At 41.4% G+C, this 115,343-nt stretch carries 100 protein-coding genes, 3 rRNA genes, 2 pseudogenes, 2 riboswitches and 1 other annotated feature (2 of these 108 cut by a window edge); of the genes and pseudogenes, 28 read left to right on the top strand and 77 right to left on the bottom strand.

Annotation, left to right across the window (positions count from 1 at the left end):
* From BQ5903_RS02820 to BQ5903_RS02805, 4 genes are all read right to left on the bottom strand, one after another.
* Window positions 1-443, bottom strand: partial view of a MalY/PatB family protein gene (locus BQ5903_RS02820; protein WP_079578758.1) — the 5' end (the start) only. Its footprint begins 748 nt before the window's first position; only the first 443 of its 1,191 coding nucleotides appear in the window; its start codon is at window positions 441-443; its stop codon lies beyond the left edge, outside the window.
* Window positions 436-1,497, bottom strand: a complete 1,062-nt coding sequence (locus BQ5903_RS02815) for an AI-2E family transporter (RefSeq protein ID WP_079578756.1) — start codon at window positions 1,495-1,497, stop codon at window positions 436-438. Before BQ5903_RS02815 ends, BQ5903_RS02820 begins: the two co-directional genes overlap by 8 nt.
* A gap of 157 nt (window positions 1,498-1,654) precedes the next feature.
* The gene (locus tag BQ5903_RS02810) at window positions 1,655-2,293 is read right to left on the bottom strand and encodes an HAD family hydrolase (RefSeq protein ID WP_079578754.1); all 639 of its coding nucleotides are present in this window, start codon (window positions 2,291-2,293) and stop codon (window positions 1,655-1,657) included.
* Window positions 2,294-2,595: 302 nt separating this feature from the next.
* On the bottom strand, window positions 2,596-3,633 hold the full coding sequence (locus tag BQ5903_RS02805) for an aldose epimerase family protein (RefSeq protein ID WP_010497233.1): 1,038 nt from the start codon (window positions 3,631-3,633) through the stop codon (window positions 2,596-2,598).
* A 332-nt stretch (window positions 3,634-3,965) separates the two neighbouring features.
* On the opposite strand from BQ5903_RS02805, the gene BQ5903_RS02800 reads away from it, so the two are divergent.
* The gene (locus BQ5903_RS02800; RefSeq protein ID WP_010497231.1) at window positions 3,966-4,268 is read left to right on the top strand and encodes a hypothetical protein; all 303 of its coding nucleotides are present in this window, start codon (window positions 3,966-3,968) and stop codon (window positions 4,266-4,268) included.
* 264 nt (window positions 4,269-4,532) lie between these two features.
* On the opposite strand, the gene BQ5903_RS02795 is transcribed toward BQ5903_RS02800, so the two are convergent.
* Complete coding sequence (locus tag BQ5903_RS02795) at window positions 4,533-4,799, bottom strand: hypothetical protein (protein WP_010497229.1); 267 nt, start codon at window positions 4,797-4,799, stop codon at window positions 4,533-4,535.
* 246 nt (window positions 4,800-5,045) lie between these two features.
* The gene (gene galE / locus BQ5903_RS02790; protein ID WP_010497227.1) at window positions 5,046-6,044 is read right to left on the bottom strand and encodes a UDP-glucose 4-epimerase GalE; all 999 of its coding nucleotides are present in this window, start codon (window positions 6,042-6,044) and stop codon (window positions 5,046-5,048) included.
* A gap of 265 nt (window positions 6,045-6,309) precedes the next feature.
* Between galE and BQ5903_RS02785 the strand changes: the two genes are divergently transcribed.
* Window positions 6,310-6,951 carry an alpha/beta hydrolase gene (locus BQ5903_RS02785; protein WP_231920908.1) on the top strand — a complete coding sequence of 214 codons (642 nt, stop codon included), beginning with the start codon at window positions 6,310-6,312 and terminating at the stop codon, window positions 6,949-6,951.
* Window positions 6,952-7,115: 164 nt separating this feature from the next.
* Complete coding sequence (locus BQ5903_RS02780; RefSeq protein WP_010497223.1) at window positions 7,116-7,991, top strand: VOC family protein; 876 nt, start codon at window positions 7,116-7,118, stop codon at window positions 7,989-7,991.
* 135 nt (window positions 7,992-8,126) lie between these two features.
* On the opposite strand, the gene apf is transcribed toward BQ5903_RS02780, so the two are convergent.
* From apf to BQ5903_RS02765, 3 genes are all read right to left on the bottom strand, one after another.
* Window positions 8,127-8,729: an aggregation-promoting factor gene (gene apf, locus BQ5903_RS02775; RefSeq protein WP_010497221.1), complete on the bottom strand. Its 603-nt coding sequence runs from the start codon at window positions 8,727-8,729 to the stop codon at window positions 8,127-8,129.
* Window positions 8,730-9,311: 582 nt separating this feature from the next.
* The gene (locus BQ5903_RS02770; RefSeq protein ID WP_010497219.1) at window positions 9,312-9,821 is read right to left on the bottom strand and encodes a nitroreductase family protein; all 510 of its coding nucleotides are present in this window, start codon (window positions 9,819-9,821) and stop codon (window positions 9,312-9,314) included.
* 177 nt (window positions 9,822-9,998) lie between these two features.
* A complete protein-coding gene (locus BQ5903_RS02765; protein WP_079578752.1) occupies window positions 9,999-11,027 on the bottom strand; it encodes an IS30 family transposase in 1,029 nt (342 codons plus the stop codon).
* A 219-nt stretch (window positions 11,028-11,246) separates the two neighbouring features.
* Between BQ5903_RS02765 and mscL the strand changes: the two genes are divergently transcribed.
* Window positions 11,247-11,690, top strand: coding sequence for a large-conductance mechanosensitive channel protein MscL (mscL, locus tag BQ5903_RS02760; protein WP_010497217.1), 444 nt, complete (start codon window positions 11,247-11,249; stop codon window positions 11,688-11,690).
* Between the two features lie 855 nt (window positions 11,691-12,545).
* On the opposite strand, the gene guaB is transcribed toward mscL, so the two are convergent.
* The 3 genes from guaB to BQ5903_RS02745 form a co-directional block, all read right to left on the bottom strand.
* Window positions 12,546-14,033: an IMP dehydrogenase gene (gene guaB / locus BQ5903_RS02755; RefSeq protein ID WP_010497215.1), complete on the bottom strand. Its 1,488-nt coding sequence runs from the start codon at window positions 14,031-14,033 to the stop codon at window positions 12,546-12,548.
* Between the two features lie 258 nt (window positions 14,034-14,291).
* Window positions 14,292-17,174, bottom strand: a complete 2,883-nt coding sequence (locus BQ5903_RS02750) for a DUF3427 domain-containing protein (protein WP_079578750.1) — start codon at window positions 17,172-17,174, stop codon at window positions 14,292-14,294.
* Window positions 17,167-17,586 (bottom strand): (deoxy)nucleoside triphosphate pyrophosphohydrolase, encoded by a 420-nt coding sequence (locus BQ5903_RS02745; protein WP_010497210.1) that lies wholly within the window; start codon window positions 17,584-17,586, stop codon window positions 17,167-17,169. The genes BQ5903_RS02750 and BQ5903_RS02745 overlap by 8 nt, the downstream gene beginning before the upstream one ends.
* 270 nt (window positions 17,587-17,856) lie before the next feature.
* On the opposite strand from BQ5903_RS02745, the gene BQ5903_RS02740 reads away from it, so the two are divergent.
* Both BQ5903_RS02740 and ndk read left to right on the top strand, forming a co-directional pair.
* Complete coding sequence (locus tag BQ5903_RS02740) at window positions 17,857-18,750, top strand: IS982 family transposase (RefSeq protein ID WP_079578748.1); 894 nt, start codon at window positions 17,857-17,859, stop codon at window positions 18,748-18,750.
* A gap of 113 nt (window positions 18,751-18,863) precedes the next feature.
* Window positions 18,864-19,328, top strand: coding sequence for a nucleoside-diphosphate kinase (gene ndk, locus BQ5903_RS02735; RefSeq protein WP_010497207.1), 465 nt, complete (start codon window positions 18,864-18,866; stop codon window positions 19,326-19,328).
* A 226-nt stretch (window positions 19,329-19,554) separates the two neighbouring features.
* Here ndk and BQ5903_RS02730 read toward each other — a convergent pair whose 3' ends face one another.
* The 7 genes and pseudogenes from BQ5903_RS02730 to BQ5903_RS02700 all read right to left on the bottom strand — a co-directional run bounded on the left by BQ5903_RS02730 (window position 19,555) and on the right by BQ5903_RS02700 (window position 28,268).
* Entirely contained in the window at window positions 19,555-21,051 is a 1,497-nt protein-coding gene (locus BQ5903_RS02730; RefSeq protein WP_010497206.1) for an amidase family protein, read from the bottom strand.
* 661 nt (window positions 21,052-21,712) lie between these two features.
* Window positions 21,713-22,897, bottom strand: a pseudogene (locus BQ5903_RS02725) (amidohydrolase).
* A 1-nt stretch (window position 22,898) separates the two neighbouring features.
* The gene (locus BQ5903_RS02720; RefSeq protein ID WP_010497205.1) at window positions 22,899-23,360 is read right to left on the bottom strand and encodes a threonine/serine exporter family protein; all 462 of its coding nucleotides are present in this window, start codon (window positions 23,358-23,360) and stop codon (window positions 22,899-22,901) included.
* Window positions 23,361-24,134 carry a threonine/serine exporter family protein gene (locus BQ5903_RS02715; protein WP_010497202.1) on the bottom strand — a complete coding sequence of 258 codons (774 nt, stop codon included), beginning with the start codon at window positions 24,132-24,134 and terminating at the stop codon, window positions 23,361-23,363.
* A 686-nt stretch (window positions 24,135-24,820) separates the two neighbouring features.
* On the bottom strand, window positions 24,821-25,474 hold the full coding sequence (locus tag BQ5903_RS02710) for a hypothetical protein (protein WP_010497200.1): 654 nt from the start codon (window positions 25,472-25,474) through the stop codon (window positions 24,821-24,823).
* A gap of 45 nt (window positions 25,475-25,519) precedes the next feature.
* On the bottom strand, window positions 25,520-25,777 hold the full coding sequence (locus tag BQ5903_RS02705; protein WP_010497198.1) for a hypothetical protein: 258 nt from the start codon (window positions 25,775-25,777) through the stop codon (window positions 25,520-25,522).
* A gap of 277 nt (window positions 25,778-26,054) precedes the next feature.
* The gene (locus tag BQ5903_RS02700) at window positions 26,055-28,268 is read right to left on the bottom strand and encodes an alpha-galactosidase (protein ID WP_010497197.1); all 2,214 of its coding nucleotides are present in this window, start codon (window positions 28,266-28,268) and stop codon (window positions 26,055-26,057) included.
* Window positions 28,269-29,315: 1,047 nt separating this feature from the next.
* On the opposite strand from BQ5903_RS02700, the gene eno reads away from it, so the two are divergent.
* Window positions 29,316-30,596 carry a phosphopyruvate hydratase gene (eno, locus tag BQ5903_RS02695; RefSeq protein ID WP_010497194.1) on the top strand — a complete coding sequence of 427 codons (1,281 nt, stop codon included), beginning with the start codon at window positions 29,316-29,318 and terminating at the stop codon, window positions 30,594-30,596.
* A 227-nt stretch (window positions 30,597-30,823) separates the two neighbouring features.
* Window positions 30,824-31,723, top strand: coding sequence for an undecaprenyl-diphosphate phosphatase (locus BQ5903_RS02690; protein WP_172823855.1), 900 nt, complete (start codon window positions 30,824-30,826; stop codon window positions 31,721-31,723).
* 51 nt (window positions 31,724-31,774) lie between these two features.
* Here the strand turns inward: BQ5903_RS02690 and BQ5903_RS02685 are convergent, their stop codons facing one another.
* The 19 genes from BQ5903_RS02685 to BQ5903_RS02605 form a co-directional block, all read right to left on the bottom strand.
* Window positions 31,775-32,284, bottom strand: coding sequence for a methylated-DNA--[protein]-cysteine S-methyltransferase (locus BQ5903_RS02685; protein WP_010497192.1), 510 nt, complete (start codon window positions 32,282-32,284; stop codon window positions 31,775-31,777).
* 14 nt (window positions 32,285-32,298) lie between these two features.
* Complete coding sequence (locus BQ5903_RS02680; protein WP_079579643.1) at window positions 32,299-33,081, bottom strand: tyrosine-protein phosphatase; 783 nt, start codon at window positions 33,079-33,081, stop codon at window positions 32,299-32,301.
* A gap of 107 nt (window positions 33,082-33,188) precedes the next feature.
* Window positions 33,189-34,565: a hemolysin family protein gene (locus BQ5903_RS02675; RefSeq protein WP_010497190.1), complete on the bottom strand. Its 1,377-nt coding sequence runs from the start codon at window positions 34,563-34,565 to the stop codon at window positions 33,189-33,191.
* A gap of 179 nt (window positions 34,566-34,744) precedes the next feature.
* On the bottom strand, window positions 34,745-34,906 hold the full coding sequence (locus BQ5903_RS02670; RefSeq protein ID WP_154022006.1) for a hypothetical protein: 162 nt from the start codon (window positions 34,904-34,906) through the stop codon (window positions 34,745-34,747).
* An 89-nt stretch (window positions 34,907-34,995) separates the two neighbouring features.
* Entirely contained in the window at window positions 34,996-35,823 is an 828-nt protein-coding gene (locus BQ5903_RS02665; protein WP_056988026.1) for a MetQ/NlpA family ABC transporter substrate-binding protein, read from the bottom strand.
* Window positions 35,824-35,873: 50 nt separating this feature from the next.
* Window positions 35,874-36,560 carry a methionine ABC transporter permease gene (locus BQ5903_RS02660; protein WP_079578744.1) on the bottom strand — a complete coding sequence of 229 codons (687 nt, stop codon included), beginning with the start codon at window positions 36,558-36,560 and terminating at the stop codon, window positions 35,874-35,876.
* Entirely contained in the window at window positions 36,553-37,596 is a 1,044-nt protein-coding gene (locus BQ5903_RS02655) for a methionine ABC transporter ATP-binding protein (RefSeq protein WP_010497187.1), read from the bottom strand. Before BQ5903_RS02655 ends, BQ5903_RS02660 begins: the two co-directional genes overlap by 8 nt.
* A 115-nt stretch (window positions 37,597-37,711) precedes the next feature.
* Window positions 37,712-37,942, bottom strand: a binding site (T-box leader).
* Between the two features lie 150 nt (window positions 37,943-38,092).
* Window positions 38,093-40,078: a glucose PTS transporter subunit IIA gene (locus tag BQ5903_RS02650; protein WP_407936224.1), complete on the bottom strand. Its 1,986-nt coding sequence runs from the start codon at window positions 40,076-40,078 to the stop codon at window positions 38,093-38,095.
* A 15-nt stretch (window positions 40,079-40,093) separates the two neighbouring features.
* A complete protein-coding gene (murQ, locus tag BQ5903_RS02645) occupies window positions 40,094-40,996 on the bottom strand; it encodes an N-acetylmuramic acid 6-phosphate etherase (RefSeq protein WP_010497183.1) in 903 nt (300 codons plus the stop codon).
* Between the two features lie 189 nt (window positions 40,997-41,185).
* A complete protein-coding gene (locus BQ5903_RS02640; protein ID WP_010497182.1) occupies window positions 41,186-42,034 on the bottom strand; it encodes a MurR/RpiR family transcriptional regulator in 849 nt (282 codons plus the stop codon).
* A 19-nt stretch (window positions 42,035-42,053) separates the two neighbouring features.
* Window positions 42,054-42,524 carry a hypothetical protein gene (locus BQ5903_RS02635; protein ID WP_010497179.1) on the bottom strand — a complete coding sequence of 157 codons (471 nt, stop codon included), beginning with the start codon at window positions 42,522-42,524 and terminating at the stop codon, window positions 42,054-42,056.
* Window positions 42,525-42,595: 71 nt separating this feature from the next.
* Complete coding sequence (locus tag BQ5903_RS02630) at window positions 42,596-43,456, bottom strand: class I SAM-dependent methyltransferase (RefSeq protein ID WP_010497177.1); 861 nt, start codon at window positions 43,454-43,456, stop codon at window positions 42,596-42,598.
* Between the two features lie 576 nt (window positions 43,457-44,032).
* On the bottom strand, window positions 44,033-45,451 hold the full coding sequence (locus tag BQ5903_RS02625; RefSeq protein ID WP_079578740.1) for a C69 family dipeptidase: 1,419 nt from the start codon (window positions 45,449-45,451) through the stop codon (window positions 44,033-44,035).
* 255 nt (window positions 45,452-45,706) lie between these two features.
* A complete protein-coding gene (locus BQ5903_RS12425; RefSeq protein ID WP_010497173.1) occupies window positions 45,707-46,441 on the bottom strand; it encodes an amidase family protein in 735 nt (244 codons plus the stop codon).
* On the bottom strand, window positions 46,431-46,982 hold the full coding sequence (locus BQ5903_RS12420) for an amidase family protein (RefSeq protein ID WP_268869420.1): 552 nt from the start codon (window positions 46,980-46,982) through the stop codon (window positions 46,431-46,433). Before BQ5903_RS12420 ends, BQ5903_RS12425 begins: the two co-directional genes overlap by 11 nt.
* Before the next feature lie 30 nt (window positions 46,983-47,012).
* Window positions 47,013-47,165, bottom strand: a complete 153-nt coding sequence (locus tag BQ5903_RS02615; protein WP_154022005.1) for a hypothetical protein — start codon at window positions 47,163-47,165, stop codon at window positions 47,013-47,015.
* A 122-nt stretch (window positions 47,166-47,287) separates the two neighbouring features.
* The gene (locus tag BQ5903_RS12175) at window positions 47,288-47,437 is read right to left on the bottom strand and encodes a hypothetical protein (protein ID WP_231920907.1); all 150 of its coding nucleotides are present in this window, start codon (window positions 47,435-47,437) and stop codon (window positions 47,288-47,290) included.
* Window positions 47,438-47,498: 61 nt separating this feature from the next.
* Window positions 47,499-49,043 (bottom strand): ABC-F family ATP-binding cassette domain-containing protein, encoded by a 1,545-nt coding sequence (locus tag BQ5903_RS02610; RefSeq protein ID WP_079578738.1) that lies wholly within the window; start codon window positions 49,041-49,043, stop codon window positions 47,499-47,501.
* Window positions 49,044-49,415: 372 nt separating this feature from the next.
* A complete protein-coding gene (locus BQ5903_RS02605) occupies window positions 49,416-49,556 on the bottom strand; it encodes a hypothetical protein (RefSeq protein ID WP_010497167.1) in 141 nt (46 codons plus the stop codon).
* Between the two features lie 384 nt (window positions 49,557-49,940).
* Between BQ5903_RS02605 and BQ5903_RS02600 the strand changes: the two genes are divergently transcribed.
* The gene (locus BQ5903_RS02600; protein ID WP_079578736.1) at window positions 49,941-52,595 is read left to right on the top strand and encodes a cation-translocating P-type ATPase; all 2,655 of its coding nucleotides are present in this window, start codon (window positions 49,941-49,943) and stop codon (window positions 52,593-52,595) included.
* A gap of 650 nt (window positions 52,596-53,245) precedes the next feature.
* The gene (locus tag BQ5903_RS02595; protein WP_079578734.1) at window positions 53,246-54,403 is read left to right on the top strand and encodes a hypothetical protein; all 1,158 of its coding nucleotides are present in this window, start codon (window positions 53,246-53,248) and stop codon (window positions 54,401-54,403) included.
* Window positions 54,404-54,483: 80 nt separating this feature from the next.
* Here BQ5903_RS02595 and add read toward each other — a convergent pair whose 3' ends face one another.
* A complete protein-coding gene (gene add / locus BQ5903_RS02590) occupies window positions 54,484-55,500 on the bottom strand; it encodes an adenosine deaminase (RefSeq protein ID WP_079578732.1) in 1,017 nt (338 codons plus the stop codon).
* A gap of 130 nt (window positions 55,501-55,630) precedes the next feature.
* Here add and BQ5903_RS12415 point away from each other — a divergent pair, with 130 nt between their 5' ends.
* Window positions 55,631-55,762 carry a hypothetical protein gene (locus BQ5903_RS12415; RefSeq protein WP_268869418.1) on the top strand — a complete coding sequence of 44 codons (132 nt, stop codon included), beginning with the start codon at window positions 55,631-55,633 and terminating at the stop codon, window positions 55,760-55,762.
* Window positions 55,763-55,931: 169 nt separating this feature from the next.
* Here the strand turns inward: BQ5903_RS12415 and BQ5903_RS02585 are convergent, their stop codons facing one another.
* From BQ5903_RS02585 to BQ5903_RS02570, 4 genes are all read right to left on the bottom strand, one after another.
* Window positions 55,932-57,242 carry an IS1380 family transposase gene (locus BQ5903_RS02585; RefSeq protein ID WP_010499933.1) on the bottom strand — a complete coding sequence of 437 codons (1,311 nt, stop codon included), beginning with the start codon at window positions 57,240-57,242 and terminating at the stop codon, window positions 55,932-55,934.
* Between the two features lie 479 nt (window positions 57,243-57,721).
* Entirely contained in the window at window positions 57,722-58,963 is a 1,242-nt protein-coding gene (locus tag BQ5903_RS02580; RefSeq protein WP_079578646.1) for an ISL3 family transposase, read from the bottom strand.
* A 128-nt stretch (window positions 58,964-59,091) separates the two neighbouring features.
* Complete coding sequence (locus BQ5903_RS02575) at window positions 59,092-60,408, bottom strand: C1 family peptidase (RefSeq protein WP_079578729.1); 1,317 nt, start codon at window positions 60,406-60,408, stop codon at window positions 59,092-59,094.
* 182 nt (window positions 60,409-60,590) lie between these two features.
* Window positions 60,591-61,553: a ribose-phosphate diphosphokinase gene (locus BQ5903_RS02570; protein WP_079578727.1), complete on the bottom strand. Its 963-nt coding sequence runs from the start codon at window positions 61,551-61,553 to the stop codon at window positions 60,591-60,593.
* Between the two features lie 227 nt (window positions 61,554-61,780).
* On the opposite strand from BQ5903_RS02570, the gene BQ5903_RS02565 reads away from it, so the two are divergent.
* The 3 genes from BQ5903_RS02565 (at window position 61,781) to BQ5903_RS02555 (ending at window position 64,743) form a co-directional block, all read left to right on the top strand.
* The gene (locus tag BQ5903_RS02565; protein WP_079578725.1) at window positions 61,781-62,395 is read left to right on the top strand and encodes an endonuclease III domain-containing protein; all 615 of its coding nucleotides are present in this window, start codon (window positions 61,781-61,783) and stop codon (window positions 62,393-62,395) included.
* A 342-nt stretch (window positions 62,396-62,737) separates the two neighbouring features.
* Window positions 62,738-63,658, top strand: coding sequence for an aldo/keto reductase (locus BQ5903_RS02560; protein WP_079578723.1), 921 nt, complete (start codon window positions 62,738-62,740; stop codon window positions 63,656-63,658).
* 152 nt (window positions 63,659-63,810) lie between these two features.
* On the top strand, window positions 63,811-64,743 hold the full coding sequence (locus BQ5903_RS02555) for a phosphate/phosphite/phosphonate ABC transporter substrate-binding protein (RefSeq protein ID WP_056972386.1): 933 nt from the start codon (window positions 63,811-63,813) through the stop codon (window positions 64,741-64,743).
* Window positions 64,744-64,826: 83 nt separating this feature from the next.
* Here BQ5903_RS02555 and BQ5903_RS02550 read toward each other — a convergent pair whose 3' ends face one another.
* Together BQ5903_RS02550 and proB are read right to left on the bottom strand one after the other, a co-directional pair.
* Window positions 64,827-66,074 carry a glutamate-5-semialdehyde dehydrogenase gene (locus BQ5903_RS02550; RefSeq protein WP_079578721.1) on the bottom strand — a complete coding sequence of 416 codons (1,248 nt, stop codon included), beginning with the start codon at window positions 66,072-66,074 and terminating at the stop codon, window positions 64,827-64,829.
* Window positions 66,075-66,908, bottom strand: coding sequence for a glutamate 5-kinase (proB, locus tag BQ5903_RS02545; RefSeq protein ID WP_056972384.1), 834 nt, complete (start codon window positions 66,906-66,908; stop codon window positions 66,075-66,077).
* Between the two features lie 173 nt (window positions 66,909-67,081).
* Here proB and BQ5903_RS02540 point away from each other — a divergent pair, with 173 nt between their 5' ends.
* Window positions 67,082-68,332: an MFS transporter gene (locus BQ5903_RS02540; protein WP_079578719.1), complete on the top strand. Its 1,251-nt coding sequence runs from the start codon at window positions 67,082-67,084 to the stop codon at window positions 68,330-68,332.
* 499 nt (window positions 68,333-68,831) lie between these two features.
* Here the strand turns inward: BQ5903_RS02540 and BQ5903_RS02535 are convergent, their stop codons facing one another.
* The 7 genes from BQ5903_RS02535 to BQ5903_RS02510 all read right to left on the bottom strand — a co-directional run bounded on the left by BQ5903_RS02535 (window position 68,832) and on the right by BQ5903_RS02510 (window position 76,315).
* Window positions 68,832-69,488, bottom strand: coding sequence for a histidine phosphatase family protein (locus BQ5903_RS02535; protein ID WP_010497130.1), 657 nt, complete (start codon window positions 69,486-69,488; stop codon window positions 68,832-68,834).
* A gap of 75 nt (window positions 69,489-69,563) precedes the next feature.
* Window positions 69,564-70,151: a histidine phosphatase family protein gene (locus BQ5903_RS02530; RefSeq protein ID WP_010497128.1), complete on the bottom strand. Its 588-nt coding sequence runs from the start codon at window positions 70,149-70,151 to the stop codon at window positions 69,564-69,566.
* Between the two features lie 589 nt (window positions 70,152-70,740).
* On the bottom strand, window positions 70,741-70,917 hold the full coding sequence (locus tag BQ5903_RS02525; RefSeq protein WP_154022004.1) for a hypothetical protein: 177 nt from the start codon (window positions 70,915-70,917) through the stop codon (window positions 70,741-70,743).
* 333 nt (window positions 70,918-71,250) lie between these two features.
* Window positions 71,251-71,403, bottom strand: a complete 153-nt coding sequence (locus BQ5903_RS12170; RefSeq protein ID WP_231920906.1) for a hypothetical protein — start codon at window positions 71,401-71,403, stop codon at window positions 71,251-71,253.
* A gap of 109 nt (window positions 71,404-71,512) precedes the next feature.
* Window positions 71,513-72,298, bottom strand: a complete 786-nt coding sequence (locus tag BQ5903_RS02520; RefSeq protein WP_010497119.1) for a serine hydrolase — start codon at window positions 72,296-72,298, stop codon at window positions 71,513-71,515.
* Window positions 72,299-72,332: 34 nt separating this feature from the next.
* Complete coding sequence (locus BQ5903_RS02515; protein WP_035631139.1) at window positions 72,333-74,873, bottom strand: excinuclease ABC subunit UvrA; 2,541 nt, start codon at window positions 74,871-74,873, stop codon at window positions 72,333-72,335.
* Window positions 74,874-74,980: 107 nt separating this feature from the next.
* Window positions 74,981-76,315 (bottom strand): gluconate:H+ symporter, encoded by a 1,335-nt coding sequence (locus BQ5903_RS02510; protein ID WP_079578717.1) that lies wholly within the window; start codon window positions 76,313-76,315, stop codon window positions 74,981-74,983.
* A 152-nt stretch (window positions 76,316-76,467) separates the two neighbouring features.
* On the opposite strand from BQ5903_RS02510, the gene BQ5903_RS02505 reads away from it, so the two are divergent.
* The gene (locus BQ5903_RS02505; RefSeq protein ID WP_010497111.1) at window positions 76,468-77,298 is read left to right on the top strand and encodes a Cof-type HAD-IIB family hydrolase; all 831 of its coding nucleotides are present in this window, start codon (window positions 76,468-76,470) and stop codon (window positions 77,296-77,298) included.
* A 133-nt stretch (window positions 77,299-77,431) separates the two neighbouring features.
* Here the strand turns inward: BQ5903_RS02505 and BQ5903_RS02500 are convergent, their stop codons facing one another.
* The 7 genes from BQ5903_RS02500 to rsmG form a co-directional block, all read right to left on the bottom strand.
* Window positions 77,432-78,181 (bottom strand): DUF1129 domain-containing protein, encoded by a 750-nt coding sequence (locus BQ5903_RS02500; protein ID WP_010497109.1) that lies wholly within the window; start codon window positions 78,179-78,181, stop codon window positions 77,432-77,434.
* Between the two features lie 286 nt (window positions 78,182-78,467).
* Window positions 78,468-79,571 (bottom strand): redox-regulated ATPase YchF, encoded by a 1,104-nt coding sequence (gene ychF, locus BQ5903_RS02495; RefSeq protein ID WP_010497107.1) that lies wholly within the window; start codon window positions 79,569-79,571, stop codon window positions 78,468-78,470.
* A 41-nt stretch (window positions 79,572-79,612) separates the two neighbouring features.
* On the bottom strand, window positions 79,613-79,789 hold the full coding sequence (locus BQ5903_RS02490) for a DUF951 domain-containing protein (RefSeq protein ID WP_010497105.1): 177 nt from the start codon (window positions 79,787-79,789) through the stop codon (window positions 79,613-79,615).
* 12 nt (window positions 79,790-79,801) lie between these two features.
* The gene (locus BQ5903_RS02485) at window positions 79,802-80,686 is read right to left on the bottom strand and encodes a ParB/RepB/Spo0J family partition protein (protein WP_029605292.1); all 885 of its coding nucleotides are present in this window, start codon (window positions 80,684-80,686) and stop codon (window positions 79,802-79,804) included.
* The gene (locus BQ5903_RS02480) at window positions 80,676-81,443 is read right to left on the bottom strand and encodes a ParA family protein (protein WP_010497100.1); all 768 of its coding nucleotides are present in this window, start codon (window positions 81,441-81,443) and stop codon (window positions 80,676-80,678) included. The genes BQ5903_RS02485 and BQ5903_RS02480 overlap by 11 nt, the downstream gene beginning before the upstream one ends.
* A 19-nt stretch (window positions 81,444-81,462) precedes the next feature.
* The gene (gene noc / locus BQ5903_RS02475) at window positions 81,463-82,320 is read right to left on the bottom strand and encodes a nucleoid occlusion protein (RefSeq protein ID WP_079578715.1); all 858 of its coding nucleotides are present in this window, start codon (window positions 82,318-82,320) and stop codon (window positions 81,463-81,465) included.
* A 93-nt stretch (window positions 82,321-82,413) separates the two neighbouring features.
* Entirely contained in the window at window positions 82,414-83,142 is a 729-nt protein-coding gene (gene rsmG, locus BQ5903_RS02470) for a 16S rRNA (guanine(527)-N(7))-methyltransferase RsmG (RefSeq protein ID WP_010497095.1), read from the bottom strand.
* A gap of 175 nt (window positions 83,143-83,317) precedes the next feature.
* Between rsmG and BQ5903_RS02465 the strand changes: the two genes are divergently transcribed.
* Together BQ5903_RS02465 and BQ5903_RS02460 are read left to right on the top strand one after the other, a co-directional pair.
* Window positions 83,318-84,049, top strand: coding sequence for an alpha/beta hydrolase family protein (locus BQ5903_RS02465; protein ID WP_010497093.1), 732 nt, complete (start codon window positions 83,318-83,320; stop codon window positions 84,047-84,049).
* An 87-nt stretch (window positions 84,050-84,136) separates the two neighbouring features.
* The gene (locus BQ5903_RS02460) at window positions 84,137-84,793 is read left to right on the top strand and encodes an HD domain-containing protein (protein WP_010497091.1); all 657 of its coding nucleotides are present in this window, start codon (window positions 84,137-84,139) and stop codon (window positions 84,791-84,793) included.
* A gap of 104 nt (window positions 84,794-84,897) precedes the next feature.
* Here the strand turns inward: BQ5903_RS02460 and BQ5903_RS02455 are convergent, their stop codons facing one another.
* The 3 genes from BQ5903_RS02455 to BQ5903_RS02445 are packed head-to-tail and all read right to left on the bottom strand — an operon-like array spanning window position 84,898 to window position 86,415.
* Window positions 84,898-85,659 carry a 3-oxoacyl-ACP reductase gene (locus BQ5903_RS02455; protein ID WP_010497089.1) on the bottom strand — a complete coding sequence of 254 codons (762 nt, stop codon included), beginning with the start codon at window positions 85,657-85,659 and terminating at the stop codon, window positions 84,898-84,900.
* Window positions 85,659-85,883, bottom strand: coding sequence for a DUF2829 domain-containing protein (locus BQ5903_RS02450; RefSeq protein ID WP_010497088.1), 225 nt, complete (start codon window positions 85,881-85,883; stop codon window positions 85,659-85,661). Before BQ5903_RS02450 ends, BQ5903_RS02455 begins: the two co-directional genes overlap by 1 nt.
* 40 nt (window positions 85,884-85,923) lie before the next feature.
* A complete protein-coding gene (locus BQ5903_RS02445; protein ID WP_010497086.1) occupies window positions 85,924-86,415 on the bottom strand; it encodes a QueT transporter family protein in 492 nt (163 codons plus the stop codon).
* 7 nt (window positions 86,416-86,422) lie between these two features.
* Window positions 86,423-86,467: riboswitch (PreQ1 riboswitch) on the bottom strand.
* A 340-nt stretch (window positions 86,468-86,807) separates the two neighbouring features.
* Here BQ5903_RS02445 and BQ5903_RS02440 point away from each other — a divergent pair.
* The 4 genes and pseudogenes from BQ5903_RS02440 to BQ5903_RS02425 all read left to right on the top strand — a co-directional run bounded on the left by BQ5903_RS02440 (window position 86,808) and on the right by BQ5903_RS02425 (window position 89,740).
* Window positions 86,808-87,467 carry an ATP-binding cassette domain-containing protein gene (locus BQ5903_RS02440; protein WP_079578713.1) on the top strand — a complete coding sequence of 220 codons (660 nt, stop codon included), beginning with the start codon at window positions 86,808-86,810 and terminating at the stop codon, window positions 87,465-87,467.
* Window positions 87,467-88,267: a metal ABC transporter permease gene (locus BQ5903_RS02435; RefSeq protein ID WP_010497082.1), complete on the top strand. Its 801-nt coding sequence runs from the start codon at window positions 87,467-87,469 to the stop codon at window positions 88,265-88,267. Before BQ5903_RS02440 ends, BQ5903_RS02435 begins: the two co-directional genes overlap by 1 nt.
* A 131-nt stretch (window positions 88,268-88,398) precedes the next feature.
* A riboswitch (THF riboswitch) is annotated at window positions 88,399-88,501 on the top strand.
* Between the two features lie 98 nt (window positions 88,502-88,599).
* A complete protein-coding gene (locus BQ5903_RS02430; RefSeq protein ID WP_010497080.1) occupies window positions 88,600-89,139 on the top strand; it encodes a folate family ECF transporter S component in 540 nt (179 codons plus the stop codon).
* 98 nt (window positions 89,140-89,237) lie between these two features.
* A pseudogene (locus BQ5903_RS02425) lies at window positions 89,238-89,740 on the top strand (O-acetyl-ADP-ribose deacetylase).
* Here the strand turns inward: BQ5903_RS02425 and BQ5903_RS02420 are convergent.
* Window positions 89,737-90,321, bottom strand: a complete 585-nt coding sequence (locus BQ5903_RS02420) for a uracil-DNA glycosylase family protein (RefSeq protein WP_079578711.1) — start codon at window positions 90,319-90,321, stop codon at window positions 89,737-89,739. The pseudogene BQ5903_RS02425 and the gene BQ5903_RS02420 overlap by 4 nt on opposite strands.
* A gap of 664 nt (window positions 90,322-90,985) precedes the next feature.
* Here BQ5903_RS02420 and BQ5903_RS12625 point away from each other — a divergent pair.
* Window positions 90,986-92,239: a LysM peptidoglycan-binding domain-containing protein gene (locus BQ5903_RS12625; RefSeq protein ID WP_079578709.1), complete on the top strand. Its 1,254-nt coding sequence runs from the start codon at window positions 90,986-90,988 to the stop codon at window positions 92,237-92,239.
* 225 nt (window positions 92,240-92,464) lie between these two features.
* Window positions 92,465-93,889, top strand: a complete 1,425-nt coding sequence (locus BQ5903_RS02410; RefSeq protein WP_079578707.1) for a LysM peptidoglycan-binding domain-containing protein — start codon at window positions 92,465-92,467, stop codon at window positions 93,887-93,889.
* Between the two features lie 76 nt (window positions 93,890-93,965).
* On the opposite strand, the gene BQ5903_RS02405 is transcribed toward BQ5903_RS02410, so the two are convergent.
* From BQ5903_RS02405 to BQ5903_RS02345, 13 genes are all read right to left on the bottom strand, one after another.
* On the bottom strand, window positions 93,966-94,271 hold the full coding sequence (locus BQ5903_RS02405) for an IS3 family transposase (protein WP_079578705.1): 306 nt from the start codon (window positions 94,269-94,271) through the stop codon (window positions 93,966-93,968).
* 709 nt (window positions 94,272-94,980) lie between these two features.
* Window positions 94,981-95,340 (bottom strand): helix-turn-helix domain-containing protein, encoded by a 360-nt coding sequence (locus BQ5903_RS02400; RefSeq protein WP_079578703.1) that lies wholly within the window; start codon window positions 95,338-95,340, stop codon window positions 94,981-94,983.
* Between the two features lie 61 nt (window positions 95,341-95,401).
* On the bottom strand, window positions 95,402-97,171 hold the full coding sequence (locus tag BQ5903_RS02395; RefSeq protein ID WP_079578701.1) for an alpha amylase N-terminal ig-like domain-containing protein: 1,770 nt from the start codon (window positions 97,169-97,171) through the stop codon (window positions 95,402-95,404).
* A 187-nt stretch (window positions 97,172-97,358) separates the two neighbouring features.
* Window positions 97,359-98,126 carry a DUF975 family protein gene (locus BQ5903_RS02390; protein WP_079578699.1) on the bottom strand — a complete coding sequence of 256 codons (768 nt, stop codon included), beginning with the start codon at window positions 98,124-98,126 and terminating at the stop codon, window positions 97,359-97,361.
* A 148-nt stretch (window positions 98,127-98,274) separates the two neighbouring features.
* Window positions 98,275-98,391 (bottom strand): 5S ribosomal RNA (gene rrf, locus BQ5903_RS02385).
* Between the two features lie 94 nt (window positions 98,392-98,485).
* Window positions 98,486-101,409 (bottom strand): 23S ribosomal RNA (locus BQ5903_RS02380).
* Window positions 101,410-101,631: 222 nt separating this feature from the next.
* Window positions 101,632-103,196: ribosomal RNA gene (locus BQ5903_RS02375) — 16S ribosomal RNA — on the bottom strand.
* Together the 16S, 23S and 5S rRNA genes form the textbook arrangement of a ribosomal RNA operon.
* Before the next feature lie 538 nt (window positions 103,197-103,734).
* Window positions 103,735-104,151: a DUF956 family protein gene (locus BQ5903_RS02370; RefSeq protein WP_056972082.1), complete on the bottom strand. Its 417-nt coding sequence runs from the start codon at window positions 104,149-104,151 to the stop codon at window positions 103,735-103,737.
* A gap of 112 nt (window positions 104,152-104,263) precedes the next feature.
* The gene (locus tag BQ5903_RS02365; protein WP_079578697.1) at window positions 104,264-105,193 is read right to left on the bottom strand and encodes a PTS system mannose/fructose/sorbose family transporter subunit IID; all 930 of its coding nucleotides are present in this window, start codon (window positions 105,191-105,193) and stop codon (window positions 104,264-104,266) included.
* Between the two features lie 20 nt (window positions 105,194-105,213).
* Window positions 105,214-106,023 (bottom strand): PTS mannose/fructose/sorbose transporter subunit IIC, encoded by an 810-nt coding sequence (locus BQ5903_RS02360; protein WP_010498894.1) that lies wholly within the window; start codon window positions 106,021-106,023, stop codon window positions 105,214-105,216.
* 30 nt (window positions 106,024-106,053) lie between these two features.
* Window positions 106,054-107,043, bottom strand: coding sequence for a PTS sugar transporter subunit IIB (locus BQ5903_RS02355; protein WP_010498892.1), 990 nt, complete (start codon window positions 107,041-107,043; stop codon window positions 106,054-106,056).
* 75 nt (window positions 107,044-107,118) lie between these two features.
* Window positions 107,119-107,634, bottom strand: coding sequence for a PTS system mannose/fructose/N-acetylgalactosamine-transporter subunit IIB (locus BQ5903_RS02350; protein WP_079578694.1), 516 nt, complete (start codon window positions 107,632-107,634; stop codon window positions 107,119-107,121).
* A gap of 302 nt (window positions 107,635-107,936) precedes the next feature.
* Window positions 107,937-110,792, bottom strand: a complete 2,856-nt coding sequence (locus tag BQ5903_RS02345; RefSeq protein ID WP_079578692.1) for a sigma-54-dependent transcriptional regulator — start codon at window positions 110,790-110,792, stop codon at window positions 107,937-107,939.
* Between the two features lie 195 nt (window positions 110,793-110,987).
* On the opposite strand from BQ5903_RS02345, the gene BQ5903_RS02340 reads away from it, so the two are divergent.
* The 3 genes from BQ5903_RS02340 (at window position 110,988) to BQ5903_RS12490 (ending at window position 112,609) form a co-directional block, all read left to right on the top strand.
* A complete protein-coding gene (locus tag BQ5903_RS02340; RefSeq protein WP_010498887.1) occupies window positions 110,988-111,647 on the top strand; it encodes a carbonic anhydrase family protein in 660 nt (219 codons plus the stop codon).
* 216 nt (window positions 111,648-111,863) lie between these two features.
* Window positions 111,864-112,052 carry a hypothetical protein gene (locus BQ5903_RS12160; protein WP_231920905.1) on the top strand — a complete coding sequence of 63 codons (189 nt, stop codon included), beginning with the start codon at window positions 111,864-111,866 and terminating at the stop codon, window positions 112,050-112,052.
* Between the two features lie 341 nt (window positions 112,053-112,393).
* A complete protein-coding gene (locus BQ5903_RS12490; RefSeq protein WP_010498876.1) occupies window positions 112,394-112,609 on the top strand; it encodes a GNAT family N-acetyltransferase in 216 nt (71 codons plus the stop codon).
* Window positions 112,610-113,021: 412 nt separating this feature from the next.
* Here the strand turns inward: BQ5903_RS12490 and BQ5903_RS02330 are convergent, their stop codons facing one another.
* Window positions 113,022-114,662: a peptide ABC transporter substrate-binding protein gene (locus BQ5903_RS02330; protein ID WP_079578688.1), complete on the bottom strand. Its 1,641-nt coding sequence runs from the start codon at window positions 114,660-114,662 to the stop codon at window positions 113,022-113,024.
* 314 nt (window positions 114,663-114,976) lie between these two features.
* Here BQ5903_RS02330 and BQ5903_RS02325 point away from each other — a divergent pair, with 314 nt between their 5' ends.
* Window positions 114,977-115,343: the beginning of an AarF/UbiB family protein gene (locus tag BQ5903_RS02325; RefSeq protein WP_079578686.1), read on the top strand. The gene runs 1,388 nt beyond the window's last position; the window shows 367 of its 1,755 coding nt (coding positions 1-367); the start codon lies at window positions 114,977-114,979; its stop codon lies off the right edge, out of view.

Raw genomic sequence — 115,343 nt, 5'->3', positions numbered from 1 at the left:
TCACCAAAATCTACTAGTTCATTGGCAACAACTTTCCGATCATTGTCCTCAATAACATGGCGGAACGGATGGTAAACAGGCTCCATGATCATAACTGCATCACCTGGTATTGTCAAAAATTGCAGTAAAGTACTTAGTGATTGGACCACTCCAGTTCCAAACCGCAGCCATTCTTTATGCAGTTCGATCCCATAACGCTCTTTTTGCCAAGTAAAGTATGCATCATAATAGCCTTCCGGTGTCAGCGAATAACCAAAAGCACCATGTGCGACCCGCTTTTGAAGCGCGGTGACAGAACTTTGCGGGATCTTGAACTCAGTGTCGGCGACCCATAATGGATAAAGATCGCTGCTGCCGAATTCCTCTTGCATGCCATCCCACTTAACCGACGCTGTATCTTTACGATCAACCGCGTATTTTGCCAAAAACTCTTCTTTATTCACTAACTCGTCTCTCCTTTTTTACACGTTTCTTTTTAGTTTTCTTCTCGTTTCCAACAGAATGAACTCCCAATACTTCTAATAAAAAGATAAAGATCGGGATCCCAACGATCAGTCCCCAAGTGCCAAAAATATGTTCCGAAACAAATAGGACCACAAAGGTATAGAAAATCGGTAGGTTAGTCTTGCTAGACATTAATTTTGGATTTAAAACATAGGATTCCAAAGCATGGATCAGCAATATCATAAGCAAGACATACACCACAGCCTTAACTCCGCCATCAGTGTATGCGATCAAAGACATTGGAATTGCAGAAATGATCACACCAGCTACCGGGATCATACTTAGGATAAAGATCATGACCACCAAGCTATCAAGCTGTGGTATTTTCATTAAGCTTAAACCGATCAAAGTCAAGACCGTGTTTGCGATAGCAATAAAAAATTGCGCCTCTAAAACTACCCCAAAGGTATTAACAAAGATATTAGCAAAATAACGGATATCCTTAAAGAACCATGAATAAGGACCTGTTAAAAAGTTGCGTGAAAAAGAAAACATCCTGTCTTTTTCGATCGTGAAGAAGAAACTTAACAATAGTGCCATGAAAACTGAGACCCCAAAGGACCCCAAAGTAGTGATCGATTGGAATAAGATAGCCGCGCCGTTTTTCACCTGGGCCGTAATATCAGACTTGCTGATGTAATCACTGATGTAAGACACTACATCATTTGCTCCCTTGGGCGGGTTCTGGTAAAAAGTGATCACTGATTTTACCATTCCTTCAAATTGGTTAAAGATTTTTGGCGCATACTTGATCACAACAAAATAAACTCCAAATAATATTAGTGCGTAGACCACAATAACTATCAGCAGACTCGGGATTTTGACCTTTTTTTGAATAAAGTTGATCAGGCGTACTACTAAAAAAGTGAAAATAAAAGTCAATAATATCGTGTTCATTAAGCCTCGAAGCGCAAATAAGGCCCCCACGATCAATGTTAGCACTACTGCTCGCCTTAGGCGGACGTTATTTATAAATTTTTCCCAAATAGTCATTATCTTCTCCCTTCAAATATGCACATATGTAAGATCATATTAAAATATATTGTTAATTCTACTCCATCAGGCACACAAAGTAATGAAATGCACCTCAAATTAAAAAACACACGCCCTCTTAAAACAGTTTGTGTGCGTAAACTTTATACTGTACTCCTTAAATATCTAACAATTGTTGCGGCTGATCCAACAAATAAGTCGGCCGTTCAGCTTTAATGGCATGAATATCATAGGCACCCCAACCAGCAGCAGCTGTATTGACCCCGGCTCTTTTTCCCATTTGCAGATCAAAAACCGCATCACCGATCATAACGGCCTGTTGCTTATCCAGCTGATATTTGTCGACTAGCTTCAAGATCCCATCTGGAGCTGGTTTATAATTATCCACCAGATCAGAACCGATCAGATCCGTAAAGTACTGACTGATCGCTAATTTATCCAAGTTCCGCTCTAGTGAAGCTGAACCTTTACTAGAAACGACATATAGGCTGTGCCCTGCGTCTTTTAGGTCCGCCAATACTTCCTTAATGCCAGGAAATAACTTGGTATTTTGATCTTCGCTCGCTGAATAGTAGTCGCGAAAATCAGCGTACATTTTTTGCAGCTGAATATCATGTTCATCAAGATTTGCCCACATCGGAAAAGAGGTCTCGATCGGCAATCCCATCTCAGAAAAAATCATATCTCTAGTTGGCACAGGCTTAGCGGCGTCCGCAAAAACCTTCTGGACTGAAACGATCGAAGCTTCGCCAGAATTTGCCAAAGTATTATCAAAATCAAACAAAAAAGTTTCCATCTTAAATTCCATCCCTCATTATTAATCAAACTGCTAGTTTGATTTTAACATTTTAACCGCCCATTTCCAGACATTTTTCAAGCAACCTTAGTTTTCGCAGACAGATGACAAATACTGGCTTTAAAAATTAGCTGTCGCCAGAATTTGCTTCTGCTAATCTACTTGATGTACGCCCTTATTTGTCAACTATTGACCTTAAAACAAACTGCAAAGCCAACAGATCAAAAAAGCCTTATCCCAGCAGTTTTCATAAAACTGGGATAAGACCTGAACTAATATTTTATTTCTATATCTCACAAAACTTATTGTTGCTTAAATTCAAAGGAAATATGATAAGTTTTCTTTTCGTTTCTCTTTAACACAATGTCGCCAAAGTTTTCATTATTGATAGCATCCGGTAATTGCTGTGCTTCTAAGGCCACACCTTCACCAGGCAAAGCATCCAAGCCATTATCCCGTGATAGTTTGATCCCATCATCTATTTCTGGCATGGTGTACATAACTAGACCAGTTCCTTCACTATTGATCGTAACTTGACGACCACTATCATTATCACGCAGCACAGCAACAGGTTCTGTCGCCATGCCTGGCCCATTAACGACAAATGCATCATCAAAACCGCCGGTTTCATCTGCAGCCTGTTTTAAGTTTCTGAATTTACGGAAATCATATGGTGTATTGTCGACCTGTAAGACCCGGCCCGTTGGGATCGTTTCGTCATCGGTCTGCAAGTACTCTTTACTGTTGATCATCAAAGAATGCGTGGAAAGATCACGTTTGTCACTCAAGTTGAAATAGGCATGGCACGTTGGATTAAAGAGCGTATCCTGCTCACCATTCAATGCACTATATGAAATAGTGACACGATCACTATTATCCAAAGTATAAACGACTGTTGCTAAGTAATTACCGGGAAATCCATCGCGCGACTCTTTAATATGCTTCTGGAAGATCACACTCACACTGTTAGGTCCACGCGAAGTTGTATACCCCCAATTCAAGGAGCGGTAACCATGCTCTCCACCATGCAAAGTATTGCCATTTTCATTAGTTGGCACTTGCTGCTTTTTGCCATCTAATTCAAATTGACCGCCCTTGATCCGCCCTGCAACTCGTCCGATCGATTGACAACAACAAAGAGAATTGTCATAGTACTGTCTTGCTGTATCAAAACTCAGTAAAATATTTTGCTTGTCCCCATCCTGAGATGGTACTAAAAACTCATTCCACGTTGCACCCATAGTGAAACAGGAAATTTCTGTCCCATTATCATTGACCAATCTGATCTTTGTGACAACATGTCCTTCATAATTTTCTACGACGCTGCGAAATATGTCCATTAGATTCCCTCTTCTTTCTGACCATGTTTTTCTCCTAACATCCACTTTAAGTGTACCGCATTTTTGCGGTCTTTAAAAGCGGTTACATAAAAGTAAATGGTTTTAATTTGTTTTTCCAAAAGTGGTATAGTTATTTAAAAATAATCATTTCAAGTGCTTTTAACTACTGATTAACACTTACAAACACGCTAATTCCTATTTTAAAGGCATTTTGCTTTAAGTATTAATGATTATTTAACTATTTCATAACTTAAAAAGCTTGCTTTTTAGATTTTAATAGAGTATGGTATATTACATCAAGAAGAACAGATAATTGAATTGGAGGAATTAGCATGAATAATACTGTTGTAGAAAAAACTGAAGCACGTAAAGAAAAGGACAAGGAATGGACAATTTCCAATGAGGCAGGTCATTATTTACGAGTAGTTTTTTCTGTAGCTTTAGAAAATAACATGAAGAATCTGCGTAATTTCTCTTTCAGCAGATTCGAATCAGAACAGATCAACAATCTTTCTCCACTTGTTGCTGGTCTCAAGGACAACTATGAGCTGAAAATTGATGACTCAGTTATTGGCAATGCTTTCTTGCCGCTTGATGCTCAAAAAGCAGAACCTCTTTTCAAAAAAATTGATTAAGCTAAATTGTTGAACACTCGCTTTTTAATTGCCTGACAACTTATAACTGAATGAAAAACGTCGTGTTTCTAAATTGGGAACGCGACGTTTTTGCTTTAGTGTTGCACTTAAAGTGTAAATTCAAGCAAAAAAAGCAGCGTAGTCTCCCACGCTGCCCTCGAAACAATGATTTGTTAGTCGTTGTTATTCTAGCATACCGACTATAGTTATCCAAACGATAGCTGTTATAAATATGAACGTACTCTTTCACGCCACATGATCAGCTTATCTTTTTTCAGCGATATCGACCAGTGCATCTTTAATATCGTCTAAATCGTTTTTAATCCCATTTAAAACGTCAACCGGCTCTTTAACGTTAGGGCGATATTTGACCCGACCCAAAACAACCTTTTCTTGCTGTTCGTGTTTGTTAGGGCGCAAATGTTTTCTTGTTGCCGAAGCTGCTTTGAGTCCAGTCTGTAAGAAGCCTGAAGCCGCCACTCCTGATAAAAAAGCAGCATGATTCAAATGGTTCTGTACTTTTTGTTTCATAGTCGCTCACCTCGTTAGTTATTTGCCTTTATCATAAGCTAAGCCTCTTTTTTTAGCAAGAAAATTACTGTACACAAAAAGCAGCACCTTTCAATGCTGCTTTTTAGAGGTTGCACTTTTTGATTGGACTTCGTGAACTAAGACTTTCCGCTTAGCCAAACATATACATTACATCGCCAAAATGCGCGCTTTAACACATCTATCCGCTAATGGTTGCGACTTAAGCGGTTCACTTTACCTTGTTTTTTAATCCTTATCTGCATAGCCTTGCGGATGAGTTGAATGCCATTTCCAAGCTGTTTCAATAATTTTATGGATATCATCAAATTGCGGCTTCCAACCCAACACTTCGCGTGCCTTATCAGAAGCAGCAATTAATGTATCTGGATCTCCACCGCGACGAGGCGCTTTTTCAGCAGGGATTTCCTTACCCGTAACCTCACGAGCAGCTTGCAAGATCTGCTTGTTAGAAAATCCTGTTGAAGAACCGAGGTTAAAGGCGTTGGAATCATTACCTGCAAGCAAGTACTTGACAGCCAAAATATGTGCGTCTGCTAAATCAGTCGGGTGAACATAGTCACGAACATTAGTCCCATCTGGGGTATTGTAATCATCACCAAAGATCATCAGCTTGTCACGTTTGCCCATCGCAACTTGTAAAACGATCGGAAGCAAGTGTGTTTCTGGATGGTGATCTTCACCGATCGAGCCATCTTCCTTAGCCCCAGCAACGTTAAAGTAACGCAAAGCAACAAACTTGATACCATACGCTTCATCAGACCAGCGCATGATCTTTTCCATCATCAACTTGCTTTCGCCATATGGGTTGATCGGTTTTTGCGGGTCACTTTCTTTGATCGGCATTGATTTAGGAATGCCATATGTGGCAGCAGTCGATGAGAAGACGATTTTCTTAACGCCAACCTCATTCATGACCTCAAGTAATTTGATCATACCAGCCGTATTGTTATCAAAATACTTCAACGGGTCCTTCATTGATTCTGCCACTAACGAGAATGCAGCAAAATGGATAACTGCCTTGATTTCAGGATTTTTTGCAAAAACTGTCCGCATAAAGCCTTGGTCAGACAAATCACCTTGATAAAACTTAGCTTTCTTATTAACTGCATCACGATGTCCTGTGATCAAACTATCAACAACCACAACATCTTCACCTTTTTGTATCAAACGATCAACGGTGTGTGAGCCAATATAACCCGCTCCACCCAATACTAATACTGCCATGAAACGATCCCCTCCTACGTCAGTTCTGTAACAGTCAGGCTAATTAAATTTTAAAAGCCCTTGCATATCTATTCCCTTCAATTTTACCAGTTTTTACCTGAAATTGGAAAGGGTTGCCGGATTTGACAGACAAATTGTAAAAATAATTTGCTTACTTTTTGTAAGTGTGATATATTTGTCTCGGCAACACAGGAAGCACAGCCTTCCTTTAAAGATTTCAAAAATAATATTATTTAACTTAACTTGACTTATTTAAGAAGGTGTAATGATGCAATATCTTTATCGTTTAAATTATCCCCAAAATTGGGACAAACATACCCCGATCGCTATCGCACTCCATGGAATGGGCACTAACTACAATGACTTGCAGCCTGTGCTAGACCAGCTCGCATCAGACCAGATTCAGCTTTCACTGCAAGGCGATCAAGTCTTCCAAGATGGCTATCAATTTTTCGACGTCAATTTTGAGCGCGGTTCTAAAAAAGAAGAGACAATTATCGGCACCGCGATCGAAAATGTTTATAGTTTTATCCAGCAACTTTTGACTCAGAAAAAATTGACCGCTCATCCTCTACATTACCTTGGTTTCAGTCAAGGAGCTATCATTGGGAGCGGTCTAGTGGTTAATTATCCTAAACTATTTCAGCAAGTAGAATTGTTTAGCGGACGTCTGCCTTTATTTGTTGAACAAACAGCGCAAGCGACCCTGGGTACTAATTTGTCCAGCCCACAGATCTTTATCTCTCAAGGATCAATAGACCCGCTATTTTCTCCTGAGATCGGTCGTCACGTTCATGAAATTATGGCCGCACATTTTGCAAACGTCCACTACCACGAATATCAAGTGGGACACGGGATCACACCCCAAACTTTGGCCGACGTTCAAAAAGAAAATAGCGTTCACTAAAATCGCACAGTACGGCATGCACCCATCAAACAAGCAGCTCAGACTCAGAAGTTCCAGCGTTTCTTTTGCGTGTTAATGTCTGAGCTGGATAGACGGAGATCTCTTGTCATGCGAAACCTTAACTGATCCGACGGACATTTGACAAAACAGAAAGGAGCCTCATTATGACAAACGCGATAATTCCCGAATTTCAATTAGATGAAAAAACTCATCCTGGCAATGTTGCCTTAAAAGTAAACAATTTGCAAAAGATGATTGCCTTTTATACTCAGATCATTGGTCTAAAACTACTGCAACAAGAAACACAGCAAGCTGTTTTAGGCGTCGACCGCATCCCACTTCTCTACTTATTCCAGATCAACGGTCAACGTGCTGCCCAGCAAAGAACAGGTCTTTATCATACGGCCTTTTTGTTACCGACCAGAAAAGACCTCGGTAATGCCTTGATCCGCTATGTGTCAACTAATGCTCCATTAAGCGGCGCTGCAGATCATATTTATAGTGAAGCCTTGTATCTGACCGACCCAGAAGGTAATGGGATCGAAGTCTATCATGATAAGCCGCGTTCAGAATGGATCATCAAAGAAGACGGCGAGATCCCTAGTGATACTTTAGAAATGGATGTAGAAGGCGTTTTGAAAGCTGCTGATCAAAAATGGACTGGATTTCCAGACAATACTATGGTTGGTCATATTCATTTAAGTGTCTCTGATGTCAACCAGACACAAGATTTTTATACCAAGATCTTAGGCCTTTCACTCAAGTTTAACTTCGGTGAGGCCGCCAAGTTTTTAGCGACTGGCGGCTACCACCATCATATCGGAGCAAATGTTTGGATGAGCCGCAATGCCGCTCCCTTAACCCAAAATGAAACCGGCTTAAAATATTACAGCTTCTATGTGCCAGATTCTGCGGAACTTGACCGCATAGCTGAGCACCTCACTAGCTTAAGCATTGAATTTGAGCAAGCTGACAACGGTCAGATCACCTTTATTGATCCCAGCGGTATTCAGGGGCGTTTTGAAATTCAACCTTCTTAATAAAGAAAATAACCGACTTGCAAGTTGAAAATGCCTGCGGGCCGGTTTTATTATTGCTCAAAAAAAGCCAGCCAGAGACGAATTACATCTCTGACTGGCTTCACTTTTATCTTTATTTTTAACTAAGTTTTGCTCTTAGTACCAACCAAATTGGTTTGAATGCTTCAAAGCGTCTTGCCATGAACCATATCTTGCAATAGCATATTGGTCAGCAGCCTTTTCCTGGTTAGCTGCTGAGTAATCACCATTTAACATAGATTTGTCTAATTGGTATTTACCATAGAACTGACCATTTGTTGCTGTGTATGAGCCACCAGATTCACGATTAGCAATTGCTGCTTTAGCAGCAGCTTCTGAACCATTCAAGCTGCTTGAAGCGGCTGGTGTAGAAGATTGAATAGGTGCCTGTGTCTTAACAGGTGCTTGTTTTTGCACGGGTGCTTTTGGTTGAACAGCTGTTTGTGCTTGAACAGGTGCCTGCACTTGTTGTGGTTGTTCAACAACTTTAACCTTACCTTCACCATCGATGTCAAGTTTTTGACCAGGAAGGATAAAGTTAACATCAGCAAGTTCATTTGCTTTTTCGATTGCAGCAATAGTTGTATGGTTAGCTGCTGCAATTCCTGAAACTGTATCTCCTGCTTTGACTGTAACTGTATCAGCGTTGGCTGCAATAGTTGTCATTCCAAATAATCCGGCTGCTGCGGTGACTGTAAGTAATGTTTGCTTCAAATTCATAAAAAAGTTTCACTCCTGTATATTTTGGCTAACAGCTCTAAACTCTTTAGAGCCCCAGCAAGCTCAAGCCTTGCGCCTGACGAACCTGCTTACTAAATTTCAGTTCATCTCTCGAACCGACGGTGACTAGTATATGAAGTTAATGTTACACAGCAATTTCTATTTGTTGACACAAAGCCACTGTTTTCGTAATGTTATGTTACATTTGTAATATTTTGTAATATATTTTCAAAAAATATTGTCCACAAAATAAACAGAAGATGCTTAACGCTAGTACATTGGCGGTTGGTAAACTATGTGACAAAATCTAAAAAAAATAGCCTGCCTTTTTGAAAATATTTTTGAAATTCAGAAACTTTTTTTATTTTTTTGCGAAAAAAACTTATTTTACTATTTTATGGAGCTAATTACAGATTTTATGTAACTTGACTGTAATTTTTCAAACTGCTGTAAAAAAGGGACGCATTTGCCTATCATACCAGTTGTTTTAAACTGCAATAAAGCTAAAAAAAGAGTAACTGACCACTTACGGACAGTTACTCTACCAACAAACGTTTGGCAAAAAGCAGTAAATTATGCTTATCAAATTATAGTCTGGGTTACTTCATGACGTCCTTTAGTCGGTTTAGAGATCGACTCAGCAGGATAGCCGACAGCTAAAGAGATTACAGGAGCAAAACCAGCTGGGATCTGCAACTTGCTTAACAGATCATCATCTTTGCTCAAAGGTATTAGAGCACCCATGATCACGCAACTTGCCAAGTTTTTGCCGGTCGCCGCTAGAGCCATGTTTTCAACCATTGCGCCGGCGGAGACACATTCCATTGAACCAACTGAACTGTCTTGTTTTTGCGCCGAAATAATAATAACTGCAGGTGCACCATAATATGGATTGCTGACACTGTCTGCTTCAACTTGCTTGATAGTACCGGAATTTGTCAACAACGTAAAATGAAATTTCTCGTACTCGCCCATGCCGACCGGCCCTGCCTGTCCTGCATCCATAATATCTTGCAGGTCTTTTGTAGGTACTTGTTCGTCAGAAAAATCTCTGACAGCCTGGCGCTGATAAATCGTTTGCATAATATCCATAAAATAACTTCCTTTCTATAGTAAGAATATTATTTTGTCACCTTTATTATAGATGAAATTACTCCTTATTAGAAACATCTGAGCTATTTTATCTCGAAATTATTGACTAAATGATTGTCCTCAATTGTCAAGTTAAGTGCAACACTAATGGCCTATTCTTATAATTGGTCTAGAAAGTTAAACCAGTTGTGGCATAACATCCGCTGGACAACTATAGCTTAAACAGCGGCGGGGACGGTGATTCAGCGTGTCTTGAACCAACTGCAGATCCACTAATGAGAGGTTTTTAAAGGAATGCCCCTTTGGGAAGAACTCTCTTAATTGACCATTCACATTCTCATTAGTGCCCCGTTCCCAGGGAGAATATGGATGGGCAAAGTAGATTTCCGTTCCTTGAACCTGATTTAAACTAGCGAATTCCGAGCCGTTGTCAAACGTGATAGTCCGAAAGTTTTCTGCACCGTAATCATCAATCGTATCTTGGAGGGCTTGCCGGCAAGTCTCTGCCCGGTAATCAGGCAATTTAACGATAATTTCCATCCGGCTAACTCGCTCGGTTAACGTCATTAAAGCTGGTTCGGACTCAACCCGTTTGGCTTTCACTAAGTCGCCTTCCCAATGGCCCAACTCCTGACGTTTCCGAACCACTGCGGGCCGGTCTTCAATGGACTGTCCAAGCCGTTTTTTATTCAGGCGGGCATGTCGGTGATTCGGGCGTTTAACGCGGCGACGTAGCTTCATGGGTAAATCATAGTTGTGAAGCTCCGGGAGCTTGCCAGCCTCGATGTACCGATAGACCGTAGCCGTTGATGGGCAGGGAAAGCCCGGGTAATGAGCTTTGAAATAGTGGACATACGTATCGACACTGAAAACTCGTGGCTTAGCTTTTAAAGCTTTCGGCAGGGACTTGAAGAACACGGCAGCCCGCTGCAGTAAACCTTTGGGGTGACACTTGGCCCGCTGTTCTCGATAGTAAGCCGCCCCGCGCTCGGCAAAGTAGCTCTGATATGACCGATGTTTCTGGGAATCAATCTGGGTGGTTAACCCGCGTTTTAATTCGCGAGAAATGGTGCTGGGACTCCGGTGAAGCCGGCTGGCGATCTGACGAACGCCAAATCCTAATCGAGTCAGGGACTCAATTTGACCGCGTTCAAAAGATTGGAGTTGTTGGTAATGCTTAGGCATGATATTCTTAGTTTGGGTCATGAAGACACCTATCCTTATCTGTTGATTTTGTCGTTAATAATAAGAATAGGCCTTCATGGCCTTTTAAGCTAGTCTAATTGGTCTAGTTATCAAGTGTTGCACTTCAATTTTAAATCGGGGACTAAATGATTGTGAAAAAAGATAAGCATATTATTTTCGCAAAATAATGATAGTGCTTATAATGTTCACTGTACATATTTTGAAAGAGGTGCTTAATACATGTTAAAAGAATTTAAGGAATTTATTGCACAAGGAAATGTGCTGGACTTGGCTGTCGGTGTCATCATTGGAAGTGCGTTTACAGCAATTGTAAATTCATTAGTGGAAAACTTGATCAACCCTTTGATCGGGATATTTATTGGTGGGATCGACTTTTCCGACTGGGTCTTAAAAGTTGGCGATGCTACATTTAAATTTGGGACATTCATCAATTCGATCATCAGCTTCATAATTATCGCCTTCATCGTCTTCTTGATCGTTAAGTCTGTCAACAAGATCATGCCGAAGAAAGAAGAGGAAGAAGAAGTTGATCCTCAAGTTCAATTATTGACTGACATTCGAGACGCTTTAGCCCCAGAAAAAGCTGCCTTGTCAGATGTTGATCCCAAAGACTTAGAAACAAGAGTAACCGAAGATAGTTCAGCAAAAGACCAAAGCAAATAACTTTTAAAATTTGAATCTCAGTCAGTGTATCAAAAACTGGCTGGGATTTTTGTTTGTAATTATTCAGGAAAAGCAGATTTTAGCTGATACGGTTTGAATTGGAGTGAACTTTTAGCCGATTTTGCCAGATTGGCTAATTCTTCCGGCGACTTCTAGCCGATTTCTCTTAATTGGCTAGTTCTTCCTCTGACTTTTAGCCGATTTCTCTAATTGGCTAATTCTTCCCATGACTTTTAGCCGTTTTTCTCTAATTGGCTAATTCTTCCCCTAACTTCTAGCTGATTTCTCCAAATTGGCTAATTCTTCTCCTAACTTCTAGCCGATTTTTCCAAATTGGCTAATTCTTCTCCTAACTTCTAGCCGATTTCTCCAAATTGGCTAATTCTTCCGGCGACTTCTAGCCGTTTTTCTCTAATTGGCTAATTCTTCCCTTAACTTCTAGCTGATTTCTCCAAATTGGCTAATACTTTCCCTAACTTTTGCCGATTTCTCTAAATTGGCTAATTCTTCTCCTAACTTTTAGCCGATTTCTCTAAATTGGCTAATACTTTCCCTAACTTTTGCCGATTTCTCTAAATTGGCTAATACTTTCCCTAACTTTTAGCTGATTTCTCCAAATTGGCTAATTCTTCTCCTAACTTCTAGCCGATTTCTTCAAATTGGTGAAAACTTCCGGCGACTTTTAGCCGTTTTAATTTGGAATACCGCAAAGCCAAAGTATATTGCTCAAATCAAAGCTCAAGTAATGTAGCTTTTTATAAATACTGGTCTTAGCCATAAGCAGCCTAAAAAAATGAGATGCAGAAATCAACTCTCTGCATCTCATTTTTAGTTTTATTCCAAATTTAACAATTTTTAGTTTCTGGAGTAGTTTGGTGCTTCTTTGGTGATCTGTACATCATGAGGATGTGATTCGATCAAACCTGCGCTGGTGATCTGCACGAATTGAGCATTTTCTGCCAAATATTCGAGGTCGGGAGCGCCACAGTAACCCATTCCTGAACGAAGTCCGCCCAACATCTGATAAACAACATCACCGACTTTACCCTTATAGGCAACTTGTCCTTCGATACCTTCCGGCACAAGTTTGTTAGCTTCATTGACTCCGCTTTGGAAGTAACGATCAGCTGAGCCATGAGTCGAATCCATCGCATTCATGCTGCCCATGCCACGGTATGTTTTGAAACGGCGGCCTTGATAGATCACTGTTTCGCCAGGAGCTTCATCAGTTCCGGCTAACATTGAACCTAACATGACAGCATTACCACCGGCTGCCAAGGCTTTAACAATATCACCTGAATACTTGATCCCGCCATCAGCGATGATCTTCTTGCCATATTGGCGGGCAACTTGTGCAGCGTCATAGATCGCAGTGATCTGAGGGACACCTACACCCGCAACAACACGTGTCGTGCAGATCGATCCAGGACCGATCCCCACCTTGACTACGTCAACACCTGCATCGTAGAGAGCCTTAGTTGCTTCTCCTGTCGCTACGTTACCTGCGATCAACGTTGCTTGCGGGAACTTTTCACGAATTTCTGAGATCTTGCGCAAAACTCCGGCTGAATGACCGTGAGCTGTATCGATCACTAACGCATCCGCACCCGCATCAAGCAATGCTGCTGCCCTTTCAAATGTATCACTTGTGACACCAACAGCGGCAGCTACTAACAAACGACCATGTTCATCTTTAGCCGAATTTGGATACTCAACAACTTTTTCGATGTCCTTGATCGTGATCAACCCTGACAAACGTCCCTGATCATCCACGATCGGCAATTTTTCGATCTTGTTGGATTGCAAAGTTTTTTCAGCTTCATCTAATGATGTACCTTCAGTTGCAGTAACAAGGTCGTCTTTGGTCATGACTTCATTGATCGCCACCTTAGGATCACTGACAAAACGAATATCACGGTTAGTGATGATCCCACAGAACAACTTATTTTCCATTGTTTCCACGATTGGCACACCACTAATGCGATAACGATTCATCAATTCTTCCGCCTGTGCGACTGTGTCTTGCGGTGTGAGATAAAATGGGTCAATGATCACGCCACTCTCAGAACGCTTGACCTTGCGGACTGCATCTGCTTGGGCTTCGATCGTCATATTCTTATGAATGACACCCATTCCGCCTTGTCTGGCCATCGCGATCGCCATTTGTGATTCAGTGACCGTGTCCATCCCTGCACTAATAATCGGCACATTCAATTTTAAGTTTGGGGCCAGCTGAACACCCAAATCAACTTCATTCGGCAAAACATGACTTTCTGCCGGAATCAACAATACATCATCAAAGGTCAAACCTTGTTTGGCAAATTTTGTCTCCCAGTTAGACATCAAAAAACGCTCCTTTTCCTTTAGTGAACAAAACTAGTGCTCTACTTATTATTTAGGCTAAACTTGGCAAATATAGATCTTGATCTTATCCCCCTAATTTACCCTGTATGAATATATTGCTATCTAATGTACAAAAAAAGGCTTGCGTTTGCAAGCTTTCTTAGATTTTCCTAATAAAAAAGTTAACTATTTCAGTTTTTTTACAAAAAGATTTCGCATTTCAATTACTTTAGTTAAAATATTGCCTCAAATGTTCTGTTATTCATTATCCTCTTGCCCCGTCAAATACTTTAGTTGTTTGTAAGGCAGAGGCTGCTTAAATTTCAGATCCATGCCGACGACACGTTTAGGTTTAGCTTTAGCAGTCGGCATAGTTTCTTCCGCCACGCTTCCAGGTAAGATGTCGGCTGGTCCTAAATAGGTGTAGCCCTTACCTTCAGCATCGCTGCGCTTGGCAAATACCAGCAGCTTGATCTGGCGTGCTTGGTTGTCATCAACTGCGAGCAAACGTTTGACCTCCGCGGATTCCAATGTACGGGGACTGCGGGTGTACCATCTGATCGCCGAATTATTAGCCAGTGTATTTTGGTAATTTCTGCTCTCCACGACCTTTTCATTCTTACGATAGGTTATAAAGATCGGACACTCGTTCTCACCGACCCAATAACCATACATCGGCGCACTCAGGTCCTTCGACCAGTTCAATAAACGGCAGACATCTTTACGGGTATAACGCTGATAAAGTGTAAATTGCCGCTTGTTATCATACTCTTGATTTAAGCGCAGCCCGCAACTTAAAACATCGTCCATTAGACAACCAAAATCTTGGCCTTGACTAACTGCCGCTTTAAAATCTGGACTTAGCTGGTAGTTAAAGCCATCATGGACTACTAGAGGACGGCCGCCGTATTCATCCGCCTTGATCTTCTTACCGGATTTAATGGCAAAAAAATCTAAGCCTAAAATGACATCCAGTGAATTTAGCAACTGTTCGTTATGATAGCAGCCATACTTGTCAAACTCAGCTATTAATTCTTGTTCCGAGACAGTTTCTTGCTGCAGTAACAAACGCAACAATAATAATTCATGCGGACGTTTGCCCTGTGCTAATTCCTTGCAGAGAAACGTCAATATTTGATCTTGATACTTAGTCAAACAAACCTGCTCCTGCATTTTAGCCAAGAAGCTCCCATAGTTATTGAGCCGTGGATTTTCCAAGAAAACTCTGGGATCAAGTGAGTTTTGTTCTAAATAATCACATAGCAAGGGTGCACGCCCCAGCCTTTGCTTGAGAGCCGCAAATTCCTGCTTTAACTCATGCAAACTATCCAACTTTACCGCATCCAAAGCCGCAAAGATCCGCTGTTTTGCAATGCGGCTAAAACTGATCGTGGATAAACCCAAAATCGGTTTGAAGGCTAACTCTCTTTTAGCAGTGTCTTTGCTTTTACTGTGGTCATCGTGCAAGGCTAATGGAATCAAATAATTGTTCTTATAGTTACCGATAAAGTCGATCACGGTCACGTATTCTTTACCTGGGTATTTGCGCAATCCCCGCCCTAATTGTTGGATAAACACAATGTTTGATTGAGTGTTGCGCAATAAAACGACCTGATTTACACATGGGATGTCGATCCCTTCATTGAAGATATTGACTGTGACTAAATACTCGACTTGGCCTTCTTCCAGTTTCTTGACGGCGGCATCACGCTGACTAACACTTTGTTCGTTGGTCAGTGCCAGGCTTGGATGATTTCGTTGGGTCAATAAGACCGCCAGTTCTTTGGCTTCGTCTTGCCGGCTGCAAAAAATCAAGCCATGCGGCACTTGTGTAGTATCTCCATAATAATCCAACTGGCGCAAGATATAGTCGACCCTTTCATCCGACACTAAACGGCTCAAATTCGCTGTTTCATCCAACAGCTCTCCGTTCACTTCATAATCAGTAACGCCGACATAATGAAATGGGCACAGCATATTCTCAGCTAGAGCCTGCTGCAAACGGATCTCATAGGCAATGTTATGGTCATAAAGTTCAAAGACATCAAAGTCATCTGTCCGCTCGGGGGTGGCAGTCATCCCCAAAGTGAATTGCGGCTGAAAATAATTCAAGAGCCGCTGATAGCTTTGTGCGCCACTGCGATGCGCTTCATCGATCAGCAAATAGTCGAACTCCTGCGGGTCAAATTGTTCCATCACTTCAGGCTTGCTGATCGTTTGAATAGTTGCAAACAGATACTTGGCAGTCGTTTGGTGACGTTTGCCTGACAAAATGCCGAAATCACGGGCAGAGCCGCCAATAACAGTGCGAAATGAATCACGAGCAGCTTCCAAGATCTGCTCTCTGTGAACAACAAATAAAAAGCGTTTAGGCGCAAAAGCTTGGACATCAAAGGCTCCAAGATAGGTTTTGCCCGTTCCTGTGGCGGAGATCAGCAAAGCACGGCGGGCGTTATTTTGCCGTAACTTAGCCAAGTTAGCCAAGGCCTGACGTTGCATACCATTGGGAGTTATTTTTTTGGTTACAGGACTGGCAGTTTTTGAAGTCAACTGCGGTGTGACATAGTGCAAAGCGTAGTCTTTGACCCATGCATCAGTCAGCAGAAAAGCTTTGTGCCACTGCGCAGTATACTGCTGTTCAAGTTGTTTGAACAAAGCACCTTGAGCTGTCGATCTGAGTCGAAGGTTCCATTCATAATTAGCCAACATTGCTGACCGCGTCAAATTAGCACTGCCGACGATCATCGTTTTTTCAGCACCATTGTCAAATAAGTAGCCCTTAGTATGAAAACCGGCGACACTCGTGATCTTGACTGTTAGGTTAGGGATCTTCAACAATTCCGCAAACATGGCAGGATCATTGAAGCCCAGATAATCGGAGGTCAGCAAGTATCCCGTAACGTTTCTGGCAGCCAATTCACTCATAACAGCTTTAAAAGGCGTCAACATATCTTTAGTAATAAAGGCCACGGCAATGCTAAAGGACTGGCAAACACCAAATTCATCGAGTAAATGCTCCCAGATCGTTTCTTCTTTACTATTGACTAGTAATTTAGGTGCCAGCATGTCATTACCGGAATATTTTTGCTGGTCGAACAAACCGTGCATCACGGCTTGTTGTAATTCATAATTATCATTCATCAAATTTGATCTTCCTTAAATCTTGTTGTGTTAGCCATGTTAAGACAGGTCGACTAGCTGGCAGCCACTGTAAAGCGGCCAGTTCTTTAGGACTACCCCACTGCAACTTAGTATGGGCTTCATGTTTTAGATTATGCGTCTGCAAATAACCACAGAAAAACTGGATATGTATCTTGGCATAATTATATTCGTAGTCAGCAGGTACAGGGATCTGCGGACCTAAGACGACAATGTCGCCTAATTCTTCTTTGATCTCACGTTTTAAAGCTTGGCGTGGTGTTTCACCCGGCTCGATCTTCCCGCCCGGAAATTCATAATAACCGCCACCGACACGGTGGGCCTGACGTTGTCCGGTCAAGATTCGATCACCAGCAATCAAAACGGCGGCCACGATATTTTGTTCAGGTTTCATGATCGACCTCCTCTAACAGATGTTAAATTCTACTTTGATCTCTCTTAATCATAGCAGATTTAGTGTTGCATTGGGAAAGATGAAACTTTAGTAACGCAAATTTCACTAGCACTGATTTGACAAAAAATCTGTCTGCTGCAATTAGCCAGCTTGAATTTCTACCCAACGCGTGGTGCTAGTTCGTAACATTCAACTATTTAGTACAAAATTTTACAAAAAAAGCCCAACAAGGTTAGACTCTTAAGTGACTTAAACAAAGGAGACCTGATCTTGTTGGACCACTTAAAGTTTAAACAAAAACGACATAATTTACAAGTCAATTTAGCTCAACTTAAAGTTCTTTGTGCTGAGCTTTATCAAAAATACTGCCCGCGCTATATTTCGCAACGCCGTAACACCACTAATTCTCGTGTTTCTGATGTGCAGATCTTAGCCTTACTGTGTTTACAGGTCATTACACAGATGCACTCCCAGCGTAAATTCTTTGCCTGGGCACAGACCTTCATCCCACATCAATTGAACATTGAGCGCTCCCGTTTTAACCGACGAGCACAACGTCTTCTCCCAGTGGTCATGGCCATGCGGCAGGGGTTGACTCGCGACTATGCGCAAACAGGACAGTTTGCGATCATTGATAGTTTGCCTAACCCTTTATGCCAAAAAGTTAGAAATAAGCGGGCCAAGGTTTTCCGCGGCATAGCTGACCTAGGCTACAATGCGACCAAAGACATGTATTTTTACGGGTTTAAGACTCATTTTGAGACCTCGCTCAGCGGTTATATCTTAAATTACACTGTCACCGAGGCCTCTAAACATGACACCCAAGCGGCGTCAACTTTGATCGCAGGCTGTCCGTGTCCCTTTGTTTTAGCGGATGTCGGTTATGTGGGACAGCCCTTACAAGAAGATTTTGGCGAGCTAGGTTATGAGCTCTGGACACCTTACCGTTCAAACATGAAAGGAGCCAAACAGCACAATGTTCCGGCTTTGAAAGATCTCCGGCGCACGATCGAATCCCGTTTCTCGATCCTAGTTGAAGATTATGGGATCGAAAAAAACCTCACGCGGTCAGTGGTAGGCTTTTGGTTAAAAATCGAATTGACCGTCTTTATTTATAATTTAGGCTTTTTTGATTTTACAGAAAATAGAATTATTACGAACTAGCACCACGCGTTTCTACCCATCATTTCTCTTTCTTTTTTTAAAAAAATTGCTTATCATTAGACATAATTAGAAAAACTAAGAATAAAAAAATACTTTTATGGGGGTCACAAGACATGACAACAGAACGTACATTGATCTTGATCAAACCAGATGGTGTTAAAGCGCGCCATATTGGCCAGATCATTACACGGATCGAAAACAAGGGGTACTCGATCGATGGTTTAAAAGTTACGATGGCTACACCGGAATTATTGAAAAAGCACTATGTCGACAAGGTAGACAAGCCCTACTTCACCGAGATCGAAAACTACATGTTAGAGGGACCGATCGTAGCGATCATTGCCAGCGGCTCGCGTGTGATCAAGGGATTACATACCATTGCAGGAGATACTAGTCCCAACCAAGCAGCACCTGGAACGATCCGCGGTGATTTTGGCCGGATGTTTGAAGATGGGATCTTACGTAATGTCATTCACAGCTCGGACAACCCGCAAAATGCTGAAAATGAGATCAAATTGTGGTTCCCAGAATTGTCAGCCACACGGGGATCTTCAGTTAAAAAAGAAAAGCAAGCTTAAGCTAAGAGAGTGAGACAAAAGATGCTTTGAAGCCGATTTGTAACGGCGATTGCGCTATTTTGGGTCGTAGCAAAGCGAAGGACCAGAATAGCGCAATCGTTGTTACATTAAGGCTTCACTCTTTTGAAACACGTTTAAGGGCCGTCTATTTAACTCATTAAATGGGTTAAATAGACGGCCCTTTTAGTATCGCACAGCTAGTTATGCCCCAGCTCGTTTTCTTTGTCTATGAAAAATCTTCGTATGCTTTAGCAAAATCGATCACAGTTTGATCAGCGCCAAAGCCGCCAACCAGCTGCATCCCGATCGGTTTTTCATGAGATGTAAATTTACATGGTACCGAAATTGCGGGGTAGCCAAGAGCATTGAAAACACCTAAGTTTGTATCCATCCCCATCGAACCTGTTACCAGTTCCTCTAATGAATCATCCAACGCTGGTAATTTAGTAGCGGTAAAAGGTGTCGCCGGCATTGCAAGAATATCAAATTTTTCCATGACCTGGGCAAATTTCTGTTTGAGGCCGACTAACATATTCTGTGCTCTACCGTAATAATCAGTGGCTGAATGATCAGCCAGCATTCCGCTATACAAAATAACTTGGACAATTGGCGGCAATTTTTGATAATTTTCTGCTTTTAACTGCTGTGTTAATGCTTCACTCAAATCGATTGGATAGTAGTTTCCACTGCCAATGCTTGAACCGCCATTCTTGATCAACTGCCGATATGTTGCCAGAGTGTTCATCGTGTCAACGACTGTCCGCGCCTGATCAAATTCTGGAAGCGATATTTCTTCAACACTCACACCCATTTTTTCAAAAGCCAAAATATTGGACCGTACTGTCTCATCCACAATTTTTTCAGAACGTTTTAAACCGAAACATTCTTTAACGAGCCCTATTTTTTTGCCGCGCAGATCAGTCTTTAGATTGTTGGCAAAATCAAATGTCTGCTGCATTTCATTTTGGCGGCTGTCTAAGCCATCTGGCCCAGCTAGAGCATCCATCGCTAAAATAATATTGTCCATCGTTTGTGCCATTGGGCCTACATAATCGAGCAGTTGATCGACTGAGCCGATCCCTGTATACGGGATCACGCCGCGTGAGGGTTTAAACCCATAGATGCCACACCATGAAGCTGGGATCCGGATCGAGCCAGTCTGGTCACACCCCAAGGCAAGATCAACTTCTCTACTAGCAACTAAAGCTGCCGAACCACTTGACGATCCGCCAGCAGAATATCCAGGCAAACGGGGATTTTGTACTAAGCCGGTGTCGGCTGAAAAACTGCTGCCGGCTACAAACAAGTTTTCACTGACTGCCTTGCCGGTGATTTCTGCACCAGCCGCCAGCAAACGACTGATCACAGTCGCATCTGTATGGGGGCGATAACCATTCAGCAGCTTAGTGCCGATCTGCATTGGTACATCTGCGATCGTAATGTTATCTTTCACAGCCACTTTTTTCCCTAGCAAGGGACCGCTGGCAGCATGTTCGATTTTAGTCTTAACAAACCACGCATTATATTTGTCATCCGTAAACGGACGCTCCTTATAGGTTCGTTTGTAAGGAGATTTGTCCGTGAGGACCGGCGAGTATTTCATAACATCGCGAAAAGTCGCCAAAAAGTCTGCATCCAGCATTTGCCAGTAATTGTCCTTTTGCTCTTGCGATAATTCAACATCTTTGATCTGCTTAAAAAATTCCTTTTTATTAAAACCCATCCTCTTGCCTCCGCCTTGTTAGTAGTCGAGCTCCCAAATTCAGACAACTTCGCTTATCCAACTCGGATCTCACAGTGCACAGAACACACTATAAGTTCCGAGCCCGATAATGCTCGCTGTCTCCCGAATTTCTCCACTCTGTTTTTCTAGTCGAGCTACGTGAATCAAAAGTCTGCGCCTATCCAACTTTGACAACAAGTCGCAAAAAGCACGGCTTATTGTTAAAGTCCGATAGTGCTCAACTTTTAAGCGATTCACTTCGCTCTGTTGTTTAACTTATTATAGCAAACTAGATTGACAAATTCTGCGGTAAGTCGTCCCCACTTGTTATCGTTCTCAATCTTTTTACCAACCTATTCTATAATTGTTTAACAAGTTTTAAGTGCAGTGGCTGTTTTGTCCAACAAAAAGGACAAATAAAAAAACCGCCCCACTATAACTTCGGCATGGTTATAGGGCGACTATTCAATAGTAGTTTGTAATTATGCTACCAACGAAGCGGCTTGTGAGAAGAACTATGCTAGTACATAACTCCCCTTTTCTTTACGATTAAAGTATAACATGCTTTACATCAGCTATCATCTTATACAAACGGCGTCTTCTAGCGCTGGTTTAAACATCAGACATCAACATCTTGTTGTCCTTTTTAAGTTATCGCGCGTTACACTCCAAGATAAGATAAAGCGGCTGTCCCGACCGCCTCACCAGCAACCAATAAGCAATCTTCACTCATTAAGAAATCCGGGCTGTGGTGGGGATGGTCGTGACCATCTGCAGTTTGACAACCGACATAAAAGAAGCAACTTGGGGTGTCTTGGGCAAAATAGGCAAAATCTTCCGAAGGATCTTGAGGTCCACAATCAAAGACCTGTTTGATTTCAGGCAAGTTTGCATCTTGAATACTTTTGACCGTTTCTTTAGTTAATTGTGGGTCGTTATACAAAACTGGATAGTTATCCTCATAATCAATGACTGCTTTAACACCGAACATGGCTTCAACACCATGAGCAATTTTTTCGATTTGTTCACGCACTATTTGACGCGTATCTTCCTTCATTACACGCACATCACCCTTAAGTGTGACACTTTGTTTAATGGCGTTGTATGAGCCGGCTCCATTAAAAGAACCAATAGTCACACTAGCTGTGTCAAAAGGATCGATACGACGAGAAACAACTGTCTGTACAGCTGTGACAAAATATGCCCCAGCTACTATTGCATCATTAGAAAGTTGCGGCATTGAAGCATGACCACCTTTGCCATTGAAAGTGATAGTAAAATTACTACGTCCCGTTTGGGTTTCATTCAAATGATAGCCAATCGAACAATTGGGCATACTGCTCATCACATGTAACCCTAAAACATTATCTATGCCCCTTAAAACACCGTCAGCGAACATACTTTTAGCACCACCAGGAGAAACTTCTTCAGCTGGTTAATGAATAATACGAATGCTGCCCTTTAAGTGATCTTTTAATTCAATTAATATCTTCGCTAAAACCATCATATAAGCCGTGTGTCCATCATGTCCACATGCATGCATGACTCCCTTATTTTGGGATTTAAACTCAAGGTCATTTTCTTCTTGAATTGCTAAAGCATCAAAATCGGCTCGTAAAGCAAGCCCTTTACCTAGGTGACCACTTTCAATATCTACCGCAAAGCCATACCCATCTCCAAAACCAGTAATTTTACAATCTAAATCATGATAAAAATCCTTAATATATTTAGCTGTTTCTTTTTCATGAAATGATACTTCCGGATGTGCATGCAAACGGCGACGTATCTTTATCATTTCCGGTTGTGCATCCCACAATTTTTCCATCAATTTATCGTGTAAATTCATTTTAAAGATTTCCCTTCCTTTTTATTCTATTCTTACTAATAATATGACGACACTTTTTAAAAAGTGACTCTGCAATAGCAAAACCAAGGTCCAAAGCCAATGCAACGGTTAAAGTCTTGATCAAGTTGTGTCCAGCAGCATTATAATATCCCAAAGTAAAATCTTTAAGGCTGGCATAAATAACTACCCCAGGCACAAGTGAAACTAGGCATGGGATGTAAATTAAATTCACTGGAACCTTAATAAAAACAGCATTGATGTTGCCCAATAAGCCGATAATTAAAGCAGCCAAAAGATTTGGCAAGATAATACTAGTAGTTAGCGGTTCGGTCAATAAGTAAACGGTCCAGCCAAATGCTCCTGTAATGCCCGCAGGTATCAGAACACGACGAGGCACGTTAGTAATTACACCGAAACCCAATGTTGACAAGAAGCTAAAAATAAATCCTAAAACAAGTTCCATTTACAAAACTCCAATCAACAAATTTGCTAAAAAGGTCCCTACGATCGCCCCAATACCGATCGACCCGGCTATCATCAAAGCATCCATCCCCCGAACAAGACCAGAAATAATATCTCGCTCAATGATCTCCCGCAAAGAATTAGTTAGTGGAACACCAGGGACTAGGGGCATTAAAGCACTAATAACAATATTACTTGAACTGTCAGCGATTCCTGCTTGTTTAAGACTTGTAGCTATCAAACTGATCACCAAACCACCGGTAATAGCCCCCAAAAAAGGAGTAGCAGAATGTCGACCAGCCAATTGAGACGCTAAATAACCTAAAATGCCTATAAAAAAAGCAAATAGCAGATCTTTCCAAGATGCCTTGAATAAAAGCATCGGAGCGACAGAAACTAAACCAGCACTAAGGATCTTTTGCGGCCAGGAAAAATCAATTACTTGATGATCAATTGCTTCTACTCTGCTTTGAAGTTGGTCGAACTCGATCTTATGACTAGAAAATTCTCGTGATAAGGTATTGATCTCATCAACTTTTTGTAAATTAAAAGAACTAACTCGTGGTTTTTCCAAATGTGTAAGAGAACCAGCAGCGTTTTTGACATTCACAAAAATTGCAGTCATCGTGGCGTGACATTTAAGTTGGATTCCCGCAGCCCTGCCAATATATTCAACTGTGCTTTCAACTCGTGTGGTTTCTGCCCCATTCTCAAGTAAAATTTTTGCGATCTTACCACAAACTTCGATAATATCGTTGGTATTTTTTTGAGCCACAGTTCCACCTCCTAAATTAATGTATTAATAATGAGGTATAATACTTTCCTTTCAATAAACCCGAAATCTCTGTGTACCAGGACCAGCACTCACAAATAAATGCTCTTTTTATTGAAAAAAATTGACAAAATATTTTTTTCGATCAGATAAATAACGTTCTTGTTCGATTGAATTTGACAGATCATTACGATACTTCCACTGATTTTTGAGAACTGTCTTGCTCTTCAAACTTTCATTTCTATATTGTTCTAAGCATTAAAATTTGTCAACTTATTGGCTAAGCATGCTCAAATATCTTTAATTGACCATTTATTCCATTAGATATTTTTCGTGTCAAAATCTATTTCCAACAATTTTTCCGTTTCTTATTCTTAGCACAGTCAAAGGGATACAAAAATAATTGCCTAGATCAATAAAAGCTCACTCTACCCATATAAATAAATAAAAGCCCGACCTATTTGTTTTGGGCGGGCTCTTGTATTGTTGCTTATTTATTTCGTGTCACAAATTCACTCTTAATGCTATAAAAAGATAGAGTAATTCACAATCATCTCTCTAAAAACAGTCCTCTTAAATCCACGAGCTGTGGAGTACATCAGACTATAAAAGACTGGCACAACTTTTATTATATTCGACAACTTATTTTTCCAAGTGTTTCTAGTTTTGACCCAGTTTCATAAATATTATTAATTACCTGAAGTTGTTCCATTTCCATTGACATCTTTAATAATCGTTGTTCCATTTGCTGTAGAAGGATCATAACTGCTTTCCCCATTACCATCAGTTGTCCTGTCGTTTGTGCTTCCATTTGAATTCTTTTCTCGATCAGCATTTGCTGAATTTCCACCATTACTTCTTGGACTATAATTCTGCGATGGTTGGCTGTATGACTGACTGCCCCAGTTATAGTTGCTGCCCTGGTATGAGCTGTGGCCACCATTCCCGTTGCTCTGACTCTGACTAGAAGCTGCTGTGCTGGAACTGTCGCCATCACTTTGGCTCTCCTGGGACGAACTAGCTGCTTGGTCTGGTGCTTCGTTGTACTGATCATCTGTGCTTTCAGTCTCAGTCTGTAATATCCTAACTCTCTCATTGTACTTCTTGACCAAATCATTGATCTGCTTGGTATAATCTTTGACGTTAGCCTGACTATAGACTATTTCCTTATTATCTCGTACAAACTTAAGCTGCTCTTTTAACGCTGCACTCTTGTCTTGTAATCCATCAATATCAGTAGCTGACTGGATATCAGTGATCGTGTTCGCCTTGATAACTTCATTGGTTTTATTTAGAAAATAAACTTTACCGGAATGAATAGCGTCCTGATAAGCATTGGTCAACTTAAGATATGGAGAACTCTTTTTTTGGTATTTCTGATACTCTTGTTACAGCTGTTTTAAATCAGCCAATTTTTTCTGCTCATCTTTTTCTGCAGCCATCTCTTTTTTTAGCTGATTTACTTTTTTGATCTCATCTTGATGATTATTGGGTGTTTTTGCTTTAACGTGCTGTTTCGTAACTTCATGTTCATGATATGCCCCGGCAACCCCGATACCGCCTGCACATAAAATGATGATCATCACCACGATAGCGATTACTTTATTATTCGTTTTTCGTTTTTCAAACGAACTTTTACTAGCCATTTATTATTTCCTCATAAAAGCTATTTATATAATAATTATAGCTATAATAGTATTATAAAGCACTAAATTTCTTGTTTACGCTAAGTCTTATCAACTGGCTGACCGAAAATTTCACGCGGCTCATGTAAAGAGAAATAAGCAACACTAACAACATTGCTAACTAGTTGGCGCATAAAAAGGTACAGGCAAAGTCATACGCTTTTTTAGCGCTGCTTGCCTGCACCTTTTAAAACCAACATTTGTAAATACTGGCCTTTCATTAAAATAACTGACTATCCTATTCAACTGCTTTTAATTCAAAAACAGCACTGTCAAAATCACCATCGTTTTGCGTCAGTGGGTAGATCCCGATTTGCATCAACTCACTGCCGTAAGCCGTATATTCACCATTGACGCTATACTTTTGGCTGGGGTTTAAACCGACAAAATTCAGCATGTGCAATGGCGATGAAGCCTCTGAAAAGATATTAAAGTACATCGCAACAGCTTCTTTTTTATCATCTGAGACAAACATCCAAGCTGTCCTCGTTGTTTCAAACGGATTTTGCAAACGATAGAGCTTGCCGAACTGGATCAAACGACGGTGAGCCTTATACCACTTGACTTGTAACTTAACTTCTTGTCTTTCGTTTTCCAACAAGTTCAGTGGATTTAATTCATATCCCAAATTACCACTCGAAGCAACCAGCCCTCTAGTTCTCAACGGGGTCATCCGCCCTGTCTGTTCATTGGGAACTGCTGAAACATGGGCTCCCATCGAAACGACCGGATAAACTAAACTTGTCCCATATTGGATCTTCAATCGTGCTATTGCATCCGTGTTATCAGAAGTCCATGTTTGCGGCATGTAATACAACATTCCGGCATCATAGCGACCGCCGCCTCCCGAACAGCTTTCAAACAAAATATCAGGATAATTGTCCGTCAAACGTTCTAAAAGATCATACAATCCTAAGATATAGCGGTGAGAGACCTCTCCTTGCTCCGAAGCTGAAAGCTTAGCGTCATAAACTTCTGTCATGTTACGGTTCATATCCCATTTGATATAGTCGAGATCGGCATGTTCAATGATATAAGACATCCGCTCGAGTAAATAATCACGGACCTCTGCCCTGCCTAAGTTAAGCACGAACTGACTGCGGTCGATCGAACGTCGCTGCCCTGGGACCTCTAAGACCCAATCAGGATGACTTTGATATAGTTTAGATTTGACAGAGATCATTTCCGGCTCGAACCACAGACCAAATTTCATGTCCAAATTATGACAATAGTCACTCAGCGGCTTGAGACCGTTCGGCAATTTTTTTCGGTCAACGACCCAATCCCCCAGCGAACTGTTAGGAGCATCTCGTTCACCAAACCAGCCGTCATCTAGCACGAACATTTCGATCCCAAGATCATGAGAAGACGCGATAATATCTTGCAGCTTTTTTTCATCAAAGTTAAAGTAGGTGGCTTCCCAGTTGTTCAGCAAGATCGGACGTGTTTGGTGTGAATACTTGCTTTTCATCAAATGATTCAAGAATAACTCATGAAAGCTTTGCGACATCGAATTTAAGCCCTGCTCGCTATGCACTAAAACAGCTTCTGGTGATTGAAATGATTTTTGCGGTTCCAGCCACCATTCAAAGTTTTGATCGTTGATCCCCATTTGAATCCTGACCTGGTTATAACCATCCATTTGAATGATTGATTTATGACTACCGCTATAGACCAGACAAAAGCCAAAAACTTCACCGGAAAATTCCGTGGCATGAGGGTCGATCAGTGCGCAAAATGGATTTTGTGTATGACCTGAAGCCCCCCGCTTGGAGTCTAGGATCTTGATACCCGTGTTCAGCGGTTCGATCGTCACATTTCTTTCTTGGGCATAACGACCATTTAGTTGCAGCAAGTTTAACTCATTGTCAGGCGAGTCCAAACTAAATGAAACCAGGCGTTGAACTTGGACCGGTTGCTGACCCAGATTTTTAACACGAGCACTGCGCGTGATAACCGGCAGATCACGGAAAATCGTGTAGGACAAATAGAGTTCCAACTGAGCATCACTTTCGACTAATTTGACAGTTAGTGTCTGTGCTTCATCTTCTTGGGCAAACGTTGCCGGTAGCCCGGCTAGTTGAGGCTTCCCATCCGAGATCGTATAAGAATCATAGGTAAAATTGACAGTTCGGGAACCATTTGGAAACTGGACAACGATCCCCGGTTCACGGTAATCAGCACCTCCAGCCCCTGGAAATTCTTGCGGTAATGTACTCAAAGAAAAATCTCTTGTTTCTATATCTTCAGGGCTTGGTGCAAAATGCCGCATCAACCGAGGATAGCGACGCAAATTGGAATAATGGTCAACTGCCTTGCCATAATAATGGTGCGCTAAGATATTTTCATCCTCAACGCCCAAGACATAACTAACCTGAGAATTATGCAAATGAAAAGTCAGCGGGTTCGAGCTGACCTCGATCAGTTCCGATTTTGCGGATGGTTTTGTCATAAAAATACCTCCTCGTATTATTAAAACAGAGCGGAGACAAGCTGGGAGAACTCGAGCACTAATGGGCTTGAACATCATGACAAGTGGTTTGTGCTTGTCGTGATGTTTAAGCTAATTAGGCGGAAAGTTCTAGCTTGCCGGAGCTCGACTACTAAAACAGAGCGGAGCAGCTCGCTTAGAAGATGAGCACTAGCGGACTTTAGCGCCATATTGCGCTTTTCGCAATGTGGTGATGAAGTTAGCTAGGCACAATCTTCTGAGCTGCAAAGCTCGACTAAAAAAACAGAGCGGAGAAATTCGGGAGACAACGAGCATTATCGGGCTCGGAACTTATAGTGCGTTCTGTGCACTGTAAGTTCCGAGTTGGATAAGCGGAGTTGTCTGAATTTCGGAGCCCGACTACTAAAACAGGGTGAAGTGAGCCGGGAGAAAGTGAGCACTAATGGACTTAGGCATTATGGCAAGTGCTTTTCTTGTCGTGATGTCTAAGTTAATTAGGCGGAGCTTTCTGGGTCACGTAGCCCGACTAAAAAAACAGGGCGGAGTGAATCGCTTAAAAGTTGAGCATTATCGGACTTCAACAATAAGTCGTGTTTTTTACGACTTGTTGTTGAAGTTGGATAGGCGCAGACTTTTGATTCACGTAGCCCGACTACTAAAACAAAGCCGAGAGAACTCAACTAATATGAATTAACTACCAGTGAAACGACTCTTTTGCCAATTATTTTCAAGGTAACGTTTTAAAATATGGTATAAAGAAAACTGTAAGCGGTCAATAATTAAGCTCATCTACGGCAAGTCAGCATCCGAGTAACACAAATTTGTCATAAACTTGAAATTTTAGAAAATAAGAAAACGCTTTTTCTGAAAACTTATGAAACCATTAGCTAGTTTGCGTGTATATTCACATATTTTGCTTGTTTTTCCACACTAAAAACGATAAAATAATGAAGGTGGATGAATGTCAGTGAGTTCATCAAAAAATATTTTTTCTGGACTAGTGAAATTGTCTGAGGCAGTTTCACATGAAAGAGAGGAGCTTATTAAATGTCTGTTTATATTGAAAAGGTTAAAGCACGCGAAATCTTTGATTCCCGTGGCAACCCGACTGTTGAAGCCGATGTGATCTTGTCAGACGGCACAATGGGTCGCGCTGCTGTTCCATCTGGTGCTTCTACTGGTGAAAGAGAAGCTGTTGAATTACGTGATGGTGGTGACCGTCTTCAAGGTAAAGGTGTTTTGAAGGCTGTTAACAACGTAAATACTGAAATCAATGATGCTTTGCATGGTGTTGACCCATTCAACCAAGCAGCAGTTGACCAAATCATGATCGACCTTGATGGTACTGATAACAAGGGTCGCTTAGGTGCCAACGCTATTTTGGGTGTTTCAATGGCTAACTGTCGTGCAGCAGCTAACTATGAAGGTATTCCTTTGTATCGTTACCTTGGCGGTACACATGCAGAATTACCTCAATCATTCCATAACGTTATCAATGGTGGTAAGCATGCCGATTCAGGTATCGACACACAGGAATTCATGATTTCTCCAGTTAAGAAAGAATCATTCCGTGACGGTATCGAAAAAATCGCTAACGTCTACCACACATTGAAGAGCGTTTTAGCTGAAAAAGGCTACGAAACAGGCTTGGGTGACGAAGGTGGATTTGCTCCACGTTTGGACTCAACTGAAGAAGCAATTGAAATGCTCGTTGCAGCTATCAAACAAGCTGGCTACGAACCAGGCGAAGAAATTGCTATTGCTTTAGATCCTGCTTCATCAGAATTCTACGACCATGACACTGGTAACTACAAATTCGAAGGAACAGAAAAGACTCCTGACGAAATGATCAAGTACTACGAAGGCTTAGTTGAAAAGTACCCGATCATTTCGATCGAAGATCCATTTGGCGAAGACGACTGGGAGAACTACGCTAAGTTCACTGCAGCTGTTGGCGACAAAGTTCAAATCGTTGACGATGACTTAGTTGTTACTAACCCTGCTATCGTTCGTGAAGCTATCAAGAAAGGCTGCGGTAACGCTGTCTTGATCAAGCTTAACCAAATCGGTACAGTTTCAGAAACACTAGAAACAATTCGCATGGCTAAAAAGAACGGCTGGACAGTTATGATGTCACACCGTTCAGGTGAAACTGGCGATACATTCATCGCTGACTTCGCTGTTGCCACAGAATCTGGTGAAATCAAGACTGGTGCTATGGCACGTTCAGAACGTGTTGAAAAGTACAACCAACTTCTCCGTATCGAAGAAGAACTCAAGGGTACAGCACCTGTTGCACGTTTCCCACACAGTGTTGACTTTGACTAAAATTTAACACATCAAAGTGTTTGGCTCAGTTCTCTTAATTGAGAGCTGAGCTTTTTTTGTAACATAGTACATGCTGCAAGATTCATCAACGCAATGTTTCAGGTCGGTTTCACGACTAAATCTGACAAAAAGCTCTATTACCAGGTGAAAAAAACAAAATAGCTGACCAAAAACTGAAATTTTCATAAATTTAGCATGAAAACTTGAACACAATGAAAAAAATAGCTATGATAGTTTTTGTTACTAAACAAATAGCGTACATATTTAACGCGAGAAAGGATCAATTTCTTTTGGATATTATAAAATCAATAATCTTAGGCATCGTTGAAGGGATCACTGAATTTCTTCCGATCAGTTCAACTGGACACCTTGTTTTGGTCGATGAATTCATCAAAATGCAACAGCCTAAACAATTCACCGACATGTTTAACGTTGTGATCCAGTTAGGGGCCATCATGGCTGTGGTCGTCTTGTACTTCCATAAATTAAATCCCCTCTCTCCTAAAAAAACGGGGCGGGAAAAGAAAAGTACCTGGAACCTGTGGTTAAAAGTCATCGTCGCTGTGCTTCCATCTGCGATCATCGGCTTACCTCTTAACGACTGGATGGACGAGCACTTGATGAACTGGGCCGTTGTCTCAGCAACACTGATCATATACGGGATTTTGTTCATTATCGTCGAAAATCGCAACGAAAAGAAAAAGTCTGACCTGCATGCAAGATATTCTGATCTTGACAGCTTGCCTTACAGCATTGCATTGTTTATCGGAATGTTTCAAGTTTTATCTTTGATCCCCGGAACTTCACGCTCCGGTGCGACGATCTTAGGGGCTATCTTAATTGGAGCTTCACGTTATGTCGGGACTGAATTTTCATTTTTCTTAGCGATCCCAACGATGTTTGGGGCCTCGCTGCTAAAAATCGTTAAGTTCTTTGCCAAAGGAGGCTCTCTTGGCGGCGAACAAGGTGTGATCTTGTTAGTTGGCATGGTTGTATCATTTGTCGTTGCCTACATGTCGATCCGCTTCTTGATGAACTACATCAAAAACAACGATTTCAAAGCTTTTGGTTGGTACCGGATCATTCTAGGTGCACTTGTGATCGGAGTTAATTTATTCTTGTTATAAAACACAAAGGGACTTCTTACATTTGCCATGTAGGAAGCCCCTTTTTTAATATCATCGTTTTCTCTGTTCCAATTTCAATAAAGCTTTCTTTCGTTCTATTCCGCCTGCATAGCCAGTCAGTGAACCATCACTGCCGACCACGCGATGACAGGGAATAAAGATGCTCAGCGGATTATGCGCCACTGCTCCGGCGACTGAACGGGCATACTTGCTAGAAACAGCCGGCGTTTTCACCTGGGCAGCTAAATCTTGATAGCTGATCACTTTCCCATATAAGACCTGTTGCAAAGCAGTTAGAACTGACCGCCTAAACTCAGTTACTTGCGGATCCAAGTGAACGAAACCAGCTCCTGGATTTTGCCCGGCAAAATACTGATCAAGCCAAAGCGCTGCCTGTTTCAAAACATGATCTTGCTGGTCGCGCATCTGCGTCTGGCAAAGACCCGCAGCGTAATATTTTTGGTCTTCAAACCAACAGCCAATTAGGCTTTGTCCGTTGCTGGCCAGCAGTAATTTTCCTAACGGTGAATAATAAATTTGTGTGTTGATCGTTGAATTCATCTGACCCCTTCTCACTATTTCAGATACAACTTACCCAGCTTTTCTAAATCTTGATCCGATAGTTTCATCTTATCTTGCAGATAATTTTGGACAGAACCTGAGATCGCATTGGCAGTATGGTACAAAGTTTCAAAGTTCTCGCTGGCAACAGCCAAGTTAGAATTCAACTCATTAGCCAAACTGTCCTGATCATCATCAGTTAAAATACCGTTGATCATCTCAGTCGATGCATTAGAATAATAAAGATTAGTCATCAAATAATCATTCATGATCGCTTCATCTTTGACCTGGAGAGCATTTAAAATCAAAAAGCCGCCGACTCCAGTCCGATCCTTGCCCGCTGCACAATGAAAAACCAAACTTTCATCAGGCTGATCATTTTGCAATAACAGTTGGAAAAGATTGCGATAAACATGTTGCGCATGGGGATCCGCTAACATTTGCGCGTAGGACTCGTCAACAAACGACAAGTTGCCAGTCTTCAACTTCATTGACCCAACGACACCCAAATTTTTAAATAAAGATGAGGCAAATGGATAAACTGATAAATTATAATAATGTGCTCCTTCAGGCATTTTGTCTGGGAAATAAGCAGATTCTGATTCCGAACGCAAATCGACCACGTATTTGAGACCATAATCTTTCAAATAATCCACATCTTCAGGTGCTAGTTCACCGAGGTTCCCACTACGCAAAAGTTTGCGCCATTGAGTCACCTGGCCGTTCTTGGTAGGATATCCGCCCATTTCGCGAAAATCAACACCAAACCTGAGTTTTAACATCCGATCTTTTTCCAAAATCAAGTCACCCCTTCAAGTTCTCTTATAACAAACCCTCTAGCTTTAAAAAAGGACGGGAGTTTAGTTTTCCCGTCCTTACTTTCACCTACTATTTAACCACATGACTAGTCTGCAGTCGAATTGTTTGTTTCTGATTTCTCATCATCATCTGACGTTGATTCTTCTTCCGGCAATTTTTCAACCGTCATCCATTCGATGTAGTTCCGGTTAAATTCTGTTACTTTGATATTCAACTGTCCGATCTCGATCTCACTGCCCAGCTTGATCTTATAATTTTCCAGCAAGTAACCAGCAACTGTCACAGACTCAGATTCCTGGAAATACTTGTCCTTAAAATGAAAATAGCGTTCAAAATCATAGAGAGTAGTTTTGCCAGAAACACTATAGGTCCCATCACCGTTGTCAATAATATCATCTGGTGAAACATCATCGGCCTCATCTTTGACTGTCCCAAACAACTCTTCATAAATATCGCGGTCAGTTACGATCCCGCTGGTACCGCCGTACTCGTCCAAAATGACGACCATGGGGACGTGCTTTTGAATCATTTGCTTCAATAAGTTTTGAATCGGCGTAACTTCCGGAGCAGTACTAATAGTCCGCATTAGTTTTGCAACACGCACAGTTCCATCGACTTGAGCTTGACGAACGATGTCATAGATGTAAACATAGCCCAAGATCTTATCCTTATCATTATTAGCAACGACCGGATAACGACTAAACTTTTGTTCCAAATAAAGCTCAGTAACATCATCGACTGTTTGAGTCACATCGATGACTTCCAAGCTAGTCCGATCGACCATGATGTCTTTAGCGACCTTATCATTAAATTCAAAAGCACGCTCCATATATAAATAATCATTACGATCGATCGACCCGCCAGTCACGGCGTTTTTAGAGATGTTCAAGATCTCGTTTTGCGATAAAACATCTTCATCTTCACCTGCAGGTTTTAATCCGATCAAGCGGACGATCCCGGTGGCAGAAACATTCAGCAACCACACGAACGGGTAAAAGATAATATGAAAATAATGCAAAGGTGTGACGATAAACATCATCATTTTCATGGGCATATCAATACTGATATTTTTCGGCACGATCTCAGTCAAGACCACTTCCAAATAAGTCAACAATACAACACCTAAAATTGCACTGATCGACACAGCGGTCGTGTGACTAAAAGGTAAAACACCAAACAGGTCCAAAAAGATCTTAGTCAACGAATCGGCACCGATCCAACCTAAGATGATCCCTGTCAATGAAACTCCGACCTGTGTAGTTGATAGATATTCATTCATGTTATTTATCATCTGTAAGGATAATTTTAACCTGCGCTGGTTGCCCTTCCCACTTTCAAGAGCACTTTCTACCGCACTCTTACGTAAGGTAACAATGGCAAATTCAGACGCAACGAAAAACGCCGCAAAAAAGAATACGATCAATATGATGAACAAATTTGTGATCGTTTGACCACTTGACATTAAGTCATTCCTCATTTCTAAATTATACTTATATTTATTCTAAATATATCATAGCACCTTTTGCCAAAATTATGTACAAACTTCACTGCAACAGCTGTGCAAAATTAAGTATTGTACCAATGATCATTATTGACTTCTCTTTATAGAAAAACAGGGCGGCTACGATACATCTTAAAATTTTAGCTCATTGCTTTTCCAGCCCACTGTTCAACTGTCTTTCCCAGTCTTTCTTTCAAACGTTTGATAAACTCAACCATAAGTTTCAATTCAACTAGTGATGTCACTTTACCAAAAGTTTGCGCCTGGAAGTTAGCTTTCCTCTCTAGTCGTTGATTTGTCATACTTAGGGCCAGATGACTTCCTTTTTAATTAAAATACAAAAAGCCGCTGCTCTTAGCAACGACTTTCTTTAAGAGACATCCCCCAGCTTTTACTTAGCCGGAAGTACGCCACCTTTATATTGTTTCTTGATCCAGTTCTGTGTTGAATTTGATTGCAAAGCCTTCATTAACTTCTTGATCGCAGGTTTCTTCGTATCGCCTTTGCGGACTGCGACCACATTGACGTAAGGAGAGGACTTCTTTTCCAGTGCGATACTATCTTTTGGCGGATTCAAACCAGCTTGCACGGCATAGTTCGCATTGATCACAGTTGCGGCAGCTTCATTTGATTCATACAATTTAGGCATCAATTTTGCCTCATAAGTATGCTTGAACTTCAAGTTTTTCTTATTAGTTGCAATGTCATCAAATGTCGCTGTTTCAAGGTTGACACCTTTTTTGATTGTGATCAAACCAGCATCTTTAAATATTTGTAAAACACGGCCATAATCAGCTACGTTGCTGGAGACCAGAACTGTTGAATTTTGAGGCAGATCTTTTAAGTTCTTGTATTTCTTAGAATAAACACCGATCGGTTCCAAATGAACACCGCCAGCATTAACTAAACTGCCCTTATTTTTTTTGTTCCAATTATTTAAAAATGGTTTATGTTGGAAGTAGTTAGCATCTAATTCTTTTGAAGCCAGAGCTTTATTAGGCATTACGTAATCATCAAAGACCTTGACCTTCAAATTAATGCCTTCCTTTTTCAGTTGCGGCTTAACATGTTCCAAAATTTTAGCATGCGGATTAGCCGAAGCACCAACAGTGATCGTCGTTGTCTTTTGACTTGAACTGTCCTTTGACCCACAACCGACCAGCAAAAGCACACTGGCTGCTGCAATAGACAATAAACTTACCAAACGTTTCTTTTTCATATTCTTCAACTCCTATTTTTTGTTTTGTTTCTATTGATCAACATTAATTACTAGCGTTTATCGACTTTTTTGGTAACAAGATCTCCCAAATACTGGAACGCAAACACGATTATCACGATTACGACCGTTGCTGCCAACGTAATAGCATTATTGTACGATTGGAAACCATCTGTATAAGCCAACTGTCCTAAACCACCTGCACCGATCGCACCAGCCATCGCCGTATAACCGATCAATGAAATTGCTGTAACAGTGATACCTGAAACTAAAGCCGGCAAACTTTCCGGGATCAAGACTTTCCAGACAACTTGCCAGCTGCTGGCACCCATTGAATATGCTGCCTCGATCACCCCACTATCAACATCATTAAAGGCAATTTGTACTAACCGGGCATAAAACGGTGCGGCCGAGACGACCAGCGATGGGATCGCGGCTTTGGCACCTGTAATCGCCCCAACGATCACCTGAGTGACTGGCAATAACAAGACGATCAAAATGATAAAAGGTATCGAACGAAAGACGTTGACAAAGAATCCGACGATCCAATTTAAGATCTTAACGGCGATATTCTTACTACCATCCGTTTGATATAGCAACAACCCCAACAAGATCCCCAAGAACGCCACGATCACTACCGATAAAACCGTCATCCATAAAGTTTCCCAGGCCGCATTCCACACATTGGGCCAGTTGACGTTATTAAATTGGAAATATGAACTAAGTCCTTGCTCACCCATTATTGATCACCTTCGTTTCTACACGCATTTTGTTCAGGAAGTCCAATGCTCCTTCAATATCTTTAGGTTCTCCTAGTAGTTGAACAAACAACGTACCGATCGCACTCTGCTTGTCACCGATTTGATGAATAGAACCTTCTAAGATACTCATCGTTACATTAGGAAATTCGCGGATCATTTCAGTTACGATCGGCAGTTTGACTTGATCACCATGAAATTTGAGTGAAACGATCTTGCCTTGCGGATATTTTTTGATCAAATCAGCTGTAATTTGCTTGATATCAGGAGTTTGACTTTTATCCACTTCCGAATTAACAAAACGTTTAGTCAATTCTTCTTGTGGATCGGTAAAGACTGTTGAGACTGGCCCTTTTTCGATCAATTTACCATCCTCCATTACCGCAACTGAATCTGCCAAACGGCGAATAACATGCATCTCGTGTGTGATAATGATGATCGTCAAGTTCATTTGCTGGTTGATATGTTCCAGTAAGTCTAACACTTCATCGGTCGTTTGCGGGTCCAAGGCACTTGTCGCTTCGTCAGAGATCAAGATATCTGGATCATTGGCTAGAGCTCTAGCAATACCGACCCGCTGTTTTTGTCCACCAGAAAGCTGTGCTGGATATGAATGGACCCGATCCCCCAAGCCAACTAGGTCTGCCAAATTTTGTGCTTTCTTAACACGCTCAGCTTTAGAGATGCCGCTTAATTCCATCGGAAACATGATGTTTTCCAAAACTGTCCGTGACCAGAGCAAGTTGAAATGCTGAAAGATCATACCGATCTTTTTACGTTGATCACGCAATTTTTCACCACTCAGGGTATCGATCCTAGTACCATCGATCAAAACTTCGCCAGAAGTCGGCATTTCTAGTCCGTTTAACATTCGGACCAAGGTACTTTTACCGGCACCGGAAAAACCGACTATTCCGTAAACTTCACCACTGCTGACTGTCAAATTCACATTCTTAACAGCCTTGACTTCCCCCTCCTTTGTTTGGAAGGTTTTCGAAATGTCTTTTAACTCTATCATTGACCTATCCTGCTTTCTGCTCTATGTCATTAAAAATCTGCTCTGTCAATATTATTTAACCTCTGGAGGTTCGCCTCATCCTGGGTATAAAAAAACGGGTCCCACCCTTTGTCATACAAAGGACGAAAACCCGTGGTACCACCTTAATTGCTATTACTTTTAGATATCATAATAGCCGCTTAGTCTCAAACAAGACCGTGATGGTATCGCAATCGGCGGACCGTCAGCTTGCACTAACGATCAACTTAGAGCTCATCTTCATTTTCTCTTTCCATCCTTCTTTGCAGCCACCGAAGGTCTCTTTAAATGTACTAAGGAAAATTACTCTTCTCTTCAACGTTTTTTCATATTCTTAATGTCTTTGATATTAAGCGTTAAAATGAGCTTTGTCAACTGTTTTTTTATAATTGTATTAGTTATTGATGGCAAACTTCTTACTTAAGCCAAAAACCGAGTCGCCAAAAATATGCTTGGCAACTCAGTTCTGTTAAACTATTTACTTTAATTTGATCTCAGCAACTTGGTCTTTGGCTGCGATTTGTCCTGTCTTATCCAAACTAAAGTCCGCAACCTGATCCATGTTAGTGACTGCGATGATCGTTTCCGTTGATTTGCCTGCGTCTGTAACCGCCTGCCAGTCAACATTTGCCAACAGTTCACCAGCAGTTACCTGTTGACCTGCAGAAACTTTTACGTCAAACGGAGTTCCTTTTAGGTCAACAGTATCGATCCCTAAGTGAATCAAAATTTCCAAACCGCCCGCTGTGGTGATCCCTAGCGCGTGTTTAGTAGGGAAAACTGAACTGATCGTCCCGTTGATCGGTGCATAAATTTCCCCACTCGTTGGTTTTACGATATAACCATCACCCATCGTTTTCTTTGAAAAGACGTCATCTGCCGAAGCAGTAATATCTTTCAACTCACCACTCACTGCTGACTGTAAACTTTCATTTTTGATTTTAGGATCTGCCTGTGGCTGAACTTCTTCATCTGCAACTTTATCTGCTTGTAGTTCTTCAACTGCGACACCTGCACGTTCTGCAGCAGCTTCAGCCTTTTCAACTGCTAACTTATCCTTCGGTATTCCAAAGAAGTAAGTGACAATAAAACCGCCAATATAAGCTGCGATCAAACCTAAAACATAGCCCCACCAGCGACCATGATCGATCAATGGAATCAACGGCAAACCAGATGGTCCGATCGCGATGGCACCGATCTTACCGATAGCGCCGATCACAGCACCACCGATCCCGCCACCGATACATGCGGTAATAAATGGCCGCCCTAATGGCAAAGTTACCGCATAGATCAACGGCTCACCAATACCCAAGATCCCAACTGGCAATGAGCCCTTGATCATGTCAACTAATTTTTGATCGTGACGTAAACGGATCCACAAAGCAATAGCAGCTCCAACTTGTCCGCCACCAGCCATCGCTAAGATCGGCAAAAGCGGAGTATTACCAGTCTGGCTGATCATTTGCACATGGATCGGCGTTAAGATTTGATGCAAGCCTAACATAACCATCGGCAAGAACAAAGCTCCCAAAACGAAACCGGAAAAAGCTCCCCCGACATTTAAGACCCAGTTGATCCCGCCAACTAACCCGTCAGAAACAAAACCGGCTAATGGCATAATGACAAAGATCTCTGCCAATCCTATCAGCAGCAAGCCGGCCATCGGCGTGATAATAATATCGATCGAATCAGGGATCCACTGGTGCATCTTCTTTTCAATCACAGATAACAGCCAAACTGCCAAAATAACACCAATAATACCGCCTTGGTTAGCGGCTAGAGCACTACCGTTAAAAAGGTTTTTGATCGGTGCATCAGGGTCCATCCCTGTCAGTAAGACAACTGCACCGGTAACCCCGCCAAGTGTTGGTGTGGCACCCCAGACTCGTGCAGCATTGATCCCGGTATAAATTGGCAAGTATGTAAACATACCGTTTTTAATAATATTAAGAACTAGTGCAACTTGAGTCCAACCTTCACCCGTCAGCGTTTTAGAGGTGATCAAGTTAGAAATAATGGCTGCAATACCAGCAATCAAACCAGAACCAACAAAGGCTGGGATCATCGGAACGAAGATATTAGCAATATCTTTCAATAATGACTTAAACGGTGATTTCTTCTGTTTTTCCTTCGTTTCAGCTTTTACTTCTTCAGCACGTTGCGCAGCACGAGCTTTGTTGCTTTCAACTTTTTCACCCGATTTATTACCAGAATAAGCTTCCATCGCAGCATCGACTTTGTTAACTTTACCAGGTCCAACAACGACCTGTAACTGCTCATCATTAACAACACCCAATACCCCCGGGAGTTCCTTTAGTTTAGCTTCATCGATCTTGTCATGGTCAAAGACCTCGATCCGGATCCGGGTCATACAATTTTCAAATGATTCTACGTTGTCCACGCCGCCGGAATACTTGTAAATTTTTTCCGCGACTTCTTTAGCATTAAATTCATCTGCCATAATAAAACAGCCCCCTTTTTATTCGCCTTCAATACTTTTTTTAACAAAACCATCTGCAGCAGCTAGTCTTTGTTCTGCTTGCTCTTTATTCGTACCCGTTTTTGCCATCACGATCGCCGTTTTGACACTCAGGTTTGCTTCGTCCAAATAATGCTCGGCCTCTGCATAGCTGACACCAGTGGCCTGCATGACGATCTGCTTGGCACGCTCAACCAGCTTTTCATTAGTTGCTTTAACATCGACCATCAAATTATTGTAAACTTTACCGATCCCGATCATCGACAAAGTAGACAACATATTCAAGATCAGCTTTTGCGCTGTCCCTGACTTCAAACGGGTCGACCCTGTCAAAAATTCTGGTCCGCAATCAACTTCGATCGTAGTTTTCGCGTACTTAGAGATCGCGGCATTCGGATTACATGCCAGTGAGATCGTAGCGGCCCCGACACTTGCCGCGTACTTCAAACCGCTGATCACATATGGTGTCCGACCACTTGCCGTGATCCCAACAACTGCATCATTTTCTGTCAAGTTTAATTCCTGCAAGTCTTGCGGCCCCAAGGTCAAGGAATCTTCAGCCCCTTCGACTGCAACTGTCATCGCCTGTGCACCGCCAGCGATCAAGCCGACTACCATTTCCTTTGAAACACCAAAGGTCGGAACACATTCGGCAGCATCTAAAACACCCAAACGTCCGCTAGTACCCGCCCCCATATAAATCAGGCGACCGCCGTGGTTAAACGCTTGAATGATCTGTTTAACTGCTTGTGCGATCTGCGGCAATGCTTTTTCAACACTGGGAGCGACCTTTTGATCTTCTTGATTCATCAATTGGGCAGCTGTTTCTACAGATAATTCATCTAAATTCATCGTAGCGTCATTACGTCGTTCAGTCGTCAAATTACTCAGATCAACTTTCATCTGCATACTCCTTTCCAATTTAAAAGCTTTCTTACTAACCGAATTTTAGCATTTGTAAGCGCATTATTCAAACATTATTCGGTTTTAATAATTTTAATTGTTATAATTATGAAATAAAATTTCTTAAATAGCAATCAAAATAATTTATTTTATGTTAAAAAAAGAGGCTGTCCCGTTAGGACGCCCCATTCAATCATTATTCAAACGTTTGATCAACTCACGCGAGTCTTTCAAACTATTTAAGACTTCGGCATAATACCGCGCAACGTAGCGAAACAACAAAACGTCAGCCACGAAAAATTCAGTGACTAGCGAGGTCGAAGCTCCGGGTCGGATCACTGACTCACCCAAATTTTGCGATTCGAGCAGGTGATCCGCCAACCTGGCTCCGGTAGAGTTAGTATTTGCTGTCACTAAAACGGTCGTAATACTCTTTTCTTTGGCAAATTTCAGCAAAGTCACGACTTCCTTGGTATTGCCGCTGGTCGAAACTACAAGCAAGAGATCTTCAGTACTGCCAGACGCTAAAGTCGTTGCTGCCAAATGAATGTCATTATTGACGACGGCACTAAGGCCCAAGCGGCTTAGTTTTTGGTACATATCTTGCACAACAAGTGAAGATGACACCAGCCCAAAAAGCTGGACTTGATGTGCTTCATGGAGTGCAGTAACAACTGTTTCGATCACTTGATCATCGAGTTTTTTAGTCGTGACTTTCAACGCATTTTCAAAATGCAGCTGTAGTTTACCGCTGATTTCGCTCGCACTTTCCCCAGGTTTGATCTCACCATACTCTTGACCCTGAGTCTCCTGAACTGCTGCTGACAAATGCAACTTCAGATCAGAATAACCATCAAGGTCCAAACGGCGGCAAAAACGAACAACTGTCGCTGCACTGATTTGACAGCGTTGTGCCAGGCTTTGGACGGGTAATTGCATGACTTCAGTTGGTGAGACCAAGATGTAGTCGCATAAAACACGTTCTTTTTTGCTGACCTGATTCCTTACGTTTTGGATCACGACCAAAATATTTTCCATATGACTTTCCCTCGATCATTTATTTTTTACTAGCTGAGTTTTCCTCGATCGTATCCAATAATTCCTGCACTCTAGCCGTAATTTTTTCGCCGAACTCTTCAGGTGCTTGTCCCAGTTCAGTGACCGAACAGATCTGGTCGATCCGCAAGCCGGATGCATTTATGGCTGGAGCTTTAACAATCAAATTAACGACAGCTGGCACTTCATCTTCTTGCTGGTCGAAAAAGTTATCGACCTGCTTGACATTTTCAAATGGTAAATTGATCACACCACTTTCCAGACTAATAATGATCGGTTCTCCCTTAGTTTTTAACAACAACCGGCTTTGCACCAATTTGTCATCATTTGTGACCTGCACGAAATTAGTGATCATTTGATCAACTAGCTTAGTCTTTTTTTTAGCGAATTCACTTTTCGTGGCTTCGACTTGTTTGATCTCATAATTTTCATTAGTTATTTCTTCTACAAATTTATTTACTGCGATCTGCATTATTTTATTCCACATCCCCTAAGAATTTCTAGCAAACATTATACTGGCAATTTGAAAAAAAGCAAAGTTCGTTAACTTTTACGTGCGACCACTGAAAAGGTCAACGGTATTTGCGGATAGCCAGCTGGTATTTTCCACTCGTCTTTACTCTCATCATAGGTTAACATTGGCAAAGCCTGCCAATCAGTAACTTGGTGCTCCCCCAACTCTTCGATCGTTAATCCAGCGGCTCGTAAAACAGACACGATCTCATGAAAGTCATGAGCCCAGTTGTAATTACGCGTATGTTTGACCTTAGCATTGTTATTCGCTTTAGTGCTGACAACATATGAGCCATCGTCTTCATAAAATGACTGAGTCCCACTGAAGTAATCTTGCTTGATCTCAAAGCCTTCATTATCCAAGGCAAATAACAATGGGTGATTGTCGCGGATCATAAAAACTCCATTAGGTGCTAACAAGTCAGCAATCGACTGCGCCCAATCTTTCAGATCCGGCAGCCAGGTGATAGTTCCTGCGCTAGTCACAATGACATCGAACTGCCCTAATTTGTCAGGCAACGCTGCCGCAGCATAACGGGCATCACCTTTAACATAATTAATATCCGCCCGGGCTTTGGCAGCTAATTTTCTTGCATAGTCCAACGATTTGGGAGAAAAGTCCAGTCCATGAACAGACTGAGCTCCAAGCCGCCACCAGCTGAGAGTATCATTTCCAATATGACATTGCAGATGTAACAAACGTTCACCAGCTACTGAACCACTCGGCAAAAAAGGCTGCAAGACTGCCAAGTCACGCTTGACAGTTGCCGTGAGCGCATGCGGATCAGCCGCAAACATGTTGAGATCGCCATAGCCGCCGTTTGCATGGATGTCAGCACGGTCATCCCAGTTTGCTAAGTTTTCGTGGACTTCTTTTTTGTTATTGCTCATTCAATTTACTCCAGTCTTTATGTGTGGTTAGCGAATTGTTTTGTCTTATTTATTTTATCACTATTTTTCAGCTGACTGTTAATGTAGCTTAATTTCCAAATCGGCTAATTCTTCGCCTGACTTTTAGCCGATTTTGCCATATTGGCTAATTCTTTGTCTGACTTTTAGCCGATTTTCTCAAATTGGCTAAGACTTTGCTCGACTTCTAGCCGATTTTTTCATATTGGCTAAGACTTTGCTCGACTTTTAGCCGATTTTGCTAAATTGGCTAAGACTTTGCTCGACTTTTAGCCGATTTTTCCAAATTGGCTAAGACTTTGCTCGACTTCTAGCCGATTTTTTCATATTGGCTAATTCTTCGCCTGACTTTTAGCCGATTTTTCCAAATTGGCTAAGACTTTGCTCGACTTCTAGCCGATTTTTTCATATTGGCTAATTCTTTGTCTGACTTTTAGCCGATTTTCTCAAATTGGCTAAGACTTCTCCCAACTTCTAGCCGATAATGCTCGGAAGTTCCCGCTTCACTTGACCTTGTTTAAAAAAAGACCTGATCATTTCGACCAGGTCTTAACACTATTACAAATTAGCATCCATATCAAATGTCAGCTTGGACAATTGCAGTCCTTGTTTGACAAAATTACCAATTTCTTTCATTGTGCGGTCACGCATTTCTGCAACCATTTCGTGGTTTCTAGTAGTCAAGTAAGCTACCAATTCTTGTCCACTCAACTCAGCTGCATTCTTGTCTGTTTCTGCGATCAAACGGTGCTGTTCTTCTTTAGCATCTGTCAAGTAATCACGATTTTCTTGCAAGAAGTTAGAATAATGTGTTTCCGTCAACATTGACAATGTCCGATACATCCAATAAGCATCTTTGATATTGTAATCACAAGACGTCTCACTCCATGATGGGTCAGTATCATTGGCATTGCTGTAAAATGGCACATACGGTGTGAATGTTGGTACACCAAAACAGATCCACATTAAGGCAGCTTGTTGGGCTGGTACGTCATTTCTGATCTGCAAAACATGGGAATTTTGAGTCCGGTTTAATGAGATCGGGCGGAACTTCTTTTTGTCTGCTTCAGAACCATGTCCCAACGGATCATAAGGTGTTTCATTGTAATGAGAACTTAAAACGTCTTCCAGATCCTCCACTGATAATAATCGGTCAGCGTGGCAAATAAACGGCAGGTTGCTACTTTGCGGATCTTGCTCGATCTCCGGATTAAAACAGCGTTGTCCATACCAAACACGCGGTGTGTTGTAGTGGCGGTCTTTTTCATTATCTGTCCCGAAGATCCGCCGAAAGTTAAAATCGTCCTTGGATGGGTTCAAATGATGTTCTGCAACAAACTCCTGCAAACCGTCTGACCACATATAATTGTCTGGATCATTAAAATCAATATGATCTTGAGCAACTTGATTAGCTGCGATAGCATACGCGTCATCTGGAATACGAGTTGCAGCCCAGTGATGACCAGTAACGATTTCCATGTACCATACTTCATTTGCGTCAGATAACAAGATCCCGTTTCCTTCGGGAGAACCGTACTTTTTGATCAAGTTGCCTAAGTACTTCACCCCATGGCGCGCTGAATCAATGAACGGTGCAACCATAGTTTGCAAGGAATCTTCTGCCAAACCATTCTTTACCCAGGGATCATAAGCTAGCGCGCGTTCATTGCCGTAAACTGATTCTGTTGACGACATTGCGACGTTTCTTTCGTTGATCGAAGTTTCGTTGAAGACGCCCCACCTGTCGACTTCAACGTTGGGAGTAAATGTCGTTTTGTAACCTGATTCTGGCAGTGGTGCCTTAAAACCGTTGATATTTGATTCTAGGGTCTCATGCCGGCCAGAAACCGCCTGTTGCATGACAAAACGTTGCGGTGTTAGTGGCAAAAATGTGTCATCGTTACGAGCAATCATCGTCGAACCGTCAATGCTTGCTTTCTTGCCGACCAAGATCGTAGTACATGCGCTCTCATTCATTTAAACCATTCCTTTACTCAAATTATTATTCCGTTTCTATTTTAGCATTTTATGCACATAAATTTGCTGGCCCCGACTAATTCTCATAATTCACCCATTTTCAACTCACGAAAATAGCGTCCTCTCACAAGCTGTAAAGGACCACCCTTTGTTTTACTGTGCTTGATAATCATCCAGAAATTTCAGTTGTCCTTGCAACAAAAGCATTTGGTCTTGACCCTTGGCCGCTTCGAACTGAACTCCGAGCGGCAGTCCTTACTTGGAAACATAGGCCAGCAAACTTAATGCAGGTTCACCAGAAACATTTGCCAGTGGGGTGAACGGCGTCTTTGCTAAACAATGCAGCCAAGCATCATAGATCAAGTGGATCTGTTTTTTATGACTTAATTTTGAGATCTTGTGTAACTTCTTGGTGTATTTTGGCAAGTAAGCTGGATCACTATTCTTGGCTGCCGTTTTAGTCGTGGTTGGAGTCAGATATAAGGGATACTTCTTATGAAAAGCTGTCATTTGCTTGTCAACCAACTTATTTTCCTTGGCAACCTGCTTTTCTAGCGACTGTGGTTGTTTCTTGTCAACCCGATACAAAGCCCAGGTCATCGGTGAAACATCCTTGTATTTCATGTTCTGGCCCGTCTTTTGTCTGATCATTTTATTGGCGTTTGTCCCAGTCGGCGTTGACTCGGTGTAATAGGTCATCATTAACTTTTTACCTTCGACCGGCGCGTCTTTTTTCACCACAGTATAACCTTGAGAGCGCAAAAACTTGACAGTTTGCTTGACCGCTTTGACCACGTCTTTGCTGACATTGGTGCCCACTGGCGACTTAGTCGAGTATGCGATCGGATATTTCTTAAGATTTTTTGGTGGATCCTTAATGAGTTTTTCTCTGTTGTCTTGGTTGATCATCCCGTCAAAATATTTTTGTAAGTCCGCCACATTTTTCGCATTAGCAAAATTGACCGTTGACGGTACAGTGTCATCGCCCACGATCGCCCCTTTGAGTAGGTTTCAAGCCAATTACCCCCGACCATGAAGCAGGAATCCGTAACGAACCGCCGTCATCATTTCCTGTTGTTAAAGGCACAATGCTTTTTGCCAAACTTGCGACCCCGCCGCCAGACGACCCACCAGTATTATATTTAGGATCCCACGGATTATGGGCAGCACCATAAAGCTTTGATTTAGTGACATTAGTCAGTCCCAATTCAGGATAATTTGTTTGACCAATGATCACGAAACCAAGCGAGCGCAAAAGTTTGACATAATCAGAGGTTTGTGTTGCAGTTTGTCCCCTTAATGGCAGTAACCCACGAGTATTAGACTCGTCTTTAAGTTGCTGACCCAAGCCTTTGATCAAGAGTGGCACCCCATAAAACGGCTGCCCGGTGTCAGACATTATCCTTGCTTCTTTGAGGGCTTTGTCCTCACGCAAAGAAATAACGGCGTTTAAATCTGAATTTTTCTTTTTGATCAACGCCGCGGCATGCTTGACCAATTCCGGACTGGTGACTTTGCCGTCGCGGATCATCTGAGCCAAGTCATTGGCAGAATCCTTTCGCTATTGCTTATCAGAGATCGGCAAGTCATTGATATTAGCTGATGGGACCGGCTTGGCATGTACTTTGTCCCTGCTTTGTCCCACTAAAAAAACACCGCCGAGCAAGACAGCCAGGACTAAGTGATAAGTATGTTTATTTCGTTTGTGAACCACGAAAATTCCTCACTGATCGAATTCATTGAAATACTAGCAGTTCGTTATAATACCCACTAGTACTTCTCGCTAGGAGAGCATAAGCACATTCAATGATCTAGTCAAATATTTTGCGATTCAAGTTAACAAAATAGCTGACCGCTGCGGTTGAAGCGGTGAGAACTTCGTTTGACCTCTAAAAAATCAACCGCAATCAGATAAAACTTCAGCTGACTGCAGCCGCTTGACCGCGACTTGACCGCGATCGGAGCTAACTTCCACTGGCCTCGCACAAAATTTATGACAAAAAAGCCAACTGTCTTGGTAACAAGACACCTGACCTGCAATATTATTTTATTTCTGGATCCGAGCTGCCGCAACATCAAAGGCCTTATCGATCCAGCCAGCATAAAAATCGAACTCATGAGTCACTAACAAGACATTGCCGTCAAATACCTGCAAGGACTCGCGCAAGGCATGCTTCGTTTCGTCATCCAAGTGATTAGTCGGTTCGTCCATGATGATAAAGTTGCTGGGGATCAGCTCCAATGTACACAGCTTGACCTTGGTCTGCTCGCCCCCGCTCAAAAGTTTCATCGGCTTCATAGCGTTTGATGCATTCAAGCCAGCCCGAGCTAATCTTTGACGAATCGTTTTCGGTTCTAATTTTGGAAATTGATTTTGAATCATCTTTAACGGCGACTGACTAGGATCATCCCAAACCAAGTCTTGGTCAAAATAAGCGATCTTAACTGCGTCTACAAATTTGACCGAACCGCCAAACACCGCGATCTTCCCTAAAATCGATTTGATCAAGGTTGACTTTCCGGCCCCGTTGAATCCCTTTAGCACTACCTTTTCTCCGTGCGACATAGAAAAAGTCACTGGCTCCAACAGGGGACTTTGATAGCCGACTGACAAATCTTTAACTGTCAAAACTTCTGAAGACATTAAGTTAACATACGGAAAGTTAAAATGTGCCTGCAAGTTGTCGCTTGGCGGCGTGATCCGCTCCATTTTATCCAAACGTTTCTGCCGTGACTTGGCCATAGTCGAGCGTGTCCCCGCTTTATTTCTTCGAATATAGGCTTCGTCTTTTTCGATCTGCTGGCGCTGCTTTTCATAAGCTTTACGCTGTACTTCTTTTTTTACTTCTTTTTGCTTGACGGCTGATTGGAAACTCCCAGTATATTTGATGATCTTACCAAAAGCAACATCAATGATACAGTTGGTAATCTTTTCCAAAAAATCAAAGTCATGGGAAATAACCATGTAGCAGCCTGCAAATGAATTCAAATAATCCGTCAGCCATTCAATGTGTTCCGTATCCAAATAATTGGTAGGCTCATCCAGCAGCAAAACGTCGGGCTCCTCTAACAAAAGTTTGGCCAAAATTATTTTTGAACGCTGTCCACCCGAGCACTCACTGACCTGCTTGTCGACTCCGATCGCGTCGATCCCTAAACCAGTCATGACCTGAGCGATTTTCGTGTCAACTCCATAAAAATCAGCAGCTTCCAATTTTTCTTGGATCTTACCGGCTTCTTCCAACAATTCATCTTTAGGATCTTGTGCATATTGGGCATAACATTTTGCTTGTTTATCAGCTAATCTAAATAAGTAAGCAAAAGCAGTATGCAAGAACTCCTCGATCGTTTGCCCAGCTCCGGCCTTTACATACTGATCCAAATAGCCGACTGTCGTTTTATTTTGCCATTTAACAGTTCCTTCATCCGGTAATTCAGTCCCAGTTAACAACCTGATCAAGGTGGACTTTCCTGCTCCATTTTGACCAATGACACCCATGTGATCTTCCTTATTTAAACGAAATGATGCATCCTCATATAACTGTTTGTCTGCAAAAGCCATTGATAGATGTTCAACTTCTAAAACACTCATTACTTAATTCTCCTATCTTCTGCGGCTTCAATTATCTGTTTTGTCTTTTGTAAAACTTTTCCAATGATTATCTGTGTAAGAAATATCTTTCTTGGTCAGTCAGGTTTCAAACATTTACCGCAACTATCTCTAGCGAGTATGCACTAAATCAGTGCAAACTGCAAAACATCAAGCTTATTTACCGCTAATTAAAAGCAAAAATAAATCCACATGTGCTCAAATAATGGGCCCATGTGGAGCTATCAATTTGTTCAATTAATTGAAACTAACCCCTTAATTAAGAACGCGGATATTCCGCTCGAGCCGGAAACACCGTGCTGTGATCTCGCATAAGGTCAGCTCCACCAGGCATTAGGCCAAGCAGTGCTGAAATTATTTAGCAGCTTTTTCAGCTTCTTCTTGTTTCTTCAAGAAGTCAAGAACTGCAAGATGTTGTTTGCGACGGTTCTTAACGTTGACGTTATTGACCTTACGACGGTCATTAGCTGTCCCAATATGATCGTTATGTGACATTTCATATTCCTCCCTTCAGATAATCATGCACTGAAGTATTTTACCGAAAATCGGCAACAATTTCAAGTTTTTCTGAAAATATCATGAAATCAGGTTGAATTTTGGGACCAACGTTTGTGTAGCTAATGATTTTCGTTTTTGCGTGATACTTCACTTAATTTAATGATGAAATTAATTTCACCTGTGTTACCAATTACTCGTCCGTTTGCAATTACAGTTAAACTAGCAATATTTTGGGGCTAAAAATAAATTAATTAAAACTTTAGCATTTTTCCAAAGATATCATTTTCATTTTATTCAAATCGTATGGTAGGATAATCTTAAGGACGGTAGTTTCCCGTTTTAAATAACATTCAAGTAAAAATTTATAAGGAGGTCCAGCGATTGAATGCAAACTACTATCAAGATCCCACCCAAGATGTTTTAAAGAAACTGGATGTAACACAGGATGGTTTAACAGAAAGGCAGGCAGAAGACAGACTTCAAAAATACGGTAAAAATGAGCTGGCTGGTGAAAAAAGGACAACAATTCTACAAAAATTCATCAATCAATTTAAAGACCTGATGATCATTATCTTGCTGATCGCGACGTTCATCTCTTTACTGATCGGTGAAGCTTCTGATGCCTTGATCATCTTCTTGGTAGTTGTATTGAATGCTGCTTTCGGTGTCTTTCAGGAATCCAAAGCAGAAAACGCGATCGATGCGTTGCAAGAAATGACGACACCTTATACCAGGATCCGACGTGCTGGTCAGATCCAACAGATCCAAAGCAATAACGTCACACTAGGCGACATTATTTTGCTAGAGGCTGGGGATGTAGTGCCGGCCGATGCCAGGATCATAGAAGCACACAATTTAAAGATCGAAGAGTCTGCATTGACTGGTGAATCAGTTCCGACTGAAAAGAACAGCGAAATCTTGACAGATGAAAAAGCCGGGATCGGTGACCAAGACAACATGGCTTTCATGAATACCAATGTGACTTATGGAACTGCAGAGGCCGTCGTGACGGGGATCGGAATGGAGACTCAGGTCGGACAGATCGCCGGCATGATCTCCGGAGTCGAACAAACAACGACCCCCTTGCAAAAAAATATCAATCACCTCAGCAAGATCTTAAGTATTTTGATCTTGGTCATCGCAGCCGTGATTTTTATCTTTGGTACAGCGACTGGACGTGAAACTCCATTTGATATGCTGCTGACCGCGATCTCATTAGCTGTAGCTGCCATTCCAGAAGGCTTACCGGCAATCGTGACGATCACGTTGGCATTAGGAACACAGACGATGTCTAAAAGAAATGCGCTGGTCCGTAAACTGCCAGCCGTGGAAACTCTAGGCACAACCGAGATCATTGCCTCCGATAAAACTGGGACTTTAACGCAAAATAAAATGACGGTCGAACAGATCTTCACTGATCAGAAACTAATGAAAGTCAGCGACTATGCGTTACCGTTATCGTCACGCATGGCCTCGATCATGTTGCTAGCCAATGATAGCAAGCGGACTAAAGACGGGTTGTTGGGCGATCCAACAGAAACGGCTTTAATTCAGTATTTCATTGATAAAAAAGATGATCCAGCTGAGATCGAACAACAATATAAACGGCTCGATTCCGTGCCATTTGACTCAGACCGCAAACTGATGAGTGCCATCGTAAAAAACAAGGATGGAAAGATCTACTGTTTAACTAAGGGTGCGGTTGATGTCTTATTGAAGCGAACAACAAAGATTGCTGTTGACGGTCAAGTCAGAGACATTACACCCGCAGACCGCCAGAAGATCGAAGACACCAATAGTCGTTTAGCACACCGTGCCTTGCGTGTCTTGGCTTATGCCTACAAACCGGTTGAAAAAGTCGCACAGCAAGCAACATCAGAGGCTTACGAAAACGACCTGATTTTTGTAGGCTTGACTGGAATGATCGACCCTGAACGACCAGAAGTTGAGGATGCTGTCAAAGAAGCTAAGGCAGCTGGGATACGCCCATTGATGATCACGGGTGATCATAAGGAAACAGCCCAAGCAATTGCAGCGCGCCTGGGGATCATTGAAAAAGGCGACGACCAAGGCGTGATCACCGGCAGCGAATTGGACGAATTGTCAGATGAAGAATTACGACAAAATGTTGACAAATATTCCGTTTACGCTCGAGTCTCACCCGAACACAAAGTGCGGATCGTGAAGGCTTGGCAAAGTCATGGTAAGATCGTGGCAATGACAGGTGACGGGGTTAATGACGCCCCTGCATTAAAAACTGCGGATATCGGTGTCGGCATGGGGATCACTGGGACAGAGGTCTCCAAGGGAGCCGCCGATATTGTCTTAGCAGACGATAATTTCGCTACGATCATCACAGCGGTCGAAGAAGGTAGGAAAGTCTTCGCCAATATTCAAAAAGCAGTTCAGTATCTACTGTCAGCTAACTTAGGTGAAGTTTTAACGTTATCTATCATGACATTTGCCAACTGGGACATTTTCTTGCCGGTCCAGATATTGTGGATCAACCTGGTAACTGATACTTTCCCAGCAATCGCACTGGGAGTCGAAGAAGGAGAACCCGATGCGATGGAACACAAACCACGGGGCGAGAAATCGACTTTTCTATCAAACGGCGTTGGTTCAAGCATCATCTATCAGGGGATCTTAGAAAGTTTTCTAACACTGGGAGTTTACTTGCTGGCAATTTTGGATCCAGTCCATCAAAGCTCAGATATGGTGCACGCCGATGCGCTGACGATGTCATTTATCACGTTAGGTATGCTGCAGTTAGGTCATGCATTTAACTGTAAGTCGATCCACCGCTCGATCTTTACGACAAAAACATTTGAGAATCGTTTCTTCAACTGGGCGATCCTTGGTTCTGGAGTGCTCTTAGCAGCCACGATCTTCATTCCTGGTTTCAACAATATTTTCCATGTCACAACACTGAACCTGACACAGTGGGGAATTATTTTTGGAGCGGTGTTCTTAATGATAGTGATCGTAGAAGTGGTTAAATTAGTCCAGAGAAAAACAGTATATAAGAATCTATAAAACAGAGTGAAGAAACCCGGGAAGAAGGTGAGCACTAGCAGGCTTTCATGCTATATTGCGAACTTGGCAATATAGTGTGGAAGTTAGCTAGGCACAACCTTCTGGGTTTCGGAACTCGACTATAAAAACAGAGTGGAACAAGCCGGGAAAACTTGAGCACCAAGGGACTCGGGCATCATGACAAGAAAGGCATTTGTCATAATGCGGAGTTGATTGGGCGGAAAGTTTTGGCTTGTCGCAGCTCAAGTACAAAAAACAGAGCAGAGTGAAACCGAGAGAAAGCGAGCATATCGGAGTCTGGTATTATAACGCGGACTTAGCGTTGTAATGCCAGACTTGGATAAGCGCAACTTTCTATTTCACGGAACTCGACTACAAAAACAGAGCGCAGTCAAGCGGAACTTCTTGTTTGTCGCAGCTCAAGTATAAGCTCATCAAATAGCTCAGCCAAATGTGAGATTCACATCGTGGCTGGGCTATTTTTTAGCATTTTTAATTATTTGCACGAATAAGAGTTTAAGAGTTTGAAAAACAAACTTAATAGCGTAACAAAGAGTTATTGCTCAAGAGAATAATGTCATCTATAATTAAAGATTAGAGCTGAAGGTCAGCCCTATATTAAGGGGTTTACGTTTAAATAAGGGGAAAATATGAAATTTTCAAGGTATACATATTACATAACGGTTATTAGTCTCAGTTTATTAGGCAGTGAACTGGTATTTGCCCAAACCAGCCAAACTAAGGCGCAGGAAGTCGAAACGACACTTAGTTCACAAACTGCACCTCAAAATGTGTCTCTCACTATTTTTATCGATGGACGCCCTAGTCAAAAAATCGTATCAGGGGGTTCCATCCCCGCCAACATCCAGCCGGGACAGATCACGATCGACGTGCCGCAAATGACTGGTTACACAACTTATGTCGACCAACAACAAAAACAGCAAGTAGCACTCAAAGTTAATACAGATGGCTCTATCATTCAACAAGGGCAAGTGGAATATCGCAAAACGATCTCTGATCCTGCCGTCGTGACTAAAGATGCACACATTTCTGTCACTAAAGATGGACAAACGTTTGAGCTTACGATCCCACAAGTTACCGGGATTCCTGGAGGCCCCACTATCGCTATTGCTGCCCCAGAGCTTGACGGTTACCAGTCTAACGTTTCAGGCAGCGGACTAGAATTGCAGCTGACTGAAACAGGAGAATGGGAACTGGTTACTTCCGCGGTCACTTACACACGACCAACGGTGACTGAAGATGCCAAGCTAACTGTTTTAGTCGATGGAAAAACGCGAGAAATCACTCTGCCGCAGGTCACTGCGATTCTAGGGGGCCCATCGATCACTGTCCCAGCACTTGAGCTAAAGGGTTATAAGTGCAACTTAGCTAAATGGCAGCTCAGTTTGACAACTGACGGCACGTGGATCAGTGACCAGCAGATCAGCTACACGAAAGAAGAGCTCCCAAGTGCAGTTGCAGAAACGACCTTACCAGTTGTTAAACCTGCTGCTGACAAAAAAATGCCAACTCCTAAAGAAGTTGCACAGCAAACCAAAGATCAGAACCTACAATTGTCAGAAAAAAGCCAGCAAAGACAGCAGTTAGTCCCAAACTCATTGCAACCCCAACTTCTGCCGCCAACCAAGAAAAATGCAAGGTCTCTCGAACAACAAACAGCGCAACTTAAGCAACCGGCTGCGCCAAAAAAGAATACTCCCCAAAGCACTAATAATTTAACTACAATTGCTGGAGTAATAGCCGCCGTGATCGCAATCATCAGCCTCGGTTTTTACAAACTGCATTAAAAGTTGAAAAATAGTCCAGTAAGCGACTTAATTTGTCACTTACTGGACTTATTTTAGTGTACGAAATAAGTTAATATTTTCTAATTAACAGCTGCATAATCTTCGAGTTCTTGTATATACAAAGCTTTTTTCTCTTCACTGATCCACGAAGTTTCAAATGAGTTGCGGGCCAACTTTACGACTTGATCTTTAGTTAAGTTATAACGTTCAGCGATTGCATAGTAGTTATCTCCAATGTAGCCGCCAAAATAAGCAGGGTCATCTGAGTGGATCGAAACTTTTACATCTTGTCTCAACAATTCAAGAACCTCTTTACCCTTCATTTCTGGCGAAACATAGCCATTTGAAAGTGGACAAGAAGTCAAACCGATCTTATTTTTAGCCGCAAATTGAACTAAATCAATATCTTCAACGATATTAGTTCCATGATCTAGGCGCTCAACTCCCATGATTTCCAATGCTTGACGAATATGCTCAATAGAATCTTTCTGATCAATGTCACAGTGAGCCGTCAAATGTAAACCTTCTGCAGCCGCATCTTCAAACTGGCAGGCAAATTTCAGAGGAGGATTATTGTGTTCATCAGAATCCAAGCCGATCCCGATAAATTTATCTTTATATGGCAAAGCCTCCAACAAAGTCTTTCGCGCCGATTCTTTCGAAAAATCACGTAAAAAACACATTATCAACGCGGCATCCACATTAAGGGCACGTGCATCAACAACAGCCCGATAAAGTCCATTGATCACTGTTTCAAATGCCACTCCCCTGCTAGTATGTGCTTGCGGATCAAAGAAAATTTCAACATGCCGGACATTATTTGCGGCTGCCCGTTGTAAATATTCAAAAGCTAATTCATAAAAGTCCTCTTCTTTTTGCAAAACTTCCATCGCCGGATAATAAACCGCCAAAAAAGAAGCTAAGTCATCATATTCGTACGTCTTTTGTACTTCCTTAATTGTTGTCTGTCCAATATCGACATGATTTCTTTTAGCAAGTTTCAATTTCAGCTCTGGCTCAAGCGTCCCCTCAATATGTAAATGTAGTTCGGCTTTTGGTAAATTAGCAGTGAATTCTTTGGTAACTTTTGTTGGCAAATTAGCCCCTCCTATGCTGTGTTATTCAAATATAAAACACTTCGAAGTATACCATGTATAAATTTCAAATCAATAGCAATACACGAATATTTACATTATTTTATGATTTAATGTATGCAAAAATCCAAGTGTGTCAGAAAATTTTCATACATTCTTACCGCTCACATCGTTCCCTGATTTACCTGATGGCGGTAATGTTAACTATCAAAACTTAGCCTATTTTGGGCTAGTCCTGGCTTTAACTGCAGCACGCAAGAACTAAATAATATTAATTTACCTGAATTATTCATACTTTTCGTTGCAGTTAAAACTTTGTGCAAAGTTACTTTAGTGTGTAAAAAAAGCAGCTTTTTGTTAGTTTTGTTGTCGGACTGTTTAAAAAAGGACAGACTTCACCCTTTCCCTAAGAAAAACATTTTTTTTTTGTGAGTTCACAGCGGATATATTTTTAGATTTTGAATCTTGAACAGTGTCTGCCAAAATAATTTATCGAACACATTGGTCTGAGATAAATGGACCCAGACTTGACGCGCATGGTGCGTGACCTTAGCTGCCACATGGAGTAATTTAAAACGGATCGTCCCGACCTGAGCGTGTTTAAGCTTTGTTGGTAAAACTAAGTTCTTCATGGCTTGCAGTATATTATAAGCGACCCCAGCTACCAGCATCCGGAACTCATTGGCCTCAAAACTAGAACTGTCCGTTTTATCAAAGTGAAAGCCACGTTTAACTTCTTTGATCAAGTCTTCCATGGAACCGCGTTGGTGATAGAGGGCAAAGACTTGTGGACCGCTTAATTCTTCCAAGTTGGTCACGATAAACTCATGGTCAAACAGAAAGTTGCCCGCCGGCCGCGTTGATTTAATAATCACACGATAAGGTCGTGACCAACTTTGAGGACAATAGTCTCGCAGGACATGCCATTGGACTTCAGCTTCGGTGAAGTCCTGGTCACCCACTTGGATCAGGTTTTCAGCCCGACTTTGGAGCTGGTAGTTCGCTTTTAAACGAATCACGAACTTAGCCTGCTTTTTATCACACGCATGGTAGATCCCTGGAGCTGCGAAACCAGAATCTCCCCGCACTAAGACATCCAGGGAAGATCCGTCATAGGCCCGTAAGCTCCGTAATAAAAATTTAGTCGCACCTTGGGAAGTATAGCGATTGCCGGGGCGTAATTGAGCATTCAACAAGCAGCCCGATAAAGCATCAAAGGCTAGTAAAGGATGATAACCGTTGGTCTGGTAGTGACCGTTATAAGCACTCTTTTCTTGGTCACCAAACGTATCGGCATGTGTCGAATCTAGATCAAGGATCAGCTGATGTTGATTTAGCTGCCCAAGAACAAAGTGAGCTACCGAGCCGAGCAATGATTTGACTGAAAAGAGCCCAGACGCTGAAATGTGATTGATAAAGCGTGAAAGTGTCGGCTGGGAAGCGACCGCTTGAGACAAGACCAGCTTAAAATCAACGGCGTGTGACAAGGTATTAGCCGACTGATCTTGGCAGTATCCTGCCAGCAATTGCAACAGCAACTGCTTAAATAAATTGTTCAAGGGAAAGGTACAATATTTACGGTCATCTTTAAAATGCAAGTTATCTTCTAAGAGCTGGTCAAAGTGAATTTGGTGCAGAAATTCAGCAATTAATAAAGTTCCGGCATCGTTCGCTAACTCACCACCGTCATTAGAAATGTTGATCTGGTCATTGAATAAAAGTTTTTCATGATGTAAAGTTGACATAAGGAGCACTCCTGTTCTTTGTGGTTTTCAACGACTTAACAATAGCACAGGATGTGCTCTTTTTGTACACCCAACAGGTGAAAAACGAAAAAGATGCGAACTAACATGACAACAACAAAAAGTAGTCCTTAAGGGAAAAGTATGAATAATTCAGGATTTAAATGAAACTGGAACAAATTGTTTTTTTTAAGTAGATAAAAAATAACACAAAATTTTTTCGAATTTCGTGTTATTTCTGTATGCGACTGGTTTCATCACAATTTCTTTTTCATTATGCTCTATTCCTAGTCAAATCAAAAAACATTTGGGACTTTGTCAAATAGTGTTGATGGTCCATAGAACTCTATCTTTATGGTAGGGTTCTTTTTTTACTGCCATAGCTAGATTAAAGTGTTTGGGTTGGGAGGCAGGTGCGGGTCCGAAGCGTAGCGAAATGGGCCCGCACCTGCCTCCCACAGTGTTGACCTAAATTTTTTATCTTAGGCATGGATCAATTTGATGCGGATAAAGAAATGCCTTAAGTTACTGAATCCGTAACAGCTACGTTTAAGTTCTTTGATCTTGCGATTGATCCCCTCTAACGGCCCATTAGAGTAGTCATAGAGACAAGCGTTCCTGATCCCTAAGTAGTTCTTTTGAATGGTCCTCATGACGGTATCCATTTCAGTACCATTGGGACGGTAGTTCATAACTAATTGTTGTAAAGTAGCCCGATCGCGGTTGCGAATAAAGGTTAAGATCGTTTGATAGGTCTGATAGTTTTCTGCGAACTGTGGAAAATTCTTGAGTCCCAGATCGACCACATTTTGGGCAGTCGTGTATTCATTTAATCCCCGATAATATTTAACCTGGGAGGTCTCAAGTTGATTTTCAGCTAAGTGGAATAAGCGCCAGTTGCTTTTTAAAACTTTATAGTTGCGGTCGTGGTGGTCGTTGATCCCTTTTAAAACACGCAGCCGTTCATGGTCAAGTGCCCGACCCGCTAACTGAACAATATGGAAACGGTCAAAGACGATCAGGGCGTTAGGAAAAAGACGACGGACGAAAGTCTGATACTGCGCATTCAGATCCATGGTCACCAGTTGAACTTTTTGACGCTCAGAAAGTGTATAAGTATTGGTGAAATACTCGCGGATCGTCTGCGAGAGACGATCTGGCAATAAGGTGACCAAATCATGGGTTTTTGCGTCAATGCAGATAAAAGAAAAGCAGTTCTTAGTTGAACGAAATTCGTCAAAACTGAGAGCTGTCGGCAGCTCTTTGGGCGTTACTAAAGCTCGCTGATCCTTATACAAGATCCGTTGAACCGAGGAAGCTGAGATTCCCACGGTCTGGCTGATCGTTTTGACTGGCAGTGAGTTCTTAGCCAAAGTCGCGATTTCGTGGACTGCTTGGCGGGTGATCGAGTGCCGAGGTGGAGCGAGCTGCGTCTGCGCGCTAAAAGTATGGTGGCAAGTCCGGCACAGATAACGCTGTTTGCGCAAGTTCATGCGGAGCGGTTGTTCACCTAGGCTGGGTAGTCTCATCTTGGTCAGGCGGGTCCCATTCTGAACGATATTCGTGGAACCACAATTAACACAGCGTTCGACGGGGTAAGTCAGCGTAGCTGAAAGCAGTTTTTCGTGAACTCCGGCCTGTGAAAAATCAGTACAAGCTGAAATTTTGATATTTGGGTCTTGGATATTGAGTAAATTTAGGATAGAATCAGTTTGGGACATCATTTATACCTCGCTTTGATTTGGTTTTGTCGCTTTAATCGTAGCATATGAGGACAAATGATGTCCTTTTTTGTACAAAAATAGTGCTGATGAACGCTCATCAACACTAAAAAGTTTAGACCCAAACATTTTTAACTTAACGAATCCCATGGTTTAAGTGCCTTTGAAGGTGAATCGACAACTTTCAGATCATCTGCAGTCAGGTACTTCCGCTCGACAACGACCTCATAGACATACTGGTCGAACCATTCATCTGACATGATGAAGTAACCCTTTTCGCCGACTTTATCGCCCCAGCTGTTTTCTACTTTCCATTTGGTAGGCTGTCCGTCAACCAAGTCGACCCCTGTCAGTGTCATAGCATGGGAACATTCACCCTCACGCGTTGCCAAACGTTGCGCCTTATTGATCGTCAGATCAATGTTAAACAACTCAGCTTTTTGGAAATACTCCGTTGCTAAGATCCCGAGCTGCCGGTCAGAATAATGACCCACATCACAGCCGAACCAGACCGTCTTGCCGTCTTTCAAAGAAGCAATCGCAGCATCTTTTACCGACTTCAAGCCCACGTTTGCCAACTCTACTTGCTTGCCGTCAAAGATATAGTTTTGACTCGGGATGACAAAATTCTGATTTCTTTCATGATCAGGCGCATCAGCTAAAACAACATATTGGTCAAAATCAACTGCCACATACTTTTGGAAAAACTCTTGTGGCGTCAGATCACGGTCGAGATGGTATTTCTTGTTATCATCACGATATTCAAAATCAAAGCTGACTGGCGGTTGACCGAAGGCATAAACCAACATCCGGTAAACCTCAGCAAGTTGTTTTTTCTTTTCCGCACGCAGCTCATCTTCTGTCGCACCTGCTTGGTAATGAGCTCGTAGATCAACAACATCATTTTTCAACTTATAATTTAAGACATCTGAAATTTCTTTTGTTTTTTCACTATTGTAAGTTTCAGGCATGACACTTTGAGGTACTAAGCCATACTTGTTGATCAAAGCAGCTCCGTTAGCCCACTGACCACCATCAGTATCACCCCACTGTAGCATTGCTAGATACTCGCGGTCATCATCCGGCCGATCAATCAGTTCGATTGCAGTTTCCAACATTTTGTTGGCCTTTTCTAACCGATCATAAAAAGAGTTATAATTTTGTGAAAATTGAAAATCTTTCACCTTATATTTCTTGGCAAAATCATGGCGTAAAGTATTGAGAGTGGCAAACAGCCAGCAACGCCCGCTTTGTTTTTGATTGGTAACAGAATCCGTCTCAACTTCAACTGAAAATGTTCGGTTTAAATTTTTTAAAAAAGTATGGTCCGCACTTGACTTGAGCACACCATTTTGTTGTACAGCTCGAGCCAATGCCTTGCTGACGGGGACCTCATCTAAGTCTGTTTTAAATTGTCGTAAATCTTTTTTAGTCAGATCTTTTGTCAAAAAAATCCCTCGTTTCATTTTATTTTTCACATGTTTAAATTCTAGCATCAAATCCAAAATACTTGCAACTATTTTTCTAATTTATTTTTAATTTTCTTAGCTGAACTTCATTTTTTTGCTAGAAATGCACTAAAAAAGCCATACCGCCCACTGCTGTTCAGGGTTAATATGGCTTACAAAACTTAAATATTATCTTTTTTACTAAACAATGTATCAACCGACTGATTATTATAGATCAAAGTTAATGCTTTTGCGAAAATTGGTGCAACCGACAAAACTTTTAACTTGTCAAATTGCTTTTGCTCTGGGATCTGGATCGTATCTGTGACAACTATTTCCTTATATTCAGATTCTTTTAACTCTTCAGAAGCGTTGCCGGATAAAATCGGATGAGTGGCACAAGCATAGATATCACCAGCACCGGCAGCCTTTAAGGCAAGCCCAGCGTCCAAAGCCTTGCCACCGGTATCGATCAGATCATCGATCACGATACATTGGTGATCTGCAACATCACCAATGACCGTCGCATTTTTAGGATCGATCCGTGTATCATCGCGCTTATCCACGATCGCGATCGGAGCTTTCAATAATTCAGCCAAATTACGGGCAGCCTTCACACCATTGTGGTCAGGCGCAACTACAACGACGTCATCGGCGATCCCAGAATCTTTAAAGTATTGAGCTTGCGCATAGATCGCCAGTAAATGATCCACTGGACAATTGAAGAAACCTTGCAACTGACCGGCATGCAAGTCCATCGTGATGACCCGATCAGCACCTGCAAGTTGAATGAAATTAGCGATTAGCTTAGCCGTGATCGGTTCACGAGAGCGGGCCTTACGATCAGCACGGGCATAGCCATAATAAGGGATGACTGCATTAATAGAACCAGCACTGGCACGACGTAAAGCATCCATCATGACCATTAGTTCCATAAAGTTTTCGTTGACTGGTTCTGAAATCGATTGGATCACAAAAACATCATCGCCACGAACACTGTCATCAATATTGACCTGTATTTCACCGTCACTAAAATGTTTGACAGAAGCTTGACATAAAGTAACGCCCATCTGATCAGCAATTTTTTTTGCCAACTCTGGATTCCCATTAAGCGCAAATAATTTAATCCCCGCATTTTCTTGCATTATTAATTGATCCTCCACAACTATTTTGTCAGGCTGAAAATCTACAAAAACCATATACTAATCGTCTACGGCTTTGCAATTAACAGATTTTTCTTGAATGCTTATTTTCATTAAATTTTTCTTTCACAACATATTATAATAAAAAAGAGCGTGAATTTCTATGTTATTGTTCAAAGTGTTGAGATAAATTCACAATTTTATTTTTAATTTCAAGAAAGGGGCCAATTTTGAAAAAAAATTTACACCAACTTTATTTAACTCTGGCTGATTACCTGGGACCACAAAACTGGTGGCCAGCAGATAGCGTTACCGAAATGTTATGCGGCATGATACTAGTCCAAAATACCAACTGGAACTCTGCTGCCCGTTCACTGGAAAACTTACGTCAAGTCACTGCTTTTGACGCTTCCGTGATCCGTCGTTTGCCAAGTGAACAACTGGAACACTTGATCAGGCCAAGTGGCTTTTACCATGCCAAAGTAAAGTATTTGAAAAATATTTTAACCATGTATCAAGATCATTTTCAAGAACTTAGCCGTTTACAAACACCTGCCCTTCGCCATGAATTGCTAAAAATTCCTGGGATCGGTGCTGAAACAGCTGACGTCTTGCTGCTCTATTTGTTTGATCGTTCAGCTTTCGTTGCGGATGCTTATGCCAGAAAATTATTCCGCAAATTGACCGGCCAGAATTTTACTTATGAGCAGCTGAAACTAAAAGTTGAACTGCAGTCAGATTTTTCGCCCATTGAAGCGCAAGAGTTTCATGCTTTGATCGACGAGTACGGCAAACTAAAGGATGATCCGCTCAATTTAGCTGAACGTTTTCGTTTTGAATTGTGAATCGCTTTATGTAACAAATTAGTGTTCCGGCTCAGCCAATTGGAAAAAATCATTGTCTTGGCACCACGCTTTCAGTTGCCGTGATAACTTCAACTGAGATGGAGTGCATGTTCATCGCTTGAACCACGCTGAATTTGCATAAGAACTTTGACCGGCTGCTTCTCTTTTGATTGGAGAATAACTTAATCAGTCAGCCACTTTTTCTTGCAATGCATAAACGTTTTCTTAAATTATCGGCCTTAGTTTGTAAAACAAAATAATTTAATTTACTGCTTAATTCTTTTATACTTAAGCTAATAACGCAAGAACAAACTTGCTTTTCAAAATAAGGGGGATCCTTTAATGACTCAAGAAGTTACAATTGGCAAAAGTGACGTCACTGTTTCTAATGCTCTGGGGTTAGGGACTAACAAGGTCGGCGGGCATAACCTATTCGGCGATCTACAAGACGAAAATGGCTATGCACTGGTCAAAGAAGCACTGAATTCCGGTATTTCTTTGCTGGACACTGCCTTTGCTTATGGAAATGGTCGTTCTGAAGAGATCATCGGGGACGTCATCCAAGACTATGATCGTTCCAAGATAGTGCTCGCTACAAAAGCTGCCCATGATCCAAGCAAAAATGGTGAATTCAACAACACACCTGCGTTTTTGAAAAAATCGGTCGATGATGCTTTAAAACGTTTGAAAACCGACTATCTCGACATCTTCTATATTCACTTTCCGGATAAAGATACTCCAAAGGCTGAGCCTGTCGGCGCTTTAAGTGAACTTAAAACAGCCGGCAAGATCCGTGCGATCGGTGTTTCTAATTTCTCCCCTGACCAGCTCAAGGAAGCTAATGCCGATGGGCTTGTCGATATTGCCGAGGATAATTACAGTTTGGTCCATCGTGGAGCACAACAAACAGAATTTCCTTATCTCAAAGAAAATCAAATTTCATTTGTGCCCTACTTCCCACTGGCTGCCGGCTTGTTAACTGGCAAATATGGTCCTGAAGATAGCAACAAATTTAAACAATTTTCTCAAAAGCAATATCAAACGATCACTTCCGCTTTAGATGAAGTGCGTAATATTGCTAATGGACATGGGGCAACGGTCGCACAAACGATCATCGCTTGGTATTTGAAAGATCCAGACATCAGTGTTGTGATCCCCGGTGCCCGAAACGCTGACCAAGTCAAAAGCAATGTTGCCGCTGTGGACGTTAACTTAAGCCAGAGTGAATTTGACCAGATCGAGCAATTGTTCAGTAGTTTTTAAAACAAATAGTCACGAACTGACCAGCGAAAACTTTGTTGGTCAGTTTTTATTTTGCAAAATTTGCTTGACTTTTTGTGAAATCGGTTTATAGTTTTAAAAGTAAACTATACTTTTATTAAATAAATTGATCCTTTTGGATCTAGGAGATCATGATGAAATCAAGTAAAAAATTTATCCTGTCAATTATCGCACTTTTTGTACTTATAATTTTAGGCGGTTGCGGTACCACAGCTGCCAAGAAAACCACAACATACGCACCCAAAGAACTGACAGTTCAATTTGTGCCTTCACAAAATGCCACGACGATCGAAGCCAAAGCTAAGCCATTAGAAAAGCTTTTGGAAAAAGAACTGCACATCCCGGTCAAAGTCAGCGTTTCAACAGACTATAATACGATCGTAGAAGCGATGGGCTCAAAAAAAGTCGACGTTGGTTTCTTACCGCCTGATGCCTATGTCTTGGCACACCAGCATTATCAGTCTAAAGTCTTACTTTTAGCCCAACGATATGATGTCACAGGTGCCGACGATCATAACAGCAAAAAACTAGTGGACTTTTATCGTTCACAAATTTTGGTACGCAAAGATAGCGGCATCAAAAAATTAGCTGATCTGAAAGATAAGAAAATTGCTGTTCAGGATACCACTTCTACTTCTGGCTGGATCTTTCCAGCCGTCGGAATGTATAAAAACGGGATCGATATTAACAAAAACAACATTACCACTGCTCAGATCAAAGGTCATGATCAAGGGGTCCTTTCCGTCTACAATAAAAATACCGATGCAGCATTTGTGTGGCAAGGAGCACGTAATCTAGTAAAAAGTGACGTACCTAACATCATGAACGAAGTAGTACCAATCTATACCAGCGCTAAGATCCCTAATGACACCATCACGGTGCGCGGTGATATGAATGCCAAATGGCAGAAAAGAATCTCACAGGCCTTTAAAAAAGTCGCACAAACTAAAAAAGGCCACGCGATCGTTGCAGATGTCTACGGTCATGAAGGCTACACTTCTGCTAAAGACAGTGATTTTGATATCGTGCGTGAATATAACAAAACCGTCAAAAAATTAGACGAATAAATATAAAGATGGCAGTTACTATAATTACCTGTGTTGCTCACACTAAGTAATTATAGTAACTGCCATTTTTTTACTCTCGTTATTTACTTTCTGATCTGGCCATCGCCTAAGATCACGTATTTAGTCGTTGTCAGTTCATTTAAGCCCATCGGACCGCGAGCATGAAGTTTTTGCGTTGAAATGCCGATCTCCGCACCAAATCCAAACTCAAACCCATCAGTAAATCTCGTTGAAGCATTAACGTAAACACAAGCAGCATCGATCCGGTCGGTAAAATCACGACTATGCTGATAGTCTTTGGTAATGATCGCTTCGGAATGTTTCGTGTTATGCTGATTGATATGCGCGATCGCTTCGTCCAAGGAATCAACAACTTTGATCGCCATAACATAATCGTTATATTCAATATCCCAATCTGCTTTTGTTGCTGGAACTGCCTGAGCGCCAAGAATCTCACAAGCTCGCTTATCACCGCGCAGTTCAACATTATATTTATGCAAAGCACGCGCAACAAGCGGCAAAAATTGAGAAGCGATCTGACTTGAAACGACTAATTTTTCAGCCGCATTGCAAACAGAGGGGCGCTGGGTCTTAGCATTAACCACAATGTCGCAGGCCATTTGCAGATCAGCTGTTTCATCCACATAAATATGACAGTTTCCGGCGCCTGTTTCGATCACCGGGACCGAAGCATTCTTGACCACCGTTTGAATCAAACCGGCCGAGCCTCGTGGGATCAAAACATCCAGGTAATCCGTTAACTGCATAAATTTCTGCGCTAAATCATGAGAAGTTTCTTGAATGATTTGAACTGCGTCGAGTGGTAATCCTTGTTCTTGTAAAACATTGCGAATAACCTGAGCTAATTTGATATTAGTCTGCAGTGCCTCTTTACCTCCACGCAAAATCACTGCATTCCCTGATTTAAAACACAAAGCTGCGGAATCGACCGTCACATTAGGCCGTGCTTCAAAAATCATCCCGATCACTCCCAGCGGAACACGACGCTGACTGATCTGTAAGCCTGCTTTAGTGGTCCAGCCGCGTTCGATATTGCCAATTGGGTCCGGCAAGCTCGCAACTTGGCGCACTCCTTCAGCCATCGCTAAGATCCGACCTTGATCTAAAGTCAAACGATCAACGAATTTAGATGCCAAACCGGTAGCATGTTCAACGTCATATTGATTAGCTTTAATGATCTCTGTCGTGTTTTTTTCTAATGCAAGAGCGATCTGCTCTAGTACTTCATTTTTTTGAGTGGTCGTCAACTGCGCCAAAGTAAGCGAAGCTTGTCGTGCTTTAGCACCCATCTCTGCCAGTAATTCTGTCATTTAAATTACCTCTTTATCTTCATCTTTTTGCGCGCTAACAAAGAGTGTCCCGATCGGTTCATTATTCATGATCTTAAAAATGATCGACGGGTTAGCACCATTTGCCAAGACCATCATTTTATTATTAGCTAATATACTTTGAGCCGCTTTGAGTTTAGTTACCATGCCGCCAGTTCCTAGTTCAGTCCCTGCTCCGCCGGCTCGACGGACTGAATCTTCGGTGATCTCATGCAAAACATCGATCAATTTCGCATCGGCAAACTTGTGCGGGTTCTTAGTATAAAAACCGTCAATATCCGAAAGCATCACTAATAGATCAGCGTTCGATCGTGTCGCAACGATTGCGGAGAGCTGATCATTATCGCCAAACCTGGTACGGTGATCTAATTCGTCGACCGCAACCGTATCGTTTTCATTGACGACAGGGATCACGCCCCACTCCAGCAATTGCTCCATCGTGTGATGAACATGTTCGCGACTTTCAGGAAAGTCTAAAACATCGTGAGTCAATAAAATTTGGCTGATTTTCTGCCCGTAAACTGCAAAACGCTGTTGATAGACAGTCATTAATTCACTCTGACCGATCGAAGCCAGTGCCTGTTGTGCCTGAATTTCTCTGGGTCGCTTAGTGAGGCCCAATTGTCCCATGCCAACGCCGATTGCGCCGGACGAAACTAAAATCACTTGTTTACCTTCATTGACCAAGCCCGTTAGTGTATAACTCAACTGGTCGATCGCTTGTAAATTGATCTTACCATTAGGGTGGATCAAGGAACTAGTCCCAATTTTCACTACGAGCCGCTGCACATTTTCCATGTGGCGGATTGACTTCATGTTTATTTCCTCCAATTTTCAAGTAACACCCCCATTCTACAACAAGACAGCTATCTTGACACCGTAATTATTAAACTTTATTAATTTTTCCACTTGTTTTTTCTGATTATCTATGCCAGAATGTTTAAGAGCAAATAACCGGCGTCAGAGAGCGCCATTTGGAGGAATTGAATATGGAACAAGTGCATCGTACTGTCGAAACAACAGCAAAGGGCAGCTTTACTAAGCAGCAAAAATGGGTCACTGCTTCAACCGCAGCGGGTTTTACCCTTGAAAACATGGATATTATGTTTTTGTCATTTTCGCTGGCTTCTATTATTGCAGAGCTTAAGATCTCAAGCGGCCAAGCTGGTTTGATCGGGTCATTAACTAACATTGGAATGTTGGTCGGTGGGGCCTTATTTGGCATTATCGGTGACCGGTATGGTCGTGTGAGAACATTTTCTTACACGGTTTTTATTTTTGCCTTGGCAACAGGAGCAATGTTTTTTGCCAATTCGCTGCCAATGATCTACTTGATGCGCTTTTTAGCCGGGATCGGCGCCGGTGGTGAATATGGCGTCGGAATCGCCTTACTGGCAGAAAATTTCCGTTCTGACCAAATCGGACGAATGTCTTCGATAGCTGCAATCGGTGGTCAAGTCGGAGCAATTTTTGCTGCAGTTATGGCTGCCTTGATCATTCCGCGTTTTGGCTGGAACGCTTTATTCTTATTAGGGATCATCCCGGTAGTCTTGACTTACTTTATTCGCCGCCATGTCACTGAAACACCTGATTTCATCGCAGCGCAAAAGCAGGAAAAAGCTACACATAATAAACCATCTTTCAAGCAATTATTTGATACGCCCCACAAAGCCGTTCAAACTTTAGGTTTAATGATCATGACCATCGTACAGATCGCAGGTTATTTCGGCTTAATGAACTGGCTGCCAGTCATCGTGCAAAAACAACAGGGTTTATCTGTATCGGGTTCATCATTATGGATGGTTTCTACGATTTTGGGCATGAGTTTGGGCATGATAGTCTTTGGACAGTTGATGGACAAATTAGGCCCCCGTGTTTCGTTTGCAATTTTCTTATTGGGGTCGGCATCCGTGATGTTTGCCATCCTCTTTGCCAAAACAAACGCATCAATGCTGCTCATCGGTGCGATCATTGGCTTCTTTTCAAACGGAATGTTCGGCGGTTACGGTGCTGTGATCAGTCGTTTGTATCCCACAGAGATCCGTTCCACCGCGAATAATCTGATCATGAATGTCGGGCGCGCAATTGGCGGTTTCTCATCAGTTGCCATCGGGCTTTTGATGGATCACTTTAACTTAGCTGTTACCATGAGCTTCTTATCCGCTCTATACATTATCAGCTTCTTAGTCATGATTTCATTGCCGGGTTTTCGCCAGCTGACACCAAATCAGAATAACTAAATTAAAATTAAATCTTAAAAAGAACGCTGCACCATAACGTGAAATAAAAGCTCACGTTATGGTGCAGTTTTTAATATCAGAATAACCAACTGAAGAACTTTAAACCAGCTATATTTCTGCGATACTTTTAGCCAGTTTTGTCAAATTGGCTAAGACTTTCCCATATTTCTAGCCGATTTTGACTAATTGGCTAAAACTTCCACATACTTCTAGCCGATTTTGACTAATTGGCTAAAACTTTCCCATACTTCTAACCGATTTTATCAAATTGGCTAAGACTTTCCCATACTTCTAGCCGATTTTATCAAATTGGCTAAGACTTTCCCATACTTCTAGCCGATTTTATCAAATTGGCTAAAACTTTCCCATACTTCTAGCCGATTTTATCAAATTGGCTAAAACTTTCCACAACTTTTAGCCAGCTACTTGTGAAAAGACCATAAAAATAAAACAGATGCCGCAATTATATTTCAAAATATAGTTGCGACACCCGTTTTATTTATTCATTATAGCTAACAACTTCGATCTGCCCGTCAACAAGTCTTAACTTTGTCAAACTGCCATTTGCAGGACGTTCGCTCAGATCATATCGTCCGGCAGCATATCTGTCCATTAAACTCAACAATGTATTACCATGCGAAATGACTAAGACATTATCCCCATCATGAAGGCTCTCATCCGAACTGATCAGAGCAAAGCCTTGGTCAATACGATTCCAATACTCTTCATGATTTTCGGCTAAACCAAATGGATCGGCCTCTTTTAAGAAATCTTTTGCCGTGTCAAACGAATATTTTTCGACAATTTGCGGAAAGTTTTTCAGTCCGTGCGGTCCTGCTGCCAAATACCAAGCTTGATTCATATCCGTGCCTTCGTAATACCCGTAAAATTCTTCCCGGAAATAAGAAACAGGTTTGGGGTCTTTAATGTTCGAAACCTGATTTTCGGCTAAGACAATTTTCGCAGTAGCGATTGCACGGCCCGTATCCGAACAAAATGCTCCAGCAAACGGCACCTCTGCCAACCGTTGCCCGATGTCCTTGGCTCCATCGATCCCCCTTTGTGTCAATGGTGAGTTGCTCCACCCTTGCAACTTATTAAAAATATTATAGTAAGTTTGCCCATGACGTACTAAATATAAATTAAGCACTCTCATTAAAGATCCATCTCCTATTAAACTCTTGCTAACTTCAAGATACCCCTCACAATAACCAGTCTACACATACTTTTATTAAAACTTTTTAACATTAATAGCTTTAACAAAAGAAAAATTATCATCTGTAAAGGTAAATTTTAAAATACAACAGTTATGAAAATCAGTGACACGTTGCCGAATTTCTGTGTAAGAAAGCCATTTCTGCAAAAACATAAAGCATGCTCCACCATGACTGACAGCTATTACACGTTCATGGTCAGGCTTGCTCATGATAGCTGTTAACGTATCATTCATCCTTTTTTGAACCTGCAGATCTGATTCTCCACCAAATTGCAGAAAAAAGTCGCCATAAGAATGCCGTTTTGAATCATCTTTAGGATTAAGTTGTTCGCTTTGGCCTTCAAATACTCCAAAATTCCATTCTTTTAACCCCTTGAGCCTCGTATAAGGTTGAGCAGTTATAAATTCAAGAGTATCACAAGCACGTTCCTGAGTAGACGAGTAGGCATGATCAAACTTTAACCCTTGTTGTTTGAAATAGGCACCTACTTTTTTAGCATCCTCAATACCTTGTTTAGTCAAAGGAGAATCGCTCGCACCTTGGATCCGATGTAATTTGTTGAACAACGTTTGACTATGTCGCATTAAGTAAAGTTCCGACATCAATAGCCCTCCTTTTAGAAAAATAGCAATCATTATTCTTTGAAAATTTCATAATTTTCCGACCTTAAGTGCAAGTCAACTCCTTATACATGAGTTTACCTTTCAACATACACTAATTCGTCTTACTCTTCATAGGTTATGCTGCTAACCAATTGCTCCCAAATTATCTTTAGCTTGTTTAATTTTTTGTAATTGGAACTATTATTCAAAAAGAGGTTCACTTTTGCTTTATTCTGTTCACACGAGCCCCTTAATAGGCACTTAGTAAGAGTATGAATCTGCGTATTATCTTTAGTAACGTTTAAATGCCCAAAATAAAATATAACTTGATTAACTAATGAGATTCTTTTTTTCACGCTATTTTCTTGTTAGTACATTTTTGTTAAAAGTCCGCACGGAATAATTACAACATTTAATTTTTTTAAAATAGCACAAACTCCGTTTTCTTCTGATCAATGCCGCGCCAAATTGTATCATCATCCATCGCGGTCGCCAGAAAGACACTCCTTTGGACTAAAGTTTCATGTTCTTCACTGATTTGATCCTTAGAAAAATTTGCTACTCCAACTGCTTTTATTTTTCCCTCTTCTCATGCATCAGCCATAACATTCATATAATCATTACTTATTTTATATTTTGGTGAAGCATGTGTCTGATAAAAAAACTTCTGTTCGGCTCCTGAACGTTCCGGGCTGCCATCTAAGGCCTTCATTAACGTCTTAGGATCTTTAGGATCTGCTTTCCGTTTGTTGCCCAGAGGTATCATGTTGGCCCGTGCACAATTTTATCGGCAATTATGGCACTTTGACCACTTTACTTAATGACCTTTTCGAGCAATCGAAGTACCATTTCCATAAAATGCCGCAGTATCAAAAAAGTGCTTGTTTTGTTCTAAAGTGACCTCAAAAACTTGCCGTTTTCATGATCACTTCTCTGGTTTGATATTCAATTTAGCGAGCCAATTCTCAGATCTAGAATAGTTAACCCTGATTGCTCCAGCTTTTTAATAAAATGCTCCGTTCACAATGAACAAAGGCATTTTTATTTTCTGTTCATCAAACTAATTTCATAATTTAGTCTTCAGTTGCTACATGTCATTTCAACGTTTATTAAATTGGAGTAAAGCATAGACCAAAAAAAGAACTTGGAGCAAAATGATCCCCCACGAAAAACTATGAGTCATATATTCATAAATAATGCTAAGTAATATTAAAACAGCAATAATAATGGCGAGCCACATTTTTCCCTTCACTTGAACACCGCTCTCTTTTGTAGATACACAAAGTGATTAACAACTATTCCTTACTTCCATTATATAATAATTTTTAAAAAAATCGGTAAGTAATACCATCGAGATCGATCTATTTTTGTAGCAAATTCTGCATTAACATTCGCCCAATATCCTGTTGTAATTTCAAAGCTCTTTGATGTTGCTTTAACCCAGTAAATCTTGTCAAAACAATACAATCGAACCATTTTTGGTTCAATTTCAACCGAGCACAGTCATGTTCAACATTGACTAAGTCTCCTGTCTTGTTAAAGGTATCCCCACTAAATTTCAAATCGTCAGCATAATAAATCAACTTGCCGCGTTCCGTCTGCTCATGTAAAGCATTTTGGCAAAAAAACGTAAATTCGTTATTCTCGCCAAATAACTCTTGCCAAGCAGGCAAAAGCGCTGCTGCCGTTAAAAAATTATCCTTTCCAGCTACCACTGGGGCAATAAAATTACGCTGTAACTGTAAGCCAGGAAAGTTATCCGTTAACCAGTCACTAACTTTTTTTCTGCCAAAGTGATCCAATAAAATGTTAGCAGCCGTATTATCTGAAGTGCCTAGCATCAATGCTACAATATCACGTAAACTCCACTTTGTTTGTGACAGATAGTGCATGACACCTGCTCCAGCAACTCGCTGTTCAGGCCGCACGGTTAATGTTTTTTTTAAAATATCAGCTTTTTGCTGCCAGATACTCTTCACATAATCAGCGATGCCTACTTTGAGCAAACTCGCTCCGGGAAAAATTTTTTGTTCTTTCAAAGTAAAAGTCTTCCCTGATTCATCTTGGATCACGACTGCTACCTGAATTTTTTCTTCTTGCAGCCGTTCAGTTAATTCCAATGCTAATTTTTCGCTCATTCCTGCCATTTTTAGCTCCTTATTTTTTGCCCTCTGCTCTTGTTTATTGCTCCTTTTTTATTTCTTCCCGCAAATACTTGCCAGTGATCGACTTGGAACTTGTACACAACCGTTCTAACGTTCCAGAAACTAAAACTTGACCACCTTGTTGGCCACCTTTAGGTCCGAGATCAAGACAGTAATCGGCATTCCCTATCATCTGTAAATTATGTTCGATCACGATAATCGTGGCCCCCTGCTTCAATAAACGCTCAAAAACTTCCAGCAAAACTTCAATGTCTTGTGGATGTAACCCGACTGTTGGTTCATCGAAAACAAACAGGGCCCCCGTTTGTTCATGTCCCATTTGTGATGCCAACTTTAACCGTTGCGCTTCACCACCTGAAAGTGCAGGTGTTCCCTCTCCTAAAATCAAATAACCTAAACCGATCTCATTTAATAACTGCAGTGTATGATAGATCGCGGTTTTATCTTTAAATACTGTAAGTGCGTCTTCAATACTCAAGGACAGAATATCAGCAATCGAATATCCATGCCATTTGATCTTTAATGTGTCCTCATTATATCTTTGACCATCACATGTCGGACACGTTTCCTCCATATCTGGCAGGTACTGAATATCTAAATTGATGACACCTGTTCCTTTACAAGTTGGACAAGCTCCCATTTTAACGTTATAGGAGAATCGACTTGCCGTATATTTTTTCTTTTTTGCTGCCAAAGTGGATGCAAATAGCAACCTGATCTGGTCAAATATTCCTGAATAAGTTGCTACTGTTGAACGAACATTTTTACCAACAGGTGTTGAATCAATTGTTTTAACTGTTTTAAGTCCAACATTATCTAGCCGGTCAACATGTTGATGCAACGCATGACCCTTTTGCTGAGCTTCGATTGCTGGGATCAATGAATCCAAAATCAAACTCGTTTTACCTGCACCGGAAAATCCCGAAACGACCGACAAGCGTTTGAGTGGAAAAGTTGCAGTAACATCGTGTAAATTAAACTTATCAGTCACATGTAAACTGACATTGCCTTGCTCAAAAATTTTTTTAGCAGCAGGTAATCTCCGTTGGGTCAGTTTCTTTTGATGTGATAAATATGGTGCGATCAAAGAGCCTTTGGTTTTTATGATTTCTAGTGGACTACCTGCAGCAACGATCTCTCCCCCAACTTTACCTGCACCTGGACCCGTTTCGATGATATAATCACTAGACGCAATAATAGTCGGATCATGTTCAACAACTACCACCGAATTTCCCAGCTGGACTAATCTGTGCATTATATCGATCAACCCCGCCACGTTAGCTGGATGTAAGCCGATCGATGGTTCATCTAACACGTATAAAACACCAGTTGTCTGACTGTGCAAAGTTTTGACTAACTGGATCCGTTGTAATTCACCAGTCGATAAGGAGGCACTCGGACGATTTAAAGACAAATAATTCAAACCTAACTCTAATAAGGGCGTCAGTGACTGAGTCAATTCCTTGATAATTTGCTTTGCCATCGTACGCATGTTTTCCGGCAAGTGGTCACTTAGTTGTCCACTAAAATCAGCCAGCTCCTCTAACGTCAGTTCACTAACTTCAGCAATATTTTTACCATCAAGTAAGCTCGTAAGCAAATGCGGTGCTACCCGTGTTCCATGACAGGTCGGGCATTCGGCAAAACTGTAAAATCGATTTAAACGTGCCAAAGTCCGCTCATTACTTGAATTTTTAGCAGTATCCTCCACGGCCTGATAAGCATTCTCATACAAAGCATGGTCCATGTTAAACACACGCCCCGTAGAAGAAGGAATCGAGATCTGATACTGTTTCTTTTTACCATGTAACACTAATTTTTTTTCATGTTCGGTCAGATCTTGATATGGTACGTCGATTCGAACTCCCATTTGCTCGATCACATAAGGCATAAAGTTTCGCCCTGGCAAATGCCACGAAGCCACAGCCCCGTCTTTAAGCGATTTAGTTGGATCTGCTATCAAAGCTTGCGAATCAACTTGACGAACTTGCCCACTGCCACCACATGTTGGGCAAGCCCCTGTCGAATTGAAGGAAAAATCTTCGGCAGCTGGTACGGTGAATGCGACCCCACAGGTCGGACATGTGATCTTCCCCATTTCAGTACCGGCAACCGCCATTTTACGCGCAACTTCGATGGTTGGTGAAATTTGATGTCCATTAGGACAACGATGTGAAGCCAACCGAGAAAACATCAGACGCACCATATTTAAAATTTCTGTCATTGTCCCCACAGTCGAACGACTGCCAGGCAAACTTGGCCGTTGCCGTAACGCAATGGCCGCTGGTAAATACCTAACGGCAGAGACCTGCGCTGGACTGGCCTGTGTTACTCTACGTCTGGTATAAGTGGACAAAGAGCTTAGATATCTCCGTGAACCCTCAGCGTATAAAACGCCGAGAGCCAATGAAGACTTGCCCGATCCAGACAAACCAGAGATCGCCACTACTTGATGCAAAGGAATGTCAACGTCGATATGTTTTAAATTATGCACATATGCATCTCTAACCTCAATTGTCATAGGGAGCGTACTTTCCAACTTACTCAAAAAAATCATCCTTCTCTTTTAATTACTATACAAAACTCAAACTGCTATTAGTAACGACTAAGTCCATCATAGAACAAGGTCAATTTTAATTAAAAAAATTTGATTCATAGCTTATATCACAGCATATCTAATAACAAAATCGTTCCTAGTCCAGCCACAGCGATCATGACGGTCGTGGTCGTCCATGAAAGAAAAGTTTCCTCCACGGAAAAATTAAAGTATTCTTTGACCATCCAAAAACCAGCATCGGTCACATTATCACCGAAAATACTGCCCACACCGATCGCCAAAACAACTAATACCGGATCAGCACTAGTTTGAACGATTAACGGACCCATCAAGCTGGCAGAAGTCATCGCCGCAACCGTGGAAGACCCCAAGCAAACATGCATTAAAGCCGCTATCAACCACCCAGCAACGATCGGTGAAAAATTGATTCCTTCAAAGAGACTGGAAATATAGGTTGCAACACCTCCTTGTTCCAAAACAGCCTTAAATGCCCCTCCAGCACCAGTCAAAAAAACAACAAGCGCTACCTGTTTGATTCCTTTATTTAAAGAATGCGTAATTTGACTCATTGTCCGTTGTTGCTTTTTACCCATCGTATATATTGCAAATAACAACGACATGAGCATCGCAACATCAGGATCGGCCAAAAAATTAACCAATGAAGTAGCTCTCCAAGATAGATGAGTAAATTGACGAAAAACAGTCAAGAATCCGATAAGTATGACTGGCATCATTGTAGTTAATAGACTGATCGAAAAATGTGGCAAAGTCTGTTGGCAGGGTGATTTTTCGTCAGCGTCAAAACCATTTAATCTGATCTGATAACGATACATTCCTGGGAAAAAATGTTGGAGAACAGTATTCCATAAGGGCCCAGAAATCAATATGGTCGGAATTGCCACTACAATACCGACTAAAATCACATTGCCAACATTCACGCCTACGATTTCTGCTAAAGCCGTAGGAGCTGGGTGTGGTGGTAATAAGCCATGCATCGTGTTTAATGTTGCTCCCATTGGCAGAGCTAATTTAGCCAAGGGAATCTTCAATTCACGGGCGATCTCAAAAATAATTGGGATCAAAACGACTAAACCTACTTCAAAAAAAAGAGCAAAACCGATGATAGCCGAGGCTAAAACGACCGCTAACTGCATTTTAGCCTTGCCGAAACGACCAATCAGTCTATTAGCGATCACGTAACTTCCCCCTGCATCAGCCAGTAATTTACCAATCATTGAACCACAGGCAATGATCAAAGCCAAATCACCCAACTGTTCAGCCATCCCAGAAATAATAACTTGCGGAACATTAGCAAGTGGAATGCCTAAAGCAACACCGACCAGCAGTGAGATCAAAAGCAAAGCACTAAAGGTTTCCAATTTAAACTTAATAATCAAAACTACCAATAATACAACACTTACGCTCACTACCAGTAATGGCATTTTAAACACCCCTTCATAACTATGCATTTATTTAAATTCTACCATAATTTATTAGGATAATGCATTCTCTAACTGCAAACGATATCATTTTTTTGGTAAAATATTCTCCAAAATTGTAAAATAAAAGTATAGTAATCAGGGAGGAAAAATTTGTGCCAAAAATAAAAATTGTCTTTTGTGACGTCGATAATACATTGATCACAAGTAAAAATAAACTCTTACCACAAGTTAGTTCAGCCATCCAAGATTATGTTGTCGCTGGTGGGATCTTCGTCTTAACCTCCGCACGTCCACCAATGGGAATGCAGGCATTAGCACAGCAAATTGGTTGTTCTTCGTTGCAGATCTGCTTAAATGGTGCATTGATCTTGCAAAAATCTCAGAATTCAGTAGAAACTGCTATCTTGTTTGAAAAATCAATTCCTACTGCTATTTTACCCACAATCTTGAAAATCGTATCCCAACAAAACCTGACAGTTAGCGTTAATGTTTTTGCAGGAAAAAAATGGCTGGTCCAACAACATGACTGTTGGGTCAAACAAGAAGAAGAGATCACGGGTGCTTCAGCAACTATTACATCTTTTGATTCACGATTGCGTAACGTGAACCACCCCATACATAAAATTTTATGCATGGGAGAACCCGACCAGATCGATAACTTAGAAACACTATTAGATCGCCGATCTGACTTGTATCTAAGCTATCTCCGTTCAAAGCCAAAATATTTAGAGATCGTTGACCACAGCGTTTCAAAAATGAGGGCGATCGAAACTGTTGCGAACTTTGCTCACATACCGATAGAACAAACAATGGCGATCGGCGATGGCGAAAATGACCTGCCAATGATCAAAGACGCTGGCATTGGGATCGCTGTTGCAAATTCTTTTCCTAAAGTCAAGGCAGCCGCCACACACATTGTCAGCTCAAATGATAATGGTGGAGTCGCTGAAGCAATTCGCAAATATACAGGACTATCTAGGTAATTGGTACATCATTTTACAAAGAATCATTCAAAAGATAGCAGCCAGCAAAGTTTTTTAAAGGCTGCCGAACCTTCTAAAAACAAAAACAGATCAGCAACCACGTTTTGTGGCAAACTGACCCGTTTTTTTCTTGTTATTTGTTTTGAGTAGTCCGACCCATTTTTGGAAAATGCAACTTTTGGTTCAATAAATATCTAACACCAAACGCTACAACACCTAAAATGATATAGACAACTGGATCCAATGTCTGATTGTATTTAACAGGTATCAAAGCAATCAAGCCAAATGCAACCATCCAGATCGCGATCAACTCTAGTGTCACAATGATCCCCCGAGTAACTTTGTGTTTCGATTCTTTGGATTTATTAGGATCCATCATCACATAGAAGAATGCCAAACCAACACCAGCAATAACTGAAGTCCCCAGCAAGGTGATCCATCCGCCATTAACTGCATTCTTACTGTGATCAAAGAATCCAACCAAGGCATACATTAAACAAAACATAATGAACATGATCAAGCCATTATCTAATGCCATCAGCCAAAAGATGTTGCTGGTACTCCGTGCTTCTTTTTTCTGATTATTGCCTTTAATGATCTTTTCAGCATACTCTGTCACGGGCCCATACAACTTAGCAGCTGTGACCCCGCTTTTTTGCTTGTCTAATAACTCGCGGTATGTGTCATTTAAGACTTCTTCTTTTTTCTCCAGATCATAATTATATTCATCCAGATTTTTATTTAAATGAAACATGAAATCTTCGTTTCGTTTTGTTAAGCCGGCAAATTCTCCGTCACGAACTGTAACTTCAACATGCTCTTGGTGTTGAGCCTGTTTTTTTGCAGCCTTTTCATTTTTTTCCCTAACTGTTTCTTCTTTCAAGGAAAGTCCTCCCATTCTCCTAGTCGAGTATTAATTTAAAGACTATATCTATTATAGGCTGGAATAAATTTCCAACCACCAAAATCATTCTCCAGCCTAGATTTCGTCTTTTAATCGAGTAACCTACATCTTGCTGGATGCTTTAAAGCAGTGCATTACACTCTTGGTCGAGCTCTGTAAATCAGTCAACTCCGCTTATCCAGTACCAACAGTACATCGCTGAAAAACACGATATACTGTCCGTACACGATAATGCTCATTGTCTCCCGATTTCCGCCGCTCTGTTTTAGACATTGAATCTAAATTCAATAATGTCTCCATCTTGAACTTCGTATTCCTTGCCTTCTAGGCGAAGCCTGCCTGCCTCCTTGACCGCTTGCATGCTTCCATATTTATCCAAGTCATCAAATGAGACCGTTTCTGCCCGAATGAATCCTCGTTCAAAATCAGAATGGATAACACCAGCAACTTGTGGGGCTTTCATGCCTTTTTTAAACGTCCAGGCTCTTGTTTCTTTACCGCCAGCAGTAAAGAAAGTTGCTAAGCCCAACAATTTATATGAAGCCTTGATCAAACGGTCCAAGCCAGATTCTTCCACGCCTTCCGCTTCTAAAAAGTCTTGGCGGTCATCATCATCTAGTTCAGCAATCTCTTCTTCAGTTTGTGCGCAGACAGCCAAAGCTTCTGACCCCTCACTCGCAGCAAAATCTTGGACTTCTTTGAAGTACTTGCTGGCTTCAGGATCGGCCATGTCTTCTTCAGCAATATTAGCAACATACAAAACTGGTTTAGCAGTCAGTAAGAATAAACCTTTAACGATTTTTTGCTCATCCTCGTTAAATTCCAACGTCCGAACTGATTTACCAGCTTCTAAGACGGGCTTAATTTTTTCTAATACTTTAAATTCTGCAACTGCTTCTTTATCCTTAGTTGTTCGCGCAACTTTTTCTACCTTAGCGTAACGTTTGTTGACAGCCTCTAAGTCGGCAAGGACTAATTCTAAGTTGATCGTGTCAATATCGTCTAATGGTGCGATTTTATTGGAAACATGGGTAACATTGTCATCATCAAAAGCTCTGACAACATGGACAATCGCATCAACTTGACGAATGTTTTCTAAGAATTTATTTCCCAAACCTTCACCCTTACTGGCACCCTTGACGATTCCTGCGATATCAGTAAATTCAAAGGTCGTATGGATAATTTTTTTAGCTGGTTCGATCTCATCGATCCGCTGCAGCCGACTATCTGGTACTTCTACCATTCCCACGTTGGGGTCGATCGTAGCGAATGGGTAGTTGGCCATTTCAGCGCCCGCTTTTGTAATTGCGTTAAATAATGTTGATTTACCAACGTTGGGCAAACCTACGATCCCTGCTGTTAATGCCATAGTCTAATTTCACTCTTCCTTACTTCAATTTTTAATGCTTTTTACTTATCTAATACCTTTTTCATCCGCCGTTCAAATTCTTTTCGGGATAACATTACTAACCGGCCGCAGCCAGTACACTTGATTTTAATGTCCATGCCCATTCTGATGATTTCCCAACGGTTAGTGCCGCAAGGATGCGGCTTTTTCATTTCTACAAAATCATGTAATTCGTACATCTTCTCACCTGCTTAATCCAAACGAATATCCAAAACATCTAAGATTCTGTTTAAATCATCATTTGACAAATAATTGATCTCGATTTTTCCTTTGCCGGATTTGTCATTATTTTTGATAGCAACCTTTGTCCCAAATTTTTCGCCTAGCCGTTCTTCACTTTCTTTGATAAATGGTGAAGCCTTCTTTTGCTTGGTTCTAACTTGTTTTCTCAAATCACCATTCAAAGCGGCCACTGCTGTTTCTAATTGACGCACTGTCATTTTCTGAGCGATTGCCTTCTTGGCCAACCCCAAGATTCTTTTCTTATCTTTAAGAGACACTAAAGTCCGTGCTTGTCCCATCGACAGCTTTTGTTGACGGATCATTGTTTTGACTTCTGCCGGCAAACTTAGCAAACGTAAGTAATTTGCTATATATGGACGAGACTTGCCTAAACGATCTGAAACCTGAGTTTGAGTCAGGTTCAATTTTTCCATCAAAGTGTTATATGCCTCAGCTTCTTCGATCGGGTTCAAGTCTTCTCTTTGTAAATTTTCCAGAACCGCGATCTCCATCATGCGTTCTTCATCAACTTCCCGGATAATTGCTGGGATCGTCCTTTTCTCGGCCAGCTTAGATGCGCGGAAACGGCGCTCACCGGCGATGATCTCATAACCTTTGACCGTTGACTTTCGAACTATGATTGGCTGAAAAACACCGCTCTTTTTGATCGAGTCTGCCAATTCTGACAAACCTTTCTCATCAAAATTTTTCCGCGGCTGATACGGGTTCGGCCGGATCTCATCTAATAAAATTTCACTGACAGTTTCATTTTCCGAAGCCTCCTCTGAAAAGTCTTCAAACAAAGCCTCGATCCCACGCCCTAATCCTTTCGAATTCTTCTTTTTATTCACCATGAGCAGCTAAAACCTCCTTGGTCAATGACATGTATTTCCATGCTCCTTTAGAATTGGGGTCATATTCGATAATAGACATTCCATGACTCGGAGCTTCAGATAAGCGTACACTTCGTGGAATGATCGTCTTATACACCTTGTCTTTGAAAAACTTCTGCACTTCTTCAACAACTTGATTCCCTAGGTTTGTCCGAGAATCATACATAGTCAGCAAGACGCCTTCTATATATAAGTCCGGATTAAAGTGTTTTTGAACCAAATGAACGGTATTCATCAACTGACTTAATCCTTCCAAAGCATAATATTCGCTTTGAACTGGTATCAAAATACTGTCACAAGTCGTAAAAGCATTGATCGTCAAAAGTCCTAATGAAGGCGGGCAATCAATCAACGCATAATCATAATCATCAACGATCGGCAAAATTGCATCTGACAAGCGTTTTTCACGCGCCATTTGAGAAGTTAATTCAATTTCCGCTCCTGACAATTGAATCGTTGCAGGGACCAGATCTAAATTTTCTGCTTCTGTCTTGATAATGACATCTTCGACTGGTGTTTCATTGACTAAAACATCGTAAATGTCCTCTTTGATTTCAGATTTTCTGACACCCAGACCGCTTGTTGCGTTGCCTTGAGCATCTAAATCGATCAAGAGAACTTTTTTACCTTTTTTGGCTAAACCAGCCCCCAAATTGATCGCGGTCGTTGTTTTGCCGACGCCACCCTTTTGGTTCGCTAACGCAATAACTACTCCCATCGAAATGATTACCTCCTAATTACTTGTTCTTATCTTTTTGCTTTGTATCATCGAGAGGGATGTCAATGATCATCCTATGAAAGCCAGCAACATCCTCTTCACTTGTTTTTAGTTTAATTCCTGCATCTTGGACCATCTTCACAGATTTCTTAATGGTATTGACTGCTACTTTAGTACTCCTGGAGGTTCCTTTAGTACGAACTTTCGGTTTCTTTTTAGCTTGCGGTTTTGACTTAGAGTTTTTTTGGACCAGCTGTTCAGTTTCTTTGACCGACAATTCTTTATTTTCGATCTGCTCTAAAAGTTGGTTTTGTTGGTGTTGATCAAGACTGACCAGCGCCCGCCCATGCCTTTCCGTTAATTTACGTTGTAAAATGGCTTCTTGGACTTGCGAAGATAGTTTAAGCAGCCTCAGTTTATTAGCCACAAAAGACTGGCTTTTACCGATTGCTTGGCCAAGCTGTCCTTGCGTCAAGCCGTTTAGTTTCATCAATTGCTGATAGGCTTGAGCTTCTTCGATCGCCGTCAAACTTTCGCGTTGTAAGTTTTCGATCACAGCCATCGAGGCCGCTTCGTTATCAGACATTTTACGCACAATTGCCGGAATTTTTTCCCAATTCAAAGTTTCAATTGCTTTAAATCGACGTTCACCCGCAATGATCTCATACTTGTGCGGTTCATATTCCCGCAAAATAATTGGTTGCAACAGCCCGTGTTCGCGGATCGTGTCAGCCAACTCACCGATACTTTCTTTAGTAAAAATTTGGCGAGGCTGGAATCTGTTAGAAATAATAGCCGTCAAAGGAACTTGAACAACTTCGTCGCCCTTGTGCGGCTCTTCTTCATGCTTATTTTTCCCAAAAAATGAAAATGCCATGACTGGCCTCCTCGATAGTATAATCAAAAAAATTTGCTTCTATTACGGCTGCTAAAACGACTAGCGTTTTTCAATCTGCTTAATTTAGAGTCCTCATTTTACCAAGGGTTCTTTTCCTGGTGTCCCCGCCTTACGTGGGTATTTCTTTGGTGTTGCCTTTTCTTTAGTGATCACAACAATATGCCTTTGTTCATCAACCTCAGGTAATTTCGTTGCAATGTCTTCTTGCAAACGACCGCCTAACATCTGAAACGCATATTGGGCCCGCTTTATTTCTTCACTTGCTTTTTGAGCCTTTAAAGCTACGAACTTCCCGCCGACCTTGGTCAAAGGCAAGCATAATTCTGATAAGACTGGCAAGTTAGCCACCGCACGGGCCGTGACGATATCAAAGCTTTCTCTGGCCTGACTTTTACGGGCGCCAAAATCTTCAGCCCTGGCATGCTCCAGAGTAACATCGTTTAAGCCTAACTTCTTGACTAATTCCTCTAAAAATTTGATCCGTTTATTCAGTGAATCAACGATCGTAATTTTTAATGAAGGAAACAAGATCTTTAACGGCAAGGATGGAAAACCGGCACCAGCACCAACATCACATAGTGCTATAGGCTGCTCGCGTAATTCTGACAAATAAAAAGCTGGGATCAAAGAATCATAAAAATGTTTCAAATACACATCTTCTTCGTCTGTGATCGCAGTCAAGTTGACCTTTTGATTCCAATCCACCAACAAATTAAAATATGTAGCAAATTGCTCTTGCTGTTGTGGCGTTAGTTCGATATTCTGTTTTTGTAGTGCCTTATAAAATTCTTCAGGTTTCATATGCGTCCTCTTCGTTTCTTCTTGTGAAACAAAATAAGCTAAATAATGTTTCACGCACTTATTACAGTTTAAATTATTTGTGTTCGAAATACAACCTTTCACGCGAAGAATAGAGTAACATATATAGGAAAAGAAAAACAAATTTCTAACTACTTAATAAAGGTGGTCTTAACACGTGCAAGAAACAGATCAGATCCATGAATTGAAAGAACCTCTCGAGCAACATTTACCCCACATTTGGCAAGATCTTGTTTATCATAACGACGCTAAATTAACATTATGCGTGCCAGCTAATTTAAGCGGGCAAAAGCAGCCGCACTATCCCGTTATTTTATTTGCCCCAGACAGTTACACGAACAGATTGAGTGCTTTACTGCAATTCACACATAAAGGGTACGCAGTTGCTATTTTAAATGTGCTGGAAAAAGACCCCCTGAAAAATTTTAATTCAGCAGCTCGATTTTTAATGCTGCATGCGTGGCAATACCAGTTAGATCCACACCGGATCATCGCTATGGGAGAAGGGTTGGGGGCTTATGCCGCGGCTGGTGCTATTTTAGGTGTAGGAAAACAAACGATCAATCGAGAAGATATCCACACCTTACCCGTCCATTTTCGCAGCTGCATCACTATTTCAGGAAAATTTACCTTAGCAGGTCAGCCGCAGTTAACTGATTTGTTAGGTAAACGTCGACTGCCGCCGTTTTTATTGTTTCATGGCGAGAGTGATAAACTAGTGAGTTTTCAAGAAAGCCGGGCTTTTTTCGGACTTTTAAACGATCAAGCTGCAGACGTTGTTTTTTATAAAATCAAAGATTGTCCGCATGGCTCTGATGCCTTCTTTACTCCATACGTGCTTGACCTTTATGCAAATTTTATTGCTAAAACAATTCAAAAAGGAAAATAAACACCTAGAAAACTTTCAAGTATTTAAAGCATGTGCTATACTTGTTCAAATTTGTATCAAAATTTATATATGAGGAGCGGTTTATCCATGAACAGCGAACAACAATTAAACAAAATAGCAGAATATTCGCACGCGCATATGACCCAAGACCGAACTGGGCACGGATTCGACCATATTAGAAGGGTCGTAGCCATGGCACGAAAGCTAAGTGCCAAAGAAAATGCCGATCTCCTTGTCACTTTAGCTTCAGCTTACTTACATGATGTGATCGATGATAAATTAGTCGCCGATCCACAAGCTGCTTTGGATGATTTACAGGCTTTTTTGACTGAAATCGAGGTTTCACCCCAGCAGTCAAAAAAAATCTTATTCATTATCCAAAACATGTCCTTCGCTCATACTCTTGATGGCAAAGCTGTCCTGTTGCCATTGGAGGGACAAATCGTCCAAGATTCTGATTGGCTGGATGCGATCGGTGCGATCGGTATTACCCGAGCAATTTATTTTGGTGGTCATCATTCTGAAAAAATCTATGACCCTCGCATTAAACCGCGCGAATCTATGACTAAAGAAGAATACCGCAATTTGCAAAACGAAACGATCATTAACCATTTCTATGAAAAGTTACTAAAGATCAAGGACAAATTAAACACTCCCAGTGCACGACAGATCGCCGAGGATCGGCAACAATTCATGCTTGATTTTCTGTCTGAATTCAAGGATGAATGGCAAGCAGAAAAATAATAATGCTGCTTTTACTGAACAAAATTTTTCAAACCACATCTATAAATAAAAGCTCAACAGATATTTTTCACACTTTTCGTAAAAAATATCTGTTGAGCTTTTTCTTATTTTTCTATCCATCCGCCATCGATCGGTACGACAGCCCCATGAATATAATCGGAACTATCAGAGGCTAAAAACAAAGCTAATGAAGCAACTTCTTCTGGTTGTGCCCATCTTAAAGCCGGAGTTTGCGCCGCGACTTCTTTCGCCATTTGACCATCGCCCGCAAAATCAGCCTGATTCATTGGGGTGTTGATAGCACCTGGGGCAATGCAATTAGCGCGGATACCTTGAGCAGCATAATCATAATCGAGTTGTTTAGTATAACCGATGATAGCATGTTTAGCGGCTGTATATGCTGCTCCTCCGCCTCCGGCTACCAAACCAGCGATCGAAGCCATGTTGACGAAAACACCATGTTTTTGCTCTAACATATAAGGCAAACAATTGTTAGTAAGCAAAAACATACTCTTCAGATCCGTTGCCATTACGTTATCCCATTCTTCTTCACTTGTTTCTAAAGAAGGCTGGTATGCATCCAAGATCCCGGCGGTGTTTAACACAATGTCGATTCGTTTTGAATCTTTGATCACTAGCTCAGTCAACGTGGCTAATGCTGTTTTTTCCCGCACATCACACTGTACGAAAGAAAAAAGTGCCTCGTATTTTGTCTCGAGCAATTTGACCTGCTCAGCTTCCTGAATATCGACACCCCATACGCGTGCGCCTTCAGCTAGAAAAAGTTTAGCCTCGGCCAAGCCAATACCAGAAGCAACACCAGTTATGATGACTACCTTTCCTCTGAATGAACAATTTTCTGCCATTATTCGACCAGTTTCCAGTCATCTGCCAAAATGTCACACGAATTTGGCATAAATTGTGATAACGCTGGTTCTTCTTTAGTCCTGATCAAAAAATAAGGGTTGATCGTTTCACCATTTCTGGTGTCGTCGCTAACAACAAAGATATACTCTTCGCTGCCGTCCCATCCTTGACGAACAGCTTTTTTACCTGCTTTTAACTCAGGCAAAACTTTTTCAAATGTCATGCTGAACTCTCCTCATATTTCATAAAATAATTTTTACTTTCTACTTAGTTAAGCCATAGTGCCTTGAGATCCAATATATCACAACCGCTCCTAAAGCTGTCGCAATAAATTCGCCGATCCCGACCGTTAAAAATGTCCACCAAAATGGTGCCTGACTCATAATGTGCAATTCTAACGCCACACTCCACGACATTAGCGTGCAAATTACCACACTGATCGTCAATTTTAGCGGTACTGAAGTCGTATACCGGCTCAAAAACCAGCTAATAGAAGTCATAACCAAGGTCCCTAAAGTGCCAAATACGACATCGACTACTCCCATCGAAGACCACAGGTTTGCAATTAAACAGCCTAATGTCACTGCCCAAATGTAACGCTTGTTGAAAACTGTCAGATTATTTAACATTTCCGACAAGCGAAGTTGGATCGGACCATATGCCAAAGGGATCAATGCTACTGTAAGTACAACATAAAGAGCTGCTATCAAAGCTGTTTTAGTCATTTCAGAAACAGCTTGATTTGATTTTTCCATCACGAAAAACCTCCTAGTTTTTTTCGGTGGGATGTTTACGAACCACCATTTAATTATCATGGAAATATCCACTAATATTAAGTATAAATGAATTTTCCAACCATGCAATGCTCCTTTAAAATTTTTATTTTTCATCTTTAAATAGTAATTTCAGGCTATTTTCCTTGATTATATGATATCCTGTGAGTTATTGTAAATAGTAATCGTTTCACTTATGCCAGCAAACATGCTTGACATCAGCGTTTATAACCTGTACGATTGTTCGAAGTGATTACAATTAGAGCAACATATTTTAGCAGTTTTCTGAAATCAGCAAACTGTTCGAAGCAAGTTCCGTACACCTGCTTGTACGCTGCTTGCTCAATAATAACCTTAAGGAAAGTAATGATCTCATGGAAAATATTATAACTGTTTCACATCTAGACCTCAGGATCCCTGATAGGCTTCTTTTCTCTGACCTGAACTTCTCATTTCCTAAAAATAAATTAACCTGTATTACCGGCGAAAACGGGGTTGGAAAAACCACGCTGATCAAGCACATCCTAGAAGATCTCAGACGTCATCAAAATCAGCATGTGCAAGCAACGATTTCTCGCAACAAGATCCAATATGTACCGCAATTACGTAATATTGACGATGACTATCCGTTAAATATCCGCGATTTTGTATCTTTTGGCCTTAAAAAGAGATTGTTGCCGTGGAATTCAAAAAAAAAGAAGGCCAAGGTTGAACATATCTTAGCCGAAACTAAATTGACTAAAATAGCTGATCAGCCGCTAGGTCATGCTTCCGGCGGTGAAAAACAACGCGCTTATTTAGCACAAGCCTTGTGTTCTGATCCCGAATTACTAATCTTAGATGAGGCCACTGCCAGCTTAGATACTGAATCTAAGAACTTCTTATTGCACATGTTAAAGTCTATCATGCGTGATAAGAATTTAACTGTTCTCTTCATCACACATGATCCTGAACTGATAGAAAAATATGGCGACTATGAACTGAAGCTGCAAAACCACACTGCTAATTTAAGTCAAAAGGAGGCTGCTAATTAATGCTGGAATATAATTTTATGCGCTACGCGTTTATTGCCGGCGTTTTTATCGCGTTGATCTGTGCTTTTATGGGAGTTTTTGTCGTTGCACGGCAAACCTCTTTTTTTACCCACACCTTATCTGAGATCGGTTTTTCTGGAGCTTCTTTTGGCGTATTTGCTGGTATCCCACCACTATTTGGAATGTTACTGTTCACTTGTGCCAGTGGTTTATTTATTGGTTTATCTGGTGAAAAGGTGGGCCGCCGTGAAGCTTCGATCAGTGTTTTTTCAGGACTCTTTTTAGGTTTAGGTATCTTATTTTTATCGCTTTCGCAAAAACAGTCAAATTACGCTACTAGCATCTTGTTTGGCAGCATTGTTGGGATCGATAGATCTAACTTGATCACTTTAGTCGTTTTAAGTATCGTCTTACTGATCGTGGTAGCCTTGTTATTCCGCCCGCTTGCTTATAATTCATTTGACGCTCAAGGGGCAGAATTTAATCAGCGTTATAACCAATCGATCTCGATCATTTTCTTGATCTTATTGGCATTAACGATCAGTATCACAGCCCAGATCGTAGGTTCATTGTTAATTTTTGTCTTGCTGACCATCCCAGCACAGGCCGCAAAATATTTTGTTCATTCACTTAACAAAATGATTGCTTTGACCTTTGGTTTTGTTTTATTAGGAGTTTGGTTGGGGTTGTATCTTAGCTTCGTCACAAACTGGCCGGTCAGTTTTTTCATTACAGTGATCGAGTCTTTACTTTATGGCGGTGCAATTTTAAAGCAAAAAATCCGGACTGCACACAATTAACTTTGCTCATAGAATTCAAAAGAGTTTTAAATCAACAACCTTTTTAAGCAAGCATAATTCCATATCAAGCACTTACTTTTTGTAAGTACATTTACTAGTATTTTATAATAGCCTGTGCTATATTTAACTGGTTAGGGGTAGGAATTATAACGTCAAGGGTCGATGGAACGGAATGTGAACGTCGACAGAAGGACCTCCGTCATAGGTTCGCGCTATTTTTCCGCATTCACCAAAATTTAATATTCTCGGTGCTTGTCTCCCCCTTAATAAGGATCGCAATAAAAGAATTTATTTTATTATGCGGCCTAATATAACTTAGGGAGATGTTTATTATGACGATGCTATCTTGGAAAAGTCCAAAACTGACCGCACGGACATTATCATTAGCTGCTTTTTTGATCGCGCTAAACGTAATTTTAGGAAAACTGTCTGTTGGTTCAGAATCATTAGTCAAAATCAGTTTTGGTTTCATTGGTACCATGTTGTTAGGGTATTTCTTAGGTCCGTGGCTTGGCGGAGTTGCTAAGATATTATACGACCTAATTGCAAACACCCTGCTGGCAACGAGTTCACAATTTTTCATCGGCTTTACCTTAACGGCCTTTATCTCCGGCGTGATCGCAGGAATGTTTTTACACGATCAGAAGATAACTTGGCAACGTTTAGCTGCATATGAAGTTGTGCAAATGTTAGTTACTAATATTTTCTTCAACACTCTTTGGATCCATGTTTTGTACCACGCTCCGTGGGCAGCGCTGCTCGCCGTCCGGGGACCTAAGAATCTGATCATGTTTCCGATCGAAGTGATTTTAGGTCTAATGATCCTCAGAAGTGTTGCTCGGTTGAATCTCTCTGTAACTGATCAAAGATGACAGATAATAAAAAACGCTGTGTGTTCCTAAACTTTAGGACTACATAGCGTTTTCTTTTTGCCTTATACTAATAATAAATTTGAACGGGAGTGAACATTATGACTAAGATCACAATTTTTCAAGGAGATATTACAGTTCAAAAGGTGGATGCGATCGTTAACGCGGCTAATACCAGTTTACGCGGCGGCGGTGGTGTAGATGGTGCGATCCATCGGGCAGCAGGAGCAAAACTTGACAAGGCTTGTCAGAGATTGGGTGGCTGTTTGACTGGCGAAGCTAAAACAACTGCCGGTTTCAATTTACCAGCTAAATACATTATTCATACCCCGGCCCAATTTGGCGCGGCGGAAACAATAATGAAGAGCAGCTGCTGCAAAATTGCTATCAAAATTGTGTGTTAGAGGCTGAAAAACACCATTGTCACAGTATTGCTTTTCCATCTATCAGTACAGGCGTCTATGGTTTCCCACTAAAAAAAGCTGCTCAAATTGCGTTGCAGACGCTCATTAAAAGTAACTCTTCCCTGTACATTACATTTGTTTGTTTTGATCAGCAGACTTATCGAGTCTACCAAGAAACTCTAGCCGCTCTTTTAAATTAGTGTCCCATTAGCTTAGCAACACGTTCTTGCAAATACGGTATTACCTCAATTTGAAACCATGGGTTATTTTTTAGCCAGCGCCGATTACGCGGTGACGGATGCACTAACGGCAAATACTCTGGAAGATAGTCCTTGTAGTTATGAATTACGTCTGCCAAACGCGCACTTTTCTTTAAATCAAGGTAATACCGACAAGCATAACTACCGACCAACAAGGTCAGCTCAACTTCAGGCATGGTTTCTCTGAGTGGATCATGCCACTTTTCTGCAAATCCTGGCCGCGGAGGGAGATCTCCGCTCTTTCCGGTTCCTGGAAAATAAAAATCCATTGGGATAATACCGATCAACCCTGAATCATAAAATTCCTCACGAGAAACACCCATCCATTCACGTAAAAGATCTCCACTGCGGTCATTCCAAGTCAACCGCGTTCTTTCGGCGACTCTTCCTGGGGCTTGCCCGACAACGAGGATCTTAGCTCGTGGATCTGCGAGAAACAAGGGCCTGACCCCTCGTTTACTGTATTCTCTGTTTTGTGGATCAGTTTCAATTTCATTAGTTATTTTTTCAATTTTATTCATTTCATGATGCCCTTCCTTTGATCAGTCGGTGTCTAAACATATTATAGAAAAGTTTTCTTTAATAAACAAAAAGAAACAGCCAGTAATTAATTACTGACCGCTTCTTTGTCCAATATCGACTATTGGAGCCCCTGCCAAGAATTTTATTATACCATTTTAGCTTTAGAAATCTGTAACACAAAGTTTTATTTTATCGATAATAATTATTGTTTTCATAGTTTCTATAAATAATTTCTCTAAAATTTCTAGTCAAAAATACAGTAATGAAAATGTAAACTTCTGAAATTGTTTTGTAATGTTAATATTAATAAAATTTTGGTGCGTAAATAATTATGAATATCAGCAAGTACTTATATGTCCTTTTCAATAATTTAACCTCTTTAAAAATGCGTAATCTTTTTGTAACAAAAGAACAAAAAATTACTTTCAAGATACTAAAAGCATACTATTTATACCTAAAATTCCAAAGTTGTACTGAAAACCACAAATTTAAATTAATCTATAAACCACCAACACATCAACCTTCGCACAATTTTGTTGCAGGACTATACCATTTTGTAAACTCATTTGAATTGGACTGCAATAATTAGGCGTTATAATGTAGTCATTCAGTTATAGAAAACAAACAAACACTAAATGATAAATTAAGTAGGAGTGAAGATATTTGAATAATTCAACAAAATCATTGTTGGTCGGCACAATTGGTGCAGCTAGCTTATTCTTAGCTGGTAATGCTGGTGTTTCAGCTGACACAACTCATAAAGTAGCTAATCATGATACAGTATGGGGACTTTCACAAAAATATGGTGTTTCCATTCAGTCTATTGAACAATTAAACCACATTAGTTCAAATTCACACTTGATCTATCCTGGACAAAATGTTCAAATTCCTGACAAGGATGCTAAAACAACACCAGTCAAAGCAACTACACCAAAGCAAACAGCCAATACTTCTACATATTCTGTAAAAGCCGGCGACTCACTTTGGACAATTGCCCAAGCTCACAAGACAACTGTTGCTAAATTAATGTCTCTGAATAATTTGAACTCTTCAGTTCTTCAGCCGGGGCAAACTTTGAAGGTCGTTGGTACTGTTGCTGCTCAGCCAGCTGTTCAACCTAAAGTACAGGTAAAAACTCAACAACCTAAGGTACAACCTGCTCAACAACAAGAGCAACCACAAATTTCAGCTAACCATGTTAATCATTCAGTTGTTTCAGGTGAATCACTATATACAATTGCTAACAAGTATGGTGTTTCCGTTGATTCTATCCGTCAGGCAAATGCACTGAAAAGTGCTGCTGTGACAATTGGTCAATCATTGGTCATCAATAACCCTACTAAGGATCCTAACGCTACTTCGGCTACACAGGTTTCTGCTCAAAACAATAATGATGGTCAACAGTCACAGACTCAATCTAATTCAGCACAACCTGTTTCTGCTCAAAATAATAATAGTAATGGCTCTGCCAGTGCTTCTAGTCGTTCCTATCAAGCGCCAAAAGCACAGGCTCAAAATACCTCAACACAAACACCAGCTTCCCAGTCTCAAGCTAGAAAGTCTGTTAATAGTGCAGGTAACACATATGCAATGGGACAATGCACATGGTATGTTAAGAGTGTAGCTAGCTGGGCTGGTAATAACTGGGGTAACGGTCAAGAGTGGGCTAACTCCGCAAGACAAGCCGGCTTTCGTGTAGATAACACTCCATCTGCAGGCTCTATTGCCGTTTACGCTGGTGGAGCTAATGTTGGTGGTTGGATTGCTGCACCTGGATATGGTCATGTTGCTTATGTTGAAAGTGTTAACGGTAGCTCTGTTACGATTTCACAAGGCGGGGAAGGATTCTCTAACCCAACCGGACCTAACGAACAAACGCTTTCTGCAGGTTCTGCTACAGCCTACATTCATCCATAAAGTTTATTATAGCGGATAATACGAATTATTCTTGAATGAAAAAGTCATCCGGATTGGATGGCTTTTTATTTTATAAAAAATAAGGTATAATTTAGGTGTGTGTCGGAAGCAATATATAAATTAAAAATTATAAACTGTTTTCTTGCGCTCATACGTTAATGCGTTAAAATATAATCATTCAGTTGTAAGAACAAATTAGACAAAAAAGATAGGGAGTGACGATACTTGGAACAAAAATCACAAAAATTGCTACTTGGTACTGTAGGACTTGCAGGTTTATTTCTAGCTGGCGGTAATACTATATCAGCCAATACTACACATAAGGTAGCTCAAAATGATACTGTTTGGGGCCTTTCACAGAAATACGGAGTTTCAATCAAATCGATCGAAGAGTTGAATCACGTTGATTCAAGCTCACATTTGATTTTTACTAGCCATACTATCCAAATTCCTGACCAAGCTGCTAAAGCAACAACTACTAAAGCAACTTCACAGGAAAAGACACCAACAGCAACTTCTACATATGAAGTAAAAGCTGGTGACTCGCTTTGGTCAATTGCACAGAGGTATGGCACTTCTGTTGATCACGTACGTTCATTAAATGACCTAGGCTCCAGTGTGATCGCACCAGGACAAACACTTAAAATAGATGGCACTGTAAAGACTGCAGCTCCTGCTCCTAAGCAAGCCAAAACTCAGAAGGTTTCTGCTGAAATACAAAAAGCTACTCCAGTAACACCAGCAAAAGGCAGTACCCCAAGTATGCAACTACAACAGGCTCAAAAACCTGCACAGCAAGCAGAAAAACAATCTGAAAGTGTAGAAAGTGTACAACAGCCTGAACAACAGCGGCAACCACAGGCCACACAGCCTGAAGAAAAAGCAGAGCAACAACAGAGTAAAACACAGGCTGAGCCTCAACAGCAAGTTCCGGCTCAAACAAAAGAAGTAACACCGCAGATTTCAGATAACCATACAACTTATAAAGTACAAAGCGGTGACTCTTTATATACAGTTGCTCAAAAATTCGGGGTTTCCACGGATTCCATTCGAAAAGCTAATGCTTTGACATCATCAACTTTGCAAGTTGGACAATCTTTGACGATCAATGATCCAACTAAAGATCCTTCGGCTGTTCAATCTACACCAACTGCAGCACCAGTCAAGACTAGTGTCCAGGCAACTGCTAAAACACAGCCTAGCACCCCGGCTCCACAAAAAGCCGAGCCGCAAAGCAACAGCGGTAATGCCGTTACACCTGTTGTTCCAAGTAATCAACAACACGGTCAAGCTGCCAATTCTGCCGGCAACACCTATTCATGGGGTCAATGTACTTGGTTCGCCAAGAATCGTGCAAGCTGGGCTGGCAACTATTGGGGCAATGGCGGTAACTGGGATTCATCTGCACGTTCACAAGGCTTCGCAGTTGATAATACTCCAGCAGCCGGCTCTTTAGTTGTCTTTCATCCAGGACAATCGGTTGGCGGTCAATGGACAGCTGACGGCTCTGCCGGACATGTCGCTTACGTAGAAAGTGTCAGTGGCAACACGATCAACATTTCTCAGGGCGGTATGGGTTTCCCTGATCCAAGTGGTCCAAACTATCAGACAATTTCTAATGCTAATCAGTACACTTATATTCATCCTTAATGAATAGATTAGCGGCTTAAAAAAAGAAGTGGAAAATTTTCCGTTGAAGTGAACCCTGTAAGTTGGACACTTTAATTTAGGCAACTTTTTCTAAGGCAAGATTTCGGTATTCAATCGGAGTCTTGCCTTTTAGTATGTGCTTAATCCGATCTTGATTGTAATATTCTATCCACTCCTTCATGGCTTTAATCAATTCCTGCTTGGTTTGATAATGCTGCTCATAATACAATTCAACTTTCATGGTGTGAAAGAAACTCTCCATTGGTGCGTTGTCTAAACAGGTTGCCCGGCGTGACATGCTTTGAAAGATATGGTGTTTCTTTAGCGTTTGGCGCCACGTATTCGTTTGATATTGGATTCCTTGGTCACTATGAGCTGTCATGCGGTAGTTAAGTACCGGCCGCTTAGTAATTAGCTTGATTAACGGCTACATCACGAAGTCAGTACTCGGGTGCTCTCCAATATTGTAACTAACAATTTCACCTGAACACGGGGCCTTAATTGGCGCAAAATAAATTCGTTCATCCTGACTCATATTGCCATAACAATACTCACTAACATCAGTTGCCATTTTTTAATATGGACGATCAGTTTGAAAGCATCGATGAAGACGATTTTTGGCCTTCTTACCCTGGGGACCAATAGACGAATCGTATTTCCGAGTCTGACGAGTATACATTTGTGATGACAGTCTGTTCTCTCGCATTAGACAGCTAACTCTTTTGTAGTTAACTTTAATTCCACGACGGTGTAGCTCCGGTTACGGGCCGATAGCCGTAGCCAGGGTTCTGTTGCTTGATGTCCTTAATGATTTGGAGTAGTTCTTGATTATCTTCGGCTTCGCGGCGCTGGGCTTGATAATAAAATGTGCTCCGATTAATGGTGATGTATGGCAAAATCTCCGTTAAGCTAAATCCGAATTCCTGCCTTAGTTTTTGGATGATTTGATATTCTTCTTTAACTGTCCGCGACGTTGAACTAAGGCCGCGAGTTTTTTTAGTATTCGTTCTCCACTTTCAAAGCCCGATTCTCAGCCTTTAAGCGTTCTAACTCTGATAGTTGCTTACTAGCTTGGCGCTTATGGTTAGTAGTCAGGTGTTTTGCCCGTCCTCTTCTGATAAACAAGACTTCGGCACCATATTGATTGAGCTTTCTTTGCCAGTTGGCGATTTGCCCGGTTTACTAATATCAAATTGGAGTGCTGTTTGTGAGTACGAGGCCTTGTGTTGTTCTTTCCAGTTTAAGACTTTTAGCTTGAAATCACCAGTATAATCATATTTTGGTAAACGAATTTCTAGACCTTGAACACCATATTTTCGATAACGAGCGACCCACATCAGGACAGAATCACATTTCTTAATACCCAACTGACAAGCAACGGTCGTTGAACCAATTCCAGACAAATACATCTGAACTGCTTTCAGCTTAACTTCTAAACTAAACTTAGTCATACTAAAACCCCCATAGTTGGAATTCTTTGTCCAACTATGGGGGTTCTTTTTACTCTTTTTTCTACGCTTCAACGATCACAAAACCATTGTGTCCGATTCGATTCTGTTCTTCCAATAAATTCTGACTAAGGATCAACCTTGACTTAGGTGGGAAAACAAATTTGATACTCCCATAGCCAACATTAAACAAAGCAAAGATCCGTTTGCCATTTGATGATCGAGTAAAGCTCAAATAATCATTTTTGTTGCTGAACTGTACCCAGTTAAAACTGCCCTCATTTAAAATCAGATTGTTTTCGCTGCGAAACTCACCTAATAGCTTAATAAAACGGTACATCGTCTGATCTTGTTCACTTGCTTTCCATGGCATGCACTCACGATTAGCCGGTACCTTTCTGCCCTTTAACCCAAATTCCGTGCCGTAATACAGGCTTGGCGACATTGGAAGTAAATAAATAAAAGCTAGCAGCAGCCGGGCAAGCTGTCCATCCTCCTCACATAATGATATTAAACGTGCTGAGTAAGGCCCATCTAATTGGAGCAGCAAAGATTTTTGGCTAGCCGCTTTATATTTCATCATGTCATCATTTAATGCCGTGATCATTTCAGCAACATTTATTTTTTTCTGAATAAAGTAATCCTTTAAGATATGGACCATATCTTGATCCACGGCTGCATTTAAAATCGAGTTATTGATCAAAGCGGGAGTTTGACTGTTAGTTTCACTCATTAAACAGAACCCCGGCTTAATTTTTTGAACAAACTGCATTAATGCATTTAAAAAACTCTGATCCATTTCCTGAGGATCCATAATTTTAAAACCGTCAATATCAAAGGTGGTGATCCAATATTTGATCAAATCGAACAAATAGTGGCGCACTTCCGCATTATGTAAATTTAATTTAGGCTGATGCGGATCATTACCCTTGACCCGATAGGAAATATCAGTTGAAAAATTAGGGTCATCTGTCGGTGTATACTCTATAGGCAGAGAATCTATGATAAACCACTTGAAAAAATCTGAATTTTCACCCTTTTGTTTAACATCTTGCCATTGCAATGAGAAATCCATCAAATGGTCCAGCACCATTTCTAATATAACATGCATCCCACGTTGATGTGTTTCTTCAATTAATCCCTTAAAATCTTCTTTCCTACCGAAGTATGGATCAACGTTATAAGGATCCACCACATCATATTTATGGTTAGAAAATGCTGCGAAAATCGGGCTTAAGATCAATCCATTGACACCTAGAGCACTAAAATGATCCAAATGATCTTTGATCCCTTGCAAATCACCGCCAAAGAAATTTGTGCTTGAAGGTTCTTTTGTTCTCCACTCCACTACATCTTCCGGGTCAGAATGTGGGTCCCCGTTAGCAAACCTGTCTATTAAGATGTGATACCATAAAGTATTCTGAATCCAAGCCGGCTGTTTAAAAGCTTCATTGGGATATGAATATGGAACTATAAAAGGAGCTGTGTGTGTTAAACTATCGGCCGTATAAAGTTCTATTTTATGTGAATCATACAGATACTCTTCCCCACTGCTTGCAATCAAATGAAAAGCATATTTTAACCTGCGCGTCTTAGGTAATTGTACAGTGACACCCCAAAAGTCAATTGAACTACTCCTTAAAATAAGTTTCATTTTTGCAACTGTCGGGTGCCACTCATCTTTTGAGCCAGGACCATCATACATATCACCATATAATAATTCTGCTTTTGCCACATCCTCGTGCTTGCTTCTAAAACGAAGTGTAATAGCATTCACTCCTGTTTCAAAAACCATTGCGCCTTGTGCATCATGAAAAATTGCAGCTTTCTCCATTTTGATCATCCTTAATTTTTTATTCTTTTAGTTACTACATTAGGCATTTTACAGTTTTTTAGCAAGTTAATTTCCATTTTCTACATAAATTTTAAAATCCTTGCTAAAAGAAATTTACTCCAAAAAACTCAACTAGTCGGACAAGCATTCACCACCCACTAGTTGAGTTTTCTAATTAGTTCAGCTATCATGCTTCAAAATAAGCATCAGTGTTTGTCTCTGTGCTTGGTTCTTTCCTGAATTGGTCACCTGCTAGGGAACGATAATAAGCCATATATGTTGTGTTTTTATATGGGATCAACCAAATCTCTCCGATTCCAAGTGTTAATATAGCCAAAATATCCCAACCAAGAAAACTGAGCTGCAAAACAAAGTATTCAAACTTATGTCCCCTCATCAGCTGCCGACTCTTTGTCACATAATCCAAATAATTTAAGTCATCACCACCGCCGTTATCCGCAATATCTTTATAAATATAGTAAGTCTGTGAATATGCATACGTCTTAACGATTCCAGGAATAATGAAGACTAGATACCAGAAGAATTCAAACAATGTTTGGACGATCCACAAAACCACGACTGCCAAAAAATCTCTCTTAGTAAAGACACTAAAAATTCCGCGTACAACACTGAAATCCGACTTTTTAGTGCGTAACCAGTCTAATAAGGTATAGTTTACTCCGACCGTTAAAAGCGTCTGGATCAAAGAAGAAAAGATATTGGAAAAGAAATCGTTCCTGTCTCCATTACTGCCAGTTTCCCGCGCAAAATCATTAACAAAGCTGCCATTTGGGCTTTGTGAAATGGTCACAAAAATTGCTGCAACGATCCCCACCACCACAAACAAGCCGAGTAAAAGCGGCAATATCTGCAAAATATTCAAGCCTATTGCCTTACCCCAATGTCCCTTCAAAAGATTCTTTGCTTCTTGCTTAAGTTCTGCTCTTGTTTGCATGAATCGATCCTCCATTACCTTTTTAACTATTATATGTTTTATTCTAACTTAATTTAAACAAGATGACTAACATTACACCATCAAATTGTATTTTTAGTAATTTAGAAATAAAAAAAGCCACCCTTATCAAAAGGATGACTCAAAATATGCGCGGCAGCTACCTACCCTCACAGGGGGCGATCCCCCAACTACTCTTGGCGTGACGAAGCTTAACTGCTGTGTTCGGCATGGGAACAGGTGTAGCCTTCGTGCTATCGCCACCGCACTTCTGTTTTTTCTTTGAGAGATCCGTTCCCTCAAAACTGACTAACATTCATTTCTCGCTGCTTTTATCTCACCGAGCCCACACACGCGACTCGTTGGTTAAGTCCTCGACCGATTAGTAATGGTCCGCTCCATGCCTCACGGCACTTCCACTTCCATCCTATCTACCTGATCATCTCTCAGGGGTCTTACTTCCATTTAGGAATGGGAAATCTGATCTTGAGGTGAGTTTCGCACTTAGATGCTTTCAGCGTTTATCTCAGCCACACTTAGCTACCCAGCGCTGCCTTGGGCAAGACAACTGGTACACCAGCGGTGTGTCCATCCCGGTCCTCTCGTACTAAGGACAGATCCTCGCAAATTTCCTACGCCCGCGACGGATAGGGACCGAACTGTCTCACGACGTTCTGAACCCAGCTCGCGTACCGCTTTAATGGGCGAACAGCCCAACCCTTGGGACCGACTACAGCCCCAGGATGCGATGAGCCGACATCGAGGTGCCAAACCTCCCCGTCGATGTGGACTCTTGGGGGAGATAAGCCTGTTATCCCCAGGGTAGCTTTTATCCGTTGAGCGATGGCCCTTCCATACGGAACCACCGGATCACTAAGCCCGACTTTCGTCCCTGCTCGACTTGTAAGTCTCACAGTCAAGCTCCCTTCTGCCTTTACACTCTGCGAATGATTTCCAACCATTCTGAGGGAACCTTTGGGCGCCTCCGTTACCTTTTGGGAGGCGACCGCCCCAGTCAAACTGCCTACCAGACACTGTCTCCCGCCGGGATCAACCGGCGCGGGTTAGAGTGTTCATACAACGAGGGTAGTATCCCACCACTGCCTCCAACGAGACTAGCGTCCCGTTTTCTACGGCTCCTACCTATCCTGTACAAGTTGCACGAACACCCAATATCAAGCTACAGTAAAGCTCCATGGGGTCTTTCCGTCCTGTCGCGGGTAACCCGCATCTTCACGGGTATTATAATTTCACCGAGTCTCTCGTTGAGACAGTGCCCAGATCGTTACGCCTTTCGTGCGGGTCGGAACTTACCCGACAAGGAATTTCGCTACCTTAGGACCGTTATAGTTACGGCCGCCGTTTACTGGGGCTTCGATTCTGAGCTTCGCTTGCGCTAACTCATCCTCTTAACCTTCCAGCACCGGGCAGGCGTCAGCCCCTATACGTCATCTTACGATTTTGCAGAAACCTGTGTTTTTGATAAACAGTCGCCTGGGCCTATTCACTGCGGCTGGTCTGTCGACCAGCACCCCTTCTCCCGAAGTTACGGGGTCATTTTGCCGAGTTCCTTAACGAGAGTTCACTCGCTCACCTGAGGATACTCTCCTCGACTACCTGTGTCGGTTTGCGGTACGGGTGATCAGATCCTCACTAGAAGCTTTTCTCGGCAGTGTGACATGACTTCCTTCGCTACTTAAATTTCGCTCCCCATCACAGCTCATCTACCACCAAAACAAGCCTTTCACTCGTTTTGCGACTCGCTGCTTGGACGTGCAATTCCAGCTGCACGCTCCGTTAGCCTCCTGCGTCCCTCCATTGCTCAAACAGATCTGATCAGTACAGGAATCTCCACCTGTTGTCCATCGCCTACGCCTTGCGGCCTCGGCTTAGGTCCCGACTAACCCTGGGAGGACGAGCCTTCCCCAGGAAACCTTAGTCATACGGTGGGTCAGATTCTCACTGACCTTGCGCTACTCATACCGGCATTCTCACTTCTAAGCGCTCCACCGGTCCTGACGGTCCGGCTTCTTCGCCCTTAGAACGCTCTCCTACCACCCGACCTGACGGTCGGATCCACAATTTCGGTAATGTGTTTAGCCCCGTTACATTTTCGGCGCAGGATCACTCGACTAGTGAGCTATTACGCACTCTTTGAATGGTGGCTGCTTCTGAGCCAACATCCTAGTTGTCTGTGCGATCCCACATCCTTTTCCACTTAACACATATTTAGGGACCTTAATTGGTGGTCTGGGCTGTTTCCCTTTCGACTACGGATCTTATCACTCGCAGTCTGACTCCCGGAACAAGATCAGTGGCATTCGGAGTTTATCTGAATTCAGTAACCCAAGACGGGCCCCTAGTCCAAACAGTGCTCTACCTCCACGATCCTTAACTTCCGAGGCTAGCCCTAAAGCTATTTCGGAGAGAACCAGCTATCTCCAAGTTCGTTTGGAATTTCACCGCTACCCACACCTCATCCCAGCATTTTTCAACATACACGGGTTCGGTCCTCCGGTGCGTTTTACCGCACTTTCAACCTGGACATGGGTAGGTCACTTGGTTTCGGGTCTACGTCAACGTACTCGTGCGCCCTGTTCAGACTCGCTTTCGCTGCGGCTCCGGTCTTTCCACCTTAACCTGGCACGTTAACGTAACTCGCCGGTTCATTCTACAAAAGGCACGCCATCACCCCTTAACGGGCTCTGACTACTTGTAGGCACATGGTTTCAGGAACTGTTTCACTCCCCTCCCGGGGTGCTTTTCACCTTTCCCTCACGGTACTGGTCCACTATCGGTCACTAGGTAGTATTTAGCCTTGGGAGATGGTCCTCCCGGATTCCGACGGAGTTTCACGTGCTCCGCCGTACTCAGGATCCTGGACTGAGGAAAAACTGTTTCGTCTACGGGGCTGTCACCCTTTCTAGCCGGCCTTCCCAGGCCGTTTGACTACAGTTTTTCTTGGTAACTCAAATGTCCAGTCCTACAACCCCAAGAAGCAAGCTTCTTGGTTTGGGCTGTTCCCCGTTCGCTCGCCGCTACTGAGGGAATCGAAATTTCTTTATTTTCCTGCAGGTACTTAGATGTTTCAGTTCCCTGCGTCTGTCTTCCACCGGCCTATGTATTCAGCCGGCGATAATAACTCGTTACAGTCATTGGGTTGCCCCATTCGGAGATCTCCGGGTCATTGCTTACTTACAGCTTCCCGAAGCATATCGCAGTTAGTCACGTCCTTCATCGACTCCTAGTGCCAAGGCATCCACCATGCGCCCTTCCTAACTTAACCTCTCATTTATCAAAGATAAATGGGTCATGAGTTTGCGTTTAATACTTAATAATTGAATTCTTGTTTGAAACTCTTTCAAACGCGGTGTTCTCGGTTTAATAAAATTATTGATCAAGAAATAAATGTTATTCAGTTTTCAAAGAACGGATCTGAGAGTAGACCTCTCAAAACCAAACAAAGTTTCATGTAACAAATCGTGTGAGTTTCCGTAATTTTCCTTAGAAAGGAGGTGATCCAGCCGCAGGTTCTCCTACGGCTACCTTGTTACGACTTCACCCCAATCATCTGTCCCACCTTAGACGGCTGGCTCCAAAATGGTTACCGCACCGGCTTTGGGTGTTACAAACTCTCATGGTGTGACGGGCGGTGTGTACAAGGCCCGGGAACGTATTCACCGCGGCATGCTGATCCGCGATTACTAGCGATTCCGACTTCACGTAGGCGAGTTGCAGCCTACGATCCGAACTGAGAACGACTTTCAGAGATTAGCTAAACCTCGCGGTCTCGCGACTCGTTGTATCGTCCATTGTAGCACGTGTGTAGCCCAGGTCATAAGGGGCATGATGACTTGACGTCATCCCCACCTTCCTCCGGTTTGTCACCGGCAGTCTCGCCAGAGTGCCCAACTGAATGCTGGCAACTGACAATAAGGGTTGCGCTCGTTGCGGGACTTAACCCAACATCTCACGACACGAGCTGACGACAGCCATGCACCACCTGTCATTTTGTCCCCGAAGGGAATTTCTGATCTCTCAGATGGTCAAAAGATGTCAAGACCTGGTAAGGTTCTTCGCGTTGCTTCGAATTAAACCACATGCTCCACCGCTTGTGCGGGCCCCCGTCAATTCCTTTGAGTTTCAATCTTGCGATCGTACTCCCCAGGCGGAATGCTTAGTGCGTTAGCTGCGGCACCGAAGGGCGGAAACCCTCCAACACCTAGCATTCATCGTTTACAGCGTGGACTACCAGGGTATCTAATCCTGTTCGCTCCCCACGCTTTCGAACCTCAGCGTCAGTTACAGACCAGAGAGCCGCTTTCGCCACTGGTGTTCTTCCATATATCTACGCATTTCACCGCTACACATGGAGTTCCACTCTCCTCTTCTGCACTCAAGTCTTCCAGTTTCCAATGCACTTCTCCGGTTAAGCCGAAGGCTTTCACATCAGACTTAAAAGACCGCCTGCGTTCCCTTTACGCCCAATAAATCCGGACAACGCTTGCCACCTACGTATTACCGCGGCTGCTGGCACGTAGTTAGCCGTGACTTGCTGGTCAGATACCGTCAGCGTCATAGCAGTTACTCTATCACGTGTTCTTCTCTGACAACAGTATTTTACGATCCGAAGACCTTCTTCATACACGCGGCGTTGCTCCATCAGACTTGCGTCCATTGTGGAAGATTCCCTACTGCTGCCTCCCGTAGGAGTTTGGGCCGTGTCTCAGTCCCAATGTGGCCGATCAACCTCTCAGTTCGGCTACGTATCATCACCTTGGTAAGCCGTTACCTTACCAACTAGTTAATACGCCGCGGGCTCATCCAAAAGCGACAGCTGACGCCGTCTTTGCCCGGCCGACCATGCGGTCAGCCGGTTGATGCGGTATTAGCACCTGTTTCCAAGTGTTATCCCCCACTTTTGGGCAGATTGCCCACGTGTTACTCACCCGTTCGCCACTCGCACTTTGACCGCTGAGTGCAAGCACTCATTAGTCAAAGATTGCGTTCGACTTGCATGTATTAGGCACGCCGCCAGCGTTCGTCCTGAGCCAGGATCAAACTCTCATTTTAAAGTTTGTGACTCATAAATTTTACTAGCGAATTGACTTCGCAAATGTTGTTTGCACTTATCGTTAAGATAAGCGACCTCACACATTTGATTTGTCGAAACTTTGTTCAGTTTTCAAAGATCTACTTGTTGATGCCATCACCTGACGACTTCTTTATAATATCAAATTCTTAATTATCTGTCAAGAATACTTTTATTTATTTTATGAAGCTGTTTGGTTAAATTTTTATTCAACCATTCAAGCGACAACGTTCATAGTATATCAACTATAACGAATGATGTCAACAACTTTTTAAAATTAAATTGTCGAAGCATTTCGTACTCAGCAACAACGTATAATAATATACCGCCAAAAAAGCACGCCGTCAACAACTTTTTATATATTTTTCAATAAAACCGTTTTCGCTAAAGTAAAATATAATTTTTCATGCCACATTTCTGGTATTTAAAAGAAAAAGCACTTATTAAATATTTAATTTTTAGTTATAAAAAACTAGGCTACTATAATAAGCAACCTAGTTACAATCTGACCAGCAGATATTAGAGTTTATTTTTTTTTGCAAATATGGCCTTAATTCCCCGTTTAAGCACCTGGAAGAACGTTAGCGAACGAACGATATGTTCTGGTGCAATATATACACGAACAGCTCGCAGCACTTTCTTAGGGTTCTTAGAAGAAAAATTCAAAAGCCCATTTTTCTTAGTTTGAAATCCATAACGCGGAATCCATTTCCCTTTAAAATAAACTGAAGCCACAACAAGTTCAACTTCATCCCATGGGATCTGAACAAAATTATTGGGGTCTCTCTCATCGTAAAATTCAAATGCTTTATTGCCGACCATGATCTGTCCAAAACTGTTCATGCCAATATGAGATGTGCCGCGAATGACCAAGTCTATCTGCGTGTTCATCGATTTGACCCGGTCGTTTTTCCTCTTCTTTTTTTTGCCAAACATAGCTCAATTCCTCCAAAAATACTTGCACTTACTATCGTTTTCTCTGTTATAGCAAAAACGACCCCATTGTGCAATTGCAATGAGATCGTTAAATTGGTACTTTCCTATAAAATTAAAGAAGTCCGATAACGTGACCAACGACACCAATCACAAAAATACCAAGAATGATAACGATTGGAGAAACATTCTTCTTTAGTAACCACATACATAAGAATGTAAGCAGCAAAGGAACAAGGCCAGGGATCAATGAATCCAAGTTGTCTTGCAAGGTCGTAACCTTAACTTTATCTAATGTACGACCTGCAGCTTGTTGTGACAAAGCTTCCTTAATACCAGCATGTCCGCTAGGTAATTTGTCCCATTCAATATAAGCACCCTTTTGTTGTTGGATCTGAGAAACAACAGGTGTGAATTTAATGTTGACCCACCGTTCGATCAAAGCACCGATAACAAACATACCCATCATGGAAGCTCCACGAGTGATCATTTGTAATAAGCCACCGGACAAATCGTCTGTAATAGCGTTACCTGCTTTATAACCAAATTCCTGAGTATACCAAATTGTTGCAAAACGAATAATGTTCCACGCCACGAAGAACAAAATTGGTCCTATAATACTGCCACCCAAGGCAAGAGAAGCACCCAAAGCACCGATCATTGGACGAACAGTGAACCAAAATACAGGATCACCAACACCCGCTAAGGGTCCCATCATACCAACCTTAACACCTTGAATAGCGGCATCATCGATTGGAGCACCGTTAGCACGTTCTTCTTCCAAAGATAGCGTTACACCGATAATTGGTGAGGTTACGTATGGGTGAGTATTAAAGAATTCCAAATGACGTTGATAAGCAGCAACACGGTCCTCTTTCTTTTGATACAATTTATTAAGCGCTGGGATCATTGAATAACACCAGCCACCATTTTGCATACGTTCGTAGTTCCAAGAACCTTGCAAGAACTGTGTCCGCCATGCAACTTTAAAACGATCATGTTTTGATAAAGTAATTTTCTTTTCAGTTACTACTGGTTCAGCCATTGTATTTCCCTCCTTTAATTTTAATAATCATCGAGAATATCGCCCAATGGATCGCCAGTGTTGCTGTTTCCCCCATTGTTGTTGCCGTTGCTTGAGCCACCCTTATCAAGAGCCAAGTACATCAAAGCAAGCGAAATACCTAGAGCACCGATAGCGATCAATGTCAAATCAGAAAGTGCAGCAACTACGAAACCAATGATGAAGAATGGCCAAACTTCACGAGAAGCCATCATATTGATAACCATTGCGTAACCAACGGCAACAACCATTCCACCACCGATCGACATACCATCATTCAACCAAGCTGGCATTGCTTCGAGCATGCCACGAACTGATGATGCTGGAATAACTAACAGCAAAGCCGCTGGAATCGCAATACGTAAACCTTGCAAGCAAATAGATACATATTGCCAAAAATCGATCATCTTTGAGCTACCTTCTTTAGCAGCTTTATCCATCAAATGAACAATTGCAACTGTAATAGTACGAACAATCATTGTTAAAAATAAACCAGCAACAGCCAATGGAATAGCGATAGCTACGGCTGGACCAATCCCCTTAACGCCTTGTCCACCTTGAACCAAAATAATAGATGATGCAACAGCAGCCAAAGCAGCGTCAGGAGCAACAGCGGCCCCAACGTTTGCCCAGCCTAAGGCGATCATTTGTAACGAACCGCCCAACATAATACCTTCAGTCAAATGACCAGTTACCAATCCGATCAACGTACATGCAACCAACGGTTGATGGAATTGCCACTCGTCCAAGATACCTTCCATGCCGGCGAAGAACGCCACGATCACTACTAATACCATAGAAATACCAGACATGAAATACCCTCCTTTTCAATTTTACAAGGCTTACAAGCCTAATTCTGTCCGGGCTTTTTCAACTAATTCGTCAAAGTTTCCTTTTTTATCACCAGGAACTTTACGCAAGTCAAACTTAATGCCCATCTTCTTCAATTCATCAAAAGTCTTGACATCTTCCGGTCCCATCGACAAAACATTATTAACTGCTACTTTGCCAGTGGAGTGCGACATTGAACCAATATTAAGTTCTGAAAGGTCCATGCCGCCCTTGATAGCTTGTAAAGCATCTTCTGGATTTTCAAACAAGATCAACGCCTTGGTGTTACCAAAACGAGGATCCTTGGCAACTTCTTCCATCTTAGCAACTGGAACAACATTAGCTTTAACTCCAGGAGGAGCTGCCTGAACGATCATGCTCTTACGCAGATTGTCTTGTGCAACATTGTCTGAAACAACGATGATACGATTTGGAGCGGTCGATTTCGTCCATGACGTAGCAACCTGTCCATGAAGTAGTCGTGAATCAACCCGAGCTAAGACATATTTGATCTTACCATCACCGATCACTGTACCTTCAGGGATCGCACCACCCTTAGGCTGACCATCGTCAGCTACCGGAGCTTTTGCTTCCTTCGGTTGTAACGATTCTGGTTTGACCTTAACACCATCTTTTGCCGTTTCAATAATATGAGCAGCAATTTCTTGTGCTGAATCCATTGACAAACGAGATGCATATGCCTCAATAACCATCGGCAAGTTCATACCAGCTACAATACCCCAAGTATCTTTGTGTTCCTCGAAGATATTGCTTGCCTGGTTAAATGGTGTACCGCCCCACAGATCGATCAAAAACAAAACTTGTTCAGGATCGTCAAATGTGGCAATAGCCTTTTCCATTCTGGCATGAACATCATCCGGACCTTCACTTGGCTGCAAGGTAACCGTTTGGACATTTTCTTGTTTGCCAAAAATCATTTCAGCAGATTGGAAAATGCCTTCCGCGAAACTACCATGGCTCGCGAGGATAATACCTACCATTTTGTGTACCTCCCACAATAAAATTTTCCGGAAAAAACCGGAGTAATTATAAAAAATCCTTAACTCAACTTATTATCAGTCAACTTTCCTTGACGGCTGCTCAACCAAACCCTTTTCTGTTAAAACTTTCCACAGATCCTTTGAAGTATCTCCAGAAACCTTACGGATATCAAGTTTGATCCCTTGATCATGGAGCCAAGTAAATGCATCAACATCTGTCTGATCAACTGAGATCGTATCTGTCACCATTTTGCGTGAACTATTAAAGCTCAAAGCGCCAATGTTAACTAGATCAACGTGGATCCCATTTTGAACTAAGATTTGTGCATCCCGCGGGTTTTCGACCAAGATCAATGCTTTGAAACTATTAAAACGCGGGTCAAAATAGATTCGCAGCATCTTCATCAACGGGATCACATGAACCTTAATACCAGGTGGACTAGCCTGCCTGATCAAGGTTTTACGGATGTTGTCCCGGGCAACTTGGTCTGAGACGACTAAGATCCGATCGACTTTTAATACCTTGGCCCAGTTAGTAGCGACCTGTCCATGCAGCAAACGACTGTCGATACGCATTAACCGGATTTCCATGTTGACCGCCTTCGATCGTAAAAACTAATAATAAATCAAGTTAAAAAGTACTACGGGAATTCTAAACTTCGTTTTCTGCTCAAGGTTCGTAATTGCTTAATAAAAGAAAAAATTATGATAACAAATTCATTCAGCAGTAGAACGACCCTAGGGAAAATTTTATTTTGAACATCCCATTAAATATATAGCAATTTTTGTGCCAATTTTTGTGTATCACACCTATATCCTTATTTAACAATGTTTATAATTTCTTAAAAAAGCTATCTGATACACAAAATAGTGTATCAGATAGCTAGTGTATGCTATCCAGCTATTTCTGTATCAAACAATTTCACAATATAATATATTTCTTCTTCTGATAATTTTAAGTTCAGGGTCGTTTCGATCACCTTGTTCGCTCGAACAATAATCTGATAAAGAGTACTTTCTTGCACACTTCTGATCTCTGCATTGGAAGCTGTCATCGGCGAATTAGTCAAACAACGCTCAATTGCTCCAGCAAGATGCATAACGACACTGATCCGCAATGAGTTAGTAAATTCAAAATCTACTCTTTCTGCAATGTAATCACAGTAATTCCATAAAACCCCAATTAGTTTTTGCGGATTAATGAAAGTAAAGTATTGCCCCAAATATTGTTGAGCTTTCTGTTCTGTTAGGTCTTCAGAGCTTTCCAGGTCGACCTGAACATCCTCTCCTTTTTCTGGCGTATCTTCCATTTCCTGTATCAGGCTAATAAACTTTTCTCCGCCACCTTGTAAAAGATCCTCCAAAGAAATAAATGGGACCGGGATCTTCGGGCGTGTCACACCTGTTGTAGCAATAATATTATAATTTCGTTTTAAATCTTCCAAAGTTTGACTCATTCCCACAACAGAGATCGGGATCACAACAATATCGTCGATCAAATGGTCAACTAAAATACCGTCCAAGATCTCCTTGATTTTTTCAGCCGTTCCCTGTCCAGTAGCACATAAGGCAACGATCGCTCGCTGTCTGGAATCACTAACTTCTAAGCTATCTAAATTACCGACATTTTGTTCAGACTCTATCATAGGTCGTGAATAACCGTTAAAATCATTCAACTCATTATAGATCAGTTCCAGATCACTATCTATTAGAGAAGATTTACGGGCTGCTTCTAAGACCATTGCCGTCGTTACCATATCGATCGTCTTAACTGCCGCTCCCGTCATTTTTTCGATTTTACCATTGAAGGTCCCAAGTGACCCCATGTCGACCATTAGCAAAACACCATTACCACGATCAACTCGTTTTACTTTATGTGCAATACCCTTTAATGCGGTCTGCGGATCCATCTCTAATGCCATATCAAATGATTCCAAGTTATCCGCCGACAATAACTGCTTAACAACATGTACCATCGATGATGCAGTACTATCTCCGTGCGCTGCGACTACGATCCCGACTTTGCCGATCTCAGGCTCAGCTTTTAATGAAGCTAGAAGTATCGCCAAGTAATACAGTTCGGAATCTGGTACGGGCATGTTGTAATGCTCTTCAAGCATTTTCTTGATTTTTTTAGCAAGATCAAATTCGCGCGGATAATCGTTGACCATTGAAATAATGTTATTGGCAACTCTCCTTAGAGGCTTACCGGACTGTACTCGTTTGATAAATGAACTGATATGCAAGCTCATTCCATAAAGATAATTCTCGCCGACGTCATATCGTTCCTCTTTTAAAAAGCGGCCAATTTCATTGGTAACATCAATAATGTCTTGATCGATGATCTCGTTAAAACTTTTTTCAGTCCGGTCAAACTTAGCATTTTTATAAAACGACTTCAAATGCACGTTGATGTCAGTCATAATAAAATTATTGATTGCGGCATGGTCCAGCCCTTCATCTTGCAAAACTTGGGCTTTTTCACCGATCACTTCATAGAGATTATAAGGTAGTTCGTAATTATCCCTGTCTGCTGGTGCTCTCGTTGAATTATCCGGATGGACGATCATCGTTGGCTCTAAAAGCTTCGTCAACCGACTTTGTTCTTCCCGATTAGATGCCAAACGCGGCAGGCCATCTTTGATATTTGTCGGCATACTGTCAAAATCAAGTTTAATTTCAGACTCATTATTTATGCTTCCTAAAAATCCTTGTGCACAAACCAGCTGAATGTTTGATTTAAGTTGTCCAACATTGCCATAAGTAACACTGCCGATCAGTGCCTGAACAACATCTTCATTTAATCTAATATTGCGCTGGATCCGGTTGGCCTCGATCGTTAAGAGTCGTTTGAGCATCGCTACTCTTTCTCGCATTGTCCGTTCCTTGAAGGCTGGCATTTGAATCATGATCGGGATCCGTCTGACAAATGTTTGCAATAAGGAACTTTCTGGATCTTCAGTCGTGGCACAAACCAAACGGACGTCAGCATGATGAGTTTTACCCGATTCGCCCAGCTTACTATATGTCCCATGATCCATGAAATAAAAGATCATTTCTTGTCCCTCAGGTGGTAGGCGATGAACTTCATCCAAAAATAGCATGCCGCCGTCTGACTGTTGGATCAGTCCATCTTTTTCTTCATTTGCACCGGTAAATGCACCTTTAGTATATCCAAACAGCTGCGACATCAATAGCTGTGGATTATGAGCATAATCTGCGCAATTAAAAACCGTCATATCCTCATGGGATAACACATCTTTTTCCCGGGCAAACTGGTACATTGCGTTAGCAAAATAAGTTTTTCCAGAACCGGTCGGTCCTGTGATCAGCACGTTTAATCCATGTGGCGGGTATAAGATCGCGGCTTTTGCCTGTTCAACCTGATTTTTCAAACTGTCCTTACGTCCGATCATAGTTTCAAAAAAGTCAGTTTCGGAAGAAGCAGAGTTATCCTGAGATCTTGCTTCCTCAGCTATCTGCCGCTTTTTTTTATCACTTTTATCAGCACTTATCTTATTCTTATTAACCTGTTTCTTAGTGGTATCATCCTCTACGACCAAAAAATAACGAACTGGGCGTCCGTTTGATTTTTTTAAAATATCCTCGCGTACTAATGTATTTAATTCCTTGCTAACATTAGAACGTACCAAGCCCAAAGCTTCAGAAATAGCGAGAGTTGTCATCCCTTCCGAGGCAGCTTCGTCTTGGCTCTTCAAATAAGCTAAAATTTTTTCACGGCGTGTCATATTCTTCCTCATTTCTTGATCATACATAGTGCCAAAAATTACTGTATCAATTATAACACACTAACACAGAAAAGAACTTTCTACTTAAATAGAATTATTTAGGCTGCGCTAATCATGCGGAAAACGCTGATTTTTGGTAAACTACTAAATAAAGCAATAACACTTCATCTAACAATTACACAAAAGAGGAATAATATGGAATATTTAGACTATGCATTACAAGATTCGTGGAAATCATACTCAAACTTCGAATCACCGATCAACATTGAATTGCCTGTCGCAGAAAGCAAAACTTTGCAGCAGCAAGCCTTAACGTTTACCTTTAACGCTAGCGACCAAATCATTAAAAAAAGACAGCCGAATGGAGATCAATTTTTAGCTACCGGAGAATTGCTAGTTGGCAAGCATAAATATCAACTCCAACGACTACACTTTCATGATGGAAGCGAGCATACTTTAAATGGTCAGCAGTTTGATGGGGAGATCCATCTCGTATACCAAGACGAAAATAATGCTAACTTAGTTCTGGCGATTTTGTGCCAAGTCGATAAAAATTCAGTTGAGAAATTACCCTTATCAAAAATCTACCAAGAACAAGTTTCCGTTAGTGAATTAGAGCAAGTACTGCCGGATGACCTATCACATGTTACATATGTGGGCTCGCTAACTACTCCTCCTTTAATGGCGGATGTCACTTGGATAGTTTTGACACAGCCTCATTTTATTTCTGCTGCATCAAAAGCTGCCTTTCATGATGGTTATCCAAATAATCATCGTAAGATTCAGCCTCTTAATGGAAGAAAACTGACTTATTACAAAAATTCTTCCTTACTCGCAGATAACCGGCAGCTTTGAAAATTTTTTTAGTTTAGTATGGTAGGAAACCAAAAGTTTAACTACATTTTCATTCATAATGTTTTAGAATACGTATTTGACCCACAAGAATTGCCGACCAAATTAAAAATTTGTTAAAACCAGATGATCATTTTTCAGTTGTTAAGCACAACAAACTTAGCCATGCTTTTGCTACAACCGTTTTTGCAGACAAAACCGAAAACGGAATTGAAATACTTGATCAGAAAACAAATGATTTTCCAATCTTTTGGCCCCATGTACATCTATTCTTTAAATGAATTAAAAGCGTGGCTTTCTCACCCGCTGACCAATGTATTTGGTATTCGTGCCGTTTATAGATTTTCTGCCAATAATCAAGTTAATACACTCAAAAGTGGCAAATACAAAGTTTCAACTAGAAGATAAATTAAGTACAGACCCTTATTTGTCCCGCTGGATCAATTGACGTTAAATAATTCTTCTCCCCTTGTTTTGAAAGCCAAACAGTATATTCAAAACAACAAAAAATTTGATCCTAATGACACGTCAATGAGCGAATGGAAATTACTTTCAAAACCAATCTTTTAAATCTTTTTTCCTATTTACAAGATGGATGCTAAATGATAATAGTATAAAATTGTCTTAACAACGAGAGGTATAATATGGAAAAATTGCGTATTTCTCTTTAATACAATATTAAGGAGGAAAAATATGATAGAAATTAAATTAAAAAAAGTAACCAGCTCCCGCTCGAACAGCTAATTAATTTGTATAATTCTGTTGGTTGGAGTGCTTATACTGCTCAACCTGCCATCTTAAACCAAGCAATCATCAATTCTTTAGACGTAATAACCGCTTGGCAAAACCAGCGACTTATAGGTTTGATCCGCACAGTAGGAGATGGTCAGACGATATTATATATCCAGGATTTATTAGTAGCTCCAGGTTTCCAGCAGCAAGGGATCGGAACAAAACTCATGTAGCAGGTTTTAAACAAACATAAAAACATTCGGCAAAAATTATTACTGACGGAAAATGAAACTCAGACATTTTCCTTTTATCAAAAACAAGGTTTTATAGACACTAAAGAAGTAAATCTTGTGAGCTTCTACCGTGAACACTAATAAAAACAAAAGTGCTTAAACAAAGTCATCTTAAAATCACCACGACAATAGGTAAAGCATGCGCAATTTTCCAGCTCCAAATCGCGCTAATGCAACATTCAAGCGTTCTATTATAAGGGTGATTTTTTGCTAGATCTAGTTGTAGTGAAACACACTGTGCCGACTATATTTTTATGACTGATCTCTGACGAATAAAAAAGGAGGATTCGAAAACCATTCTTGGTTTCCAAATCTTCCTTTATTTATTACTTAAATCTACGCTGTTAATTCGCTATTTTGCGATATACGTGTCTTTCCAATTATTAGTAACACCGGCTGTATTTTGAATCAAGCCTTTAACATTTTCTCTGACCATAGTTGGCTGGTTCAATTGATACAGTGGAGCTACACCTTGGTCAGTACTCAAGATCTTAGATGCCTTAACCAAGTCATCCCAACGTTTCTGCTGGTTAGCAACATCAGTTGTTTTAGATGCCTTAACTAAACGATCATACTCAGCATTTTTCCATTTACCATCATTATATGAGTTATCCGATGTAAACAAATCAACAAAGCTGATCGCATCAGAGAAGTCTGCCCCCCATGAACTAACAACAACATCAAATTGTTGCGTCTTAGAGCGATCCAAACGTGTCTTAAACGGCACATTTTGAACTTTGACATCAATGCCTAAATTCTCGCCCAGCTGGCTTTGGATAAAGGCGGTTACTTTCTTGACAACATCTGTATCGTCACCCAACAACGTAAAACTTAACTTGTCTTGCCCAGTTTCTTTTAAACCTTCTTTTAAAAGTTGTTTAGCTTTTTTCTTATTATAAGTTACGCCTTCTTTTGTCTGAGCCGCATCAGCAAAGTCTTTCCCATTATATGATTGCAGGCCAGAAGAAACGATCCCTTGCGAAACTTTAGTGCCAGAGCCTAAAACTTTGTTTGCCAATTGTTTACGGTCGATGGCATATGAGATAGCTTGTCTGATCTTCTTGTTTTGGAAAACCTTTTGGGTTTGGTTAAATTCAAGGTAACTTGTTCTAGCCTGTTTCAAAACTTGATAGTCGGGCTTGCTTGATAATTGTTTGGCCTGTTCAGTACTTAAAAATGTTTCGTCCAGTTTCTTAGATTGGTAAAGATTATAGGAAGTTGAAGTGTCTTTGTTAACTTTAAAGTTGATTTTATCCAACTTGACTGACTTTTTGTCCCAATAGTTGCTGTTCTTAGCTAAAGACCAGCTTAAATTAGAACCAGTCCAAGCAGTCATCTTGAACGGACCGTTGTAAACCATATACTTAGATGCTGTCCCATACTTGGAACCATACTTTTCAACCGCTGACTTATTTTGCGGGAAAAATGACGGGAAGCCCATCAATAACTTGAAGTAAGGAATTTCTTTATCCAAAGAAACAACTAATTTATGATCGCCTTGTGCTTTGATCCCAAGAGCACTGCCAGGTTTTTTGCCATCCATGACTTCATTAGCGTTTTTAATTCCATCAAATAAATAAGCATATTCCGAACCAGTCTTTGGATCCAAAGTCCGCCGCCAAGAATAAACAAAATCTTTAGCAACTACTGGATCACCGTTTGACCACTTATCATCTTTACGCAATGTGAATGTGTATGTAAGCCCGTCTTTCGAAACTTTGGTTGATTTGGCGATTCCCGGTTCAACCTTTGACTTCTTACCAACTCGATAAAGACCTTCCATACTGTTATTCATCATATCAAAACTGATCGTATCCGTAGCCTTAGAAGGGTCCATTGTAGGAAGTTCCGAAGGTTCATCCCAATTTAGGACCTGCTTGTTAGCAAGCTTACCATTTCCAGCAGACGAACTCGACTTAGAACCGCAGGCCGTTAAAGCTAGACCTGCAACAACGGCAACTATTCCCGTAGAAAACACTTTGCGAAAACTCATACGCATTCTCCTCTTTCTCTAACCAATTTATAATTTTTATCAAATTATACAACATTTTAAATAAAATGCAACTGTTTATCTAAAATCAATTTCAATTAATGAAAACCGTTACTACGGGATTCTTTTGAATTAATAGTTCACATATTATTTTTAAAATAAAACGTGTTAAAGGTTAATAGTTTATAATTTTTAACTATTTTAAACAAAAAAGATCGTCTCGTTCATATCTTATCTTTTATAGTATGATTTGTATGTCTTCTTAGTAAAAAATGCTAAAATAATATTAAAGAAATTTTTTGAAGGGATGCGTTCTTATGACCACAGACATTCAAAATAAGTCCAATGAAAACGGCCGGCAGACAAAACGTGAACGGCTGCTTGAAATCGTTCATGTCATTAGAGAACATGACATGATCCGGAACTTTATTAGGCAAAAGAATCCGCGTGAGATCCGTTTAGGCTTTGAGGAGCTTGGACCGACCTTTATTAAGATCGGACAAATTTTGTCAACGCGTCCTGACTTGGTATCACCTGCTTATATCAGGGAATTCAGCTACTTACAAGATAATGTTCAAATAGACCCTTATCGTACAGTACAACAGTCCTTCAAGAAACAGACCGGCAAAGAGATCTCCGAAGTTTTTGCCAAATTTGATAAAGAACCATTTGCTTCAGCTTCAA

The sequence above is a fragment of the Ligilactobacillus acidipiscis genome (assembly GCF_900116935.1).
Lineage (GTDB): Bacteria > Bacillota > Bacilli > Lactobacillales > Lactobacillaceae > Ligilactobacillus > Ligilactobacillus acidipiscis.
Note: the sequence above shows the minus strand (reverse complement) of the source record. Positions and strands in the feature narration are given on the sequence as shown.

Coding starts and splice junctions, on each gene's coding strand:
- BQ5903_RS02390 (WP_079578699.1), bottom strand. CDS start 98,126: ATGCAAACAAGAGCAGAACTTAAGCAAGAAGCAAAGAATCTTTTGAAG.
- BQ5903_RS02570 (WP_079578727.1), bottom strand. CDS start 61,553: ATGCAAGAAAATGCGGGGATTAAATTATTTGCGCTTAATGGGAATCCA.
- guaB (WP_010497215.1), bottom strand. CDS start 14,033: ATGTCTAACTGGGAGACAAAATTTGCCAAACAAGGTTTGACCTTTGAT.
- BQ5903_RS02485 (WP_029605292.1), bottom strand. CDS start 80,686: ATGGTGAATAAAAAGAAGAATTCGAAAGGATTAGGGCGTGGGATCGAG.
- BQ5903_RS02655 (WP_010497187.1), bottom strand. CDS start 37,596: ATGATAGAGTTAAAAGACATTTCGAAAACCTTCCAAACAAAGGAGGGG.
- BQ5903_RS02395 (WP_079578701.1), bottom strand. CDS start 97,171: ATGGAGAAAGCTGCAATTTTTCATGATGCACAAGGCGCAATGGTTTTT.
- BQ5903_RS02555 (WP_056972386.1), top strand. CDS start 63,811: ATGAAATCAAGTAAAAAATTTATCCTGTCAATTATCGCACTTTTTGTA.
- BQ5903_RS02780 (WP_010497223.1), top strand. CDS start 7,116: ATGACAAACGCGATAATTCCCGAATTTCAATTAGATGAAAAAACTCAT.
- BQ5903_RS02345 (WP_079578692.1), bottom strand. CDS start 110,792: ATGACACGCCGTGAAAAAATTTTAGCTTATTTGAAGAGCCAAGACGAA.
- BQ5903_RS02330 (WP_079578688.1), bottom strand. CDS start 114,662: ATGAGTTTTCGCAAAGTGTTTTCTACGGGAATAGTTGCCGTTGTTGCA.
- BQ5903_RS02355 (WP_010498892.1), bottom strand. CDS start 107,043: ATGGTAGGTATTATCCTCGCGAGCCATGGTAGTTTCGCGGAAGGCATT.
- BQ5903_RS02515 (WP_035631139.1), bottom strand. CDS start 74,873: ATGATTTTTTTGAGTAAGTTGGAAAGTACGCTCCCTATGACAATTGAG.
- BQ5903_RS02400 (WP_079578703.1), bottom strand. CDS start 95,340: ATGACTAAGTTTAGTTTAGAAGTTAAGCTGAAAGCAGTTCAGATGTAT.
- BQ5903_RS02745 (WP_010497210.1), bottom strand. CDS start 17,586: ATGAAACCTGAACAAAATATCGTGGCCGCCGTTTTGATTGCTGGTGAT.
- BQ5903_RS02705 (WP_010497198.1), bottom strand. CDS start 25,777: ATGGCTAGTAAAAGTTCGTTTGAAAAACGAAAAACGAATAATAAAGTA.
- BQ5903_RS02815 (WP_079578756.1), bottom strand. CDS start 1,497: ATGACTATTTGGGAAAAATTTATAAATAACGTCCGCCTAAGGCGAGCA.
- BQ5903_RS02690 (WP_172823855.1), top strand. CDS start 30,824: ATGATAGTTTTTGTTACTAAACAAATAGCGTACATATTTAACGCGAGA.
- BQ5903_RS02560 (WP_079578723.1), top strand. CDS start 62,738: ATGACTCAAGAAGTTACAATTGGCAAAAGTGACGTCACTGTTTCTAAT.
- BQ5903_RS02550 (WP_079578721.1), bottom strand. CDS start 66,074: ATGACAGAATTACTGGCAGAGATGGGTGCTAAAGCACGACAAGCTTCG.
- BQ5903_RS12420 (WP_268869420.1), bottom strand. CDS start 46,982: ATGATCCGCGACGGCAAAGTCACCAGTCCGGAATTGGTCAAGCATGCC.
- BQ5903_RS02510 (WP_079578717.1), bottom strand. CDS start 76,315: ATGCCATTACTGGTAGTGAGCGTAAGTGTTGTATTATTGGTAGTTTTG.
- BQ5903_RS02605 (WP_010497167.1), bottom strand. CDS start 49,556: ATGTCACATAACGATCATATTGGGACAGCTAATGACCGTCGTAAGGTC.
- BQ5903_RS02460 (WP_010497091.1), top strand. CDS start 84,137: ATGAACAGCGAACAACAATTAAACAAAATAGCAGAATATTCGCACGCG.
- BQ5903_RS02800 (WP_010497231.1), top strand. CDS start 3,966: ATGAATAATACTGTTGTAGAAAAAACTGAAGCACGTAAAGAAAAGGAC.
- BQ5903_RS02630 (WP_010497177.1), bottom strand. CDS start 43,456: ATGAGCAATAACAAAAAAGAAGTCCACGAAAACTTAGCAAACTGGGAT.
- BQ5903_RS02810 (WP_079578754.1), bottom strand. CDS start 2,293: ATGGAAACTTTTTTGTTTGATTTTGATAATACTTTGGCAAATTCTGGC.
- BQ5903_RS02795 (WP_010497229.1), bottom strand. CDS start 4,799: ATGAAACAAAAAGTACAGAACCATTTGAATCATGCTGCTTTTTTATCA.
- BQ5903_RS02665 (WP_056988026.1), bottom strand. CDS start 35,823: ATGAAAAAGAAACGTTTGGTAAGTTTATTGTCTATTGCAGCAGCCAGT.
- BQ5903_RS02370 (WP_056972082.1), bottom strand. CDS start 104,151: ATGTTTGGCAAAAAAAAGAAGAGGAAAAACGACCGGGTCAAATCGATG.
- BQ5903_RS02685 (WP_010497192.1), bottom strand. CDS start 32,284: ATGAATTCAACGATCAACACACAAATTTATTATTCACCGTTAGGAAAA.
- galE (WP_010497227.1), bottom strand. CDS start 6,044: ATGGCAGTATTAGTATTGGGTGGAGCGGGTTATATTGGCTCACACACC.
- BQ5903_RS02720 (WP_010497205.1), bottom strand. CDS start 23,360: ATGGAACTTGTTTTAGGATTTATTTTTAGCTTCTTGTCAACATTGGGT.
- BQ5903_RS02625 (WP_079578740.1), bottom strand. CDS start 45,451: ATGAATGAGAGCGCATGTACTACGATCTTGGTCGGCAAGAAAGCAAGC.
- BQ5903_RS02445 (WP_010497086.1), bottom strand. CDS start 86,415: ATGGAAAAATCAAATCAAGCTGTTTCTGAAATGACTAAAACAGCTTTG.
- BQ5903_RS02440 (WP_079578713.1), top strand. CDS start 86,808: ATGGAAAATATTATAACTGTTTCACATCTAGACCTCAGGATCCCTGAT.
- BQ5903_RS02340 (WP_010498887.1), top strand. CDS start 110,988: ATGGAATATTTAGACTATGCATTACAAGATTCGTGGAAATCATACTCA.
- BQ5903_RS02595 (WP_079578734.1), top strand. CDS start 53,246: ATGAAATTTTCAAGGTATACATATTACATAACGGTTATTAGTCTCAGT.
- noc (WP_079578715.1), bottom strand. CDS start 82,320: ATGGCATTTTCATTTTTTGGGAAAAATAAGCATGAAGAAGAGCCGCAC.
- BQ5903_RS02635 (WP_010497179.1), bottom strand. CDS start 42,524: ATGCAGATCGCAGTAAATAAATTTGTAGAAGAAATAACTAATGAAAAT.
- BQ5903_RS02360 (WP_010498894.1), bottom strand. CDS start 106,023: ATGTCTGGTATTTCTATGGTATTAGTAGTGATCGTGGCGTTCTTCGCC.
- BQ5903_RS02435 (WP_010497082.1), top strand. CDS start 87,467: ATGCTGGAATATAATTTTATGCGCTACGCGTTTATTGCCGGCGTTTTT.
- ychF (WP_010497107.1), bottom strand. CDS start 79,571: ATGGCATTAACAGCAGGGATCGTAGGTTTGCCCAACGTTGGTAAATCA.
- BQ5903_RS02765 (WP_079578752.1), bottom strand. CDS start 11,027: ATGACCCAAACTAAGAATATCATGCCTAAGCATTACCAACAACTCCAA.
- BQ5903_RS02420 (WP_079578711.1), bottom strand. CDS start 90,321: ATGAATAAAATTGAAAAAATAACTAATGAAATTGAAACTGATCCACAA.
- rsmG (WP_010497095.1), bottom strand. CDS start 83,142: ATGAAACCTGAAGAATTTTATAAGGCACTACAAAAACAGAATATCGAA.
- BQ5903_RS02490 (WP_010497105.1), bottom strand. CDS start 79,789: ATGTACGAATTACATGATTTTGTAGAAATGAAAAAGCCGCATCCTTGC.
- murQ (WP_010497183.1), bottom strand. CDS start 40,996: ATGAAAGTTGATCTGAGTAATTTGACGACTGAACGACGTAATGACGCT.
- apf (WP_010497221.1), bottom strand. CDS start 8,729: ATGAATTTGAAGCAAACATTACTTACAGTCACCGCAGCAGCCGGATTA.
- mscL (WP_010497217.1), top strand. CDS start 11,247: ATGTTAAAAGAATTTAAGGAATTTATTGCACAAGGAAATGTGCTGGAC.
- BQ5903_RS02675 (WP_010497190.1), bottom strand. CDS start 34,565: ATGTCAAGTGGTCAAACGATCACAAATTTGTTCATCATATTGATCGTA.
- BQ5903_RS02640 (WP_010497182.1), bottom strand. CDS start 42,034: ATGGAAAATATTTTGGTCGTGATCCAAAACGTAAGGAATCAGGTCAGC.
- BQ5903_RS02480 (WP_010497100.1), bottom strand. CDS start 81,443: ATGGGAGTAGTTATTGCGTTAGCGAACCAAAAGGGTGGCGTCGGCAAA.
- BQ5903_RS02405 (WP_079578705.1), bottom strand. CDS start 94,271: ATGACAGCTCATAGTGACCAAGGAATCCAATATCAAACGAATACGTGG.
- BQ5903_RS02785 (WP_231920908.1), top strand. CDS start 6,310: ATGATGCAATATCTTTATCGTTTAAATTATCCCCAAAATTGGGACAAA.
- BQ5903_RS02700 (WP_010497197.1), bottom strand. CDS start 28,268: ATGACAAAACCATCCGCAAAATCGGAACTGATCGAGGTCAGCTCGAAC.
- BQ5903_RS02770 (WP_010497219.1), bottom strand. CDS start 9,821: ATGGATATTATGCAAACGATTTATCAGCGCCAGGCTGTCAGAGATTTT.
- BQ5903_RS02350 (WP_079578694.1), bottom strand. CDS start 107,634: ATGGAAATCCGGTTAATGCGTATCGACAGTCGTTTGCTGCATGGACAG.
- BQ5903_RS02610 (WP_079578738.1), bottom strand. CDS start 49,043: ATGAGTGTTTTAGAAGTTGAACATCTATCAATGGCTTTTGCAGACAAA.
- BQ5903_RS02540 (WP_079578719.1), top strand. CDS start 67,082: ATGGAACAAGTGCATCGTACTGTCGAAACAACAGCAAAGGGCAGCTTT.
- BQ5903_RS02520 (WP_010497119.1), bottom strand. CDS start 72,298: ATGGCAGGAATGAGCGAAAAATTAGCATTGGAATTAACTGAACGGCTG.
- ndk (WP_010497207.1), top strand. CDS start 18,864: ATGACAACAGAACGTACATTGATCTTGATCAAACCAGATGGTGTTAAA.
- eno (WP_010497194.1), top strand. CDS start 29,316: ATGTCTGTTTATATTGAAAAGGTTAAAGCACGCGAAATCTTTGATTCC.
- BQ5903_RS02430 (WP_010497080.1), top strand. CDS start 88,600: ATGACGATGCTATCTTGGAAAAGTCCAAAACTGACCGCACGGACATTA.
- BQ5903_RS02660 (WP_079578744.1), bottom strand. CDS start 36,560: ATGGGTGAGCAAGGACTTAGTTCATATTTCCAATTTAATAACGTCAAC.
- BQ5903_RS02670 (WP_154022006.1), bottom strand. CDS start 34,906: ATGACAAATCAACGACTAGAGAGGAAAGCTAACTTCCAGGCGCAAACT.
- BQ5903_RS02450 (WP_010497088.1), bottom strand. CDS start 85,883: ATGACATTTGAAAAAGTTTTGCCTGAGTTAAAAGCAGGTAAAAAAGCT.
- BQ5903_RS02525 (WP_154022004.1), bottom strand. CDS start 70,917: ATGATACCTCTGGGCAACAAACGGAAAGCAGATCCTAAAGATCCTAAG.
- BQ5903_RS02530 (WP_010497128.1), bottom strand. CDS start 70,151: ATGTCGGAACTTTACTTAATGCGACATAGTCAAACGTTGTTCAACAAA.
- BQ5903_RS02365 (WP_079578697.1), bottom strand. CDS start 105,193: ATGGCTGAACCAGTAGTAACTGAAAAGAAAATTACTTTATCAAAACAT.
- proB (WP_056972384.1), bottom strand. CDS start 66,908: ATGAAGTCAATCCGCCACATGGAAAATGTGCAGCGGCTCGTAGTGAAA.
- BQ5903_RS02750 (WP_079578750.1), bottom strand. CDS start 17,174: ATGAATGATAATTATGAATTACAACAAGCCGTGATGCACGGTTTGTTC.
- BQ5903_RS02580 (WP_079578646.1), bottom strand. CDS start 58,963: ATGATGTCCCAAACTGATTCTATCCTAAATTTACTCAATATCCAAGAC.
- BQ5903_RS02455 (WP_010497089.1), bottom strand. CDS start 85,659: ATGGCAGAAAATTGTTCATTCAGAGGAAAGGTAGTCATCATAACTGGT.
- BQ5903_RS02535 (WP_010497130.1), bottom strand. CDS start 69,488: ATGAGAGTGCTTAATTTATATTTAGTACGTCATGGGCAAACTTACTAT.
- BQ5903_RS02585 (WP_010499933.1), bottom strand. CDS start 57,242: ATGTCAACTTTACATCATGAAAAACTTTTATTCAATGACCAGATCAAC.
- BQ5903_RS02730 (WP_010497206.1), bottom strand. CDS start 21,051: ATGGGTTTTAATAAAAAGGAATTTTTTAAGCAGATCAAAGATGTTGAA.
- BQ5903_RS02805 (WP_010497233.1), bottom strand. CDS start 3,633: ATGGACATATTTCGCAGCGTCGTAGAAAATTATGAAGGACATGTTGTC.